This is a genomic window from Achromobacter sp. RTa (genome assembly GCF_000757485.1).
GTDB lineage: Bacteria > Pseudomonadota > Gammaproteobacteria > Burkholderiales > Burkholderiaceae_B > Achromobacter.
In genome coordinates this window covers 277,282-391,316 of the sequence record NZ_JPYO01000041.1, presented here as the reverse complement: position 1 = coordinate 391,316, position 114,035 = coordinate 277,282, and the positions used below count along the sequence as shown (strand labels likewise).

General features: G+C 67.5%; 103 protein-coding genes, 1 tRNA gene, 1 pseudogene and 1 riboswitch (2 of these 106 only partly in view). Of the genes and pseudogenes, 44 read left to right on the top strand and 61 right to left on the bottom strand.

Annotated elements, in window-relative coordinates; translation table 11 throughout:
* A protein-coding gene (locus tag JL37_RS17445; protein WP_043545691.1) for a hypothetical protein crosses the window boundary here: on the top strand, positions 1–389 show its 3' portion. It extends 253 nt beyond the left edge of the window; the window shows 389 of its 642 coding nt (coding positions 254–642); its start codon lies off the left edge, out of view; its stop codon occupies positions 387–389.
* Complete coding sequence (locus tag JL37_RS17440) at positions 382–1,509, top strand: hypothetical protein (RefSeq protein ID WP_043545854.1); 1,128 nt, start codon at positions 382–384, stop codon at positions 1,507–1,509. The genes JL37_RS17445 and JL37_RS17440 overlap by 8 nt, the downstream gene beginning before the upstream one ends.
* Before the next feature lie 5 nt (positions 1,510–1,514).
* On the opposite strand, the gene JL37_RS17435 is transcribed toward JL37_RS17440, so the two are convergent.
* From JL37_RS17435 to JL37_RS17420, 4 genes are all read right to left on the bottom strand, one after another.
* On the bottom strand, positions 1,515–2,915 hold the full coding sequence (locus JL37_RS17435) for a DHA2 family efflux MFS transporter permease subunit (RefSeq protein ID WP_043545689.1): 1,401 nt from the start codon (positions 2,913–2,915) through the stop codon (positions 1,515–1,517).
* Between the two features lie 12 nt (positions 2,916–2,927).
* Positions 2,928–3,626: an SDR family oxidoreductase gene (locus JL37_RS17430; RefSeq protein ID WP_043545687.1), complete on the bottom strand. Its 699-nt coding sequence runs from the start codon at positions 3,624–3,626 to the stop codon at positions 2,928–2,930.
* Between the two features lie 118 nt (positions 3,627–3,744).
* Positions 3,745–4,341 (bottom strand): TetR/AcrR family transcriptional regulator, encoded by a 597-nt coding sequence (locus JL37_RS17425; RefSeq protein WP_043545683.1) that lies wholly within the window; start codon positions 4,339–4,341, stop codon positions 3,745–3,747.
* An 81-nt stretch (positions 4,342–4,422) separates the two neighbouring features.
* Complete coding sequence (locus tag JL37_RS17420; RefSeq protein WP_043545680.1) at positions 4,423–4,959, bottom strand: YaeQ family protein; 537 nt, start codon at positions 4,957–4,959, stop codon at positions 4,423–4,425.
* A 137-nt stretch (positions 4,960–5,096) separates the two neighbouring features.
* Between JL37_RS17420 and JL37_RS17415 the strand changes: the two genes are divergently transcribed.
* Positions 5,097–5,738, top strand: a complete 642-nt coding sequence (locus JL37_RS17415; protein WP_043545678.1) for a LysE family translocator — start codon at positions 5,097–5,099, stop codon at positions 5,736–5,738.
* 33 nt (positions 5,739–5,771) lie between these two features.
* Here the strand turns inward: JL37_RS17415 and JL37_RS17410 are convergent, their stop codons facing one another.
* From JL37_RS17410 to ggt, 6 genes are all read right to left on the bottom strand, one after another.
* A complete protein-coding gene (locus JL37_RS17410) occupies positions 5,772–6,584 on the bottom strand; it encodes an alpha/beta fold hydrolase (protein WP_043545677.1) in 813 nt (270 codons plus the stop codon).
* A gap of 355 nt (positions 6,585–6,939) precedes the next feature.
* Positions 6,940–8,799 (bottom strand): dipeptide ABC transporter ATP-binding protein, encoded by a 1,860-nt coding sequence (locus tag JL37_RS17405; protein WP_156124331.1) that lies wholly within the window; start codon positions 8,797–8,799, stop codon positions 6,940–6,942.
* Between the two features lie 14 nt (positions 8,800–8,813).
* Positions 8,814–9,692 (bottom strand): ABC transporter permease, encoded by an 879-nt coding sequence (locus tag JL37_RS17400; protein ID WP_043545675.1) that lies wholly within the window; start codon positions 9,690–9,692, stop codon positions 8,814–8,816.
* The gene (locus JL37_RS17395) at positions 9,689–10,633 is read right to left on the bottom strand and encodes an ABC transporter permease (RefSeq protein WP_043545674.1); all 945 of its coding nucleotides are present in this window, start codon (positions 10,631–10,633) and stop codon (positions 9,689–9,691) included. The genes JL37_RS17400 and JL37_RS17395 overlap by 4 nt, the downstream gene beginning before the upstream one ends.
* A 123-nt stretch (positions 10,634–10,756) precedes the next feature.
* Complete coding sequence (locus JL37_RS17390) at positions 10,757–12,268, bottom strand: ABC transporter substrate-binding protein (RefSeq protein ID WP_043545672.1); 1,512 nt, start codon at positions 12,266–12,268, stop codon at positions 10,757–10,759.
* Between the two features lie 59 nt (positions 12,269–12,327).
* Positions 12,328–13,956 (bottom strand): gamma-glutamyltransferase, encoded by a 1,629-nt coding sequence (ggt, locus tag JL37_RS17385; protein WP_043545671.1) that lies wholly within the window; start codon positions 13,954–13,956, stop codon positions 12,328–12,330.
* A 105-nt stretch (positions 13,957–14,061) separates the two neighbouring features.
* Here ggt and JL37_RS17380 point away from each other — a divergent pair, with 105 nt between their 5' ends.
* The gene (locus JL37_RS17380; RefSeq protein ID WP_043545670.1) at positions 14,062–14,964 is read left to right on the top strand and encodes a LysR family transcriptional regulator; all 903 of its coding nucleotides are present in this window, start codon (positions 14,062–14,064) and stop codon (positions 14,962–14,964) included.
* Here the strand turns inward: JL37_RS17380 and JL37_RS17375 are convergent, their stop codons facing one another.
* Genes JL37_RS17375 through JL37_RS30530 form a run of 3 tightly spaced genes read right to left on the bottom strand, consistent with a single transcriptional unit; the run spans position 14,965 to position 19,392 of the window.
* A complete protein-coding gene (locus JL37_RS17375; RefSeq protein WP_043545668.1) occupies positions 14,965–17,136 on the bottom strand; it encodes a phosphocholine-specific phospholipase C in 2,172 nt (723 codons plus the stop codon).
* A 34-nt stretch (positions 17,137–17,170) separates the two neighbouring features.
* Entirely contained in the window at positions 17,171–17,359 is a 189-nt protein-coding gene (locus JL37_RS17370; protein WP_043545665.1) for a hypothetical protein, read from the bottom strand.
* 20 nt (positions 17,360–17,379) lie between these two features.
* Complete coding sequence (locus tag JL37_RS30530; RefSeq protein WP_156124330.1) at positions 17,380–19,392, bottom strand: alkaline phosphatase family protein; 2,013 nt, start codon at positions 19,390–19,392, stop codon at positions 17,380–17,382.
* A 452-nt stretch (positions 19,393–19,844) separates the two neighbouring features.
* On the opposite strand from JL37_RS30530, the gene JL37_RS17355 reads away from it, so the two are divergent.
* The 9 genes from JL37_RS17355 to gspN all read left to right on the top strand — a co-directional run bounded on the left by JL37_RS17355 (position 19,845) and on the right by gspN (position 25,534).
* On the top strand, positions 19,845–20,291 hold the full coding sequence (locus JL37_RS17355; protein ID WP_043545664.1) for a general secretion pathway protein GspC: 447 nt from the start codon (positions 19,845–19,847) through the stop codon (positions 20,289–20,291).
* Between the two features lie 84 nt (positions 20,292–20,375).
* The gene (gene gspG, locus JL37_RS17350; protein ID WP_043545663.1) at positions 20,376–20,804 is read left to right on the top strand and encodes a type II secretion system major pseudopilin GspG; all 429 of its coding nucleotides are present in this window, start codon (positions 20,376–20,378) and stop codon (positions 20,802–20,804) included.
* The gene (gene gspH / locus JL37_RS17345) at positions 20,776–21,264 is read left to right on the top strand and encodes a type II secretion system minor pseudopilin GspH (protein WP_043545660.1); all 489 of its coding nucleotides are present in this window, start codon (positions 20,776–20,778) and stop codon (positions 21,262–21,264) included. Before gspG ends, gspH begins: the two co-directional genes overlap by 29 nt.
* Positions 21,251–21,652 (top strand): type II secretion system minor pseudopilin GspI, encoded by a 402-nt coding sequence (gene gspI, locus JL37_RS17340; RefSeq protein ID WP_043545659.1) that lies wholly within the window; start codon positions 21,251–21,253, stop codon positions 21,650–21,652. Before gspH ends, gspI begins: the two co-directional genes overlap by 14 nt.
* A 2-nt stretch (positions 21,653–21,654) precedes the next feature.
* The gene (locus tag JL37_RS17335) at positions 21,655–22,260 is read left to right on the top strand and encodes a type II secretion system protein J (RefSeq protein WP_043545658.1); all 606 of its coding nucleotides are present in this window, start codon (positions 21,655–21,657) and stop codon (positions 22,258–22,260) included.
* Positions 22,257–23,207, top strand: a complete 951-nt coding sequence (gene gspK, locus JL37_RS17330; RefSeq protein ID WP_043545657.1) for a type II secretion system minor pseudopilin GspK — start codon at positions 22,257–22,259, stop codon at positions 23,205–23,207. Before JL37_RS17335 ends, gspK begins: the two co-directional genes overlap by 4 nt.
* A complete protein-coding gene (gene gspL, locus JL37_RS17325; protein WP_043545656.1) occupies positions 23,204–24,196 on the top strand; it encodes a type II secretion system protein GspL in 993 nt (330 codons plus the stop codon). The genes gspK and gspL overlap by 4 nt, the downstream gene beginning before the upstream one ends.
* Entirely contained in the window at positions 24,193–24,783 is a 591-nt protein-coding gene (gene gspM / locus JL37_RS17320) for a type II secretion system protein GspM (RefSeq protein WP_043545654.1), read from the top strand. Before gspL ends, gspM begins: the two co-directional genes overlap by 4 nt.
* Before the next feature lies 1 nt (position 24,784).
* On the top strand, positions 24,785–25,534 hold the full coding sequence (gene gspN / locus JL37_RS17315) for a type II secretion system protein N (protein ID WP_043545652.1): 750 nt from the start codon (positions 24,785–24,787) through the stop codon (positions 25,532–25,534).
* Positions 25,535–25,546: 12 nt separating this feature from the next.
* Here the strand turns inward: gspN and gspE are convergent, their stop codons facing one another.
* Positions 25,547–26,974, bottom strand: a complete 1,428-nt coding sequence (gspE, locus tag JL37_RS17310) for a type II secretion system ATPase GspE (RefSeq protein WP_043545651.1) — start codon at positions 26,972–26,974, stop codon at positions 25,547–25,549.
* A complete protein-coding gene (gspD, locus tag JL37_RS17305) occupies positions 26,971–29,583 on the bottom strand; it encodes a type II secretion system secretin GspD (RefSeq protein ID WP_043545649.1) in 2,613 nt (870 codons plus the stop codon). The genes gspE and gspD overlap by 4 nt, the downstream gene beginning before the upstream one ends.
* Positions 29,584–29,761: 178 nt before the next feature.
* Here gspD and gspF point away from each other — a divergent pair, with 178 nt between their 5' ends.
* On the top strand, positions 29,762–30,967 hold the full coding sequence (gene gspF, locus JL37_RS17300; protein ID WP_043545648.1) for a type II secretion system inner membrane protein GspF: 1,206 nt from the start codon (positions 29,762–29,764) through the stop codon (positions 30,965–30,967).
* A 261-nt stretch (positions 30,968–31,228) separates the two neighbouring features.
* Here gspF and JL37_RS17295 read toward each other — a convergent pair whose 3' ends face one another.
* From JL37_RS17295 to JL37_RS17285, 3 genes are all read right to left on the bottom strand, one after another.
* The gene (locus tag JL37_RS17295) at positions 31,229–31,567 is read right to left on the bottom strand and encodes a P-II family nitrogen regulator (RefSeq protein WP_043545647.1); all 339 of its coding nucleotides are present in this window, start codon (positions 31,565–31,567) and stop codon (positions 31,229–31,231) included.
* Between the two features lie 79 nt (positions 31,568–31,646).
* Entirely contained in the window at positions 31,647–33,707 is a 2,061-nt protein-coding gene (locus tag JL37_RS17290; protein WP_043545645.1) for an NAD(+) synthase, read from the bottom strand.
* A gap of 54 nt (positions 33,708–33,761) precedes the next feature.
* A complete protein-coding gene (locus tag JL37_RS17285) occupies positions 33,762–35,084 on the bottom strand; it encodes a mechanosensitive ion channel family protein (protein WP_156124329.1) in 1,323 nt (440 codons plus the stop codon).
* 135 nt (positions 35,085–35,219) lie between these two features.
* Between JL37_RS17285 and argH the strand changes: the two genes are divergently transcribed.
* Entirely contained in the window at positions 35,220–36,641 is a 1,422-nt protein-coding gene (gene argH, locus JL37_RS17280; RefSeq protein ID WP_043545644.1) for an argininosuccinate lyase, read from the top strand.
* A gap of 81 nt (positions 36,642–36,722) precedes the next feature.
* Here the strand turns inward: argH and JL37_RS17275 are convergent, their stop codons facing one another.
* The gene (locus JL37_RS17275) at positions 36,723–37,631 is read right to left on the bottom strand and encodes a LysR family transcriptional regulator (protein ID WP_043545643.1); all 909 of its coding nucleotides are present in this window, start codon (positions 37,629–37,631) and stop codon (positions 36,723–36,725) included.
* A 111-nt stretch (positions 37,632–37,742) separates the two neighbouring features.
* On the opposite strand from JL37_RS17275, the gene JL37_RS17270 reads away from it, so the two are divergent.
* On the top strand, positions 37,743–38,933 hold the full coding sequence (locus JL37_RS17270) for an MFS transporter (RefSeq protein WP_043545642.1): 1,191 nt from the start codon (positions 37,743–37,745) through the stop codon (positions 38,931–38,933).
* Here JL37_RS17270 and JL37_RS30895 read toward each other — a convergent pair.
* Positions 38,932–39,009, bottom strand: a pseudogene (locus JL37_RS30895) (dehydratase); the annotation flags it as partial. The gene JL37_RS17270 and the pseudogene JL37_RS30895 sit on opposite strands and share 2 nt — an antisense overlap.
* Positions 39,010–39,075: 66 nt before the next feature.
* Between JL37_RS30895 and JL37_RS17265 the strand changes: the two are divergent.
* The gene (locus JL37_RS17265; protein WP_043545640.1) at positions 39,076–41,079 is read left to right on the top strand and encodes a PEP/pyruvate-binding domain-containing protein; all 2,004 of its coding nucleotides are present in this window, start codon (positions 39,076–39,078) and stop codon (positions 41,077–41,079) included.
* A gap of 13 nt (positions 41,080–41,092) precedes the next feature.
* Here JL37_RS17265 and JL37_RS17260 read toward each other — a convergent pair whose 3' ends face one another.
* Positions 41,093–42,073, bottom strand: coding sequence for a tripartite tricarboxylate transporter substrate binding protein (locus tag JL37_RS17260; RefSeq protein ID WP_043545639.1), 981 nt, complete (start codon positions 42,071–42,073; stop codon positions 41,093–41,095).
* A gap of 1 nt (position 42,074) precedes the next feature.
* Positions 42,075–43,358 carry an amidase gene (locus JL37_RS17255; RefSeq protein ID WP_043545637.1) on the bottom strand — a complete coding sequence of 428 codons (1,284 nt, stop codon included), beginning with the start codon at positions 43,356–43,358 and terminating at the stop codon, positions 42,075–42,077.
* A 125-nt stretch (positions 43,359–43,483) separates the two neighbouring features.
* Between JL37_RS17255 and JL37_RS17250 the strand changes: the two genes are divergently transcribed.
* On the top strand, positions 43,484–44,359 hold the full coding sequence (locus JL37_RS17250; RefSeq protein ID WP_231570369.1) for a LysR substrate-binding domain-containing protein: 876 nt from the start codon (positions 43,484–43,486) through the stop codon (positions 44,357–44,359).
* 80 nt (positions 44,360–44,439) lie between these two features.
* Here JL37_RS17250 and lpdA read toward each other — a convergent pair whose 3' ends face one another.
* The 5 genes from lpdA to JL37_RS17225 all read right to left on the bottom strand — a co-directional run bounded on the left by lpdA (position 44,440) and on the right by JL37_RS17225 (position 50,865).
* Positions 44,440–45,840: a dihydrolipoyl dehydrogenase gene (gene lpdA, locus JL37_RS17245; RefSeq protein WP_043545635.1), complete on the bottom strand. Its 1,401-nt coding sequence runs from the start codon at positions 45,838–45,840 to the stop codon at positions 44,440–44,442.
* Positions 45,841–45,842: 2 nt separating this feature from the next.
* Positions 45,843–47,174, bottom strand: coding sequence for a dihydrolipoamide acetyltransferase family protein (locus tag JL37_RS17240; protein ID WP_043545634.1), 1,332 nt, complete (start codon positions 47,172–47,174; stop codon positions 45,843–45,845).
* Positions 47,175–47,177: 3 nt separating this feature from the next.
* Complete coding sequence (locus JL37_RS17235) at positions 47,178–48,221, bottom strand: alpha-ketoacid dehydrogenase subunit beta (RefSeq protein WP_043545633.1); 1,044 nt, start codon at positions 48,219–48,221, stop codon at positions 47,178–47,180.
* A gap of 2 nt (positions 48,222–48,223) precedes the next feature.
* Positions 48,224–49,456, bottom strand: a complete 1,233-nt coding sequence (locus tag JL37_RS17230) for a 3-methyl-2-oxobutanoate dehydrogenase (2-methylpropanoyl-transferring) subunit alpha (RefSeq protein WP_043545631.1) — start codon at positions 49,454–49,456, stop codon at positions 48,224–48,226.
* A 215-nt stretch (positions 49,457–49,671) separates the two neighbouring features.
* Positions 49,672–50,865, bottom strand: coding sequence for an acyl-CoA dehydrogenase family protein (locus tag JL37_RS17225; RefSeq protein WP_043545629.1), 1,194 nt, complete (start codon positions 50,863–50,865; stop codon positions 49,672–49,674).
* Between the two features lie 180 nt (positions 50,866–51,045).
* Between JL37_RS17225 and JL37_RS29765 the strand changes: the two genes are divergently transcribed.
* The 4 genes from JL37_RS29765 (at position 51,046) to JL37_RS17205 (ending at position 56,135) form a co-directional block, all read left to right on the top strand.
* On the top strand, positions 51,046–52,785 hold the full coding sequence (locus JL37_RS29765) for a TetR family transcriptional regulator (RefSeq protein ID WP_156124328.1): 1,740 nt from the start codon (positions 51,046–51,048) through the stop codon (positions 52,783–52,785).
* A 14-nt stretch (positions 52,786–52,799) separates the two neighbouring features.
* Positions 52,800–53,903: a hypothetical protein gene (locus JL37_RS17215; protein WP_052097312.1), complete on the top strand. Its 1,104-nt coding sequence runs from the start codon at positions 52,800–52,802 to the stop codon at positions 53,901–53,903.
* The gene (locus JL37_RS17210) at positions 53,900–55,087 is read left to right on the top strand and encodes a CaiB/BaiF CoA-transferase family protein (protein ID WP_043545626.1); all 1,188 of its coding nucleotides are present in this window, start codon (positions 53,900–53,902) and stop codon (positions 55,085–55,087) included. The genes JL37_RS17215 and JL37_RS17210 overlap by 4 nt, the downstream gene beginning before the upstream one ends.
* A gap of 82 nt (positions 55,088–55,169) precedes the next feature.
* The gene (locus JL37_RS17205) at positions 55,170–56,135 is read left to right on the top strand and encodes a tripartite tricarboxylate transporter substrate binding protein (RefSeq protein WP_043545623.1); all 966 of its coding nucleotides are present in this window, start codon (positions 55,170–55,172) and stop codon (positions 56,133–56,135) included.
* Positions 56,136–56,144: 9 nt separating this feature from the next.
* Here the strand turns inward: JL37_RS17205 and JL37_RS17200 are convergent, their stop codons facing one another.
* From JL37_RS17200 to JL37_RS17165, 8 genes are read right to left on the bottom strand one after another with little or no spacing between them, the layout of a single operon-like run.
* Positions 56,145–57,527, bottom strand: a complete 1,383-nt coding sequence (locus JL37_RS17200; RefSeq protein WP_043545621.1) for an amidase — start codon at positions 57,525–57,527, stop codon at positions 56,145–56,147.
* A gap of 28 nt (positions 57,528–57,555) precedes the next feature.
* The gene (locus JL37_RS17195) at positions 57,556–58,293 is read right to left on the bottom strand and encodes an SDR family NAD(P)-dependent oxidoreductase (protein WP_043545843.1); all 738 of its coding nucleotides are present in this window, start codon (positions 58,291–58,293) and stop codon (positions 57,556–57,558) included.
* Positions 58,294–58,343: 50 nt separating this feature from the next.
* Positions 58,344–59,090: an SDR family NAD(P)-dependent oxidoreductase gene (locus JL37_RS17190; protein WP_043545619.1), complete on the bottom strand. Its 747-nt coding sequence runs from the start codon at positions 59,088–59,090 to the stop codon at positions 58,344–58,346.
* A complete protein-coding gene (locus tag JL37_RS17185; protein WP_043545616.1) occupies positions 59,087–59,905 on the bottom strand; it encodes a polysaccharide deacetylase in 819 nt (272 codons plus the stop codon). The genes JL37_RS17190 and JL37_RS17185 overlap by 4 nt, the downstream gene beginning before the upstream one ends.
* A 14-nt stretch (positions 59,906–59,919) precedes the next feature.
* On the bottom strand, positions 59,920–60,711 hold the full coding sequence (locus tag JL37_RS17180) for an ABC transporter permease (protein WP_052097310.1): 792 nt from the start codon (positions 60,709–60,711) through the stop codon (positions 59,920–59,922).
* Positions 60,708–61,556: an ABC transporter permease gene (locus JL37_RS17175; protein WP_043545615.1), complete on the bottom strand. Its 849-nt coding sequence runs from the start codon at positions 61,554–61,556 to the stop codon at positions 60,708–60,710. The genes JL37_RS17180 and JL37_RS17175 overlap by 4 nt, the downstream gene beginning before the upstream one ends.
* The gene (locus tag JL37_RS17170) at positions 61,553–62,644 is read right to left on the bottom strand and encodes an ABC transporter ATP-binding protein (RefSeq protein ID WP_043545613.1); all 1,092 of its coding nucleotides are present in this window, start codon (positions 62,642–62,644) and stop codon (positions 61,553–61,555) included. Before JL37_RS17170 ends, JL37_RS17175 begins: the two co-directional genes overlap by 4 nt.
* A 24-nt stretch (positions 62,645–62,668) precedes the next feature.
* The gene (locus JL37_RS17165) at positions 62,669–63,703 is read right to left on the bottom strand and encodes an ABC transporter substrate-binding protein (RefSeq protein ID WP_081955103.1); all 1,035 of its coding nucleotides are present in this window, start codon (positions 63,701–63,703) and stop codon (positions 62,669–62,671) included.
* Positions 63,704–63,904: 201 nt separating this feature from the next.
* Between JL37_RS17165 and JL37_RS17160 the strand changes: the two genes are divergently transcribed.
* The gene (locus tag JL37_RS17160) at positions 63,905–64,492 is read left to right on the top strand and encodes a MarR family winged helix-turn-helix transcriptional regulator (protein WP_081955102.1); all 588 of its coding nucleotides are present in this window, start codon (positions 63,905–63,907) and stop codon (positions 64,490–64,492) included.
* A 186-nt stretch (positions 64,493–64,678) separates the two neighbouring features.
* Here the strand turns inward: JL37_RS17160 and JL37_RS17155 are convergent, their stop codons facing one another.
* Both JL37_RS17155 and cadR read right to left on the bottom strand, forming a co-directional pair.
* On the bottom strand, positions 64,679–65,272 hold the full coding sequence (locus tag JL37_RS17155) for a nitroreductase (RefSeq protein ID WP_043545611.1): 594 nt from the start codon (positions 65,270–65,272) through the stop codon (positions 64,679–64,681).
* A 101-nt stretch (positions 65,273–65,373) separates the two neighbouring features.
* Complete coding sequence (cadR, locus tag JL37_RS17150) at positions 65,374–65,808, bottom strand: Cd(II)/Pb(II)-responsive transcriptional regulator (RefSeq protein WP_043545608.1); 435 nt, start codon at positions 65,806–65,808, stop codon at positions 65,374–65,376.
* Positions 65,809–65,908: 100 nt separating this feature from the next.
* On the opposite strand from cadR, the gene JL37_RS17145 reads away from it, so the two are divergent.
* A complete protein-coding gene (locus tag JL37_RS17145) occupies positions 65,909–68,308 on the top strand; it encodes a cation-translocating P-type ATPase (protein WP_043545605.1) in 2,400 nt (799 codons plus the stop codon).
* Positions 68,309–68,323: 15 nt separating this feature from the next.
* Here the strand turns inward: JL37_RS17145 and speG are convergent, their stop codons facing one another.
* Positions 68,324–68,908, bottom strand: coding sequence for a spermidine N1-acetyltransferase (gene speG / locus JL37_RS17140; protein WP_043545604.1), 585 nt, complete (start codon positions 68,906–68,908; stop codon positions 68,324–68,326).
* Positions 68,909–68,986: 78 nt separating this feature from the next.
* Complete coding sequence (locus JL37_RS17135; protein ID WP_043545602.1) at positions 68,987–69,901, bottom strand: LysR family transcriptional regulator; 915 nt, start codon at positions 69,899–69,901, stop codon at positions 68,987–68,989.
* Between the two features lie 195 nt (positions 69,902–70,096).
* On the opposite strand from JL37_RS17135, the gene JL37_RS17130 reads away from it, so the two are divergent.
* Positions 70,097–71,398: an MFS transporter gene (locus JL37_RS17130; protein WP_043545601.1), complete on the top strand. Its 1,302-nt coding sequence runs from the start codon at positions 70,097–70,099 to the stop codon at positions 71,396–71,398.
* 24 nt (positions 71,399–71,422) lie between these two features.
* Positions 71,423–72,916: a M81 family metallopeptidase gene (locus JL37_RS17125; protein ID WP_043545599.1), complete on the top strand. Its 1,494-nt coding sequence runs from the start codon at positions 71,423–71,425 to the stop codon at positions 72,914–72,916.
* A gap of 36 nt (positions 72,917–72,952) precedes the next feature.
* Here the strand turns inward: JL37_RS17125 and JL37_RS17120 are convergent, their stop codons facing one another.
* Together JL37_RS17120 and JL37_RS17115 are read right to left on the bottom strand one after the other, a co-directional pair.
* On the bottom strand, positions 72,953–73,657 hold the full coding sequence (locus JL37_RS17120; protein WP_043545596.1) for a riboflavin synthase: 705 nt from the start codon (positions 73,655–73,657) through the stop codon (positions 72,953–72,955).
* Between the two features lie 100 nt (positions 73,658–73,757).
* A complete protein-coding gene (locus tag JL37_RS17115) occupies positions 73,758–75,194 on the bottom strand; it encodes an aldehyde dehydrogenase family protein (RefSeq protein WP_197064626.1) in 1,437 nt (478 codons plus the stop codon).
* A gap of 237 nt (positions 75,195–75,431) precedes the next feature.
* Between JL37_RS17115 and JL37_RS17110 the strand changes: the two genes are divergently transcribed.
* Positions 75,432–76,235: a FadR/GntR family transcriptional regulator gene (locus JL37_RS17110; protein WP_043545591.1), complete on the top strand. Its 804-nt coding sequence runs from the start codon at positions 75,432–75,434 to the stop codon at positions 76,233–76,235.
* Positions 76,236–76,253: 18 nt separating this feature from the next.
* Positions 76,254–77,036: a 3-oxoacyl-ACP reductase gene (locus JL37_RS17105; RefSeq protein WP_043545589.1), complete on the top strand. Its 783-nt coding sequence runs from the start codon at positions 76,254–76,256 to the stop codon at positions 77,034–77,036.
* Positions 77,037–77,061: 25 nt separating this feature from the next.
* On the opposite strand, the gene JL37_RS17100 is transcribed toward JL37_RS17105, so the two are convergent.
* Complete coding sequence (locus JL37_RS17100; RefSeq protein ID WP_156124327.1) at positions 77,062–77,280, bottom strand: hypothetical protein; 219 nt, start codon at positions 77,278–77,280, stop codon at positions 77,062–77,064.
* A gap of 17 nt (positions 77,281–77,297) precedes the next feature.
* Positions 77,298–77,525 (bottom strand): hypothetical protein, encoded by a 228-nt coding sequence (locus JL37_RS17095; RefSeq protein ID WP_043545585.1) that lies wholly within the window; start codon positions 77,523–77,525, stop codon positions 77,298–77,300.
* A gap of 316 nt (positions 77,526–77,841) precedes the next feature.
* Between JL37_RS17095 and xth the strand changes: the two genes are divergently transcribed.
* Both xth and JL37_RS17085 read left to right on the top strand, forming a co-directional pair.
* Positions 77,842–78,624, top strand: coding sequence for an exodeoxyribonuclease III (gene xth, locus JL37_RS17090; RefSeq protein ID WP_043545583.1), 783 nt, complete (start codon positions 77,842–77,844; stop codon positions 78,622–78,624).
* A 56-nt stretch (positions 78,625–78,680) separates the two neighbouring features.
* Positions 78,681–78,756 (top strand) — tRNA-Ala (locus JL37_RS17085).
* A 77-nt stretch (positions 78,757–78,833) separates the two neighbouring features.
* On the opposite strand, the gene JL37_RS30520 is transcribed toward JL37_RS17085, so the two are convergent.
* Positions 78,834–80,165: a hypothetical protein gene (locus JL37_RS30520; protein ID WP_156124326.1), complete on the bottom strand. Its 1,332-nt coding sequence runs from the start codon at positions 80,163–80,165 to the stop codon at positions 78,834–78,836.
* A gap of 237 nt (positions 80,166–80,402) precedes the next feature.
* Here JL37_RS30520 and JL37_RS17075 point away from each other — a divergent pair, with 237 nt between their 5' ends.
* Positions 80,403–80,753, top strand: a complete 351-nt coding sequence (locus JL37_RS17075; RefSeq protein ID WP_043545580.1) for a hypothetical protein — start codon at positions 80,403–80,405, stop codon at positions 80,751–80,753.
* Positions 80,754–80,807: 54 nt separating this feature from the next.
* On the opposite strand, the gene JL37_RS17070 is transcribed toward JL37_RS17075, so the two are convergent.
* The 11 genes from JL37_RS17070 to JL37_RS17020 all read right to left on the bottom strand — a co-directional run bounded on the left by JL37_RS17070 (position 80,808) and on the right by JL37_RS17020 (position 92,740).
* Positions 80,808–81,110: a hypothetical protein gene (locus JL37_RS17070; RefSeq protein WP_052097307.1), complete on the bottom strand. Its 303-nt coding sequence runs from the start codon at positions 81,108–81,110 to the stop codon at positions 80,808–80,810.
* A 101-nt stretch (positions 81,111–81,211) separates the two neighbouring features.
* Positions 81,212–82,078: a phosphoserine phosphatase SerB gene (gene serB / locus JL37_RS17065; protein WP_043545577.1), complete on the bottom strand. Its 867-nt coding sequence runs from the start codon at positions 82,076–82,078 to the stop codon at positions 81,212–81,214.
* Between the two features lie 3 nt (positions 82,079–82,081).
* Entirely contained in the window at positions 82,082–83,365 is a 1,284-nt protein-coding gene (locus JL37_RS17060; RefSeq protein WP_043545575.1) for a hydantoinase/carbamoylase family amidase, read from the bottom strand.
* Positions 83,366–83,398: 33 nt separating this feature from the next.
* On the bottom strand, positions 83,399–84,394 hold the full coding sequence (locus JL37_RS17055) for a LacI family DNA-binding transcriptional regulator (RefSeq protein ID WP_043545573.1): 996 nt from the start codon (positions 84,392–84,394) through the stop codon (positions 83,399–83,401).
* 17 nt (positions 84,395–84,411) lie between these two features.
* Complete coding sequence (locus tag JL37_RS17050; protein WP_231570368.1) at positions 84,412–86,631, bottom strand: N,N-dimethylformamidase beta subunit family domain-containing protein; 2,220 nt, start codon at positions 86,629–86,631, stop codon at positions 84,412–84,414.
* Positions 86,632–86,683: 52 nt separating this feature from the next.
* Complete coding sequence (locus tag JL37_RS17045; protein WP_043545569.1) at positions 86,684–87,379, bottom strand: ABC transporter ATP-binding protein; 696 nt, start codon at positions 87,377–87,379, stop codon at positions 86,684–86,686.
* Between the two features lie 3 nt (positions 87,380–87,382).
* Entirely contained in the window at positions 87,383–88,147 is a 765-nt protein-coding gene (locus tag JL37_RS17040) for an ABC transporter ATP-binding protein (protein ID WP_043545568.1), read from the bottom strand.
* Positions 88,144–89,106 carry a branched-chain amino acid ABC transporter permease gene (locus tag JL37_RS17035; protein ID WP_197064622.1) on the bottom strand — a complete coding sequence of 321 codons (963 nt, stop codon included), beginning with the start codon at positions 89,104–89,106 and terminating at the stop codon, positions 88,144–88,146. Before JL37_RS17035 ends, JL37_RS17040 begins: the two co-directional genes overlap by 4 nt.
* Before the next feature lie 8 nt (positions 89,107–89,114).
* On the bottom strand, positions 89,115–89,975 hold the full coding sequence (locus JL37_RS17030) for a branched-chain amino acid ABC transporter permease (RefSeq protein WP_081955101.1): 861 nt from the start codon (positions 89,973–89,975) through the stop codon (positions 89,115–89,117).
* A 61-nt stretch (positions 89,976–90,036) separates the two neighbouring features.
* A complete protein-coding gene (locus JL37_RS17025; protein ID WP_081955100.1) occupies positions 90,037–91,257 on the bottom strand; it encodes an ABC transporter substrate-binding protein in 1,221 nt (406 codons plus the stop codon).
* 124 nt (positions 91,258–91,381) lie between these two features.
* Positions 91,382–92,740, bottom strand: a complete 1,359-nt coding sequence (locus tag JL37_RS17020) for an aspartate aminotransferase family protein (RefSeq protein ID WP_052097300.1) — start codon at positions 92,738–92,740, stop codon at positions 91,382–91,384.
* Between the two features lie 272 nt (positions 92,741–93,012).
* Between JL37_RS17020 and hisD the strand changes: the two genes are divergently transcribed.
* From hisD to JL37_RS16990, 6 genes are all read left to right on the top strand, one after another.
* The gene (gene hisD, locus JL37_RS17015) at positions 93,013–94,332 is read left to right on the top strand and encodes a histidinol dehydrogenase (RefSeq protein ID WP_043545559.1); all 1,320 of its coding nucleotides are present in this window, start codon (positions 93,013–93,015) and stop codon (positions 94,330–94,332) included.
* Positions 94,329–95,096, top strand: a complete 768-nt coding sequence (locus JL37_RS17010; protein WP_043545556.1) for an SDR family NAD(P)-dependent oxidoreductase — start codon at positions 94,329–94,331, stop codon at positions 95,094–95,096. The genes hisD and JL37_RS17010 overlap by 4 nt, the downstream gene beginning before the upstream one ends.
* Positions 95,093–96,109 carry a LacI family DNA-binding transcriptional regulator gene (locus JL37_RS17005; RefSeq protein ID WP_043545553.1) on the top strand — a complete coding sequence of 339 codons (1,017 nt, stop codon included), beginning with the start codon at positions 95,093–95,095 and terminating at the stop codon, positions 96,107–96,109. The genes JL37_RS17010 and JL37_RS17005 overlap by 4 nt, the downstream gene beginning before the upstream one ends.
* 178 nt (positions 96,110–96,287) lie before the next feature.
* Positions 96,288–96,524 (top strand): hypothetical protein, encoded by a 237-nt coding sequence (locus JL37_RS17000; RefSeq protein WP_043545550.1) that lies wholly within the window; start codon positions 96,288–96,290, stop codon positions 96,522–96,524.
* Positions 96,525–96,542: 18 nt separating this feature from the next.
* A complete protein-coding gene (locus tag JL37_RS16995; protein WP_197064621.1) occupies positions 96,543–97,514 on the top strand; it encodes a hypothetical protein in 972 nt (323 codons plus the stop codon).
* A 76-nt stretch (positions 97,515–97,590) separates the two neighbouring features.
* A complete protein-coding gene (locus tag JL37_RS16990) occupies positions 97,591–97,821 on the top strand; it encodes a hypothetical protein (protein WP_043545546.1) in 231 nt (76 codons plus the stop codon).
* 90 nt (positions 97,822–97,911) lie between these two features.
* On the opposite strand, the gene JL37_RS16985 is transcribed toward JL37_RS16990, so the two are convergent.
* Entirely contained in the window at positions 97,912–100,122 is a 2,211-nt protein-coding gene (locus JL37_RS16985) for an Ig-like domain-containing protein (RefSeq protein WP_043545543.1), read from the bottom strand.
* 145 nt (positions 100,123–100,267) lie between these two features.
* Between JL37_RS16985 and JL37_RS16980 the strand changes: the two genes are divergently transcribed.
* Positions 100,268–100,696, top strand: coding sequence for a VOC family protein (locus tag JL37_RS16980; protein WP_043545541.1), 429 nt, complete (start codon positions 100,268–100,270; stop codon positions 100,694–100,696).
* 25 nt (positions 100,697–100,721) lie between these two features.
* Here the strand turns inward: JL37_RS16980 and JL37_RS16975 are convergent, their stop codons facing one another.
* Positions 100,722–102,173, bottom strand: a complete 1,452-nt coding sequence (locus JL37_RS16975) for a sodium:solute symporter family protein (RefSeq protein WP_043545540.1) — start codon at positions 102,171–102,173, stop codon at positions 100,722–100,724.
* 104 nt (positions 102,174–102,277) lie between these two features.
* A riboswitch (TPP riboswitch) is annotated at positions 102,278–102,385 on the bottom strand.
* Between the two features lie 187 nt (positions 102,386–102,572).
* Between JL37_RS16975 and JL37_RS16970 the strand changes: the two genes are divergently transcribed.
* The gene (locus JL37_RS16970; protein WP_043545536.1) at positions 102,573–103,859 is read left to right on the top strand and encodes an LLM class flavin-dependent oxidoreductase; all 1,287 of its coding nucleotides are present in this window, start codon (positions 102,573–102,575) and stop codon (positions 103,857–103,859) included.
* 436 nt (positions 103,860–104,295) lie between these two features.
* Entirely contained in the window at positions 104,296–105,432 is a 1,137-nt protein-coding gene (locus JL37_RS16965; RefSeq protein WP_043545532.1) for a porin, read from the top strand.
* A gap of 281 nt (positions 105,433–105,713) precedes the next feature.
* On the opposite strand, the gene JL37_RS16955 is transcribed toward JL37_RS16965, so the two are convergent.
* From JL37_RS16955 to JL37_RS16945, 3 genes are all read right to left on the bottom strand, one after another.
* A complete protein-coding gene (locus JL37_RS16955; protein WP_231570367.1) occupies positions 105,714–107,537 on the bottom strand; it encodes a triacylglycerol lipase in 1,824 nt (607 codons plus the stop codon).
* An 89-nt stretch (positions 107,538–107,626) separates the two neighbouring features.
* Positions 107,627–108,640, bottom strand: coding sequence for a DUF4105 domain-containing protein (locus JL37_RS16950; RefSeq protein ID WP_231570366.1), 1,014 nt, complete (start codon positions 108,638–108,640; stop codon positions 107,627–107,629).
* A 7-nt stretch (positions 108,641–108,647) separates the two neighbouring features.
* Positions 108,648–109,331, bottom strand: coding sequence for a MarC family NAAT transporter (locus JL37_RS16945; RefSeq protein WP_043545524.1), 684 nt, complete (start codon positions 109,329–109,331; stop codon positions 108,648–108,650).
* Between the two features lie 148 nt (positions 109,332–109,479).
* Here JL37_RS16945 and JL37_RS16940 point away from each other — a divergent pair, with 148 nt between their 5' ends.
* On the top strand, positions 109,480–110,118 hold the full coding sequence (locus JL37_RS16940; protein WP_043545522.1) for a TetR/AcrR family transcriptional regulator: 639 nt from the start codon (positions 109,480–109,482) through the stop codon (positions 110,116–110,118).
* A 9-nt stretch (positions 110,119–110,127) separates the two neighbouring features.
* Here the strand turns inward: JL37_RS16940 and JL37_RS16935 are convergent, their stop codons facing one another.
* Positions 110,128–111,351 (bottom strand): MFS transporter, encoded by a 1,224-nt coding sequence (locus tag JL37_RS16935; RefSeq protein ID WP_052097296.1) that lies wholly within the window; start codon positions 111,349–111,351, stop codon positions 110,128–110,130.
* A 105-nt stretch (positions 111,352–111,456) separates the two neighbouring features.
* On the opposite strand from JL37_RS16935, the gene JL37_RS16930 reads away from it, so the two are divergent.
* From JL37_RS16930 to JL37_RS16920, 3 genes are all read left to right on the top strand, one after another.
* On the top strand, positions 111,457–112,410 hold the full coding sequence (locus tag JL37_RS16930) for a LysR family transcriptional regulator (protein ID WP_081955099.1): 954 nt from the start codon (positions 111,457–111,459) through the stop codon (positions 112,408–112,410).
* A 125-nt stretch (positions 112,411–112,535) separates the two neighbouring features.
* Positions 112,536–113,339 carry an N-formylglutamate deformylase gene (hutG, locus tag JL37_RS16925; protein ID WP_043545516.1) on the top strand — a complete coding sequence of 268 codons (804 nt, stop codon included), beginning with the start codon at positions 112,536–112,538 and terminating at the stop codon, positions 113,337–113,339.
* Between the two features lie 31 nt (positions 113,340–113,370).
* Positions 113,371–114,035 carry the 5' portion of a LysR family transcriptional regulator gene (locus JL37_RS16920; protein WP_043545515.1) on the top strand. Its footprint extends 349 nt past the window's final position, so only the first 665 of its 1,014 coding nucleotides appear in the window; it begins with the start codon at positions 113,371–113,373; its stop codon lies off the right edge, out of view.

Here is a 114,035-nt window from a genome sequence, read left to right as displayed (position 1 = left end):
CCCAGTTGGCCAGGGAGCTCGCCAAGGCTCCCGGCGGCACGACCAGCGGGGAAATCCATTTCGTGGGCATCCCGCGCATCTTCCTGGCCGTCTTGTCGGACGCGGTGGTGGCGGGAGACGGCGGCGTCTACCCGGAAACACAGGCCGCTTACGGCAAGGACACGCTGCGCGTGCGCTACATGCATGTGGACGGCGGAGGCCGGCTGGAGCCCTATTTCAACAACCCAGATGTCTTCAAGCCCTACCGGCTGCCTGAAACCGGCATCCTGGAGCGCGACGCCTATCCCTTCCTGCTGTTCGAAGACCGCGATGGCAAGCTGCGCCTGGGCGGCGTGTCCAAGGAGTTCTGGGAGCTGGTGAGGTTCATGGATGCGCTGCAACATGCTTAGGCCATTGACGCTGGCGCTGGCCGCCGTGCTGCACGGCGCCCCGGCGTGGGCCGCCTGCGGGCCGGCCGACGCGGACTTCACGGCGCCGCCTGCGCTGGCCGCGATGCCCGTATCGGTCGACCTGGCCGACGAGCGCGTGCTGCTGGGCCGCAACGGCGAACGCGTCGCGACGCGCCGTGCCCCGGTCTGGATGGCCGAAAGCGGCGATCCGCTGCCGCAAACCTGGATGGACAAGGTCGACTGGTCCGCCTACCGGCAGGACGGCGGCGAGTCCGCCGCCCCCACCCGCCTCTATTTCGACACGGACGGCCGGCTATGCCGCGCGCTGCGCTATGACGTCCCGCGGCGCGGCGGCAGCGCGGGCGCGCCTTTCCTGATGGGCGGCTTCTCGTTCGAGTACGACGCCGAAGGGAGGCTTGCGCGCGTGATCGAATACGAGCAGACGGCCTACCGGAAGCCCGCGGTCTACTCGGCCGTCCACCAGACCTGCCTGAAACGCGACGCGCAAGGCGCGCTGACGGCGTTGATCGAAGGCCCTTGCGACAACGCCCGAACCCCTGCGGCGAGCCGCCATTTCCTGCGCGACGCCGCGGGCCGCCTGCTGCGCGTGATAGACGCCAACGTCGAAGGCCGCGCCGTGTCGGTCCAGGCCTACGACGGCCAGGGCCGGCCGGGGCAACGCTATCTCTATCTGTACTCCCCGTATGCGCCGCCGGGGAACGGCAACATCCCCTACCCCTACGCCGAGCCGCCGCCCAACCGCGACTCCCTTTACGTGCTCGAACGGGAGCGGCTGTCCCGCCTGGCCACCGAGGTTCCCGGAAACGAATGGCGCATCGTGCGCGTCGCCGATGACGTGCCGGTGGACGACGCCGACATGCAATCCTGGAACCCCGGGACACAGACCATACTGGCCCAGGGCGTGACGGATCCGCAGGGCCGCGCGCTGCTCGATGCCGAGGCCCAGGAAAAGGTCTGGCAGGCCATGCATGACAAGCCGGGCCGGATCTTCTGGTACCAGGATCCGGTGAGCCGGATGCTGCTGGTGCCGGCGATGGACCAGGCGCGCTGGCAGGCCTGCTCGGACCCCGCGAACCTGGCCGCCGACGCCTGCGGCTGAGGCGCTCAGGCCGCCCTCGGCCGCGTATCCACGGCCAGGCATAGCAAGGCGGTCAGCAGGGCCAGGCCCACGTGTCCCGCGTAGATCGGCGAGAAATCATCATGGCGCGCCACCCCCTGCCCCAGCAACAGCACCGTGACCGCCACGCCCAGCACCCCGCCGATCTGCCGCGTGGCCTGGTTGACCGCGCTGCCCACGGCGTAGTGCTGCGCCGGCAGGCGGTTCACGGCCGCGCCCGACAAGGACGGCAGCACCATGCCCACCCCGATGCCGCTCAGCATCAGCCCCGGCAGCCACTGGCTCAGATAGGCCGGCTCGGCGCCGGGCACCAGCAGGAACCACAGCCCGCTGGCCGCGTAGACCAGCGACCCGCCCACCAGGAAGGGCCGATGGCCCAGCCGCGCCGCCAGCCTTCCGGTCAGGATCGCCGTGGGCATGACCAGCAGCGGGCCGGGCGTCACGGCCAGCCCCGCGCGCGGCAGGCTGTAGTGCCACACGCCCGTCATGTAGAAGAAAAAGGCGAAGAACATCATCGCGAACGCAATGCCGAAGCTGAGCGTGGCCAGGTTCACGTATCGGTAGGTGCGGTGGCGGAACAACGCCAGGTCCACCAGCGGATGCGGCGTTGCCCGCGCCCATAGGACGAACGCAACAAGGGACACGATCCCGATGGCGGCGGCCACGATCAGCTCGCTCCGCGCCCATGCGGGCGATTCGGACTGCACGATGGCCAGCGCCAGCGCGCCCACCCCGACGATCAGCAGCGCCATGCCCACGCCGTCCACCCGGCGCCGGGCATCAGGCTTCACGGATTCCTTGAGCAGGCCGGCGCCGAACCACAGCGACAGCGCGCCCAGCGGCAGGTTGATGTAGAAGGCCCAGGGCCAGCCCGCGACGTCCACGACGAAGGCGCCCAGGCTGGGCCCCACGGCCGCGGCCAGTCCACCCACCGCGCCCCACAGGCTGACCGCCACGGCGCGTTGCGACGCCGGGAAGGCGGCCAGGACGATGGACAGCGACGCCGGCGTCAGCAGCGCGGCCCCGACAGCCTGCAGCACGCGCGCGGCGATCAGCCAGCCTTCGCTGCCGGCCAGGCCGCAGGCCGCCGACGCCGCCAGGAACAGCACCACGCCGCCCATGAACATGCGCTTGCGGCCGTGCGTGTCGGCCAGGCCGCCTGACGGAATCAGCATGGCGGCGAAGACCACCGTGTAGGCATTGAGCACCCAGGACATGTCCGCGGCCGACGCTTCGGGAAAGCCCGCGCGCAGGGCTCCGAAGGCGGCGTACAGCATGGTGCTGTCCAGCGACACCAGGAACACGGCGATGCTGGCGACCCAGAACACGGGCCAGGGAGAGGCCGCGGGCGCGGCGGTTGATGCGGCTGGAGTGGCGGGAGCATGCATGGCGGACGCCCCTCAGGCTTGCAGGTAGATGGAGGGACTGGCGGACAGTCCTTGCTTGACCTGGAGGGTCGCTTCATCGGCCAGCACCTCTTCGGCGCCTGCCTCCAGCCCGTCCAGCGCCAGGCGCACGATGGCCTGCGGGGTGGCCTTGGGCGCGTCGATGCCGCGGGTCAAGTCCGTATCGACGAACCCCATATGCAGGCCCAGCACCTGGGTGCCCTGCTCCCTCAGTTCGTGACGCAGGCCGTTGGTCAGGGCCCAGGCCGCCGACTTGCTCATGCCGTACACGCCCAGCAGCGGACGGTTGATCCAGCTGGCGATCGACAGCACGTTCAGCAGCGCGCCTCCGCCATTGGCCGCGAGCACCGGCGCGAAGGCCTGCGCCGTCAACAGCGGGCCGATCAGGTTGGTCTCCAGGTGACGGCGGGCCGAGTCCGCGCTGCCGGGCGCCAGGAAGCCCCCGGTCGCGGCGATGCCCGCGTTATTGATCAGTACTGTCACGTCGCGGGCGTGCGCCGCGGCGGCGGCCACTTCGTCCGGGCGTGTCACGTCGAGTTTGATGGGCTCCACGCCCGCCAGCCGCACGGCCGACGGATCGCGCGCTGCCGCGTAGACCTTGCGCGCGCCGCGCTCAAGCGCCTCGCGCGCGAAGGCCAAGCCCAGGCCGCGATTGGCTCCGGTGATGAATACGACGGCGTTCCTGAGTTCCATGATGGGTTCCTCGTTGCGGCAGCGCCGCGGAGATTGGGTTGCTCTACAAACCACAAATATGATGATCATCATATTTGTGGCGGACAAAAAGGCCGCGCAATGCGGCCCTGGAAAATTATCAGCGGGCGGACGGCCCTTCGTGGTCGTACTGGTCCAGGATCGCCTTGCGCGCGGATGCCAGCACCTTCCGACCTTGAGCGTTGTCGCCCAGCGCGCGGGCCAGTTGCAGGGCGCCCACCAAGGTGCTCGTCACCGCTGCCGCCGCGTGCTCGCCCGCCGTGGCCGGCAGCACCTGGCGGACGCCATCGAGCAGCCGCTGCACCCGGACGGCCCCGGCCTCGCGCACGTCGGCCGACTGGCGCGGAATCTCCGAGGCCAGCGCCGCTACCGGGCAGCCGCGTTCGCAACCGCCCAGGTGCGCCTCGCTCAGGTAGGTATCGACCCAGGCGCGCAGCGGGCTCGCGCCTTCGGCGCGCCGCTGCGCCATGCCTTGCGACAGGCGGTCCGCGCCGTCGCGGCCCGCCCGCTCCATCGCGACCGCGAGCAGCGCGTCGCGCGAGGGGAAATGCGCATAGAAGCCGCCATGGGTCAGCCCGGCTTCTTTCATGACCTCGGCCACCCCCACCCCCGCGCAACCTTCGCGCCGGATCGCGCGCGCGGCGGCGTCCACGATGCGTTCGTGGGATAGCTCCTTGCGGGTGGCGGGAAGGTTCATGGCCTCTGGCCCAAAATATGATGGTCATCATATTAAAAGCCCGCAGCTAGGCGCGCAACTGTTTTTTAGCGGGGACGGGCCCTAACGCCAGACTTCCGGTTCGATGCTGACTTCGCCCTTGTCCGCCGAGAAATACACCACCCCATCGGAAATATTGGCGTTCAGCTGCATGGTCCGCTCGGCCAGCCCGGCCAGGGCCTTGGTCTGCTCCGAAGGCAGGTTGACGACCTTGAGGTTGCGGGTGCGCTCGAGCTTGTTCTTCACGCCGTCCCACCAGATCCTGCTGGCGGAACCGCCGTAGCAATAAATGATGACTTCCTCGGCGCGGCCGCAGGCGCGCAGGATGCGGCGCTCTTCGGGCTGGCCGACTTCGATCCACAGCTGGACCGCGCCCGTCAGGTCCTTGGCCCACAGGTCCGGCTCGTCGGTGTCGCTCAGCCCCTTGGTGAAGGCCAGTTCCTCCTGCGCATGCAGGGCGAAAGCCACCAGGCGGACCATCATGCGCTCATCGGTTTCCGAGGGGTGACGGGCCACCGTCAGCGAATGGCTGCCGTAATAGTGGCGATCGGTGTCGGCGACGTTGAGTTCGGCCTTGTAGATGGTGGCGCGCAGGGCCATGGCGAGAATCCGTTGAATGAAGCTGATGATTGAAGGCCGCCATGATACCGCCTGCCGGGCCCCTGCCCAGCGGGTTTGCGCGCAATCGCGCCGGCGCTACACTGGCCGCCCGCCCGGATTTCCCGCCCTGCGCACCCATGACCGCCACCGCCGCCCTGCTCGCCTTCACCCTGGCCGCCGCCATCCTGACCATCACGCCGGGCATGGATAGCGCCCTCGTGCTGCGCACCGCCGCCGTCGAGGGCGGCAGGCGAGCGTTCATGGCCGGCCTGGGCATCTGCGCCGGTTGCCTGGTGTGGGGCGCCATCGCCGCGTTCGGGCTGGGCTCCCTGCTGCTGGTGTCCACCCTGGCCTACGACACGCTGCGCATCTGCGCGGCGCTGTACCTGTTCTACCTGGGGGTGAAGCTGCTGTGGGGCAGCCTGAAGGGTGGGCAGTCCGCCGCCGGCATGCAAGCGCCGCGCGCGCCGGCCGCGGCCGGCCCCGCCGGCTGGTTCATCCGAGGCTGCCTGACCAACGTGCTCAATCCCAAGGTCGGCATCTTCTACATCACCTTCCTGCCCCAGTTCATTCCGGCGGGCGCGGACGTGCTGCGCTTCAGCCTGCTGCTGGCCGCGATCCACGCCCTGCTGGGCGTGCTGTGGTTCGCGCTGCTGGTGGCGGCGACGCGCCCGCTGGCGCGCTGGCTGTCACGGCCCGCCGTCATGCGCGGACTGGACCGCATGACGGGCGCCGTCTTCATCGCGTTCGGGTTGAAGCTGGCGCTGGAAAAGCGCTAAGGGTTCGGGCCACGCACCGCGGTCGCCAGAAAATCACGGGCAGCGGCGGACCAGATCCAAAATCCACCCCGTTACCGCCTCGGGCTGTTCAAGGCTCGGCAAATGAGCGGTGCCCGGCAGCTCCCTCCCCTGCGCGTCGGGCAGCATCGCGGCCACGGCGCGGCCGCGTTCCTGGATATGCGGAAAGTCCAGCGTTCCCCAGATGACCAGGGATGGCGCCGCAATCTCGTCCAGGCGGCTGAAAATCGGCCAGTTGTCGCGATTGGCTCCTCCTGGCGCAGCACGCAGCGCAATGGCGTTCATATCCAGAAACAGGCGCCGGGCGTCTCCCTCTACCCGCCCTTCCGGCGCCAGCGGGCCGTCCAGGAAGAGACGCGCCTTTATATCGTTCAGGCGGTCCAGGTCTCCCGCTACCTCCGCCTGCTTCTGCTGCGCGACCATCTCTGCCAGATCGGAAGAGTAGACGGCCTCGGGCGCGCCGGCGACGGTCGGCGCGATCAGCACAAGGCCGCGCACTCGCGACGGATGCATCAGGCTGGCGCCCAATGCGATATTCGCCCCTTGCGAGCATCCGACAAGAATGGCCGGCGCCGCGCCAGCCGTCGCATCGAGCACCGCAACCAGGTCCGCGACGGCGGAGTAGTCCTCCGCCGCCGAAGCCGTGCCCCCAAAACCGCGGCGGTCATAGGCAATGGCGCGGCAGTGCGCGCCAACAGCGTCCAATTGCGGGCGCCACATGCGTTTGTCGCAGACATTCGCATGAAGAAAAACCACGGCCGGGCCGCTTCCAACGATTTCGACGGCCAGCGTGGCGCCGCCTGAAACTACCTTGAGGGAAGAGTTCATAAGGTCTCCGCGTGGTCGGGTTCCGATCGTCGCAGAGTGTCTCACAGGTGCCGGGGGAGCGTTTGGCTGGTGGGTGTCTGTGTCTGACACCCGGGGAAAGCGTTTCAGATTTGAATGGGATCTCGTAGGGGTGTCAGACACCGAGGTGCTCGTGTCTGACACCCCCACGAGATAACCCACGGATCGAAAAAATCTCTCCCGGGTGCCTGTGTCTGACACCCGGGGAAAGCGTTTCAAGTTTGAATGGAATCTCGTAGGGGTGTCAGACACCGAGGTGCTCGTGTCTGACACCCCCACGAGATGAACCCACGAATCGAAAAAATCTCTCCCGGGTGTCAGACACCAGCCACAACGCTCAATACACCCCGATGGCGTGCCGCGCCACGAAATGGCCGTCGCCAACGGCCACCAGGGGCTGGACCAGCGGGTCGTCGCCCACCTTGCGCACCGGGCTGGGGATTTCGTCCACCAGCAGCGAGCGCTCGCGATGGCGGCGTTGCGGATCGGCGATGGGCACCGCCGCCATCAGCTTCTTCGTGTAGGGGTGCTGGGGGTTTTCGAAGATTGCCCGGCGCGGCCCGATCTCGACGATCTGGCCCAGGTACATCACCGCCACCCGGTGGCTCACGCGCTCGACCACCGCCATGTCGTGCGAAATGAAGAGGAACGACACCCCCAGTTCCCGCTGCAGGTCCAGCAGCAGGTTCACGATCTGCGCCTGGATCGACACGTCCAGCGCCGACACGGACTCGTCCGCGATCACGACCTTGGGGTTCAGCGCCAGGGCCCGCGCGATGCAGATGCGCTGGCGCTGGCCGCCCGAGAATTCGTGCGGATAGCGGTCGATCATTTCGGGCAGCAGCCCGCACTTGTCCATCAGCCAGCGGACCCTGTCCTGCGCCGCCTTGCCGCGCGCCACGCCGTGGATCAGCAGCGGCTCCATGATGGAATAGCCGACCGTCATGCGCGGATCCAGCGAGGCGAACGGATCCTGGAAAATGAACTGGATGTGGCGGCGCAGCGTCTGCATGGCGCTGCCGCGCAGCGCGCCGATGTTCTTGCCGTCGAATTCGATCGTGCCGCTCTTGCTCTTGACCAACTGCAGCAGCGAACGGCCGGTGGTCGTCTTGCCGCAGCCCGACTCGCCCACCAGCGACAGGGTCTCTCCCGGATAGAGGTCGAAGCTGACCTTCTCCACCGCGTGCACGCGTTTCTGCACGCGGCCCAGGATGCCGCCGGTGATGTCGAAGCTGGTGGTGAGGTCGCGCACCTTCAGCACGGGCCCGTTCTCGCGGCGCACCGTGGACGCCGCCGCAGCAGCAGGCGCTTCGGCATGCAGCTGCGCGGCCGCCTCGTCCACGCGCAGCAGCGGGAACGGCGCCGGCTGGTCGGTGCCCTGCATGGCGCCCAGGCGCGGCACGGCCGACAGCAAGGCCCGCGTATAGGCGTGGCGAGGGCGGGCGAAAACTTCGTCCGAACCGCCCTCTTCCACCTTGTCGCCGCGGTACATGACCAGCACGCGGTCGGCCACTTCGGCCACCACGCCCATATCGTGCGTGATGAAGATCACGCCCATGTCCATCTCTTCCTGGAGCTGGCGGATCAGCTGCAGGATCTGGGCCTGGATGGTGACGTCCAGGGCCGTGGTCGGCTCGTCGGCGATCAGCAGCTGCGGCTTGCACGACAGCGCCATCGCGATCATGACGCGCTGGCGCATGCCGCCCGACAGCTGGTGCGGATAGCGGTCCAGGATGGCGCGGGCCTCGGGAATGCGCACCCGCTCCAGCATGCGCAGCGTCTCGGCGCGCGCCGCGGCCGCGTCCAGCCCCTGGTGCAGCTGCAGGGCCTCGGCGATCTGGTTGCCGGCCGTGAAGCTGGGGTTCAGCGAGGTCATCGGCTCCTGGAAGATCATCGCCACGTCCGCGCCGCGCACGCGTTGCAGCAGGGAGTCCGGGGCATTGAGCAGGTCCAGGACCTCGCCGTTGCGCCGGCGCAGCTGCATGCCGCCGTTGACGATCCTGCCGCCGCCGTATTCCACCAGGCGCATCAGCGCCAGGGAGGTTACGGACTTTCCTGATCCGGACTCGCCCACGATGGCCAGCGTTTCGCCGCGGTCGACGTGGAAGGAGACGCCGCGCACCGCTTCCACGGTGCGCTCGGGGGTCTTGAAGCGCACGGTCAGGTCATTGACCTGGACGACGCGTTTGGGATCCATTGTTGCCATATCGATTACTTGTCCTGACGCGGATCGAGCGCGTCGCGCAGGCCGTCGCCCAGCAGATTGAAGCCCAGCACCGCAAGGAAAATGGCCGATCCGGGGAAGATCGACATCCAGGGAGCCTGGGTCATGAAGTTCTTGGCGGTGTTCAGCATCGAGCCCCACGACGGATTCGGCGGCTGCAGCCCAAGGCCCAGGAACGACAGGCTGGCCTCGGCGATGATGGCCGTCGCGATCGTGATGGTGGCCTGCACGATCAGCGGCGGCATGACGTTCGGGAACACATGCCTGCCGATGATGCGCAGATCGGATGCGCCCAGGGCGCGGGCGCTCTGCACGTAGTCCTCGTTCTTGACCGCCAGCACCTGCCCCCGCGTCAGGCGGATGAACTTGGGCGCGGCGGACACGCCGATGGCGATCATGGCATTGGTCAGGCTGGGGCCCAGGAAGGCGGCCAGCGCGATGGCCAGGATCAGGAAGGGAATCGCCAGCAACGCCTCGGTGGCGCGCGAGATGATGCTGTCGGTCCAGCCGCCGAAATAGCCGGCGGCCAGGCCGAACGGCACCCCCACCACCAGGGCGATCAGGACGGACACCAGGCCCGCCATCAGAGACGCGCGGGCGCCGTAGACCATGCGGCTGAAAATGTCGCGCCCCAGTTCGTCCGTGCCCAGCCAATACGAGGCCGACGGCGCCTTGCGGATCGTGGTGAAGCTGGTCTGGAACGGATCGTGGCTGGCGATCAGCGGCGCCAGCACGGCCAGCAGCACGAACAGCAGAACGATCCCCAGGCCCAGCATGGCGATGCGGTTGCGTTTGAATTTCGCCCAGGCGCGATTGCGGCTGCGGGGCGGCGTGACGGCCGCGGCCGTTGCGGGAAGTGCGCTCATGAATGCCTCAGGCGGGGATTGACCAGGATGTACAGGATGTCGGCCAGCAGGTTCATCACGATGAAGCCCACCGCGACGCAGAGCACCACGCCCTGCACCACCGCGTAGTCGCGCGTGAAGACGGCGTCGACCACCAGCTTGCCGAACCCCGGGATCGTGAAGACCTGCTCGGTCAGCACGGCGCCCGCCAACAGCTCGCCGAACAGCAAGGTCACCAGCGTGACGATGGGCATCAGCGCGTTGCGCAAGGCATGGCGCAGCACCACTTTGCGCGGCGACACGCCCTTGGCCCGCGCGGTGCGCACGTAGTCGGCGGACAGGGCCTCCAGCATGGCGGAACGGGTATGCCGCATCAGGTAGGCCGCGATTGCCGTGGACAGCACCAGGGACGGCATCAGCATGGTCTTGATCGACAGCCAGAAATCCTCGGACGGCGACACATAGCCCGACGCCGGCAACAGCCTCCACTGCACCGAGACCACCATGATCAGGATGATGCCCAGCCAGAAGTTGGGAATCGACATACCCGACAAGGCGGCGATGTTCGCTCCCATTTCGACGGGCTTGCCCTTGCGCACCGCGGCGACGATGCCCATGGGGATGCCTATCAGCAGCGCGAAGAACATGGCCATGGCGGCCAGTTGCAGCGTGACCGGCAGCTTCTGGCCGATCAGCGTGGTGACGGGCACGTCGGTGCGCAGCGACTTGCCCAGGTCGCCCTGCAGGACCTGCCCGGCCCATGCGGCGTATTGGACGGGCAGCGGATCGTTCAGCCGGTATTTGTCGCGCAGGTAGTCGAGGACGGCCGGATCGCGCTCTTCGCCGGCCAGGGTCAGCACCGGATCGCCCGGCAGGATTTTCTGCAGCATGAAGACGATCATCGACACCAGTATCAATGTCGGTATCGCGACGATCACGCGGCGCAAGATGAGTTTAAGCATATGGAAACCGTGAAACAGGAGCGGCGGGCGGCGCCAGCCGGACTAACGATGCGGCCGCCGCAAAGAATAACCGGACGCGCAAGGCGCGTCCGGCTGAGGCGGCCGGAAACAGCCGCCCCGTGGTCACTTCTGCGCGAATGTCATGCCTTTCAGCCGGATCATGCCGTCCGGATAGGGCGTGAAGCCCTTCACCTTCTTGGCCAGCGCGAAGGGCCAGGGCTGGTAATAGTTATACACCCCGGGCAGCTCGTCCTGCAGGATGGTCTGCGCCTGGTCGTAGATGGCGCGGCGCTTGGCTTCATCGGGCACGGTGCGCGCCTCGTTCAGCAGCTTGTCGACCTCCGGGTTGCAATAGTGGCCGTCGTTCAGCGCGCCCTTGCAGGTGACAAAAGCGTGGATATTGCCGTCCGGATCCACCCGGCCCGACCATCCCAGCATCACGACCTGGAAATTGCCGCCGGCCGATTCCTTCTGCAGCGCCGCGTACTCCGTGGGCCGCAGCGACAGGTCGAAACCCGCCTCGGACGCCATGGCCTGGACGATCTCGGCGATCGACGAGGTGGTGGTGTTGTTGCCGAACATGACCTCGGCCTTCACCCGGTCGAAGCCCGCCTGCTTGAGCAGCGCGCGGGCCTTGGCCACGTCGCGCTTGGTCGGCGGGAACTTGTCGCTGTGGTAGGGGCTGGCGGGCGGGAACGGCTGCTGGGCCGGGTCGAAGATGCCGCCGCCGGCCACTTCGCTGATGGCGTTGCGGTCGATGGCGTACTGGAAGGCCTGGCGCACCAGCTTGTTCTTGAACGGGTTGTCCTCGGCGCGCTTACCGTTGGCCACGTTGAACATGAACTGCTGGAAGCCCAGGCCGGCCACGGGCGCGAACGTCAGGCTGGCGTCGCTCTTGACCTGCGGCACGTCGGAGGGATTCAGGCGTTCCAGCATGTCCAGGTCGCCCGCGCGCAGGTTGGACAGGCGCACGGTGGTGTCCGGGATCGGCAGGAAGGTGACGCGCTTGAAGGCGTAGTCCGCCGCGCCGTAGTACTTGTCGAATTTCTCCAGCACGATGCGGTCGTTCTGGATGCGCTCGACGAACTTGTACGGCCCGGAGCAGATGGGCTTGCGCCCCACGGCCGCCACGTCGTCGGTAAAGGTCTTGGGCGACAGCATCATGCCGGCGCGGTCGGAGAGCTGGGCCAGCAAGGTGGCGTCCGGCTTCTTCAGCGTCAGCACCAGCGTGGCGGCGTCCGGCGCCTCGACCTTCTCCACCGAGGCCAGCTCGCCCTTGCGCAGGCTGTCCGGCAGGGTCATGGCGCGTTCCAGGTTGGCCTTGGCGGCCGCCGCGTCGAACTTCGTGCCGTCGTGGAACAGCGCGTCCTCGCGCAGCTTGAAGGTCAGCACCTTGTTGTCGGGGCTGAACGACCACGACGTGGCCAACTGCGGCACGAAGTGCAGCTTGGGGTCGATATCGATCAGCTTGTCGCACAGCGACGTGAAGACGATGCGGCCCACGTAGGTGCGCGCCCGGTGCGGGTCCAGGACGTCGGGATCTTCCTGCAGACCGATCCGCATGTTCTGGGCGGACGCCGCGCCGGCGGCCAGGGCCAGCAGGCTGGCGCCGAAGGTCAAGGTCAAGCGTTTCATTGTGTTTATTCCCCTTGTGGTTGCAGTGCGTACATATTTTGCCGCAGCGTGGGGGCTTATCAGAACCCCACGGCCTGGCCATCGCGCCGGCTATCGCTGGCGGCGACGTAACCCAGCTCGTTGTCGCTTTCGGACATGCGCCAGATGAACTGGCCTGCCCCGAAATCCATGTAGGGATCGTCGACGGACTTCAAAGCATGCCCGAGGTCTTTCAGGCCCGCAATGGTGGAAGCCTTCATATTGGTCTCGATGTCCAGCGTGAAATCGCGGTTGACCTTCCAGCGCGGCGCGCAGCAGGCAGCCTGCGGATTCTGGTGGTAGTCGATCATGCGGATCACGGTCTGCATGTGGCCTTGGGGCTGCATGTCGCCGCCCATCACGCCGAAGCTCATGACCGGCTTGCCGCCCTGGGTCAGGAAGCCGGGGATGATGGTGTGGAACGGGCGCTTGCCGCCTTCGACCACGTTGGCCGACTGCGGGTCCATCGAAAAGCCCACGCCGCGGTTCTGCATGCTGATGCCGGTGCCCGGCACGACCACGCCCGAGCCGAAGCCCATGTAGTTGGACTGGATGAACGAGATCATCATGCCGTTCTCGTCGGCGGCGGTCAGGTAGATGGTGCCGCCGGCGTGCGGGCGGCCGGCCTCGAAGTGGGTGGCGCGGTCCAGGCGGATCAGCTTGGCGCGGCTGTCCAGGTAGGCATCCGACAGCATCTGCTCGGGCGTGACCTGCATCGAGCGCGGATCGGCCACGTACTTGTACAGGTCGGCGAAGGCCAGCTTCATGGCCTCGATCTGGACGTGTTGCGATTGCACCGAATCCACCGGCATGTCGGCCATGTCGAAACGTTCGACGATGCCCAGCGCGATCAGCGCGGCGATGCCCTGCCCGTTCGGGGGGATCTCGTGCAGCTCGTAGCCGCGGTACGACTTGGAGATCGGCTTGACCCATTCCGGGCGGTAGCCGCGCAGGTCTTCCAGCGTCATCGCGCCGCCGCACTCCTTGCTGAAGGCGGCGATGCGCTCGGCCAGCTCGCCTTCGTAGAAGTCGCGGCCCTTGGATTCGGCGATGCGGCGCAGCGTGTTGGCGGCGTCCGGGAAGCGGAAATGCTCGCCCACCTTGGGCGCGCGGCCCTCGGGCAGGAAGGCCTGTGCATAGCCGGGCTGCGAACGCAGCTCGTCCGCGGCGGCGGCCCACTTGTGCGCCACCACGGGCGGCACGGCGTAGCCGCGCTCGGCGATCTCGATGGCGGGCTCGAACAGCTGCTCGAACGGCAGCTTGCCCAGTTTTTCGTGCAGCGCGGCCCAGCCGGCCACCACGCCCGGCACCGTCACCGCATCCCAGCCGCGCTTGGGCTGGATGGCCAGGCCATTGGGGCCCACGCCGTACTTGCGCTTGAAGTACTCGACGTTCCAGGCGGCCGGCGCCACGCCGGACGAATTCAGTCCGTGCAGTTCCTTGCCGTCCCAGACGATGGCGAAGCAGTCGCCGCCCAGGCCGCAGGAAACCGGTTCGACCAGGACGATCGTGGCGGCCGCGGCGATGGCGGCGTCCACGGCGTTGCCGCCCTTGAGCAGCATGCGCAATCCCGCCTGGGCCGCCAGCGGATGCGACGTGGACACCACGTTGCGGGCGAACAGCGGAATGCGGACGGAAGGATACGGGTTGCCCCAGTCGAAGGATTTCATGTCGCTAGTCTCATAACGGGTTAGTGTTCATAGGCCCAGGCGAAAGTACTCTTGTGCTCTAATTAAATCAATTTGATTTTTTGTTCCGTCATAAAAGATTTTTTTATGAGTACGATCCGTTTCCTGCGCACTTTCCTGGCCGTCGCCCACCATGGCTCGTTCTCGGAAGCCGCCGAGCAGGTGGCCCTGACCCAGGCGGCCGTCAGCTTCCAGATGCGGGCGCTGGAGGCGGAGCTGGGCCGGGAACTGTTCGACCGCAGCGGCCGTCTTGCCATTCTTAACGCAGCCGGCCGGGAATTGCTACCCGAAATCAAGCACTTGCTGGATCTCTACGACCGCATGAGGCTGCCGCGCACCGTCCCGGGCGAGCTGGCGGGCTCGGTATCGGTGGGCAGTATCGTGTCGTGCATGGGCGCCCTGTCCAAGGTGGTGTCGGGCATGAAGAAGCGCCATCCCAGGCTGGACGTGCGCATCCTGTCCGGCAAGGCCAGCGAGCTGGCGGGCAAGGTAGAGGACGGCGAACTGGACGCGGCCTTCCTGGTGGAGGCCGGCCGCAAAATGGCCAGCACCCGCTGGACAGCGCTATATGAAGAAGAGCTGGTGGTCATTGCGCCGCGGTCCGCGCCGGGCGAGGATGCGCGCCAGGTGCTGGCGGCCAATCCCTTCCTGCGTTTCGACCGCACCCAGCGCACCGGCCTGCAGATCGACCGCCTGCTGCGCCGCCTGGCGGTGCCGCTGGACGAATTCCTGGAACTCAACGCGATCGAAACGCTGGTGGAGCTGGTGCGCCAGGAAGTGGGCGTGACCCTGCTGCCCCTGATCCATGGTTCCAACTGGCAGCAGAGCCCCGAACTGCGGATCCTCCGGCTGCCGCCGGACCTGGGGCCGCTCGCGCGCTCCATCGGCATGCTGGAGCGGCGCGAACACGCCCGCCAGGGCATTACGGCGGCAATCTGCGCGGCCTGCGCCGCTGCCTTCCAGGGGCGCGACGCGCAGACTGCCGCGTAGTTACAGCGCCATCGCGGGGTCCGTCACCGAGGCCTTGCCGGTTTCCACCCGGCCGGCGAAACGGCGCTGGTAGGCGGGGTCTTCCTGCAGGGTCGCGGTGAAGTCGTACCAGCCGCCGCTGCCCGCCAGGGCCCAATGCTGCTCGACCTGCCCGCCCGCCGGCACCGTGAACGTCCAGCGCTCGTGGTTGGCGTAATAGGCGTTGGGCGCGACCACGAAGGTGCAAGGCGCCTGGCCGCCATTGACGAAGCTGACGTAGATGTCGCCGTTGGCGACGTCGTAGCAGACGCGGATCTCGGCATCCAGGCCCGCTGTGCGCGCCAGCGCCAGGTCGCCCGCGAAGTGCCGGTGGTAGCCGTTGGGGCCCAGCACCCACAAGTCGTACTTACCGCCATCGGCCGCGGCGTCCCAGCTGCCTTCCAGCTGCTTGTTGGACTCCACCGTGTAGCGGCGCGGCAAGCGGTCCAGGTGCAGGCGGTCATACACATGGAAGACCGCCGCGGCGGCGCCCGTGTTGGCGCAGATCAGGCGCATGGCGCCCGTGCCGGGCTGGGCGCGGCCGCTGGTGTGCAGCTCGTAAGGCAAGGCGCGGGAGTAGCGCACGCCCTTCTCCTGCACCGGGCGGGCCTGGGTGGACGGGTCCGGCAGCGGCACGGCGGTCAGCGCCTGCTGGTCGGCGCGCACCTGGTCGGCGCCCGCGCGGGTCAGCAGGTTCAGGTCGGGCAGCTTTTCATCGTTGGGCGTGGCGAAGTTGAAGGCCGAAGTCAGGTCGCCCAGCACGGCGCGGCGCCAGGGGCTGATGTTGTCCTCGGCCACGCCGAAGCGCGTTTCCAGGAAGCGCAGCACCGAGGTGTGGTCGAAAGCCTGGGAATTGACCCAGCCGCCGCGGCTCCATGGCGACACCACGTACATCGGCACGCGCGGACCGGGGCCGTAGACGCGGTTGTCGGCGGCGTCCTGGGCGGAGGGGCGCGTGTGGCGCTCCAGGTCGGTGTTCACGGTGGAGGCGCCTGCCATCGAGCCGTCCGGGTTCAGCGAAGGCGCGGCGGGCGGCGGCACGTGGTCGAAATAGCCGTCGTTCTCATCGAAGTTGATGAGCAGCACGGTCTTGCTCCAGACCTCCGGATTGGCGGTCAGGGCGTCCAGCGTTTCCTGGATGTACCAGGCGCCCTGGATGGGGCTGGACGGGCCGGGATGCTCGGAATAGGTGGCGGGCGCCACGATCCACGACACCTGCGGCAAGGCGCCGTTCATCACGTCCTCGCGCAGCGACTGCAGGAAGCCGCCGTCGGGCATGGTGTTGGCCGTGCCCTTGTACAGCGGATTGGCCGCGTCCATCGCCGGCGTCCAGGCCGGATACGGAGAGCCGTTGGCGCCGTTGCCCGCCAGCTCGTTGGCGCGGCGGTATTGGCGGAACCCGGCCAGCGGGTTGTCGCCGAAGTTCTCGGGCAGATTCTGGTAGACCTTCCAGCTTACGCCCGCTTCCTGCAGGCGCTCGGGATACGTCTTCCAGGTCCAGCCGGTGGACGAAGCGCCCAGGCTATCCCATTGGTTGCGCGTGGACGGGCCGTTGCCCTGCGCCAGCGGATCGTTGGTGCCGGTCCAGTGGAACAGGCGGTTGGTGTTGGTGCCGCCGTGCGTGGAGCAATGGTAGGCGTCGCACAGCGTGAAGGCTTCGGCCAGGGCGAACTGGAACTCCACCTCTTTCTGGCGGTAATAGCCCATGGACTGGTTCTGCTTGTAGCGCGGCCACTGGTCCATGCGGCCGCCGTCCCATGCCATCTGCGCGTCCATGTAGTCGTGCGGCGTGCCGGCTACGCGCTGGGCGTTGCCCTGGGTGCTGTCCAGGTGATAGGGCATCACCACTCGCGTGCCATTACTCTGCTCCCAGACCGAGCGCTGGTCGGGCAGCGGGATGGTGATGCGGTCGCCGAAACCGCGCACGCCCTTGAACGTGCCGAAGTACATGTCGAAGGAGCGGTTTTCCTGCATCAGGATCACCACGTGCTCGACATCGTTGATGGTGCCCGTGCGGTTGTTGGCCGGTATGGCCAGCGCGCGGCGGATGGCGGGCGGGAACATCGACAGCGCGGTCAGCCCCGCGGTCGAGGCGGCGGCGTTGCGCAGGAACCGGCGCTTGCCGGCGTGGACCTGGTCTTTATCGGACGTCACGGATTCTATTCCTATGGATTCGGGGAAAGCGGGCTCAGGGCGCGCAGCGCAATTCGGGCTTGGCGGGCGTGGGCGGCACCGGGGTCGGCGTCTCGGGCTGGCCGCCGTTGCCGGGAGCCTCGCCGCTCTCGCCGTCGTCGCCGCCGCAGGCGGCCAGCGTGGCACTCAACATCAACACCGCGCCCAGGCGCAGGAAACCGCGCAAAATCATGGACATGCTCATCGTTTTCTATCCTTGGAACATCAGGGAAACAGTTCGGAAACGGACTTGCCGGACAGGGCCAGGGACTTCACCTCGTCTTCCGTCAGGGCGCGCGACCAATAGGCCAGGTCGTCGAAATACATCGTGTACGGGCCCTTGGTGCCGGCGCAGCAGATGCCGTAGGTGCCGCGGCCGTCCTCGTTCAGGCCAAGGTGCGGGCCGTAATTGCCGGCCACCTTGCTGAGATCGACCGAGCCCGTGCCGATGGTGCGGCTCGAAAAGCCCAGCTCGCTGTCGTAGACCCAGGCGGTCATCGTCTTGGCCGTCTTGTCGACGGTCATCGCGATGTAGACCGGCTTGTTCGGCGTGAACTTCACGCCGTTGATGTCGACCCGCGCGCCGCCGCCCGCCAGGTTGAAATACAGCACCGGGCCGGCCCACTGCGCGATGGTGATGCCGGGATTGCCGCCGGAGTTGTAATCCTTGTTGCCCACGATGGAGCGATCGTTGGCCGTGCCGTCGGACTGGTACCAGAAGCCGATGGTGAAGGCCGATGCCGCGTCGAGCATGCCCGCCGGATAGTCCAGCTTGAAGGCGCCGATGGGATCCGCGCTGCGGTCGTTCTTGAACATCTTGCCGAATACGCCCGTGTCGGCGTAGGCCGGCGCCTGGACGCCGTCGTACGGCGTGATGGCGCCGCCGCCCGCGGCCACGTCCGTGACGTTGCCCTCGAAGGGGAACAGCATCGTCAGGCCGGTGCGCAGCGAGGCCAGCAGAGGCAGGGGCTTGGTATAGATGACCGTGGCGCGCACCGCGCTCACGGCGCTGCCCACGGACAGGCTGTAGTTCAGCGTGTGCAGGCCTTCGGTGTCGAACGACAGGTTCTTGTCGACGTATTCGGCCGCCGTGCCCGGCACGCGCGCGATCTCCACTCCGTCGCGGCTGATCGCGATATCGCCCGCGGGCTCGCCCACGCGCACCCAGTTCAGCGTCACGCTCTTGTTGTCCATGGAGGTGCGCGCCGAGGCGTTGCGCAGGGCCAGAGATCCGGAGAGCGAAGCGCCCGCCATGTCGTAGCCCGCCGGGGCCGGCAGCGCGCCCAGATGCTCCAGCAGGGTCGGCGTCACGTCCGCCGCGCTGGGCAGCGCATACCAATTGTTGTCCCACAGTCCGTCGAACGAGGCGTCGTCGGCGCTGCCGCCCAGAAGCGCCGGCTGGTTCGCGGCCAGCAGGATCGTCTTGTTGGAAGAGAAAGGCCGGCCGTCGCTGGCGCCGGTCTTGCCCAGGCCATGGCTGGACGCCACGACGACCAGCCAGTTCTCGCCCGGATGATCCGCCTTGCGGTCGGCGATCTGCTGGGCCAGCGTGCCGATCGCGGCGTCCGCGTGGCGGATGGCCTCGTCATATGCGCCGCCGAAGCCCGATTCCGATGCGACGCGCTCGGGCGCGCCGAACTGCGCCACCACCACGTCATAGCCTTCCGTGATGCGGTCGCGCGCCTGCGTGGCCACGCAATCGTCGACGCCCGCGCAATCGGTCAGCGCCTGCAGATAACCCGCGTCGCGGTCGCCGCTGACCAGCCCGGCCAGCATGGTTGAATTGAAGGCGGCTGCGGTCCGCGCCTCGGGCAGCGCCGACTTGACGCGCTGGAACAGCGTGGGCGTCTTCATGACTTCGCCTTGCACGCTGAAGCGCACGCCGTGCTGATCGGCCCATTGGCCCGTCAACAGCGTCGCCCAACCGGGCGCGGGCAGCGTGGGCTGTTGCGTCACGGCGCCGGTCACGCCACCGGTCCAGGCGCGCGTGGCGGTCAGCTGGCCGATATTGGCAAGAGACTTGTCGGCCACGCCGCGACGCATCGCGTCATAGGTCAGGCCATCGACGCCGATGAACAGCACCTTGTCGGCGCGGGGCTGATCCGGCTGGGTCACCGGAGGCTGCGTCGGCGGCGGCGCCGTGGCTTCGTCGTCATCGTCGTCGCTGCCGCCGCAGCCAGCCAATACGCTGGTCGCCAGCAACGTGGCACACCATTTTCTCCAATCCAATGCTTGCATGCTTCTCTTCTCGCTTCATGAACAGGGTTTTGCGTTGGCGCACATAGTGGCCGCCAAAAGTGAAAGGCCCGTGAAGCGAAGAAGAGAAAGCCTGATCGACGGATCAGGAATCTTTTTGTGTCCTGGTAGTGTCTGAGTGTCAGACACCCGGGGGGCGTTGGAGTGGAATGAAAGGGCAATGCGTAGGGGTGTCTGACACTTTCTGGCCGCCGCATGCTCTGTCAGGTGTCCGACACCCTGGTGCGCCGCCCACCCCTGCACGATGCCCGTCAAAGGGTGTCTGACACCACACCACCCGCCGCATGCTCCGCCAGGTGTCTGACACCCTGGTGCGCCGCCCGCCCCTGCACGACGCCCGTCAAAGGGTGTCTGACACCACACCATCAACGCTCACCATCCTGTCACACACCCCCGCTATAGTCCCCGCCTCGACCCCAGCCGTTCCGTACCCCATGTCCCTCTCCCTGCGCTCCGCCCTGCCCGCCGCGCCCGCGGCGTTTCGTGTCATCGCCATACTTGCATTGGCCGCCGGCGTGGGGGTGTGGGGGTCGATCCTGCTGGCGCCGCGGCCCGGCCCGCTGCCGCCGGCGGTGTCCGCCGCGACAGCACCTCGCGCGGTCGACAACGGGCCCGTGGCGGTCTGGTTCGGCAAGGACGAAGCGATGCGCACGCAGATCACCGTGCTGGGCGTGATCGCCGCCGGCCCCGACGGCGCCGCCGTCCTCAGCATCGACGGCGGCCCGCCCCTGGCCTGGCGCGTCGGCAACGAAGTGGCGCCCGGCATCGTGTTGCGCGAGATCGCCGCGGACGCGGTGACCGTCGAACAGGCCGGGCGCGGCAGCCGGCTGGCCGCGCCCGCCGCCCAGCCCGCGCCCGCCGGCATCGCGCGCGCGGGCTGAGTCGAAGCAAAACCCCGACGCCAATATTGCTGTCATATTTCATGACCACAATCCTCGGCTTCTACTGAAGACCGGAGTTGCAAAGTGCGTCAGTTACCGCGCGGGCTTGCCCGCCAGCAAGGTTTCACCCTCATCGAGATCATGGTGGTGATCGTGATCATGGGGATTCTTGCGGCGCTGATCGTCCCCCGCGTGCTGGATCGTCCCGACCAGGCGCGCCAGGTCGCGGCGCGGCAGGACATCGCGGGCGTCATGCAGGCGCTCAAGCTCTATCGCCTGGACAACGGCCGCTACCCCACTACCGCCCAGGGCCTGCGCGCGCTGGTGGAAAAGCCGCAGGGCGTAGCCAACTGGCGCGGCTATCTCGACAAGCTGCCCAACGATCCCTGGGGCCATCCCTACCAATACCTGAGCCCTGGCGTCAAAGGCGACATCGATGTGTTCTCGTTCGGCGCCGACAACAAGCCCGGCGGAGAGAACGGCGATGCCGACATCGGCTCCTGGGAACTCTGAGCGCGGCTTCACTCTGGTCGAAGTCCTGGTCGTGCTGGTGATCGTCGCCATCGCGGCCAGCATGGTTAGCCTTTCCGTCGGCCGGGGCGAAAACCGCCTGCGCGGCGACGCGCAGCGCCTGGCCGACGCCTTCACCGTGGCGCAGAGCGAGGCACGCAGCGACGGCCGCCCGATCCGTTGGTTGCCCAGCGGGCAGGGCTGGTCGTTCGAGCGCCGGGGCCGCTTGCCGGGCGCCAGCGCCGAGGAAGACGCGCCCCTGCCCGTGGACAGGATGGAACGGGACGACGTGCTGCGTCCGCAAGCCTGGTCGGCCGGCGCGGTGGAGCTGCGCCTGGATCCGGACCGTCCCCTGGTCTTCAACACGGAATGGGTGGCCGCGCCCATCACGCTGACCCTGCGCGCCGGAGACGCCCGCGTCATTCTCCAGCGTGACGCCGCGGGACGCTATGACATCCACTGAAACGCCCCGCCCGCCCGGCCGCGAACGCGGCTTCACGCTCATCGAAGTGCTGGTGGCCCTGGCCATCATCGCCGTCGCGATGGGCGCGGCGTTGCGCGCGACCGGCGTCATGGCGGCCAACAGCCGCACACTGCAGGACAAGACGCTGGCGTTGCTGGCTGCACAGAACGCGCTGGCCCAGTTGCGCCTGGAACAGGTCCTGCCGCGCGCGGGCACGCGGACCGTGCCCTGCGAACAGGGAGGCCGGGCGCTGCGATGCGACCTGGAGTTCACGAATTCGATGAACCGCAGTTTCCGCCAGGTATCGGTGCGGGTCCGCGATGAGTCCGCATCGCGTCCCGACGCCGTCCTGCTGCAGCTGGACGGCCTCTTGTCCGGTGTCCGATAGCCATGCGTCCACCCTTCCGCTCGCAAGCCGGCTTCACGCTGATGGAGGTGCTGGTGGCCCTGGCGCTGATGGCGCTCGTCAGCATCATGGCCTGGCGCGGCCTGGCCAGCGTGTCCGGCGCCCGCGACCGCATCGAGGAGCAGGCCGAGGATACCGACGCCATCGTGCGCGCGCTGGGCCAGATCGCGCGCGACGTGGAGCTTTCCTACACCGGACCGGCCTTCGAGGCGGGCGGCCAGGACGTCCAGGCCTATACCAGCGGCCTGCGCCTGCTGCGCCGCGCGGCCGGCGGCCAGACGCTGGAAGTACTGCGGCCCGATCCGGACGGCAACGGCCTGTGGCAGCGCGTGCACTGGCAGGTGCGCAAGGACGGCCTCTGGCGCGCGGCCGGGCAGTCCGGAGCGCGCAGCCCCTTGCCCGCCCCGGACGGCGGCATCCTGCTGCTGCCCGGGGTGCGTACCCTGAAGCTGCGCGTCTGGATGCCGGGCAGCGGCTGGGTCGACGCGGATGCCAGCCTTGCAGCCTTTCCCACCGGAATGGAGATCACGCTAGAGCGCGGCGCCGCCGCCGCGCCACAGCGCTTCAGCCGCATCCTGGAGCTGCCGTGAGGACCGCCAGCAAGCGCGAACGCGGCGCGGCCGTCATCAGCGCCCTCATCATCGTCGCCATCGTCGCGGCGCTGACCACCAGCCTCTTCCAACGCCAGACCGCCAGCACCCGGCGCGTGGAAAATGAACTGGCGCGGGTGCAGGCGCGCGCGATGCTGGCGGGCGGGATCGACTGGGCGCGGCTGGTGCTGCGGGACCACGGCCGGCGCGAGCCCATCACGCGCGGCGACCAGATCTGGGCCACCCCCATCCTCGACACACGCATCGAACGGCCCGGCGACGACCGGGTCGCCGTGTTCTCGGGGAGGGTCCAGGACGAGCAAGGCAAGTACAACCTCTACAACCTGGCCAGCAACGGCGTGCCGCAGCCCGGGCAGGAGCAGGTGCTGCGCCGCCTGTTGAACCTGCAGCAGTTGCCCGACGCGCTGGCCGCGCAAATCATCGACATCGTCGCGGCCGCGCAACCGCCCGCGCCGGCCTCCGACGCGGCGTCCACGCCGCAGGAGCGGCCCGGCGCCGCCCTTGGCGCCCGCGCGCCGCTTCCCCGGGGCGTGGACGAGATCGCCGCCCTGCTGGCGCTGGACCCGCCCGCGCGCAACGAACTGCGCCGCACGATGACGGTGCTGCCCGAGGCCACGCCGGTCAACGTCAACACAGCCCCTCCCGAAGTCATCGCCGCCCTGGTTCCGGGAATGTCGCTCAGCCAGGCCCAGGCCATGACGGGCGAGCGCGATCGCGGCAACTGGTTCAACAACGCGGGCGACTTCGCCAACCGCCTGGCCGGCACCGGCGTCAAGGGCGCCGCGCCCGCCGTCGCCACCAACAGCGGCTGGTTCCTCGCCACCGGCACCGTCACCTACGAACGCGCGCGGATATCCATGCACGCGCTGATGCGCAGCTCCCCGCCAGCCGCGCCCGAGACGCTATGGACAAGAGAAAACCCTTGAAGAACACTTTGCGCATCGCGCTGCCTGCCCTCGCCGAATTCGGCGAGGATTCCCCCCTGCCCTACGCCTGGTTCGACCGGCGGGGCCGTTGCGCGCGGCAGGGCGAACTCGCGCTGCGCGCCCTGGGCCACGCATACCCGCAGGCCTCCTGCGAAGCCGTGCTGCATCCGGAGGACGTGATCGCCACCACTGTGCAGATCCCCGCCGTCGCCCGCGCCCGCTATGCCGCCGCCGTCCAGGGCGCGCTGGAACCGCTGGTGCTTAGCGACCTGGACGCGCTGGCGATCGGCCACGGCCCCCGCGCCGCCGACGGCTCCGTGCCGCTGGCCTGGGCGGCGCGCGAACCGGTGCGGCGCGCGTGGGGCCTGTTGAATGCGCAGGGCCTGCGCGCCCACGCCCTCATCGCGCCGCAAACCCTGGGCCTGGACACGGCGGCGCCCTTACGCGATCCGGCCGATCCGCGCTGGCTCGCGCCCTCTCCCTCCTGGTCGCTGGCCATGCCCCAGCTGGCGCCGGCGCGCGCTTCGCGCTGGCGCCCTGCCTGGCGCTGGGGCGCGGCGGCGGCGGCCGTATGGATAGGCGGGCTGAACCTCTACGCTTCCCAGCTGCAGTCCGAGGCGGATGCGCTGCGGGACGGCATGCGCCGCCAGGTGCTTGCCGCATTTCCCGACCTGCCCGTCGTGCTCGACCCCGCGCGCCAGGCCCAGCAGGGCCTGGAGGCGCTGCAAGCCAGCCGGGGCTCAGCGAGCGCGGCCGACTTCCTGCCGCTGGCCAGGGCCGTGGCGCAGACGCTGCCCTTCGCCGCCGACAAGGTTGCCCGCCTGACCTATGCCGATCAGGCGCTCACGCTGCAACTGGCCGATGCCGGCGAACAGTCCCAGCGCGTCGCCGAAACCCCCGCGCTCATCCAGCAGGCCGCAGCCCTGGGCCTGAAGCTGGAGCGCGCCGACACCGACCACACCTGGCGCATCGTGCGCGCCCAGCCATGAATACACTCTCGCACCGCCTGCGCGCCGCCTGGCAATCCGTCCGCAAGCCCCTGGATCCCGCGCTGGCGCGCGCCCGCCTGCGGTATCAAGCGCTGGCGCCGCGCGAGCGCCGCCTGCTGGCCGGCGCCGGGCTCGCGCTGGGTGCCGCGCTCGCCTTCGTCGGCCTGATCGAACCGCCCCTGAACACGATGCGCAAGCTCCATGCGGAACTGCCGGCGCTGCGCGCGCAAGCGGCCACCGTGGCCGACCTGAGCGCCCAGGCCATGACGCTGCGGAGCCGCTCCGCCACGCCCGCGGGCACAGTGCCGCCGGCCGCCGAGCTGGCCGCGTCGCTGGAACGCGCCGGACTTCCCGCCGCGCAATGGACGCTCGGCGAGCCCGAGGCAGGCCCGGGAGTGCTGTTGACCTTGGCCCAGGCGCCCTCGTCCGCGCTGCTGCGGTGGCTGGACGGCGCGGCCCGCGACTGGGGGCTTGCCGTCCGGCGCGTCGACCTGGCTCGCGCCGCCAACGCCCACGGGCGTCCGCTGCCGGGCCTGGTCAATGGCAAGGTGGAGCTGGCCCCCCCGTCGACGCCGGAGCGGAGCTGACATGGCCGGATCGCGTTTTTCCCGGAAGAATGCGGCGCTGCTGCTGGCCGGCCTGGCGTGCGCGGCGGCGGCCACGGCCGCCGTCCTGCCCGCGCGCTGGCTGTTCGCCATCTTGCCGGCCGACACGCCGGTCACGCTGGCGGACGCCAGCGGCACGCTGTGGCGCGGCAGCGCCTGGATCGCACTGGGCCCGCCGGGGGCTCGCCGCATGCTGCCGCAGCCGGTGCAATGGCAATGGCGCTGGGACGCGCTGGCCATCGAGATCTCCCATCCCTGGTTGCAGGGCCCCGTGCGCGCCAGCCCCGCCTGGAATGGAGTATCGCTGTCCGCCCAGGCCTTGCGCGCGCCCGCCTCCGTGCTGGCCGCGCTGGGCGCCCCATGGAACACGCTCGCGCCCCAAGGCATGCTGGAGATATCCTGGCAGCCGCTGCGCCTGGGCGCAGTCCTGCCTCCGGGCCCGCTGGCCGAGCTGCGCTGGCGCAACGCGGCCACTGCGCTCGCCCCCGTGGCGTCCGTCGGCACCTACCTGCTGCGCGTGCAAGGCGGAAAAGGCGGCGCCACGCTGGCATTGAGCACGGAAAACGGCCTGCTCGACGTGACCGGCCAGGGCAGCGCCAACGGCCGCGGCCTGCGCTTCCAGGGCAAAGCGAGCTACGCGAGCTCGGCAGGGGAATCCGACCGCGCCGCGCTGGACGGGCTGATGTCCATGCTGGGGCGACGCTCGGGCGATACGGTGGCGTTCGGAACCTGAGCGCCGCGGGCCCTATGCGTCGCGTGTGACGCGCACGATTTCCTCGGGCGAGGTCTGTCCGCCCTCCACCCAGCGCCGCCCATCCTCGCGCATGGTCCGCATGCCCGAAGCCACGGCCGCGCGGCGCAGCTCGCGCTCGTCACGGCCTTCGTGGATCAACCGGCGCGCCTCATCGTCCACGGTGAAGAGTTCGTGGATGCCCGAACGCCCGCTATAGCCCGTGTGATTGCACGCCGCGCAGCCCACCGGATGGAACACCCGCTCGCCATCCTGCATGGCCGGCTGCTTGCACTCGGGGCACAATTTCCGCACCAGCCGTTGCGCGAGCACGCCCAGCAGCGACGAGGCCAGCAGAAAGGGTTCCACGCCCATATCGGTCAGCCGGGTCACGGCCGAGACCGAATCGTTCGTGTGCAGGGTCGCCAGCACGAGGTGGCCCGTCAGCGACGCCTGCACGGCGATCTGCGCGGTTTCCAGGTCACGGATTTCGCCGATCATGATCACGTCGGGGTCCTGCCGCAGAATGGCGCGCAGGGCCAGCGCGAAGCTCATGTCTATCTTGGCGTTCACCTGCGTCTGGCTGATACCCGGCAGGTCGTACTCGATCGGATCCTCCACGGTTAGGATGTTGCTGGTGGCCGCGTCCAGCCGGCTCAGCGCGGCGTAGAGCGTGGTGGTCTTGCCGCTGCCGGTGGGCCCGGTCACCAGCACGATGCCGTGCGGCTGCCGGATCAGGCCGTCCAGCTGGCCCAGCACGCCCGAGGCCATGCCTAGTTTCTCCAGCTGCAGGCGGCCGGCCTCCTTGTCCAGCAGGCGCAGCACGGCGCGCTCGCCATGCCCCGTGGGCAGCGTCGACACCCGCACGTCTATCGGCCGGCCTCCCACTCTCAGCGCGATGCGGCCGTCCTGCGGCAGGCGCTTTTCGGCGATGTCCAGGTGCGCCATGATCTTGATCCGCGAAATCAGCGCGGCATGCAGCGCCTTGCGCGGCGACACCACGTCGCGCAGCGTGCCGTCGACGCGGTAGCGCACCACCGAGTGGGTCTCGAACGGTTCGATGTGGATGTCGCTGGCCCCGTCGCGCGCCGCTTGCGCGAACAACGCGTTGATCATGCGGATCACGGGCGCGTCGTCCTGCGCTTCCAGCAGGTCCGCGACTTCGGGCATGTCCTGCAGCAGGCGGTCCAGGTCGATCTCGTTCTCGGCCACCCCCATGACCGAGGCCGCATCCTCGGAATGGCTGTAGGCGGCCGTCAGCAGGGTTTCCAACGCCTCGTCGTCCACCTGGGCCAGGGCGATGTCGCCGTGGCAGCGCCGGATCTCGCGGACCGCCCAGTCCGGTGTGCGCGGGCTGACCGTCAGTTGCGCGCGCCCTGCCCGCAGCGACAGCACCGCGCGCTGCGCGCGGGCCCAGGCATAGGGCAAGGGATGAGAGCTCATAGCTGCGACACCACTTCGCTCTTGTAGCCCAGCTCGCGCAGGAGCGCGGTCGCTGTGGAAATCGTGCCCGGATCCCTGGCCACCTGGCTGCGCACCACGTAGCCCATGCCGCCCGGACCGAGCTGCACGTAGGCCTGCAGGCCGCTCGCGCGGACCCGCTGCGCGATCTTGTCCGCGTCGGCCCGCGCGTCGACGGAAGCGAATTGCAGGGTGGCGCTGCTGCGGTCCGCCTCGCCATAGAGCGAATCCGGATCCACCGCCACGCTCACGCCGCGAGGCAGGTTCACCCGTATGGGCAGCGATGGGTCGCTGGCCTGCGCCGCCGCGGGATACTGCCGCACCGCGAAGGACTCCACCGTGACGGGCGGCGGACGGCGCATCGTCTCCGCCAGCTGTTCCGGCCGCATGTCATACGCGTTGTTGGACACCGAAGGCGCCGATCCGGGCGGCGGCAGCAACGGCGCCTGCATGTCCGGCAGCAGCCAATGCTTGCCGGGCTGAGCGGCCCCCTGGGCGCGGCGCATGTAGTCGTAGCGGTCCATGGTGACGCTGGCGCTGCGGCGCGCGTCGCGCACTACGTAGGGCCGCAGGAACACCATCAGGTTGGTCTTGGTGCGCTTGCGCGTGTCGTAGCGGAACAGCGCGCCCAGCACCGGGATCGACCCCAGGCCCGGGACGCTGTCCGAACTGAGCGACACGCTGTCTTCCAGCAGGCCGCCCAGCACGATGATCTGCCCGTCGTCGATCAGCACGCTGGTGTCGATGGCGCGCTTGTTGGTCACGATGCCGGTGGTGGACGAGGAACGGGCCTCGTCGATGCTGCTCACCTCCTGGTAGATGTCCAGCTTGACCGCGCCGCCCTCGGAAATCTGCGGCCGGATGTTCAGCTTCAGGCCCACGTCCTCGCGCTCGATCGTCTGGAAGGGATTGGAGCTGCCGTTGCTGCCCGAGGTCACGTACTGTCCCGTCACGAAAGGCACGGTCTTGCCCACCAGGATGCTGGCCGACTGATTGTCCAGGGTCAGCAGGTTCGGCGTGGACAGGATGTTCGCCTCGCCCGTGTTCTGCATGGCGCGGGCCAGCACGCCCAGGTTGATCACCTCGTTGCCCAGCACGTCCACCGTGCCCTTGACCACGCCCAGGCTCAGGCCGTTGGCGAGCGCGTCGATGGAAGACGGGCCCGTGCCCGTAATCCCGCTGCCGCCCAGGTTGGTGCCGCCGATGAAGCTGGTGCCGCCGCTGTTGATATTGCCGGCGCCCGTCATCCACTGGATGCCGAATTCCGCCGCCTTCTCTTCGCTCACTTCCACGATCAGGCTTTCCACCAGCACCTGCGCGCGGCGCTGGTCGAGCTGGTCGATCACTTCCCGCAGGCTGCGGTACAGCGGCTCCGGGGCCGAAATGATCAGCGAATTGGTGGCGGGGTCGGCCTGAATCGTGGCGCCGCCCGCCGAGTAAGACACCGCCTGCGTGCCGCCGTCTTCGCGCGCGATGCGCTCCTGCTCGCCCGACAGGCCGCCCTTGCCGGAACCGGACCCGCCGGACATGCCCAGGCCCGCCTGCGCCATGTTGTTGCCCGCCGTGTTCTGCGCACGCGCGCCGGACTGCGCGGCGCCCGTTCCTCCCGCGGTATTGGCCGCGCCGGGCGCGGAGTTGGCCTGGCCCGCCAGCAGCCCGCCCAGCACCTCGGCGATGCGCGTGGCCTGCGCATTGCGCATGTACACCACGTGCAGATTGCCCGCGCGGTTCTGCTGCGCGTCGAGTTTCATGATCAGGTCGCGGGCAAGCCGCGTGCGCGCCGGGCTGCCCGCGCGGATCAGCACGCTATTGCTGCGCGGATCCGCCACGACGGCAATGCGTTGCGTCGGATCGCTGCTTTGCGTGTCCAGCAGCTGCGCCGCCAGCACGGCGATGTCGGACGCGATGCCCGAACGCACCGGCACCACGTCCGTATCGATGGAACTGGGCACGTCGATGCGCGCGATGACGCTCGCGATCCGTTCCAGGTTGTCCGCGTAGTCGGTCACGACCAGCGTGTTGTTGCCCGGATAGGCGTTGATGGGATTGTTCGGCGGCACCATCGGGCGCAACACCGGCACCAGGTTGGCCGCGTTCTCGTACTTCAGGGGAAACACGCGGGTCAGCATTTCGCCGCCGCGCCCGCCGGAGCCCTTCGTGAACGCAGACACGGGCACCGGCGCCGGCGGCCTGCCCGCGCCTGCCGAAGCGCTCGCGGCCGGCCGGGGGTCGCCCACCACCGCGCTGCCCTGCAGCTTGGCGTCGGCCTCGGGCACCACCCGGGTCACACCGTCGACGTCGACAATGGCGAAGCCCTGCAGGCGCAATGCGCCCGTAAGCATCGCCAGCGCCTGCCCGCTGTCCACGGGCCGGTCCGAGACCAGCGTGAGCTTGCCCTTGACGCGGGGATCCACCAGAAAGTTGCGCTGCGTGAATAGCGACAGTGCGCGCAGCACGGCGGGAATGTCGGTGTCGACGAAATTCAGGCTGACGCGATTGTCGGCCTGTTGAGCGTAGGCCGTGCTGGCCGCGGGTCCGAGTTGGCTTGCCGCAAGCAAAACCGCAAGGCTGAATTGCGCGAAGTGACGCATGACGGGATCAGTGCCTGAAACGTGAAATCGAGTGAAAAAACGTGAAAGCGCGTCGGAGTATACGGGGTGACACTGCAACACTACGGTCATATTCCAAAGGCAAGGTGACGGCCTGGAAACCCTTTGAATACAGGCCTCTCGCGCGATTGCACGCGCGCGCGGCCGATGCTTTTCAACCATGCCATCCTTTCGTTACGAAGCTACCGACGCGCTTGGAAAAATCGTGCGCGGCACGATCGACGCCGATTCCGAGCGCGGCGCGCGCAACCAGCTGCGGGGCCGCGGCCTGCTGCCGCTGTCGACCGCGCCGGCGGCCCGCGCCGAGGGGCTTGGAGCCACGCTGCGCGCGCGCCTGTCGGACGCCGACCTTGCCTGGATCACGCGCCAGCTCGCCAGCCTGCTGGCGGCCCGGCTGCCGCTGGACGCGGCCTTGAGCGCAACCCTGGAACAGGCCGAGAAAAAACACATCGCCGCCAGCCTGGGCGGCGTGCGCGACGACGTGCGCGCCGGCCACCGCCTGTCCGTGGCGCTGGCCTCGCGGCCGCGCGATTTTCCGGAGATCTACCGCGCGCTGATCGCCGCCGGCGAAGAATCCGGCGACCTGGCGCAAGTGATGGAGAAGCTGGCGGACTACATCGAGGAACGCAATGCCTTGCGCAGCAAGGTCATGACCGCGTTCATCTACCCCGCGGTCGTGGCCTGCGTTTCGGTGATCATCGTGATATTCCTGCTGGGCTATGTGGTGCCGCAGGTGGTGTCCGCGTTCAGCCAGGCCAAGCAGGAACTGCCGCTGCTGACCCGCGTGATGCTATCGCTGTCGGACTATGTGCGCGAATGGGGCGCGGCCACGGGCCTGGCGCTGGCCGCGGCGATCGCGTTGTGGCGCTATGCGCTGCGGGCCCCCGCGGCGCGGCGCGCCTGGCATGCCCGCCTGCTGCGTCTGCCCCTGGCTGGGCGCTTCGTGCTGGGCGTGAACGCGGCGCGCTTCGCTTCCACGCTGGCGATTCTGTCGGGCAGCGGCGTGGCGCTCCTGACCGCGCTGGACGCCGCCCGCCGCACGCTGGGCAACGACGTGCTGCGCCAGGCGGTGGACGACGCCTCGGCGCGCGTGCGTGAAGGCGCCGCGCTGTCGGCGTCCCTGGGCGCGCAGAAGGTCTTTCCGTCCCTGCTGGTGCACCTGATCGCCAGCGGCGAAAAAACCGGCCGCCTGCCCGAGCTGCTGGACCGTGGCGCGCAGAACCTGTCGCGCGATCTGGAACGACGCGCAATGGCCATGACCGCGCTGCTGGAGCCGGCGCTGATCCTGCTGATGGGGGGATTCGTGCTGCTGATCGTGCTGGCGGTGATGATGCCGATCCTGGAGATGAATCAGCTCATACGGTAGGGAATGCCGGACAGCCGGATGGGCTTGGCTCGAAGGAGGGTCTAGGCTTGGTAGTGTCAGACACCCGGGAGGACTGCCTTGTGTTTGGGAGGTGGGTTCGTACGGGTGTCTGACACTGGCGAGGCGGCTCAGGTGTCTGACACTGGCGAGGCAGCTCAGGTCTCTGACACTGGCGAGGCAGCTCAAGTGTCTGACACCCGTACGAGCCGCCCTTCATCCCGCGCGGACGCTACCCGGGTGTCTGACACCCCAAGCAAAAAACTACAACGCCTCTTCGTCGCTTTCGCCGGTGCGGATGCGGATCGCCTGTTCCACCGGGGTGACGAAGATCTTGCCGTCGCCGATCTTGCCGGTGCGGGCGGCCTTGACGATAGCTTCGATGGCGGCTTCGACCTGGCTGTCGGGCAGCACGACCTCGACGCGGATCTTGGGCAGGAAATCCACCACGTATTCGGCGCCGCGGTAGAGCTCGGTATGGCCTTTCTGGCGGCCGAAACCCTTCACTTCGGTAACGGTCAGGCCGCTGACGCCGACTTCGGCCAGCGCTTCGCGGACTTCGTCGAGCTTGAAGGGTTTGATGATGGCGGTGACTTGTTTCACGTTGGTCGTCCTGGTTTTTCGATCTGTTGCGGCGCCCCGCCGCGGCATGGCGGCAAGACGCGATGGATAAGAGAATACTCTACGGCGCTTCGTCCGGAATGCGGTCGGCGTCGCGCATCCACACCACCGATTCCGAGTCGCTGGGCGCGCGCCAATCGCCGCGCGGCGACAGCGAGCCTCCCGAGCCCACCTTCGGGGCGTTGGGCACGCAGGTGCGCTTGAATTGGCTGAGCCGGAAGAAGCGGTCCAGGAAGATCTTCAGGTTGCGCTTGATCGCCGCCAGGCCGTACTGATTGCGGGCCACGTGGCCGCCCTCGGGCCAGGCGCCGGCCTCGCGGTCGCGCCACGCCGCCAGCGCCAGGAAGGCGACCTTGGTCGGCGCGAAGCCATAGCGCAGCGTGTAATACAGGTTGAAGTCCTGCAATTCATAGGGGCCGATGGAATCTTCGCTCTTCTGCACCGGCTTGTCGTCGGCGCCGCCCGGCACCAGTTCGGGGCTGACGTCGGTGCCCAGCACGTCCAGCAGCACCGCCGCCCCGTCGTCGCCCAGGCGGCCGGACTCGGCCACCCAGCGCACCAGGTGCGTGATCAGCGTCTTGGGCACGCTGGCGTTGACGCTGTAGTGCGACATGTGGTCGCCCACGCCGTAGGTGCACCAGCCCAGCGCCAGCTCGCTCAGGTCGCCCGTGCCGATGACGATGGCGTTGCTGAAATTGGCGATGCGGAACAGGTGATTGGTGCGTTCGCCCGCCTGCACGTTCTCGAACGTGATGTCGTAGACGGGCTGGCCGTCCGCATAGGGATGGCCCAGGTCCTTGAGCATCTGCAGGCAGCTGGGCCGGATGTCGATCTCGGACGCCGTGCAGCCCACCACCGCCATCAACCGGCGCGCCTGCTGCAGCGTGCGGGTGCTGGTGGCGAAGCCCGGCATCGTGACCGCCAGGATATTGGAGCGCGGCAGGTCCAGGGCGTCCATGGCCTCGGCGCAGACCAGCAGCGCATGGGTGGAATCCAGCCCGCCTGAAATGCCGATGACCACCTTGGACATGCCGCTGGCGGACAGGCGCTGGACCAGGGCCTGCACCTGGATGTTGTAGACCTCCTTGCAGCGGGCGTCGCGGCGCTGCGGGTCGGCCGGCACATACGGGAAGCGCGCCACCCGCCGCTCCAGCGGCAGTTCGGCGTCGTCCAGCGGCGGCCGCACCGGCACCGGCACCGCGCGGAACTTGCGCACTTCGTCCTGATGGCGCCGCACCGACTGGCCGAAGGTCGTCTGGCGCATGCGCTCGCGCGACAGGCGTTCCAGGTCCACGTCCGAGAAAATCAGGTGGGAATGGCCCAGGAACCGTTCGGATTCACCCAGCAATTCGCCGTTTTCGTAGATCAGCGCCTGGCCGTCCCAGGCCATGTCGGTCGAGGATTCGCCCCGGCCCGCGGAGGTGTACATATAGGCGGACAGGCAGCGCGCCGATTGCTGCGCCACCAGCTGGTGCCGGTATTCCGACTTGCCGACCACAATATTGGACGCCGACAGGTTCACCAGCACCGTGGCGCCGGCCAGCGCCGCGAACGAGGACGGCGGGATGGGCACCCAGACGTCCTCGCAGATCTCGACGTGGAACTGGAACAGCGGCAACTGCTCCATCTGGAAGACCAGTTCGGATCCGAACGGCACGGTCTGGCCCAGCAGGCGGATCTCGGCCGCCGCGGTGCAATCGGCGGCGCTGAACTGGCGCGCCTCGTAGAATTCGCCGTAATTGGGCAGGTAGGTCTTGGGCACGACGCCCAGCACCCGCCCGCCCGCGGCCACGATGGCGCAATTGAACAGCTGGTGGGCCACGCGCAGCGGCGCGCCGACGATGATGGCGATATCCAGTTCCGCCGTCGCCTCCACCACCTGGGCCAGGGCCGCCTCGCAGGCGTCCAGCAGGGCCTTCTGGTGGAAGAGATCGTCGCAGGTGTAGGCGGACAGGCCCAGCTCGGGGAACGCCGCCAGCACCGCGCCTCCCTGGGCGGCCTGCTGGGCCAGAGAGATGGTCTGCGCGGCGTTGAACGCCGGATCCGCGACCCGGCATTCGGGCACCCCGACGGCGACCCGGGCGAAGCCGTGGGAATACAGGTTGAAGAACGGGTTCGACATCAGCTAGGGCCTGTTGACGGCAATGGCCGGATTATCTCACGCGCGCAGGCAGGCCTAGCGCGGCATCTTGGCGTCGGTAAGCCCGCGTTCGCTCGAAGCGGCCAGCGCCGATTGCCAGGCGCCCTCGCGCAGCGAACTCCCCATCGCGCCGATGTCGGCCCCCGACGGCTGCTGGTACAGGCGCAGCCCCAATTCGGGGAGGATGGCGAGCAGATGATCGAAGATGTCGCCCTGAATGCGTTCGTACTCCACCCAGGCGGTCACGGCGGTAAAGCAATAAACCTCGACCGGAATGCCCTCGGAGGTGGGCTCCATCATGCGCACCATCATCGCCATGTCCTGGCGGACTTCCGGATTCTGCTTCAGGTAGGCAAGCGCATAGGCGCGCAGCGTGCCGATATTGGTCAGGCGGCGGCGGTTGGCCGGCACGCTGGCCAGCTCGCCCATAGTCTGGTTGGCCTGGGCGATATCGCTGGTCTTGGCGTGGAGGTAGTCGTGCAGCAGGCGGAAGCGCATGAGCCGCTGCGACTCTTCGTCGGTCAGGAAACGCACGCTGGCGGCGTCCACGCGCATGGTGCGCTTGATCCGCCGGCCGCCCGACTCGAACATGTGCCGGTAGTTGCGGTAGCTTTCCGAAAACAGCTTGTAAGTGGGCACGGTGGTGACGGTGTTATCCCAGTTCTGCACCTTGACCGTATGCAACGCGATGTCCTTCACGAAACCGTCCGCGTTGGACTGCGGCATCTCGATCCAGTCGCCGATGCGGAGCATGTCGTTGCTGGTCAGCTGGGTGCTGGCCACGAGCGACAGCAGCGTGTCCTTGAAGACCAGCAGCAGCACGGCCGACAGCGCGCCTAGGCCGGAAATCATCCAGAGCGGGGAACGGTCGATCAGGATGGAAAGCACCAAAACGGTGCAAACCGCCATCAGGATGAGCTTGCCGATCTGTATATAGCCCTTGATGGACCGGGTCTGCGCCCGCGTCGTGGCCGAATAGGTGTCCTGCCAGGCGCTCAACACGCCCGAGAAGGCCACGAACACGCAGACCCAGGCGCCGGCATGCGCCAGCCGCCCGACGATGGTCACCGCCCGCTCGACGTGCGGCACCAGCTCTATGCCCATCGACACCACGGCAAACGGCACCGCGTACCAGAGGTTCTGGTACGCGCGGCGGCGCTGCAGGGCCTTGTCCCAGTCGCCCCTGCCGCTCAGCACCAGCACACGGTGAGCGAGCAGCAGCACGACCCGGGCCACGACCCACTGGACGAACAGCGCGGCCAGGATCAGCGCGCCGATTCCGATCAGCGTTTGCGCCCAGGCCTCGCGCGGCAGATGGGTATCCAATTGGGTGACCAGCTCTTCCCATTCCAGGGGCATAGACTCTCTTCCTGCTCTAAGGTCTTGAAACCAATCCAGGATTATCCGACAAAGGCCCGGCCTTGAGGTTCGCCGCCAGCAAACCGGCCCCGCCGTCGCCCCGACGCCGCGCGAGGCCCTATAATTCCGCCCATCATGGCAAAGACTCCCTCCCCCGATCAAAACCAGTTCGCCAACAAGGCGCAGGCCTGGTCCGCCCGGTTCTCGGAACCGGTTTCCGAACTCGTCAAGCGCTATACGGCGTCCGTGGATTTCGACAAGCGCCTGGCGCGCTTCGACATCCAGGGTTCGCTCGCGCACGCGGACATGCTGGCCGCCCAAGGCATCATCGGCGCCCAGGACCTGGCCGACATCCAGCGCGGCATGACGCAGATCCTTTCCGAAATCGACGCCGGCAGCTTCCAATGGCTGCTGGACCTCGAAGACGTGCACCTGAACATCGAAAAGCGCCTGGTGGAACTGGTGGGCGACGCGGGCAAGCGCCTGCACACCGGCCGGTCGCGCAATGACCAGGTCGCCACCGACATCCGCCTCTGGCTGCGCGCCGAAATCGACAACCTGCAAGACCTGCTGCGCCAGCTGCGCCACGCGCTGGCCGCCGTCGCGCTGGAGAACGCCGGCACCATCATGCCGGGCTTCACGCACCTGCAGGTGGCCCAGCCCGTCACCTTCGGCCATCACCTGCTGGCCTACGCCGAAATGTTCGGCCGCGACGCCGAGCGCCTGGCCGACTGCCGCCGCCGCGTGAACCGCCTGCCGCTGGGCGCCGCCGCCCTCGCCGGCACCTCGTTCCCGATCGACCGCGAACGCGTCGCCAAGACCCTGGGCTTCGACGGCGTGTGCCGCAATTCGCTGGACGCCGTGTCCGACCGCGACTTCGCCATCGAATTCTGCGCCGCCGGCGCGCTGATCATGACGCACGTGTCGCGCCTGTCCGAAGAGTTGGTGCTCTGGATGAGCCCCCGCGTGGGCTTCATCGACCTGGCCGACCGCTTCTGCACCGGCAGCTCGATCATGCCGCAGAAGAAGAACCCCGACGTGCCCGAACTGGCGCGCGGCAAGACCGGCCGCGTCAACGGCCATCTGGTCGCCCTGCTGACCCTGATGAAGGGCCAGCCGCTGGCCTACAACAAAGACAACCAGGAAGACAAGGAAGGCCTGTTCGACACCGCCGACACGCTGCGCGACACGCTCACCATCTTTGCGGACATGGCCGGCGGCATCAAGGTCAAGGCCGACAACATGCGCGCCGCCGCCCTGCAGGGTTTCGCCACCGCCACCGACCTGGCCGATTACCTGGTCAAGCGCGGCGTGCCGTTCCGCGACGCCCACGAAGTGGTGGCGCACGCCGTGCGCAACTGCGAACAGCGCGGCTGCGACCTCGCCGACCTGTCGCTGGCCGACCTGCAGGCCTACCACGCCAGCATCGCCGAAGACGTCCACGAGGTCCTGACCCTGGAAGGCTCCGTCGCTGCCCGCAAGCACGTGGGCGGCACCGCCCCCGAGCGCGTTGCCGAGGAAGCCAGGCGCGTCCTGGCGGAAACCGCCGAAGGCTGATCCGGCTCCTGGCCGGCTTGCCCAGCAAGGCCCCCTTCATGGGGGCCTTGTCGCATGGAGCTCCCACGGTCCGCGGCGCGCTCAATCGATCCGCAACGACCCGCCCAGCATTTCCAGCACCGCGTCCACCTTGGGCAACAGTTGGCGGCTCAATGGCCAGGCCAGATACAGAGGCAGGCCCTCGGCAGCCAGCCGCGGCAACACCTCGACCAGCCGCCCCTCGCGCAAGGCGTCGGCCGCCAGCCAGGTCGCGAGCTGGGCAATGCCGCAGCCCGCCGCCACGGCTTCCACCTGGGCCTCGGCGCTGTCCAGCACGATGGCGCCCTCGACCGGGAGCAGGCGGACCGGCCCGCCATCCTGCGCCATCCGCCACGCCGGCGGCTCGCCATCCGCGCGCCCGTAAGCCACGGCATCGTGCTGCAGCAGGTCGGACGCCTCCCGGGGTTCGCCCCGGCGGGCCAGGTAATCCGGAGACGCGCAGAAGACCATGCGCTCGGATCCCAGGTAGCGATGCCCCAGCCCCGGCGCCCAGCGGTCCGGCCCGCCGATGCGCACGGCCACGTCGATGCCTTCTTCCGCGAGATCGACGAAACGGTCCGTGAACGAGATATGCGGCCGCAGCCGCGGATGCTGGCGGGCGAAGCGCAACAGCAGCGGCAGCGCCTTCAGGCGGCCGAAGGTGGCCGGCAGATCCACCCGCAGCCGCCCTGAGGGCTCCCGCCGCTGCGCGGCCAGCACCGCCTCGGCATCCTGCAATTCGGCCAGCACGCGCACGCAGGTGCCATAGAAGGCGCGGCCCGCGTCGGTCAGGGCCAGGCGCCGGGTGCTGCGCTCGAACAACCGGGAATTCAGGCGCGCCTCCAGCCTGGCCACACTTTTGCCCACGGCGGACGCGCTGAGGTTGAGCCGCTCGGCCGCGGCGGTGAAGCTGCCCGCATCCGCCGTGCAGACAAAGGCTTCTATGCCCTTGAGGCGTTCGGAAGGAATCATTGGAAGCTCAATAACGGAATTATTTTCCCTAATCAGTGGAATTTATACCCGATATAAGCGTTTCAATCTTCAATATCCTTCAGGACATCTCAGTCCGAGGGTTATTCTTCCATGTTCACGCATTCCCCCGCCGAGCGCCCCGCGGCGCCGGCCGCAGGCGGCTTCGCCATCGGCATTCTTGCCTTCGCCGGCTTCGCCATCGTCTCCACGGAGTTCCTGATCGTGGGCCTGCTGCCCGCGATGGCCCGCGATCTCGCCCTGTCCGTCTCCGCGGCCGGCCAGCTCGTCACGCTGTTCGCCTTCACCGTCATGCTGGCCGGCCCGATCCTGACGGCGGCGCTGTCGCACCTGGAGCGCCGGCGCCTGTTCGCCGCCATCCTGCTGGTTTTCGCCGCCGCCAATGCCCTCGCCGCCCTGGCCTCGGATCTCTGGGTTCTGGCGCTGGCGCGTTTCATCCCGGCCCTGGCTCTGCCCGTTTTCTGGGGCACGGCAAGCGAAACCGCGACCCGGCTGGCAGGCCGGGAGCGCGCGGGCCAGGCGGTTTCGCGCGTCTATCTGGGCATTGCCGCCGCCATGCTTTTCGGCATCCCGCTAGGCACGCTGGCGGCAACCGCCATCGGTTGGCGCGGCAGCTTCTGGGCGCTGTCGGCGCTGTCCCTGCTGCTGGCCGTGCTGACCCGCGCCTGCCTGCCGGCCTTGCCGCAACCCGGCAGACCCCCGCTCAGGGACCAGGCGCGCTTGCTCAAGGATCCGCTGCTGATCGCCAACGTGGCGCTGTCCGTCGCCGTGTTCACCGCGATGTTTACCGCCTACACCTATCTGGCGGACATTCTCGAACGCCTGGCCGGCGTGCCACCGCAGGACGTGGGCTGGTGGCTCATGGGATTCGGCGCGGCGGGATTGGCCGGCAACTGGCTGGGCGGCCTGGCGGTAGACCGCAGGCCGCTGGGCGCGACTCTCCTATTCACCGGTCTCCTCGGACTCGGCGCGCTGGCCAGCACGGCCCTGGCCGGCACGCCCGCATGGCTGCTGCCGGCGCTCGCCGCATGGAGCATCGCCAACACGGCGCTGTATCCGGTCTGCCAGGTGCGCGTCATGAAGGCGGCTCCGCGGGCCCAGGCGCTGGCCGGCACGCTGAACGTGTCGGCGGCCAATGCCGGCATCGGGCTGGGCGCCATGCTTGGCGGCCTGGCGATCCCGCAATGGGGGCTGGCCAGCGTCGGCGGCGCAGCCGCGGCAGTGGCGCTGCTTGCCGTCCTGGCCGTGCCCTGCATCGCCCGGATCCGGCCCGCGGGCGGCTGAACGGCCCCGCCCGCGCCCCGGTCTGGATGGCGACCTGGAAGCCGCGCGCCAGCATGTGCGGCATGCCATGGGCGCGGCGCGGGCGTGTGCTACCCCCGTCTGCATTATCATCCCGGCTTTCTGTGTTCATGGTGCCTGAAGCATGGGTTTGTCGCGTGCGCGGCCTGGGCGTGTTCCGTCCTTTTCCTCCGTCATCCTCCTGGCCGGCGCCGGCCTGCTCGCGGCCCTGCAGCCGCCGGCCCAGGCCCAGACGGCCCGCAAGCCCTCGCCATACGAGAACCAGCAGCAGTTGCGGATAGAAGGCGCGCCCAGCCCGGCTCCCGGCGTTCCCCGCGCCGGGCCGCCGTCGGCCGGCAAGATCGGCAGCCAGGCCGAATTCGCCCGGTTGGCCCGCGTCTACAACCCCGGCACGCCGCTTGAAATTCCCCACGTGCTGTTCGTGATCGACCGGCAACGCGCCAACCGCCTCTACTTCATCGACACGCCCCGCTACGCGCTGCACGAGAATTTCGTGCGCCAGCAGGGCCTGATGCCGGGCATGGACAAGGCCACGCTGATCGCGCAATACAAGGACCCGAAGCGGCGCTTCCTGTTCGGAACCCTCAGTTGGCAGCGCGACCTGCCGGGCTATACCTATGAATTCTGGGAGGGCGACCGGGTCACGCCGGCGCTGCTGGCCCTGACCGACGCCACCCTGCGCCCGGCGTTCTATGACACGCTGCGCTTCAAGACCAATTCCACGCAGCAGGAAGAAACCGCCAGGCAAGCCAGCCTGGAATTCGTGACGCAGGAGGCGCTGCTGCGCGAGCAGACTTTCCTGCCCCTGAACACCGGCCGCGCGCAGGGGCGGCTACGCATCGTGGCCTCCGTCGACGACGCCCCGGACCTGTCTTCCACCGATATCGTGGTGCTGGACGAAGTCCCCGTGGCGCTGCCCCCGGTGGCAGGATTGATCACGCAACGTCCGTCCACCCTGCTGTCGCACGTCAATCTGCTGGCCAAGGGCTGGCGCATCCCCAACGCTTATGTCCGCGACGCGGTGGCGGCCTTGCGCGAACATGACGGCAAATGGGTCGAACTGACGGTGGCAGGCAACGGCTACCAGGTGACGCCCATCGATCCGCCCGCCGTGCCCGAACGGCCGCCCGAGGCGCGCCCCCTCCCCAAGCCGGACCTGCAGATGCGCGCGCTCAAGCCACTGGACACGCTGGCCGCGCGCGACAGTCGCCATTGCGGCGTCAAGGCCGCCAACCTCGGCGCCCTGAAAAAGGCCCTGCCGCCCCTGGCCAGCGTGCCCGACGGCTTCTGCATCCCCTTCGCCCAGTACGCGGCCTTCATGGCGCAGCTGGACATTCCCGGCCGCGTCGCGGCGCTGGAACAGCGCGCCGATTTCGCCGCCGACGCCAAAGTGCGGCGCGCGGAACTGGCCGCGTTGCGCCACGACATCGAGCAGGCCCGGCCCGACGCCGAGCAGGCTCGCGGCTGGCATGAGCTGTGGCAAACGCGCCTGAAAGGGCGTGGGGTTTTCGTGCGCAGTTCGTCCAACTCCGAAGACCTGCCGGGATTCAGCGGTGCGGGCCTGTACACCACCGTGCCCAACGTAACCCAGGCCGACGCGCTGGCCCAGGCAGTGCAGGCCGTCTGGGCCTCGGTCTACAACTTCGAGGCCTATGAGGCGCGCCGCGCCGCGGGCATCGGCCATGACGCCGTGGCGATGGCCGTGCTGGTGCAACTGGCGGCGCCCTCGGACAGCTCGGGCGTCATGATCACGCGCGACCCCTTCGACGCCAGCCGGCGCTTCGTGACCTACATTTCGGCCAAGCGCGGCCTGGGCATCAAGGTGGTGGAAGGCAAGCGCCAGGCGGAACAGGTGATGTATTCGAGCTGGTCCAAGGCAGTCCAGGTGCTGACCCGTTCGGCCGAAGATACCCAGCTGGTTCCGGACGCGGCGGGCGGCGTGCGCGAGGTGCCGGTCAGCGACTCGCGCCAGGTGCTGGACGATGCGCTGGTCGCGCGGCTGGCGGCCGTGGGCCGGCGGGTCAAGCAGGCGCTGGGCGGCAGCGCGGACCAGGATATCGAATGGGCCGCCGTCGGCGACGGCATCCTGATCCTGCAGGCGCGTCCCTACGTCGACGGCAGCCGGTAGCGCCCGCCAGGCCTCATTCGGGGGTGGCGCCCGAGGCCTGCACGACCTGCTTCCACTGCATGAACTCGGCCTCCTGGCGGGCCGCCAGCTCCGCCGGGCCGTCATGCATCATCGTGACGCCCAGCTGGGCGAACTTCTGCTGCAGCGCCGGGTCGGCCATCGCCTTGCGGATCGCCTTGTGCAACATGTCGATCGATGCCGGCGGCGCGCCCTTCGCGCCATAAAAAGCCACCCACAAATCGCCGCGGAAGCCCGGTATCGCCTCATTGATCGCCGGCACGTCGGGCAGCAGCGCGTTGCGCTTTTCGCTGCTGACGCCCAAGGCGCGCAACTTGCCGGCCTTGATGCCCTCCACCGCCGACGGCAGGCTGGCGAACAGCATGGGCACCTGATTGCCCATTACGTCCGCCATGGCGGGCGAGACGCCCCGGTAAGGAATGTGCTGCATGCGCAGGCCGCCAAGCTCGTCCAGCATGACGCCCAGCAGATGATTCAGCGTGCCCGCGCCCGCCGAGGCGTACTGGTATTTTTCCGGGTTCGCCTTGACCAGCTCCATGAACGCCTTCAGGTCCCGGGCCGGAAAGGCCGGGTTCACGCACAGCACGTTGGGCACCTCGCCCACCGCGGCGATCGGCGAAAAATCCTTAAGCGGGTCGAACTTCGCGTCCTTGTATACCCAGGGCACGATCAACTGGTTGCTGTTCGCCGTGAACAGCACGGTATGGCCGTCCTGGGGCTCGCGCAGGAACGCCTGGGTGCCCACCACGCCTCCCGCGCCCGGCTTGTTGATGACGACCACGGGCTGGCCAAGTTCCGGCGCCAGCTTTTCGGCCATGATGCGGGCCACGATGTCCACGGTGCCGCCCGCGGCGGTGGGCACCACAATGTTGACCGGCCGGTCAGGGAAGCCGGAGGCCTGCGCCCCGCCCCCGCATGCGAAGGCCGCCGCGGCGCATAGCGCCAGCGCGCTTCGTTTCAGTCGTTTGAATCCCATGTCACTCCCCTTGCTGTACCAGCAGATGATGTAGTTTCCGGCCCAGGGACAGCAACGCGTGGTCGCTCTCCCAATCGCCGACCAATTGCATGCCCAGAGGCAGTCCCGCTCGATTGAAGGCCGTCGGCAGGTGCAGGCAGGGCCATCCCAGCACCGACCAGATCTTGTTGAAGGAAGCGTCGCCGGTATGATCCAGGCCAAGAGGCGCGGCCCCCGGCGTGCTCGGCGTCAGCAGCGCGTCCGCGCCGCCGTAGAGCGCGCGCCAGCCATGGCGCAGCGAAGCCTGCGCCGCGCGCATCTCCAGATACTCCGCCGCGCCGATGGACAGGCCGTGCGCCACGGCCCGGAGCAAGGGCGCGCTGAGCGCCTCGCCGTGGCGCTCGACGACCGGCGCCAGGCTGCGCGCGAATTCGTAATGCATGATGACATCGTGCGCCTGCAGCAGCAGCGCCGTTTCTCGCTCGGCCTCCACCGGCACGCATTGCACGCCGTGCGCGCGCAGCGCCGCGCACACCCGCGCGATCTCGTTGCGGCTCTCGGAACACAGGTCCGCCCGTGGATTGCCCAACTGCACAGCGATCGTCAATGGCCGGCCTCCCTCGGCCTCCGATACCGGCGCGCCCAGCAGCACGTCCGCGATCGCCTGCGCGTCTTCGACATCGTTCGCGTACCAGCCTATGGCGTCCAGCGATTCACAGGTCAGCTTCATGCCGTCGCGGAAGACGCGTCCAAAGCTGGGCTTGAAACCGACCACGCCGCAGAACGCCGCGGGACGGATCATCGAGCCGCCGGTCTGCGTGCCCAGCGCGGCAGGGACCATGCCCGCCGCCACTGCCGCCGCGGAACCGCTGGAGGATCCGCCCGGCGTGTGGCCCACGGCATGCGGGTTGCGCGTGGGGCCGGGCGTCTTGAACGCGAACTCGGCGGTCACCGTCTTGCCGATGGGAACGGCGCCGGCGGCCCGCAGCATCCCGACAGCGCATGCGTCGAAGGAGGCGGCGTCCGGCGCCAGGGCAGGCACGCCGAAGGCGGTCGGCATGTCCGCCACGTCGATCACGTCCTTGATGCCCAGGGGCACCCCGGCCAGCGCGCCAGCGGCGATTCCCGCCGGATCCATCGCCTCGAGCCGCGCCGCCGGCATGACATGGCTCCATGCCCGGACACGCGCCTCGTCCCGCGCGATGGCGGCCAGGCTTAGGCGCGCGGCGGCCAAGGGCCCGGCTTCGCCGGCGCGGACCCGGCGGGCGATGGCGACGGCGGAAAGATGAGAGGAAGCAAGACGCATGAAGAAATCCCGGGTGCCGGCGAAACGATACGAAGCGGCATCTTAGGAATTCAACTAATCTACGTCCAATTTATAATTTCGCCTTAATTATGTCGAAATCAGAATTAATCTTTCTCGACGGGCGCTTGCTGGTTCTGTTCTGCACCGTGGCCGAAGAGCTGCATTTCGGGCGCGCCGCCGCCAGGCTGTTCATGACGCAACCGCCCCTCACGCAGCAGATCAAGCGGCTGGAAGCCATCGTGGGCGTGCCGCTGTTCGTGCGCACCACCCGTTCCGTGAAGCTCACGCCGGCCGGCGAAGTCATGTACGAGCGCGCGGGCAGGATCACGGCGGACACGCAGCTGATGCTGCGGCAGGCGCGGCGCGCCGCGCGCGGCGAAACGGGCTCGCTGGCGATCGGCATCACTCCCAGCGCCGCCGGCTCGCCCCTCGTGTCGGCGCTGAGCCATTACCGCGACGCGCACCCGGAAGTCCGCCTCGATCTGCGCGAGATGAATTCGGTGGACATGGAGCCCGCCTTGCGCACGCGGGTTGTCGACGTGGCGCTGATGCGCCCGCTTGCGCTGGACGCCGACATCGAGACGGAGGTGGTGCACGAGGAGCCGTTGCGCGTGGCGCTGCGCCATGACCACGCCCTGGCCAAACAACGCGACGTTGCGCTTTCCGAGCTGCTGGCCTACCCGCTGGTGGGTTACCGGCAGGACGTCTCGCCCTATTTCCGCGCCATGATCCAGGGGCTGTTCAAGCGTGCCCAGCTGAAACCGCGCGTGGCGCAGGAAAGTGTCATCCCCACGCTGCTGACGCTCGTCGAGGCCGGGGTGGGACCCGCCATCGTGCCGCTGTCCTTGGGACGGATCCGCACGGACTCGCTGCGCTTCCTGCCGCTGCGCGGCCTTCCGGGGGAAAAGGCGCAAGTCATATTGGCCGCGCTGCGCGACCAGGGCAACCCCGCCGTCGAGGGATTCAAAGCGGCATTGGCGCAACGCGGCGCCCGCCGTTAGGAACTGGCAGGGCTCCGGCCGGCCCGCGGCGCGGGGCGGCCGGAGGGAGCATCGTTGCCGGACGATGCCCCTCGCACGCGCTAGATGTGCAGCGCGTGCCCCAGGGCTTTGAGCGCGGCCTCCTGGACGGCTTCGCCCAGCGTCGGATGCGCGTGTATGGTGCCCGCCACGTCTTCCAGCGTGGCGCCCATTTCCAGCGATTGCGAGAACGCCGCGGCCAGCTCGGAGACGCCGCGGCCCACGGCCTGCCACCCCACCACCAAGTGGTTGTCGCGCCGCGCCACCACGCGGACGAAGCCGTCGGTGGATTCCAGCGTCATCGCCCGGCCGTTTGCCGCAAAGGGGAACGACGCGGACAGGCAATCCAGCCCCGCCTGCTCCGCATCCGCGGGCGACAGCCCCGACACCACGACCTCCGGATCGGTGAAGCACACAGCGGGAATGGAAGCCGGCGTGAAATGGCGGCGCTTGCCCGCCACCAGTTCCGCGACCATCTCGCCCTGCGCCATCGCCCGGTGCGCCAGCATCGGCTCGCCGGCGATATCGCCGATGGCCCACACGTCGCGCATCGAGGTGCGGCATTGGTCGTCGATGCGCAGGGCGTTGCCCTTGCGGTCCAGCTGCAGGGTTTCCAACCCCCAGCCCTGGGTGCGCGGGCGACGCCCCACCGCGATCAGCACGCGGTCGGCGCCCAGCTGGGTTTCGGCGCCGGCGGCGTCCTGTATGCGCACCGCATTGCCCTTGCCGTTCAGCCCCAGCACCTTGCGGCCCAGGTGCAGTTCGACGCCCATCTTCGCCAACGCGGCGGCCACGGGCTTGGTGAGTTCGGCATCGTAGGTCGGCAGGATGCGGTCCTGGGCCTCGACCACGGCCACTTCCGCGCCGAGCTTGCGGTACACCGTGCCCAGTTCCAGGCCGATGTAGCCGCCCCCGACGACCACGAGCTTCTTGGGAATGTCGGCGGGAGACAGCGCCTCGGTGGAAGACACCACCATGCCGCCGAAGGGCACGGACGGCAGCGGGGTCGGCTCGGATCCCGCCGCCAGCAACAGGTGTTCGCACTGGATGCGGACCACGCCGGCGGCCGTTTCGACCTCGGCGGTCTTGCCGTCCAGCAGCCGGGCCCAGCCCTGCACCACTTCCACGCCGTTCTTCTTCAGGAGCGCGGCGACGCCGCCGGTCAGCTTGCCGACGATGCCATCCTTCCACGCGACGGTCCGCGCCACGTCGATCGACGGCGCTGACACCGAAATGCCCAGCGCCGAGCCCTCCGCGTAATGACGCGCCTTCTCGTACTCCTCTGCCGCGTGTATCAGGGCCTTGGAGGGAATGCAGCCGATGTTCAGGCAGGTGCCGCCCAGGCGCTCGCCTTCCACGAGGATGGTGGGCACGCCCAGTTGGCCCGCGCGGATCGCGGCCACGTAGCCGCCAGGTCCGCCGCCGATCACCAGCAGGGTTGTCGTCTTTGTTGTCTGGCTCATGCTTACTCCACGAAAAGCAGCGCGGGTTGTTCCAGCAGCGCGCGCACGGCCTGGATGAAACGCGCGGCGTCCATGCCGTCGACCACGCGGTGGTCGAAGGACGACGACAGGTTCATCAGCTTGCGCGCCACCACTGCGCCATTGCGGATGGCGGGCCGCTCGACGATGCGGTTCACGCCCACGATGCCGACCTCGGGATGGTTGATGACCGGCGTGGTGACGATGCCGCCCAGCGGCCCCAGACTGGTGATGGTGATGGTCGAGCCGGACAGTTCGTCGCGTCCGGCGCTGCCGGTGCGCACGGCCTGCGCCAGCCGCCCGATCTCGGCCGCCATGGACCAGAGATCGCGCGCCTCGGCGTGGCGCATGACCGGCACCATCAGGCCGCCGTCGCTTTGCGTGGCGATGCCAATGTGCACGGCGCCGTAGCGCGTCACCACGCCCGCCTCGTCGTCATAGCGCGCATTGATCTGCGGGAAATCGCGCAGCGCCACCACCATGGCGCGCGCCAGCAGCGGCAGCAGGGTCAGCTTGCCCCGCGACTCGCCCCATTTCAGGTTCAGCTGGGTGCGCAGGTCCTCGAGTTCCGTCACGTCGATTTCCTCGACGTAGCTGAAGTGCGGGATGCGGCGCTTGGACTCCGCCATCTTCTGCGCGATCTTCCGGCGCAGCCCGATCACCGGCACGTTCTCTTCATCGTTGCGTTCGGCGTATGCGGCGCCGCCGCGCGCCTGGCCCGACGCGCCCTGGCCCTGCAGATAGGCGTCCAGGTCCTCGTGCAGGATGCGGCCGGCGGGGCCGCTGCCATGCACGTAGCGCAGCTCGATGCCCAGGTCCCAGGCGCGCTTGCGCACGGCGGGAGACGCCAGCGGCTTCTCGCCGGGCTGGCGGGCGACGGCCGCGGATGACTGGCGGGCGGGGTGCTTGGGGGTGTCAGACACCCGGGTTGCGGATGTTTGCGGTGCTTTCGCTGGCTGGGTGTCGGACACCTGGGGCGCCTGAGCAGCCTGAGGCAACTGAGGGGGCTGAGGGGCCGGCGCCTGGGCCGCCTTGGCCGGCGGCGCTTCCGCGCCGGGCTTGAGGTTGCCCTCGCCTTCCACTTCCAGGCGGATCAATTCGCCGCCCACCGCCATCACTTCGCCCACCTCGCCGCCCAGCGCCACCACGCGGCCGACCACCGGCGAAGGAATCTCCACCGTGGCCTTGTCGGTCATCACGTCGGCCAGCGGCTGGTCTTCGGCGACGGTATCGCCCACCTTGACGTGCCAGCCCACCAGTTCGACTTCCGCGATGCCTTCGCCGATGTCGGGCATCTTGATGATATGAATACCCATCGCTCAACCCTCCATCGCGCGCTTGAACGCTTCGCCGACCCGGCGCGGGCCGGGGAAGTACGCCCATTCCTGGGCGTGCGGATACGGCGTGTCCCAGCCGGTCACCCGCTCGACGGGCGCTTCCAGGTGATGGAAGCAATGTTCCTGCACCAGCGCGATCAGTTCGGCGCCGAAGCCGCAGGTGCGGGTAGCCTCGTGCACCACCACGCAGCGGCCGGTCTTCTTCACTGAATTGACGATGGCATCCAGGTCCAGCGGCCACAGGCTGCGCAGGTCGATGACCTCGGCGTCGATGCCGGTTTCCTCGGCCGCCGTCAGCGACACGTGGACCGTGGTGCCGTAGGTCAGCACCGTCAGTTCGCTGCCCGGCCGCACAACGGCGGCGGAATCCAGCGGCACGGTGTAGTAGCCGGTGGGCACCACGCTGCCCGGGCGCCCCGTCCAGGGCGTGACCGGGCGGTCATGGTGGCCGTCGAACGGGCCGTTGTAGAGCCGCTTGGGTTCCAGGAAGATCACCGGATCGTCGTTTTCGATGGCGGCGATCAGCAGGCCCTTGGCGTCGTAGGGGTTGGACGGCATCACCGTCCGCAGCCCGCAGACCTGCGTGAACATGGCTTCCGGACTCTGGCTGTGCGTCTGCCCGCCATAGATGCCGCCGCCGCAGGGCATGCGTATCGTCATGGGCGCAACGAACTCGTTGACCGAGCGGTAGCGCAGGCGCGCGGCCTCGGACACGATCTGGTCCGACGCCGGATAGAAATAGTCGGCGAACTGGATCTCGCAGACGGGGCGCAGGCCGTAGGCCCCCATGCCCACCGCCACGCCGACGATGCCGCCTTCGGAAATCGGCGTATCGAACACGCGCGAGCTGCCGTACTTGGCCTGCAGCCCTTCGGTGCAGCGGAACACGCCGCCGAAATAGCCCACGTCCTGGCCGAACACCACCACGTTGTTGTCGCGCTCCAGCATCACATCCATGGCCGAGCGCAAAGCCTGGATCATGGTCATCGACGCGGACGCCGGACCGATGTTGTTATCGATTGCCATGATCAGACTCCGAGCTGCTGGCGCTGCCGGCGCAGGTGCTCCGGCATGTCCTTGTACACGTCTTCGAAAATGCTGGCGGCGCTGGGGACGTGGCCGTCGACCAGCGTGCCGAAGCTTTCCGCTTCCTTCTGCGCGGCCAGGATTTCGGCGTCGAGCTCGACGCGCACCGCGTCGTGCTCGGCGTCCGACCAGACGCCGCGCTGGATCAGGTGCTTCTTGAAGCGCTCGATCGGGTCGCCCAGCGGGAAGTGGCTCCAGTCATCGCCGGGCCGGTACTTGGAAGGATCGTCGGAGGTGGAGTGCGGACCCGCCCGGTAGGTCACCCACTCGATCAGGGTCGGGCCGAGGTTGCGGCGGGCGCGTTCGGCGGCCCAGCGCGAGGCAGAGTACACGGCCAGGAAATCGTTGCCGTCCACGCGCAGCGACGCAATGCCGCAGCCCACGCCGCGGCCCGCGAAGGTGGCGCCTTCGCCGCCCGCGATCGCCTGGAAGGTGGAGATGGCCCACTGGTTGTTGACCACGTTCAGGATCACCGGCGCGCGGTACACGTGGGCGAAGGTCAGCGCCGTATGGAAATCGGCTTCGGCGGTGGCGCCGTCGCCGATCCAGCCGGACGCGATGCGCGTGTCGCCCTTGATGGCCGACGCCATGCCCCAGCCCACCGCCTGGATGAACTGCGTGGCGAGGTTGCCGGAAATGCTGAAGAAGCCACGCTCCCGGTCGGAGTACATCACCGGCAGCTGGCGGCCCTTGAGCGGATCGCGCTCGTTGGACATCAGCTGGCACATCATCGTGACCAGAGACACGTCCCGCGCCAGCAGGATGCTCTGCTGCCGGTAGGTCGGGAAGCACATGTCGCCCTGCTCCAGCGCCAGCGCATGGGCCGACCCGATGGCCTCCTCGCCCAGGCTCTGCATGTAGAACGAGATCTTCTTCTTGCGCTGCGCAGTCAGCATGCGCCCGTCGAAGATGCGCGTTTTGAGCATGGTCCGCATGCCGGCGCGCAGCAGATCGTCGCTGATCTCGGGCGCCCAGGGGCCGACGGCGCGGCCATCATTGTCGATCACCCGGACCAGGCTGTAGGCCAGGGCGCCGGTATCGACCGCGGCAACATCAATGGGGGGTTTGGGCACGTCGCCGGCCGGCGACAGGTGCAGGTAGGAAAAATCGGTCTTGCAACCCGGACGCCCAGTGGGTTCCGGGACGTGCAACTTCAGCGGCCCGTATTGGCTCATGTATTGTCTCCACGCTTGATCGTGTCATGCGTTTATTCTTGCCAAGGACGCGGCGCAAGGAGGTAGCCTCGGGCCGCATCATCGCCGGCTCGGCTACGGAATGATGATCGCAGCCAGCCGGTTAAAGACAATAGCACAGCCTCCGCCGCCATTGGACGACCCGCATGAAGACTGGCGCTGCCGGGGATTTATGGCTTGCGCGCCAATGGCGGCGCTCATGCGGCGGCGGCCGTCCTCAGCGCATCGCGCGCGATGATGACCTTCTGGATTTCGCTGGCGCCCTCGTAGATGCGCAACGCCCGGATCTCCCGGTACAGGCTTTCCAGGGTTTCCCCAACCTTCACGCCGCGCGCCCCGAACAGCTGCAGGGCCATGTCCACCACGGATTGCGCATTCTCGGTTGCCGCCAGCTTGGCCATGGCGGCTTCCCGCGTGGTGGACAGCCCGAGCGCATCGCGCCGCCATGCCGCGCGATACGTCAGCAGGGCCGCCGCGTCGATGGCGACGGCCATGTCGCCCAGCTTGGCCTGCGTCAGCTGCAAATCGCCCAGGGTGCCGCCGAACAGGCGCCGGTCGCGCACATGGGCCAGGGCTTCGTCGAACGCCCTGCGCGCGAATCCCAGCGCGGCGCCCGCCACCGACACGCGGAAGATGTCCAGCGTGCGCATGGCCAGCTTGAAGCCTTCGCCCGGCGCTCCCAGCAGGCGATCGGCCGGAATCCGCATATTGTCGAAACGCAGCGTGGCCAGGGGATGCGGCGCCATGACGTCGATCCGTTCGCTGATGGAAAACCCGGGATCGCCGGGATACACCACGAAAGCCGAAATCCCGCGCGTGCCGGGCGCCTCCTCGCTGCGGGCGAACACGGTGTAGACGTCGGCGATGCCGCCGTTCGAGATCCAGGTTTTCTCTCCATCGATAACGTAGTGGCCGCCTTCCAGGCGGGCGCGGCAGGCCATGCCCGCTGCGTCCGAGCCCGCGCCCTTTTCCGACAACGCAAAGGCCGGAATGCACTCGCCGCTGACGACCTTGGGCAGGATCTCGGCCTTCAGGGCCTCCGAACCCGCCAGGCTGATGGCGCCGCTGCCCAGCCCCTGCATCGCAAAGGCGAAATCCGCCAGCCCGTGCCGGTAGGCCAGCGCTTCGCGCGCCAGCGCCAGCCGGCGCGACTCGATGGCGGGCGCGTCGCCGCCGTAGGCCTGAGGCACGCTGGCGCGCAGCAGCCCGGCGGCTCCCATCGCACGCACCAGTTCGCGGCAGCTGGCGTCCACATTGGCGGCGGTCGCCGGCGGATCGTCGCGGCCGTCGGCGAAGGCCTCCACCTGCCGCAGATAGTCTTTGTGGGCGGGTTCGAAGAACGGAAGATCCATCGATTCGCGCTGATGCAGGGGAAGGAAAGCTGTACTCATGAACGTCCTCGGTATCGTCGTCGTGGAACTCGCAGTCTAACGACATACGCATGGGTATGGATCACTGCATACCCAAGGGTTTTCCTTATGAATCAATTATTTTTTTCTGTTGAAATATGAATTCCCGGCCCCTAACATACGCTCAAGTATGGATCTGGATACCCACAAGGATCACGTTCGATGACACTCTCTTGGCCCCCTGCTCCAGGCGTGTCCGCCCGCTGGCTGGCCCGCGCGCGCCGGCTGGCCGCCCTGCCCGAAGACGCTGCGGTAAGCCCATCGGTATCGCAGTCCGGCCTGGCCGCGCTTTGCGGCGCGCAACCGCCATCGCCGCCCGCCACTCTCCTGGCCGTTATTGAAATCCTGTCCGCCCGGCGGCCCGCGCTGTCGGTCTCGCTGGCCGCCGCATGGTGCGCCGCGGCCGCGGCTGGCGAGCTTGCGGCCGCCCGCTCGAAGCGCGAGCCGGCCGGGGCATGGGCCAGCCCGGCCCAGGCGCTGGATCCCGCCACCGGCCGGCCGTCCTTCCTGGCCCGCCCGGAAGGACGCTCCTGGCGCGTCCAAGGCGGCGGCCGCTGGATCGGCGCCGATCCCGGCGCGCCGCTGCTGGTATTCGCCCACCATGCCGATGCCGGCGCGGTCTCCGCCTTTCTGCTGCCGGTGGACGCGCCCGGCATCGAACCCGGCCGCGCCGGCCCGATCGGCGGCATGGCCCGGGTGGATGCCCACGTGGGCCCTGATTGCCTGCTGGGCCCGGCCGGGCAGGCCCGCGACGCCATGCTGCGCACCGACGCGCTGCGCCGGCTTGCCGCGGCCGCGCAAGCCAACGGCGTCACGCTCGCTGCCTACGCCGAGGCCGCGAATGCGCTGCAGCCCGACGAGGCTGCGCCCGCCCGCGGCGCGCTGGAACTGGCAGCCTGCGCCAGCGCGTTCGCGGCGGCGCGCGCGCTGCTGCACGAAGCCGCCGCAGCGGCCCATGCCAGCCAGGACATCCGCCTGCTCAGCGCCATGGCGCTGCTGTCGGCGGGGGAATCCGCCGAACGCATGCTGGCCGCGGCCATGAAGCTTGCCGGGTCCTCGCCCTTGGCCGACCCGGCAGCCTTGCAGGCCCTGCTGCGCGCGCGCCACGTCCACCAAGCGGCCGCCTGCGCGCAGGAAGCCCAGACCGTCCTGCTCGCGGGCGCCATCCAGCCTCCCCAAGCCTCCCTCTCCGGAACTTCAGCCGCCATGTCCAACACCCCGATACCCCGCGCCGGCGACCTGCCCGACCGCGTCGCGGAAATCCTCGACGCCGCCGCCGACGCCTTCACCCAGCAGACCTACGACGCCACGACCCTGGACCAGATCGGCGATGCGCTGGGCGTCACCAAGGGCAGCATCTATCACCATTACCGCAGCAAGGCGCATCTGTTCACCGCGGTGTACCAGCGCGCCCTGGAAATGAACATCGCCACGGTGGAACCCATCGCGCGGCAGCCCGGCGTCCGCGCGGTAGACCGCCTGTACCGGATGGCCTACGCGCATGCGATGCAGGTCATGAAGCACCTGTCCTACCAGCGCGTGGCGGTCCAGGGACTGGAGTCGCATCTCATGGGCCGCATCAACGAAGAGCAGCGCGCTCGCCTGGATGCTGTGATCAGCCTGCGCGACCACTACGAAGAGCTGTTCGTGAACGTGCTGACGCAGGCCATCGATGCAGGCGAACTGCCCCGCCAGAATCCCCGGCTGGCCGCCAAGCCGCTGTTCGGCGCCATCAACTGGACCACCATGTGGTACCAGCCCCGCCCGGGCGAAACCCCGGCGGACCGCGAGCGGCTGGCCACGCATCTGGCCACCTTCGTGCTCTCCGGCCTGACCCAGGCCTACCAGCCCGCCGCCGATATGCAGACCGGCGCGCCGGCCGACGCCGCCCACCGGCAATGACAAGGACCACGACTATGCAACCCTTCCCTGCCCCTGCCGCTCCTGGCGGCGACGCGGCCCGCTGGTCGGCCGTCGCCGAGTGGTACCACTCCTACTTCACCGGTCTCGTGATGACCATGGTCACCCGCCGCGGCAGCCGCGAGGCGGCCGAGCTCGTTTTCCATATCTTCCGCCGCCAGCATCTGGAACGCTTCCTGCCCGGCCTGGAAAAGCTGGGCATCGCCGGCCTGCCGCCCGCCGTGGCCGCGGCGCGCTACCACTACCTGTCGAACGCCATCGGTGGCGTGCGCGTGGAATACATGGAGGAATCGAGCCGCAAGGTCTGGGTGCGCTATCCGACGCCGCGCTGGGCCTGGCAAGGCACGGCGCTCTGCGCCATCCCCGGCGAGGTATCCCGCGCCGTCCTGCGAGGCTGGCATGCGCACAACGGCGTTTCGCTGGGCACGAGCCGGCTGGGCTTCGTGTGCACCAAACAGGCCATGGACGGGCAGCCGGGGCTGGAAGGCTACTACTGCGAGTATGACCACGACATCTCCGAGGAAGAGCGCCTGCGCTTCGCGCGCGGCGAGGAAGCCCCCGATTTCGATCCCGCCAGCGCGCCCACGCTGCCCACCGCCACCTGGCCCCAGGACCGCCTGCAGAAGGCGCGGCGCAACTACGCCATGGAATACGTGCGCACGGCCCTGCCCGAGCTCATCGGCCTGCACGGCCCGCACGAGGCCGCCTGGCTGGGCGGCATCACCGCACGCCTCGTCGGCATGCAGTTCTACAGCGGCACGGCCGCCGCGTTCGGCCTGCCGGATCAGGGCTCCGCGCAAGAGTTCGCCCGCTTCATGGTCGCGCTCGCGCGCGCCCAGGGCGACGAGGCCGAGCTGATCGAGGACGGCGGCGCCCCCGGCGTGCGCCAGGCCACCTGGAAGCTGATGGCTGGCCTGACTCAATTGCACGGCGCGGCCTTCGACGCCTGGAACTGCCTGCTGGAAGGCGCCTTGTCGGCGCACAACCGCCGGCTGGACCTCAAGGTCACGCGCCGCCTGGACCAGGGCGAAGGAGCGTTCGAATGGCGGATCGCGCCGCGCGGCATCCTGGTTGGTCCCATCCCCGGAGGCCGGACATGAACGGGTCCAGCCTTGCCGGCCTGCGGGTCATCGATGCCTCGCGCGTGCTGGCCGGCCCCTATTGCGGCCAGATGCTGGGGGATCACGGCGCCGACGTCATCAAGATCGAGCCGCCCGCCGGCGACGAAACACGCACGTTCGGCCCGCCGGTGAATGCCGGCGGCGCGGCCTATTACCAGGCCCTGAACCGCAACAAGCGCGGCGTCGTCCTGGACCTGAACCGCGAGGACGCGCGCGAGGTCTTCTGGCGCATGCTGGACGGCGCCGACGTGCTGATCGAGAACTTCAAACCCAGCACGCTGGCAGCCTGGGGCGTCCCCGACCCCGCCGCCCTCTGTGCGCGCTTTCCCCGGCTGATCCATTGCCGCATCACGGGTTTCGGCGACGACGGCCCCATGGGCGGCCGGCCGGGCTATGACGCCGCGGTGCAGGCCGCTTGCGGCCTGATGAGCGTCAACGGCACGGCGGACGGCCCGCCCCTGCGGCTGGGCGTGCCCATGGTGGATCTGGCCACCGGCATGCAGGCGACGATCGCCGTCCTCACGGCGCTCGCCGAGCGCGCCCGGTCGGGGCGCGGGCAACTGTGCGATGTCGCGCTGCACGATTGCGCGCTGAGCGTCGCGCATCCGCATCTGGCCAACTACCTCTGGACGGGCAAGACGCCGGCGCGCTCCGGCAACGGCCATCCCAATATCGCGCCCTACGACGCCTTCGACACCGCCACGGTTCCCGTGTATGTCGCGGTGGGCAACGAGCGGCAATTCGCCACACTGTGCGCGCAGCTCGGCCATCCCGGCCTCGCGCAAGACCCCCGCTTCCTGCGCAACGTGGACCGCATCGCCAACCGCGGCGAGCTGCGCGAGGAGCTGGCTCGCCTGCTGGCCGGCCAGGACGGCCGCAAGCTTGCCGAATCGCTGACCGGCGCCGGCGTGCCCGTCGCTCCCATCCTGGACGTGGCAGAAGCCATCGCGACGCCGCATGCCGCCCACAGGGAAATGGCGCTATCCCAGGGCGAGTACCGGGGGCCGGGCTTTCCCATCAAGCTGAGCCGCACGCCCGCCTCGCTGCGCACGCTTCCCCCGCTGCCCGGAGAGCACGGCGACGAAGTGCTGCGCGAAGCGGGATACGGCGATGCCGAGATCGCCCGGCTGCGGGAGGCCGGGGCGCTGGGCCCGCCCCGCTGAATTCCGGCGGCGCGCCCTGCGCCGCCCATGACATGAACCGCGGCACAGCGGCTTCCGGCAATACGATAAACAGGAGACAACCATGAAATTGCATCACCTGCCCTTGCTTGCGGCAATGCTGGTTTCCGGTCCGGGCGCCTTGGCCGCCAACAGCTTTCCAACACAGCCCGTGCGGATCGTCGTTCCGCATCAGGCGGGCTCCACCACGGAGACCTTCGGCCGCATGCTCACCCCCGAGATGAGCACGCTGCTGGGCCAGCCGATCGTGATCGAGTCGCGCCCAGGCGCGGCGGGCACCATCGGCGCGCGCGACGTGGCGCTGAGCAAGCCCGAGGGCTACACGGGATTGATGAATGCGTCCATCCAGGTCATGTACCCGGGCATATTCAAGACGCTGCACTTCGACCCCATGAAGGACTTCACGCCGGTGGGCGTGTTCGGCTTCGCGCCCATGGTGGCCGTGGTGCGCGCCCAATCCCCGATCAAGAGTTTCCGCGACCTTATCGAGGCCGCGCGCGCCAAGCCCGGCAGCATCACGTTCGCCTCGGGCGGCCTGGGCTCGCTGCCGCACCTGGTGGGCGAACTCGTCAATGTGCGCTCGGGCGTGCAGATCAGCCATATCCCCTACAACGGCACCGGCCAGGCCCTGACGGACGTTCTGGGCGGGCACGTCGACGTCCTGTACGCCTCGGTGGCCAGCGCCCTGCCCCAGATCAAGGGCGGCAAGCTGCGCGCCCTGGCCGTCACCTCCGCCGCCCGCATCGACCTGCTGCCCGACGTGCCCACCATCGCCGAATCGGGCATCCCGGACTTCGACGTCACGTCCTGGTATGGCTACTGGGTGCCCAAGGACACGCCGCGCGCCATCGTGGACCGCCTGAACCAGACCATGCGGGACGCGTCGGCGATGCCGGCCGTCGCCAAGCGGCTGGCCAACGACGGCATCATTCCCAGCAAGATGGACGCCAAGGAATTCGCGGCCTTCGCGGCCACGGAGAACAAGAAATGGCTGGACGTCATGAAGCGGGCCAACGTGCAGCCGAACTGAGGCGCGCCGTCATCCTGCCAGCAGCCGCTCGACGCGGGCCGCCACGTCGAGCAGCCGCCAGTCCTCGTGCCACCGGCCGCAGAGCTGCAACCCGATGGGCAGCCCCGCCGCCGACCGGCCGCAAGGCATAGACAGCGCAGGATGGCCCGTAAGGTTCATGGGATAGGTATAGGGATACCAGGCGCCGCGTATCGTGCCCGCGGGCCTGCCGGCGATCTCGACGATGCCGTTGGGATCCTGCGTGACCGGCAGGGGCGGCGCCGACACCGTCGGCGACACCAGGACATCGTGGCGTTCGAACACGGCCTGCAGGGCATTGAAGGCCTGCGTGCGCGCCGCGATCGCGTCCAGCAGCGCGGCCGCGCCGTGCTCGCGGCCCCGCTCCACCGTGGCCACCAGCGAAGGATCGAGACGTTCGCGGAAGGCCTCCAGCCTGGGCCCCACGCGCGAGGCCGTCACCGACTCCAGGATGACCAGGAAATGCCGTTCGAGCGACACGAAATCCAGCGACACCGGCTCGACATGCGCGCCGTCCTCTGCCATGCGCCGCACCGCCGCGTCCGTGGCCGCCAGCACTTCCGGATCCACCGGATTGCCGCAAGCGGGCAGATAGGCCACCCGCAGCCCAGCCAGCGTCGCCTCGGCCGGCCCGCGCTCCGGAAGCGCCAGCTGGCCGTAGGGATCCCGGCGGTCGGCGCCTTGGAGCACCCCGTAAAGCAAGGCGGTATCGGCGACGTTGCGGGCCATCGGCCCTACGTAGGAGTTCGCGCCGAAGAGATCCGCCGGCTGCAGGTTGGGGATGGCGCCCAGCGTGGCCTTCATGCCCACGATGCCGCAGCAGGACGCGGGAATGCGGATCGAGCCGCCGCCGTCGGTCCCAAGGGCCAGGGGCCCCATGCCCGCCGCCACGGCCGCCGCGGCCCCGCCGCTGGAAGCGCCGCAGGTATAGCGCGGATCGATCGGGTTGAGCGTGCGACCGAACAAGGGAGCATCGGTGCTTTGCTTGTGCCCGAATTCGGGCGTGGTGGTCTTGCCGATCAGGATGGCGCCCGCGGCCTTGGCCCGCGCCACGGCCACCGCGTCCTCGCGCGGCACGAAGTCTTCGAAAATGGCGGACCCCATCGTCGTGCGCACGCCCGCCGTCAACGTGAGGTCCTTGACCGAATACGGCACGCCATGCAGCGGCCCCAACGGGTCGCCCCTGCGCACCGCCGCCTCGGCTTCGCGGGCGGCGGCCAGCGCCTGGTCCGCCGTCACCGTGATGAACGCGTTGAGGTCGGCCCGGGCCGCGATGCGCTCCAGCACCGCGGACACGGCCTCCACCGGCGACGCCTGCCCGCGCCGGATCGCGGCGGCCAGCGCCAGCGCATCCATGCTCGTCAATTCATCCATTCCTTCCTGCCTCCGTCAAACGCCGCCGCTAGACCATCCAGCGGCCGCCATCGATCAACAGGGTCTGCCCCGTAATGAAACGCGCCTCTTCGGACGCCAGGAAGGCCACCGCCGCGGCCACGTCGTCCGGCTCGCCCACGAAACCCGCGGGAGTCTGCGCCACGATGCGCTGCAGGATCGCCGGCGTCAGGCGCTCGTGCGCGCGGGTGCGGATGGCGCCGGGGCACACCGCGTTGACCGTGACGCCCGCAGGCGCCAGTTCGCGCGCCAGCGAACGCGTGAACCCGACCACGCCCATCTTCGCGGCGGCGTAGTCGGCCAGCCCTGCGTCGCCTGCGAAAGCGGCATCGCTGCTCATGTTCACGATGCGGCCGTAACCACGAGCCCGCATACCCGGCGCCGCCAGCCGCGATGCGCGCATCGCCGTCAGCAACGACACCTCCAGCACGAAGCGCCATGTGGCTTCGTCCGATTCCGCGAAGGGGCCGGACCGCTCGCGCGCGCTCTGGCCCACGTTGTTGAACAGCACGTCCGGCGGGCCTAATGAGGATTCCACGCGGGCGAAGAATTCCTCCATCACCTCGGGCACGGTGCAATCGCCCTCCAACGCCAGCGCGGCCCGCGCCTCCCGGCGCGCTTCTTCCACGTCGAGATCGAGCACCGCCACCCGGGCGCCCTCCGCCGCGAAACGCCGGGCCGCGGCCGCGCCTATGCCCTGCCCGCCGCCTGTCACGACGACGACTTTCCCTTTGAAACGCTCGCTCATGGCATCGTCCTGTCCCATCTGTCTTTCACCGCGGTATTCGCCCGCGGGGCCTAATGGAAGCTGCGGCCGCCGTCCACCGCCAGGGTTGCTCCGGTGATATAGCTGGCGCCGGAACCGCTGAGGAACAGAATGGCCTCTGCCACTTCCTCCGGCCTGGCGACGCGCCGCAAGGCGTAGCGCGCGCGTATGGCGGCCAGGGCGGCCTGGGGATCCGGGGCGTCCTCGTAGCTCGAACGGAACAGGGGCGTGTCCACCGCGCCGGGGCACACGGTCGCGACCCGGATCCCGAAAGCGGCCAGTTCCATCGCCAGCGCCTTGCCGAACATATTGATCCCCGCCTTGGCGGCGCAATAGGCGCTGCGCTGCGGCAGCGGACTGAGACCGGCCGCGGAAGACACGTTGACGATGCTGCCGCCGCCCGCCTTCTTCAGATGCGGCACCGCGGCGCGGCACACATGCATGGGGCCGCTCAGGTTCACCGCCAGCACACGGTTCCAGTCTTCGTCCCGCATCGACTCCAGGTCGGCCAGCAGGTCGACGCCCGCGCAATTGACCACGCCGTCGATGCCGCCCAGCGCATCTGCGGCCTCCCGCAGGGCTCGGTCGACGGCGGCGCTGTCCGTCACGTCGCAGGCCAGCGCGGCGGCCGGCGGCAGCTCGCGAACAGCCTCGGCAAGCGCGCCGGCGTCGCGGTCCAGGATCGCGACCGCCGCGCCCCGGCCCAACGCCAGGCGCGCGAACGCCAGCCCGATACCGCTGGCGCCGCCCGCCACCACAAAGCGCCGGCCCCCGCTCATGCCGCGCTCCGCAGGCGCGGCCGGATGTCGTCCGTCATCACGTCGCAGCGGTCTATCCAGACCCGCTCGTGCGCCTTGGCGTAGCGGATCATCTCGTCCAGCACGTACAGGCGCGAGGGCTGGCCGATGATCTCGGGGTGCATGCCCAGCATCATCATCCGATCCTCGGCATACAACAGGTCGAATTCGCGCTTCCATGCCTCCAGCACGGCGGAAGGCGACTGCATCGTGCGCCCGGGCAGCACGATCGAGTATTGGAAAAAGGGCGCGTCGTCCAGCACCCAGCGAAACGGCAGCTCCACGATATCCGTGGACCGGCCGCCGATCTCCAGCAGATAGGGAGAATCGTCGTCGAAGAAATTCGACGAATAGTCGAAGCCGTATTCGCGGATCAGGTCCAGCGTGATCTCGCTGAACTCGGCGGCGGGCGAACGCCAGCCTCGCGGCCGGTATCCCGCGGTGCGCACCAGCGCGTCCATGCCGAGCTCCATTTCCTCCCGCTCTTCCTCCGGCGTCAGGTTGACGATCCAGCGGTGCGTGTGGCTGTGGTGCGCCACCTCGTGGCCGTGGTCCACAATGGAGCGCACCATGTCCGGATGCGCCAGCGCCACCACGCCCGGAACGAAGAACGTGGCCTTGACCTCGTGGCGCGCCAGCAGCGCCAGCACGCGCGGCACGCCGACCTTCCAGCCGTAGGCGCCCTGCGACATCAGGATCGGGCGCTTGGCGTAGGCCGCATCGCGCGCCGTCCACATGGTCTCGGCGTCCACATCGAACGTCAGGAATAACGGAAAACCCTTACTCGTCACGGACATCGCCGCTCCTTGTCTTACACATGCTTGTGGAAACCCGTCCAGCGCTCCGCGAGCACCAGGGCAATCCCGGTAACCAGGATGAGCAGCGCCGAGACCGCCGCCACCGACGGATCCACGCCCTGCTCCACCGAGGTGAAAATCTTCACCGGCAAAGTGTTCTGGCTGGCGGACAGCAGGAACACCGATACCGGCACGTTATCGAGCGAAGTAATGAAGGCGAACAGGCCTCCGGCCACCAGGCCAGGCTTGAGCAGCGGCAGCGTCACCAGCCGGAACGCCTCCAGGCGCCCGGCGCCGAGCACGCAGGCCGCATCCTCCAGCGCCTCGTCCACCGACGCCAGGCTGGCCAGGCTGGCGCGCACCACGTAGGGCACCGTAATGACCACGTGGGCCAGCCACAGGCCGACATTGCTGCCGCGCAGCCCCGCCGCCGCGTAGTACTGCAGCAGCGCCACCCCCAGCACCACGGAAGGGAGAATCAGCGGCGCCATGAACAGCGCGTTCAGCAAGGCGGCCCCCGGCACCATGCGGCGCTGGATGGCGCACGCGCCCGCCAGCCCGAGCGCCAGCGAAGCCGCGGTCGAACCGGCCGCCAGCCACAGGCTGGTCCAGGCAGCCTCCAGGTAGTCGGGATCGCTCAGCGCCGCCTCGAACCATTTCAGGGTCAGCCCCTTCGGCGGCAGCGTCAGGTAGGCCGTGTCGCTGAAGGCGGCCAGCACCACCACCAGCACCGGCAGCTGCAGGAACAGCACGACCAGGAACGCGATGCCGGTCAGGACCGGCCCGCTCGCGCGGCGTTCGCTCATTGTTCGCCTCCCCAGCGTTTCAGCAGCCGGCTGGACACCCCGATCACCGCCAGCGTCAGCGCGGTCAGCGCGAACGCCATCGCGGCTCCGGACGGCCAGTCCAGCGTCAGCAGGAAGTCGTCGTAGATCATGGTGGCCATGACCTTGTAGGTCGGCCCTCCCAGCATGCGGGGAGTGACGAGCGCGCTGATCGTCAGCACGAACACCATGATGGACCCGGCCAGGATGCCGTGCGCCGTCAGCGGCAGCGTCACGGACAGAAAGGTGCGCAGCCTGCCGGCCTGCAAGGTGTAGGCCGCGTCCCGCAGGTCCCGCGGCACGGCCTGGATGACGGGCACCAGCATCAGCACCATGAAGGGCAGGAAAATGTGCGCCATGCCCACGAGGACGCCGGTCAGGTTGAACATGAGCTTGAGCGGGCGCTCGATCAGCCCCAGGTCCATCAGCGCATTGTTCAGCAGGCCGCGGTTGGACAGGAGCGCGATCCAGCCGAAAGACCGCACGACCAGATTCAGCAGCATGGGGAAAATGACCAGCAGGGTCAGGGCCAGCTTCAGACGCGGACGCGCATGCGCGATGACCCAGGCCAGCGGATAGCCGAGCAGCAGGCAAAGCGCCGTCACGCTCAAGCCCAGGCCCAGGCTGCGCAAAATGACTTCGCGGTAGAACGGATCCGTGGCCAGCCGCGTGTAATTGCCCAGCGTGTAGCCTGCGCCGATGCCCGCGCCCGGCACGTATTCGCGCAGGCTGAGCGGCGCCATGAAGAGCGCCGGCCCCACGAAGGCCAGCAGCAGCACGAGCAGCAAGGGCGACGCGAGCAGCGCGCCCGCCGAGCGGCGCCTCATGCCGCGGCCTCCGCGCCGGCGCGGCGCGTGGCGTACACATGCTGCGGCCGCACCCCCAGCCACACCTCATCGCCTGCCGCAAGCCCCGACTGCGGGCCGTTGGTGGGCGTGTCGGCGATGAGTTCCCCGCCGCCCGGCAGCGCCACCACATACTGGACCCGCGCCCCCACGAACGAGCGCAGCGCGATCCGGCCCGGCAGGCCCGCGCCAGCCGCGTCCTTCAGCGGCAGTATGGAAATGTCCTCCTGGCGCACCACCACGTCGAGCGCGTCGCCGGCCGCGAGCCCCTCGGCGCGTTCCACCGGCAGGCGGTGCCCGCCCTGCAGTTCCGCTTGCGGGCCGCCTCCGTCCATCGCCAGGCGGCCCTGGAGCCGGTTGGGCCGGCCGATGAAGCCCGCCACGAAACCCGTGGCGGGACGGTGGTAAATGGCCTCGGGCGTATCGAACTGCTGCACCACGCCGCCGGCCAGCACGCAGACCCGGTCGGACATGCTCATGGCTTCGGTCTGGTCGTGCGTGACGAACAGCGTCGTGATGCCCACCTCGCGCTGCAGGCGCTTCAGCTCTATCTGCATCTCGTCCCGCAACACCGCGTCCAGGTTGGACAGCGGCTCGTCGAACAGCAGGATGCTGGGGCGCGGCGCGATGGAGCGCGCCACCGCCACGCGCTGCTGCTGGCCGCCCGAAAGCTGCCTGGGCATGCGCTCGCCCAGGCCCGACAGGCGCACGCTGGCCAGGGCCTCCTCGACGCGCGCCCGCAAGGCCGCCCCGGCTATGCCCTGCCGGCGCAGCCCGAAAGCCACGTTTTCAAACACGGTCATGTGGGGAAACAGAGCGTACGACTGAAACACCAGGCCGACCTGGCGCTGGTTCGGCGGCAGCCGGGTGATGTCGCGGTCGTCGACCAGGATGCGGCCGCTGGTGGGCGCGATCAGGCCGGCCACCATGCGCAGCACCGTGGTCTTGCCGCAGCCCGAGGGCCCCAGCAGCGATACGAATTCCCCGTCCTTCACGGACAACGACACGCCGGCGGCGGCCGTATGCCCCTCATAGCGCTTTTCAAGACGATCCAGTGTCAATGCAGGCATGGCGATGTCCCGTGTTCCGGCGCCTCAGCGCGCGACCTCGCGCTGCCAGCGGCTGACCCAGGCCGGCATGCCGCGGGCCACCGCCGCCGGGTCGGGCAGCCACAGTTCGTCGAAGTGCTTGCCCACCGCCACGATCCGCGACGCCCTCTCCGACAGCTGGACCTCGGTATTGACCGGCCCGGCGTATTTTTTCTCGGCGAAGCAGGTCTGCACCTCCTTGGACAAGAGCGCGTCGATGTACTGAGTGGCCAGGTCGGGGTTCTTGCTGCCCTTGGGAATCGCCACCGACGGCAGGATGCCCACCGCCCCTTCCTCGGGATAGACCACCGCCAGCGGCAGGCCGCTGTCTATGGCCGACCCGGCGCGGTCCGAGTACCAGACGGCCACGGCGATTTCCTTGCGTTCGAACAGGGACACGATCTGGTCGGCCTGCGTATACAGCAACGCCGAGGCCTTCGCCAGCGGCGCGATAGCGGCGAAACCCGCGTCGAGATTGTCCAGCGTGCCGCCGCGCATCCGGTTCAGCGCCAGCAGGAACTGCGAGCCAGCCGTACCGCTGATGTCGCCGATGGCCAGCTTGCCTTCGTATGCGGGGTCGGCAAGATCGTTCCAGGACTTGGGCGGCGTCTTGACCTGCGTGGTGTCGTAGACGATGACGGTGGACCCCGTCATGAAACTCACGTAGTGCGGAGTATCGCCGTCGAAGGCCGACGGCGCCACCGCTTTCGCATTGGCGAGGCGGGCGCGATCGATGGGTTCCAGCAGATTCTCGTTCTTCAGCTGGGTAGCGAGCGAATTGTCGAGATACACAACGTCGAAGTCGGACTTGCCTCCCGTGGCGCGGACCGCGGCCGCGAACTGGGCCGAACTGCCCAGCTTGGTGCGCACCCGGGCGCCCGTTTTCTTTTCGAAAGCCTTGATCTGGCATTCGCGCGATGCGTCCAGGAACGAACCGCCGAAAAGACCCACCACCAGGTCGGCCGCCAGCGCATTGCCGCCCCAACCGCACATACCGACCATGGCGACGCATGCAAGCGCCTTGGAAATCCTGACGTCCATGAAACCTCCTCGCGAGAAGATGGGCCCGGGCCTCTACCTGAAGACAATCAGGCACGGAACCCCGGTATCTGGTGCTGTTCAGCAATTTATCTTTCTGAAAAGATAAATTCAATGAGGGTTTTCACGCTGCTTGCAAAGGCTGTCCGGAATGCGTTAAATGCTTCTCCAGACAGGACAGACCCGGTGATCCCGGACGCATCCATGACGCATCGCGACAACCCGACGCAAGCCGCGGCCGACGCCGCCACGCCCTATTCCCACCTGAATCCCGACGACGATCTCATCGGCCGCGGCATCGCGCAGTGGCGGCGCGAGCGACCGGACATAGACAGTTCCGGCAAGGAAGTCGTGGGCCGCCTGATCCGGCTTGAGGAAGTGGTGCTGCGCGCCATCAACGCGTCGCAGGAACCCTATGGCCTGAAGTACATCGAGTACGCGGTACTCACCACCTTGCGGGTGGATGGCGCGCCCTACTGCCTGGCGCCCTCGCAATTGCAGGCGCGGCTGCTGTGCAGTTCAGGCGGCCTGTCCAATATTCTCAAGCGCCTGGAAAGCCAGGGCCTGGTGCGCCGCGAGGTGGACAAGGCCGACCGCCGCGGCGTGCTGGTCACGCTGACCACCAAGGGCAGGCATCTGGCCGACAAGGCCATGCCCGCGCACGCGCAGGCCGAGCAGGAGCTGCTCGCCATGTTCACGCCGCAGGAGCGCGACACCCTGGCGCGGCTGCTCAGCCGCATGCTGGTGGCCAACGCCCCCGAACTGGGCCAGCCGCCCGGCGCCGACGCCTGACGCGGCGCGGCAGCCACCAGGGGGGTTCCTTGGAGCGGCCCCAAGGCAAAAATAGGCCCCCACGCCGCGCAGGCTTCGCCTGCTTGCTGCCCCCAGGGGGGCGTTTTTGCCTTGGGGCGGCCCGGCGGCAAAAATAAAAACCGGCCCAAAGGGCCGGTTCGCGTCTGACAAGGGGGGATGGACGGCTCAGGCCGGGCCGTTCCACTCCGTGACGAATTCGCGGTAGTCGGGGCGCTTGGCCTGCGGCACCGCGCAAGCCGGAGTGCCGATGGCGAGGAAGCCCAGGAAGCGGTAATCCAGCGAGTCCAGGCCGAGCGCGCCCTGGACCTCTTCCACATAGGTGCCTATGCCGGTGCTCCAGAACGCGGCATAACCCAGCATATGCACGGCGTTCAGCAGGTTCATCGTTGCCGCGCCGGTGGCCAGCAACTGCTCCTGCTCGGGGATCTTCGTGTTGTCGTGCGCGATCTTCTGCGCCACCGCGATGAACAGCGGCACGCCCGCCATCCATTCGCGCACGGATTTCTCCTTTTCAGGCGTCATGCGCGGGTCGCCGCTGCGCTTGACCGCATCCAGCGCCAGATCGGCCAGCTTACCGATGGCTTCGCCGCGGATCACCACGAAACGCCACGGACGCAAGGCGCCATGATCCGGCGCCGACATGGCGGCCTGCAGGATCTGTTCGAGTTCGTCGGGCTTGGGCGCCGGGGCGCGGAGAAACTTGAACGAGCGGCGGGAAATCAGGGCGTGCAGCGGAGTGGCGGTCTGGGTAAGGGTCATGGATTCCTGCGCAAATGGGAAAGAAACATATTCTCATATTAAGCGATGGGCACGGCCGGGGGGCCGATCCCCCGGCGCACAGCAAGGACATACGGGTGGATTCAGCCCAGATGCGTGTGCCGTTCGTGGCGCTCTTCCACCTGCATTTCGTTCAGGCCATGCAGGATGCCGCAGTTTTCTGCGTCGGGTTGGGCCGACAGGCAGCGCTGGCGCAACTCGGTCAGCTGCGACTTCAGCTGGGTGAGTTCGGCGATGCGTTCGTCCACGTGGGAAATGTGCTCGTCGAACAGCTCGTTAATGGGGCCGCAACCGGTCTGGTGGTTGTCCGCCAGGGACAGAATGGCGCGGATTTCGTCCTGCGTCATGTCCAGCGCCCGGCAATTTCGGATCAGCCGCAGCCGTTCCAGATGAGGCTGCCCGTAGCTGCGGTAGTTGTTCAGGCCCCGTTCCGGGGCGGGCAGCAGCCCTTCCTTCTCGTAATACCTGACGGTCTCGACCGTGGTGCCGGTCGCCGCGGCCAGTTCGCCGATACGCATCGTTGCCTCCCGGATCGCATCCGAATGATATTGGGGGTTGACCCTATAGTAACTCCAAGGTGTGCAATAGCGTCACCAGCATATTTCAAGGCAGAGGACGATGTCTTTACCTCCGGTCAAACAACATGAACACGCGCCCGCCGGCCACGGCGGCGCCTGCTGCGCACAGGATGGCGAATCGCGCGCCCGCGAGGGCCACGACCACGCAGGTCACGATCACGCGGCGCACGATCACTCCGGCCATGGCCACGAGCACGGCCGCCCGGCCGAACGCCACGCCGAGGCCTCATGCTGCGGCCACGACCACGCCGCCCAGCCCTTCACGGTATCGGACGCCGGAGCAGCCGCACTCAGCGCCGGCCCCGGGCAGTCGCTGGCGCGCCTGCGCATCGGCCAGATGGACTGCCCCACCGAGGAAACGCTGATCCGCAAGAAGCTGGACAACATGGACGGCGTGCACGCGCTGGACTTCAACCTGATGCAGCGCGTCCTGACCGTGGTGCATGCCGAGGGCGCGCTGGACCGCATCATGGCCGCGATCCGGTCGCTGGACATGACGCCGGAGGCGCTGGACGAAGGCGCGCCGCAAGCGCCGGCGCCCGCGGCCAAGGCAGTGAACTGGTGGCTGATCGGCGGCGCGGGCGTGCTGGCGGCCTTGTCCGAATTTTCGCATTTCGCGGGCTGGCCGCTGGCCGTCACCGCAGTGCTGTCCGTGGCCGCCATCCTCGCCTGCGGGGTCAGCACCTACCGCAAGGGCTGGATCGCCGTGCGCAACGGCAATCTCAACATCAACGCGCTGATGAGCATTGCCGTGACCGGCGCCGTGCTGATCGGCCAGTGGCCGGAGGCGGCCATGGTGATGTTCCTGTTCAACGTAGCCGAGCTGATCGAGGCCCGTTCGCTGGACCGGGCCCGCCACGCAATCCGCGGCCTGCTCGACTTGGCGCCGGAAACCGCCACGGTGCGCCAGGCGGACGGCGGCTGGGCGGAAGTGCCGGCCGCCAGCCTGCGCGTGGGCGACATCGTGCGGGTGCGGCCGGGCGAACGCATCGCGGCCGACGGCGTCATCGTCAGCGGCAGTTCCGCCGTGGACCAATCGCCCATTACGGGTGAAAGCCTGCCCGTCGAAAAGACGCAGGACGATCCCGTCTATGCCGCCACCGTGAACGCCTCCGGTTCGTTCGAATACCGCGTTACCGCGGCCGCCGGCAACACCACGCTGGCGCGCATCATCCACGCAGTGGAGCAGGCCCAGGGCGCCCGCGCCCCGACCCAGCGCTTCATCGACCGTTTTTCGCGCATCTACACCCCGGTGGTGGTGGGCATCGCGGCGCTGGTGGCCCTGGCGCCTCCGCTGCTGTGGGGGCAGCCCTGGTACGACGCGATCTACCGCGCGCTGGCGCTGCTCATCATCGCCTGCCCCTGCGCGCTGGTGATTTCGACCCCGGTCAGCATCGTCAGCGGCCTGACCGCCGCGTCGCGGCGCGGCATCCTGGTCAAGGGCGGGGTCTACCTGGAAGAGGGCCGCAACCTGAAGTGGCTGGCGCTGGACAAGACCGGCACGCTGACCCACGGCAAGCCCGTGCAGACCGATATGCAGGATTGGGAACCATCCGACCTGACCCGCCACCCCGCGGCGCTGGTCGCGGCCAGCCTGGCCGCCCGTTCGGACCACCCCGTGTCGCTGGCCGTGGCCGCCGCGGCGCATGAGGCCGGCAAGGCCTTGCTGGACGTGGCCGATTTCGCGGCCCTGCCCGGGCGCGGCGTTTCCGGCTCGATCGACGGCGTCGGTTTCCAGCTGGGCAACCTGCGCCTGATGCGCGAAGCCGGCGTCGCCAGCGACGCCCTGGAAGCGCGCATGGTCGAACTGGAACGCCAGGGCAAGAGCGTCATCGCGCTCACCGACGGCCGCCGCGTGCTGGCGCTGGCCGCCGTGGCCGACACCGTCAAGCCCAGCAGCGCCTCCGCCATCGCCGACCTGCACGCCCTGGGCGTGCGCACGCTGATGCTGACCGGAGACAACACGCCCACGGCGCGGGCCATCGCGCGCCAGGTCGGCATCGACGAGGCCCGCGGCGACCTGCTGCCCGAAGACAAGCTGGCCGCCATCGAGGGCAAGCTGTCGCGCGAGGGCGGCGTCGGCATGGTGGGCGACGGCATCAACGACGCCCCCGCGCTGGCCCGCGCCGACATTGGCTTCGCCATGGGCGCGGCCGGCACCGGCACCGCCATCGAAACCGCCGACGTGGCCCTGATGGACGACGATCTGCGCAAGATCGGCGTATTCCTGCGGCTGTCGCGCGCCACGCACAGCGTGCTGGTGCAGAACATCGCGCTGGCGCTGGGCATCAAGGCAGTGTTCCTGGCGCTGGCCGTGACGGGCCACGCCACGCTGTGGATGGCCGTCTTCGCGGACGTGGGCGCCAGCCTGCTGGTGGTGGCCAACGGCTTGCGCCTGCTGCGCGCCGCGCCGGCCGGCCATGCCGCAGGCGGCAGGTAAGCCGGGCGGGCGGCTTCAGCCCGCCTGCTCTTCCTGGGGCCAGTCGCGCAGCACGGGCGCGTCCGGCGCGCCCGGGCCGACGTCGCGCAGGTGGTCCTTCTGCAGCAGCGCCATGCGGTAGGCGTCGCGGTAGGCGCCGTTGGAGAAGAACTCTTCCTTCAGCAGGCCCTCGATGCGGAAGCCGCAGCGTTCGTAGATATGGACGGCGGCGCTGTTTTCCTTGTCGACCACCAGATACACCTTGTGCAGGTTCAGCACGCGGAAGGCATAGCCGACCGCGATGCGGGTAGCGGCCTTGGCGTAGCCGCGGCCCTGGTAGCTGGGCGCGATGATGATCTGGAACTCCGCGCGGCGGTGGATGTAGTCGATCTCCACCAGTTCGACCAGGCCGGCCGGCTGGCCGGTGTCGTGCTCGATGATGAAGCGCCGTTCGTTCTGGTCGTGCAGGTGGCGGTCGTACAGGGCGACCAGTTCGTCGTAGGCCTCGTAGGGCTCTTCGAACCAGTAACGCATGATGACGTCGTTATTGTTGATCTTGTGCACGAAGTGCAGGTCGCCGCGTTCCAGCGGGCGAATTTTGATATCGGATATGACCGACATGGATACCTCCGGAAGTCGCTCCATTCTATTCCTTGCCCGTCCCGCCATTTTCGGAGAATTCTGATTTCCGCGCCCTCCTCAGCCTTCCGCGAACGCCGGCAGGCGCAATTCGATCCGCCGCAGCAGTTCCGTCGCGGCGGACGACAGAGGCCGGCCCAGCCGCAGCAGCGCCTGGCATTCCGGCGCGCTCAGGACCGGGTGGGCAATGGGAATCGCCACCAGTTCGCCGCTGGCCAGTTCGTGGTGCACGCCCAGATTGGGCATCAGCGTCACGCCCGCCCCCGTCATCGCGTACTGCTTGAGCACGCGCAGGGAATTCGTGGTGAGGCTGGGCGTGAGGTGAACGCGCTCGGTGAATTCCAGCAGGTCGACGGCCTGGCGCAGCCCATAGGGAGACGCCATCAGCGCGAACGGGTACGGCAGGATGTCCGCGATGGTGAGCGGCGCGCGACGCGCGGCCAGGGCATGCCCGCGGGCGGCCAGCAGGCAGACCGGATGCTTGCGGCTTGCGCGGCACCGCAGCCTCGGATCCACGGGCGGGTTGTAGGCCAGGCCGATGTGCGCCGCGTCTGTCGCCACGGCCTCGACCACCTCGTTCACCGACCCGACGTTGACGCTGATGTTGATCTGCGGATATTCGATGCAGAACGGCCCGACCACGTGCTCCATCAGGCTGTCGATGAAGCCTTCGCTGATCATCAGGTGGACGCTGCCGCGCTGCATGCCGCGCCATTCCTGCAGGCGCGCGTTCAGGTGCTCTTGCTGCGCGCGGCAGCCCCGGTAGTATTCCAGCAGCATCTCGGCCGCCTCGGTGGGCGCCAGCCCGCGCGCCCGGCGCTCGAACAGCGGCACGCCCAGCTCCTTTTCCAGCTGCTGGATTTGCCTGCTGATGACGGAGGCGGCCGTGTCGAGCTTGTCCGCCGCCCCCCGTATCGATCCGCAAGCCACGACCTCGTGGAAGTATTTCAGGCGAGCCTGGCTGATTTCCTGCATACCCGTCTTCCCCCAGGCGGCGCGCACGGGCGCCGCCGAATGATCGGATTATCGTTGCCCTGAAGGCAACGATAATTATCGCCCAGGTCATTGTCTGGAACGCGCGGCCTCCCAATAATGGCGGCGCCGGGGGCCTGCGAGGCCCCGGCGCCTTTCCAAGCCATCGCGGGCGCAGACCCGCGCAGGAGACATGCAATGCCCCATCCGGCCACGCCGGGCGCGGACCCGCGCCTGGCCCCCCTGTACCGCAAGATCACCTGGCGCCTGCTGCCCTTCTTGCTGCTCTGCTACGTTTTCGCCTACCTGGACCGCATCAACATCGGCTTCGCCAAGCTGCAGATGCAACAGGACGTCGGCATCTCCGACGCCGTCTACGGCCTGGGCGCGGGCATCTTCTTCCTGGGCTACGTCATGTTCGAAGTGCCCAGCAACCTGTTGCTGACGCGCATCGGCGCGCGCCGCACCATCAGCCGCATCATGGTCCTGTGGGGCCTGACCTCGGCCTCGATGCTGTTCGTGCAGGGCGAATGGAGCTTCTATGCGCTGCGCTTCATGCTCGGCGTATTCGAGGCCGGCTTCGCGCCCGGCATGATCTTCTACCTGACCTACTGGTATTCGCAATCCCGCATGGCCGGCGTCATGGCGGTAGTGATGCTGGCCGGCCCCATCGGCGGCATCGTGGGCGGCCCCATGTCGGCCTGGATCATGACCGCCTTCTCGGGCGCGCACGGCCTGGACGGCTGGCAATGGATGTTCCTCCTGGAAGGCCTGCCCTGTGTGCTGCTCGGCGTGGCCGCCTACCGCTATCTCGACGACAAGCCCGCAGAAGCGCGCTGGCTCGGCACCGAGGAAAAGGCGCTGCTGGCGGCCGACCTGGAATCGCGCGGCGCGCAGCAGAAGCATTCTTTCGCGCAGGTGCTGCGCGACCCGGCCATCTACGGCATGGCGCTGACGTACTTCTGCCTGATCTGCGGCATCTATGCGGTGAGCTTCTGGCTGCCCACCCTGCTCAAGCTGGCGGGCGTGCAGGACACGATGGAAATCGGCCTGTACTCGGCCATCCCCTACGTGGCGGCGGCCCTCTTCATGTTGTGGTTCGCGCGCAGTTCGGACCGCATGCAGGAACGGCGCTGGCACACGTTGGCGCCCGCGCTGATGGCAGGCCTGTCGCTGTGCGTGGCCACCGCGGCGCCGACGCAATTCGCGCTTTCCCTGACCGCGATCACGCTGGCCACGGGATTCATGTGGGCGGCTTACACGGTATTCTGGGCGATCCCCTCGCAATACCTGAAGGGAGAGGCGGCCGCCGGCGGCATCGCCCTCATCAACAGCATCGGCCTGCTGGGCGGATTCCTCAGTCCATCGATCATCGGGTGGTCCAAGGAAGCCACCGGCTCGCTGGCCGGAGGGCTCTACGTGATCTCCGCCCTGCTGGTGGCCGGAGCCCTGCTTTTGCTGGTGAACCGCCCGCCCCGGTCAGCCCACGCCCGCGCCTGACGTTCAATCCACAGGAAACCCATCATGCACATTCTGGTTGCTGGCTTCCAGCACGAAACCAACACCTTCGCGCCCTCCCTGGCGGGGTACGACAACTTCGTCCGCGGCGAAGGCTTCCCGGCCATGGTGCGCGGCGACGACATGCTGGCGCTGCGCGAGGTCAACATCCCCGCCGGCGGCTTCATCAACGCGGCGCTGGCGCAGGGCCACACCGTGCGCACGGTGATCTGGGCGGGGGCCAGCCCCTCCGCCCATGTCACCCGCGACGCCTACGAGCGGATCGCCGGCGAAATCCTGGACGCCGCCCGCGCCGGCGCCTACGACGCGGTCTACCTCGACCTGCACGGCGCAATGGTCGCCCAGCACCTGGACGACGGCGAAGGCGAGCTGCTGGCCCGCATGCGCGAAATCGTCGGGCCCGGCGTGCCGGTGATCGCCAGCCTGGACCTGCACGCCAACGTCACTGCGCAGATGCTGCAGGCCGCCGACGGCCTGGCGGCGTTTCGCACCTATCCCCACGTGGACATGGCCGACACCGGAGAACACGCGGCGCGGCTGTTGCAGGCCCGCATCGCCGCCGGCGGCGGCTGGGCCCGCAGCGAGCGCCGCCTGCCGTTCCTGATCCCGATCAACGGCATGTGCACGATGCTGGAGCCGTCGCGCGGCGTCTATGAGCTGCTGGCCGAACTGGAACAGACTCCCGGCGTGGCCTCGATTTCGTTCGCGCCGGGCTTCCCGGCAGCGGACTTCCCCGAATGCGGACCGGTGGTATGGGCCTACGGCACCGACGCCGCGGCGGTCGAGCGCGTGACCGAGACGCTCTACCAACGCGTGCTGGAACTGGAGCCCCAGTGGTCGCCCGACTTCCTGGAGCCCGCCGAGGCCGTGCGCCGCGCCCAGGCGCTGGCGGCCGGCGCGGCGCGCCCGGTGGTGATCGCGGACACGCAGGACAACCCGGGCGCGGGCGGCGACGCCAACACCACCGGCATGCTGCGCGCGCTCGTCGAGGCCGATGCGCAGAACGCCGCGCTGGGGCTTTTCTATGATCCCGAGGCCGTGCGCCTGGCCACCGAGGCCGGGCTCGGCAATAAGGTGCGTCTGAAGCTGGGCGGCCAGTCCGGCGTCGCGGGCGACGCCGCGTTCGAAGGCGAGTTCACGGTGGAAACGCTGTCGCCCGGCAAGCTGCGCTTCGACGGGCCGATGATGAACGGCATGGATGTGGACCTGGGCGCCGTGGCCGGCCTGCGGATCGGCGGGGTGCGGGTGGTGGTCAGCGCCACCAAGTCGCAGATGCTCGACCGCAACCTGTTCCGGGTCGGCGGCGTGCAGCCCGAGGAAATGGGCATCCTGGTCGTGAAAAGCTCCGTGCACTTCCGCGCGGACTTCCAGCCGATCGCGCACGAGGTGCTGGTGGCGAAGGCGCCCGGCCCCATGCAGGCCGATCCGGCGGACCTGCCCTGGACCCGCCTGCAGCCGGGCATGCGCATCAAGCCGCTGGGCCGGGCGTTCTCGTACTGAGCCCTCGGGCCGGCGCCGGCCGCCGCGCGGCGGCCGCTATTTCAGCTTGGCCTGCGGACTGACGAAATCCTCCAGCGTCAGTCCTTTTTCCTTCAGGATCGCTTCCAGCAGAGGCTGGAGCTTGCCCAGGCTTTCCTGGACGGTTTCGCGCACGGTGTCTACCACCACCTGCGTGCTGCGCTCGATCTCGATATTGACGAAATCGCCCGCCTGCTTGTCCTCGAAGACCGTCATGCGGCGGGTTTCGGGGATCAGCCAGACCTCGAACCAGCCTTCGGCACGGTTGACTTCCGACACGGTCAGGCTGGCGCCGTTGATGGCGATGTAGCCCTTGGCGAAGACGTACTTGCGGAAGTCCGGCGGGATGCTGAAGCGCATCAGGCGGTTGGTGTCGGAGGACTTCACCATCAGGACCTCGGAGGTGAAGTCCACGTGGCCGGATAGCGGATGGCCGCCGATCTCGGCGCCGTCCTTCGCGGCGCGCTCGACGTTGGCGCGGTCGCCCTCCTGGTAGCTGCCGAGCGTGGTGATCGCCAGGCTTTGCAGCATGACGTCGAACGTGGCCCGGCTCTCGCCCAGCAGCTCGGTGACGGTCAGGCAGACGCCGTCGGTCGACACGCTGGCGCCCACCGCCAGATCCACGCAGAATCCGGGGGGAAAATCGAGCGTGAACGTGCGCAGGCCCTCGCGATCGGAGATCTGCGCGATCTTCGCGGTGCCTTGGACAATACCTGTGAACATGTGGATCCTGGAAGCGGGCGCGGCGGCCCCTGCAAGCAAAACATCAACGTTAACCGATATTTTGCCAGGGTCCGCCGCGGCCTCTTCCCGAGCCGGAGGCTCAGTGCTTGATGGCGATGGTCTTCAGCGTGGTGAAGCCGTACAGGGCCTCGAAGCCCTTCTCGCGGCCGTAGCCCGATTGGCGCGAACCGCCGAACGGCAGCTCCACGCCGCCGCCGGCGCCATAGTTATTGATGAAGACCTGGCCGGCCCGCAGCTTGCGGGCCAGGCGCAGCTGGCGGCCGCCGTCGCGGGTCCAGACGCCCGCCACCAGGCCGTACAGCGTGCCGTTGGCGATCTCCAGCGCCTCTTCCTCGGTATCGAACACCATGGCGGCCAGCACCGGGCCAAAGACTTCCTCCTGCGCCAGGCGGCTGTCCGACGGCACGTCGCGGAACAGCACCGGCGGCTGATAGAAGCCGGCTTCGGGCGTGCCTTCCTTGAGCTTGCCGCGGGCGGCGACCTTCATACCGGCGCCTTCCGCCTCGGCCAGGAAGCCGCGCACGCGGTCCTGTTGGCGGGCGTTGATCAGCGGGCCCACGTCGAGGTCCGCTGCCGCCGGGCCGGTCACCGTGGCGGAGAACGCGTCCGACAGGCGCTTGAGCACGGTTTCATACACGCCGCGCTGGATCAGCACGCGGCTGCCCGCGGAGCAGGTCTGGCCCGCGTTCTGGATGATGGCGCCCAGCAGCACCGGCAAAGCGGCGTCCAGGTCGGCGTCATCGAACACGATCTGGGGCGATTTGCCGCCCAGTTCCAGGGTCACCGGCACGTGGTTCTCGGCGGCGGCGTGCGCCACCATCTTGCCGGTCTGGGGCGAGCCCGTGAACGAAATATGGTCGATGCCAGGGTGCGCGGACAGCGCCGCGCCGGCTTCATGGCCGTAGCCGGTGCAGATGTTCAGGGCGCCGGCCGGCAGGCCCGCTTCTGCGGCGATCTCCGCCAGCTTCAGGAGCGACAGGCACGCGTCCTCGGCGGGCTTGACCACGCAGGCGTTGCCGGCGGCCAGCGCCGCGCCCACGCTGCGGCCGAAGATCTGCAGCGGGTAGTTCCAGGGCACGATATGGCCGGTGACGCCGTGCGGCTCGCGCACCGTCAGCACCGTGAAACCCGGGTTGTAGGGAATGGTCTCGCCGTGCAGCTTGTCGACCGCGCCGGCGTAGAACTCGAAATAGCGGGCCACGGCGGCGGCGTCGGCACGCGCCTGCTTGATAGGCTTGCCGGTGTCGGCCGATTCCAGCTGCGCCAGCTCTTCCTGGCGGTCCAGCAGCGCAAAGGCGATCCTCATGAGCAGGCGGCTGCGCGCAGCGGGCGCCATCTGGCCCCACTCGCCTTCGTAAGCCTCGCGAGCCACCGTCACGGCATGGTCGATGTCGGCCTGGCCCGAACGCGCGATCGCCTCGAAAGGCTTGCCATCGGACGGGTTCAGGACGGGAATGGTTTCACCGGTGGCAGCGGCCACCCACTGGTTGGCGATAAAGTTCTTCTGAGTCACGATGTGCGGAGTAAAGTAGCGGCCGGACGGCCGGTTGCGGGAAAGAGATAAGACAGTTGCGCGATCGGACCAAGTTACGGGAGCCCTCGATAACTTGTCAATTGAATTGACAGCTTTTGTCCCAAGAGTCAGGATATTTTCCGGTCATATCGGGTTATCCCTAATAATTCAGCGATTTAACGCCTCACCGAACTTGTCATGGCGACTGACAAACTTCGTCTTAATGAATCAGGAGCGCCGATGAGCAATGTGCGTGACCCGCAACTGGCATCGCTGCTGGAAGCCGCCAACCGCCCCCGTCCCGAACTGGACGTGCTGGCGGAAGTGGCGTCCGGGCTCGGTTATGTGCGCGCCGAACGCTTTGCCGAGCGCGTGTACGAAAGCCTGTTCTACGCGATCGCCACCGGCAAGATCGCGCCCGGCAGCAAGCTGCCCACCGAACTGGAGCTCGCCGCTCTGTTCGAGGTGTCGCGGCCGGTGGTGCGCCAGGCGCTGGACCGGCTGCGCGAAGACCAGCTCGTCGACTCGATCCGCGGCTCGGGCTCCTATGTGCGCGCCAAGCCCGACCTCATGGGCGGCATGCCCGCGGTGGATCCGGCGCGCCGGGTCGGCCACATCCTGGAAGGCCTGGAGCTGCGCATGGTGATCGAACCCGAATGCGCCTACCTGGCCGCCCTGCGCCGCACCGACGACGACCTGCGCGAGATGGACCGCATGCTGACGGGCTACGAGGAAGCCGACGCCGCCGGCGCCATCGCCCATCACCACGATTACGGCTTCCATCGCGCGGTTGCGGCGGCCACCGGCAACCAGCGCTTCGTGCAGGTGCTGAAATCGCTGGAGTACGACGTCAGCCATGCCGTGAACGTCATGCGCCACCTGGTTCACAGCGAGCCCTGGAAACGCACCCGCGCAGCCATCGACGAACACCGCCACATCTACCGGCTGATCCAGGAACAGGACGCCGAGGGCGCGCGCAACGTCATGCGCGCCCATATCGAAAAAGCCCGCAGCCGCATGTTGAACAGCGGCACGGAACACTGAGCAGGAAACCTTTTACCCATGTCATCGCAACGCCCGTCACCCAACCTGGACCAGCAACTCGTCATCGTCACCGGCGCCAGCCGCGGCCTGGGCGCCGCCATCGCGCGGGCCTTCCTGCGCGAAGGCGCCAAGGTCGTCGTCAACTACCTGAACAGCGCCGAACGCGCGCAGGACCTGGCCGCCGCCGCGCCCGGCCGCGCCCTGGCGCTGCGCGCCGACGTGCGCGACCCGGCGGCCGTCGCCGCCATGGTCGCCCAGGCCAGCGAGCACTTCGGCCAGGCGGTCAGCACGGTGGTCAACAACGCCCTGCCCGCTTTCCAGTTCGACGGCGACGCGCGGCCCCATGCCGACACGCTGGACTGGGCTCGGATGAACGCGCAGCTCGAAGGCAGCGTGCGCGCCGCGCTGAACACGACGCAGGCGGTGCTGCCCGACATGCGCGCCGCCGGCGGCGGACGCATCGTCAACGTGGGCACCAACCTGGTACAGAACCCCGTCGTGCCTTACCACGACTACACCGCCGCGAAGGCAGCGCTGCTGGCCTTCACGCGCACCCTGTCGCATGAACTGGGCGCCGACGGCATCACGGTAAATATGGTTTCGGGCGGCCTGCTGCGCACCACCGACGCCTCGGCCGCCACCCCGGAGGCGGTATTCGACCTGATCGCCGCGGGCACCCCGCTGCGCGAAGTCACCACGCCCGAGCAGTTCGCCGATGCCGTGCTGTTCTTCGCCAGCCCCTGGTCGCGCGCGGTGACGGGCCAGAACCTGATCGTCGACGGCGGTTTGGTAAAGGGCTGAAGCGGCGCCCCCAGCCCCGGGGCCGCTAGGCCTGCAGCCGGCGGGCGCTGATCTCGCCGGCGGCGTATCGGATGCCCTTGAGGGCGGCGTCTTCGGTGATGAACGCCGAATCGCCCACTCCGATGCGGGTCCAGTCATGATGGGGCGCGGTCCGCACCCAGGCCTCATAGCCCTTGCGGGCCGCGAGCGGACGCAGCTCGTATTCGAGGCGATAGCCGTTCAGCCTGATCACTCCTGTTCTCATGCTCGACTCCCCGCGCGTCAACCCCGGCCCGCAAGGCCGCAGGCGCGCATTACGGTCCTTCCGGGGCCCGCCATCGGCATTCCCCGGTAGTCCTCGGCGCGTATCACCTCCGTGACGCGCTGGCCGTCGGCCATCCACCGCCGGGCGATGCTCACCACATCGGTGAACTCGGGCTGGGGCCCGTCCAGCAGCCAGCCGACTATCGGGACACCGGGAGAAACCGTTTCCAAATCAAGGCCTTTCATGCCGCTCTCCGTTCAGGGAACCGTTAGGAGCGTATCCATTCATTGAACCTTTAAGTATTAGGAATGCACAGAAAATCGAACATTTTGTATATTGATCACAAATTTGAGCGCGAATGGAAGCGGGTGCGAGTCACGACATACCTGCTCACATATCAAGCGCAAAACACTGGCCGCAGGGCGCCGGGGTATCATCCGACGTTCGATCGGCCTGGCCTGGCGGCCTCGCCCCGAGCGGCGTGCAACGCGAAATCCGCCCGCAGGCCGCGATTCCCGCATATGGCCTGAGTGCCGCATCAATAATCGGTCTACGCGAAACATGAAATTAGCCACCTGGAACGTGAACTCCCTGAACGTGCGCCTGCCGCAAGTGCTGGACTGGCTTACCGCCAATCCCGTCGACGTGCTGTGCATCCAGGAACTCAAGCTCACGGACGACAAGTTCCCCGAAGCCGCCTTCACCGAAGCCGGCTACCACGCCGTCTGGGCAGGCCAGAAGACGTACAACGGCGTCGCCATCGTTTCGCGGATCCCCGGCACCTCGATGGAACGCAACATTCCCGGCTACGAGGATCCGCAGCAGCGCGTGCTGGCCCTGACCTTTCCCGGCCCCGAAGGCGACGTGCGGGTGGTTTGCGCCTATTGCCCCAACGGCCAGTCGGTCGGCTCGGACAAGTACGCGTACAAGCTGGAATGGTTCGAGGCCATGCGCAAATGGCTGGAAGAAGAAATCAAGCAATACCCGCGCCTGGCGGTGCTGGGCGACTACAACGTCGCCCCCGCCGACGAAGACGTGCACAACCCGGAAAAATGGGAAGGCCAGGTCCTCGTGTCCGAACCCGAGCGCGCCGCCTTCAGCGCCCTGCTCGACCTGGGCCTGACCGATTCGTTCCGCCTGTTCGACCAGCCCGAGAAATCCTTCAGCTGGTGGGACTACCGCCAGTTCGCGTTCCGCCGCAACGCCGGCCTGCGCATCGACCACGTGCTGCTGTCGGCCCCGCTGGTCAAGCGCTGCGTCGCCTGCTCGATCGACAAGGAACCCCGCCGCAACGAACAGCCCTCGGATCACGCGCCGGTAGTGGCCACCCTGGAATTCGTCTGACGCCAACATCGCTTGCGTCCGGCCATGGCTTTATGTATAGTTGCGGTCTTGCTTTTGGGGCGGTAGCTCAGCTGGGAGAGCGTCGCGTTCGCAATGCGAAGGTCGGGAGTTCGATCCTCCTCCGCTCCACCAAATTCCAGACGGAAAAGCCCGCTAGATCATTGATCTAGCGGGCTTTTTTTGGTTTGCGCATCTTGGAAGCCTGAGACTCAACCGCAGGCCCAATCGATCTTCATCTGCTCCAGGTCCACCTGCCCCACGCCGCCACCGAAGTTGAAGCAGGCGAATTCTTCCCCGAATTCAAAATAGTACGGACTGAATGGCGGATAGCCTTGCACCGGAATCATCGTGCCGCCCAGGTGATGGGGCATCGCGTGAAGTCGATCCAATCCCAGCGCCTGGCCTTCGTCGCTGAACGCCGGCACATAGCCGCTGAACTGATTCTCATGGTCCCATTCTCGTGCTGGCTTGCCGGCGTTGGGATCCTCGCGTTCCTCAATGGCGACCGGACGGGCCAGTCCTTCCATATAACTCGCCATATCCGGTTGTGACCGCAAGAGCCAGTCGGGCGCCGAGCGTCCCAGGCGCCAACCGGGTTCCGGTGTCCCCTGCAGTTGGGGATGCCCGGCCATGCCCGGTGGCAAGGCCAATGGGCCCGCGAATTCCGTCTCGGTCAGCCACAGGGCGACGTATTCACACCCCAAGGCATCTAGCATCCTGTAGCTGCATGGGTGTAGTTGCGGTTGTTCAGCCCGGCCATCTCCACCCGGCATCCCGTCGCGTCCTGATGACGGCGGGAGCCCCGGAATTTGGACCAGGCTCTTCAGCTCGACGAACTGCTCATCCACGAACAGACTGAGGGCGACATACGCCGTACCGTGTACTCGGTAGTCTTCCGGAATGCGCAAGGTGAACGCATGCCGCAATGGGTGACCATAGGTGTTGCTCAACGGCCATTGCGCCGTGGTGATGCCCGGCGGCTGGCCGAGGCACCATCCGTTGTGCCAGGAGGCTCCGCGCGTAGTGGCCGGTAATGGCGCCAGTGCGCCGGGAACAATGTTGTAAGCCCGAGTCAGGCGTGGATCGGCGTACTTGTACGGACGCTCGGGCGCCGTCAATCCGGGGCGTGAGAGTTCGATGGCCAGTAAACGGCCATCCCGCACGCGCAGCTCCATGACGTCACCGACCGCGTTCGTTTCCCGATAGACGGCAACATTGCGTTGCGCCCACTCATCCCCTTCGCTGCCGTCGATGGGGCGCATGCCAGGCCTGGCGTCAAGCGCTGCCTGCACAGGCATTCCGATGTAGACCTCCTCCAGAACCAACTCTCCAGGAAAACTCCGGTAAAAGCAGATCTTGTGCAGCCGATTCTCGACATCCAGATACGCGCCGCACACCGGCATCCCATCCGTGCCCTTATAGTTCACATACCCTTCATCCTCGGGTGCCGGAGCCTTCCAGGCGGCGCCTGCCGCCTCGACCAAGGCTTGGATTGGCATCAAAGGACGCAACCGGGCAAAAGCTTCGAAATTGAGAGACATCGAATTTCTTCCTTGGAGGAACCACATGCTCGAACGAAAACAGTTTACTGAAAGCAAATTGCCGTCCGCCCCCAGCTCAGTCGTCTATCGTACCGACATCTCATACCTCGATGAATGGTCAGGTTGCGACGGCGCTCACAATGCCTCTTCCGGACGTTCGCCGCCCTGTGGCACCGCCAGTTTGCGATGCCATAAAGCAAGAATAAGGGGCATACTCCTGAATTTTCAGGAGTCAGCATGGTGGTCAAGCGCCTGCTTTTCGCAACATCGGCCATTACTTTGATGGGCCTTGCCGGTTTGGCTCAGGCTCAGAGTCTGGTTTTACCCTCCGCCGCCGAAGCCACCGCTGCGGTTGCCGAAATGCTGTCGGACTACGATTTGGGCGTGGCGCCCAAGGCCAAGCTGGGCACCTGCGTTGCAGCCGTGGATGCCAAGCACCCTGGCCAGGTCGCGTGCACGGTTGCCGTAACCTTGGGCGCAGCGGTCAACGAGAACCAGCTCGACTTCTACAAGCAGGGGCGGCAATGGAAGGCCCAGCCCAGCGTTTCCCAGGACAAACTGCCCTTCCCCGACCCGAAGCTGAATTGAGGCCAGGGGCGGCCGGGCATTTCGTGCAAGCCGGAGATGCCCGTGCCACCGAAATCAGAACAGCTCATAATGGAAGCGTTCGTACAGGCTGGCCAGGACCACCCAAGCCAGCAGCAGCGAAAAGCTCCAACCCATGAGCCGCAGATTGAAGGGGCAGGACTGTTTTCGCAGGCGGTTGATTATCTCGGCCAGCCCCCATAACAAGCCGTAGCTGGTGAAGAACAAGCCCATGGTCATTTCGTAGGCCAGGCGATTCAGACCATTGCGCAGGCCGCCATCCGATACGAACCAGATCGTGAGCAGTACGGGAATCACCAGCAGCGCTGCGGATTTTTGAAGCTTGCTTGCCTGGATCATGGGTCAGGTGTGTTGGCCATCGGAAGTTTTTAAGGCTTGAACGTGTGCAGGTCCAGGGTGAACCTTCCGCGGTCCTGCCATCCCCTCATCCTGCATGACTCTCATGATACCGGGTGGCCGGCGCCCAGCACGTTCAGCAATGAGTCCAGCCCAAGCCGATCGATGACCGCATTGACCGTTGCGCGCACCACCGGCTTGGGGCGATAGCCGACCGACAGGCCGGCCAGGGCCATCATCTTCAGGTCATTGGCGCCGTCGCCCACCACGATCGCGTCCGATGCGGGCACGCCAAGCTCGCGGCACATTTGCGCGACGTGCCTGGCCTTGACGTCCGCATTGATCAGCGTGCCCGGCAGCTCCCCGGTCAGGCGCCCTTCCGCCACTTCCAGATGATTCGACAGGTCTACGTCCACGCCCAGTTCGGCGCGCACCCGCCCCGTGAAATAGTCGAAGCCCCCGGAGACGATGGCGGTCCGCAGGCCGGCCTGCCTGGCGGCGGCGACCAGGGCGCGCGCGCCGGGAGTAATGCGCACCCGCTCGGCATACAGTCTTTCAAACGTGTCGACCGGCAATCCGGCCAGCAATCGCGTGCGCAGGCGCAGGCTGGTGTCATAGTCGACGGCGCCGGACTGCATGGCCTGCTCGGTCAATCGGGCAACCTCGCGCTTCTTGCCGACCAGATCCGCAAGTTCGTCTATGCATTCGATATTGATCAAGGTCGAATCCATATCGAACACCATCAGCTTGAAGTCCGACAGTGCCCGGCAGGACTCGACCACCGCGGTATCCAGCCCGTGCTGGCGCCCCAGCTCGTGTATGGCCGCCCGGTTTGCCGCGGCGGCCGCCGCCAGGGTGTAGCGCAGGCCGCCGCCGTGGATACGGCGGGCATCCTCGGCCCGGAACAGCGCGCCGATGCGCGCGGCTTCGCTATCGGATAGCGGCGTGCCCCGCTGGACAATCAAGTGCATGCTTCAACCGCGTGGATCTTGACCAAACTTCGAACATAGAAACTCGGTCAACACCGAGACGCCAAGCTGCACGTCTTCCATCCGCACGGTTTCATCCTTGTTGTGGCTGCCGTGCTGGTTTCTGATGAACAGCATGGCGGACGGGATTCCCAGGTCCGCGAAGGCGGATGCGTCGTGGCCCGCGCCGCTGGCCATTGCCTTGCAAGGCACGCCCAGACGCTCCGCCGCTGAACGAAGTCCGGCCTGCATGTCCGGCGCCATGGGCGAGATATTGGGCCCCGAATCCGGTCCCCATTCGAAGACGACGCCATGGCGCGCGGAGATTTCTTCGGCGATCTTGAGGATCTCCTGGCCGATCTGGATACGAATCTCCGTATCGATACAGCGCGTATCGAGGCAAAACCTTGCCTCGCCCGGCACGCGGCTATAGGTGTGCATTTCGGGCACGGTGCCTATGATGCCGAACGTGAACAAGGTATAGACACCCTGTTCGTGAAAGCGATCCCATAGGCGATTCACCTGATGGATGAACTCCCCAAGCGCGGCGACGGCATCCTGCCGGTAGCCTTTCGGGGCGCCTCCGGCATGGGCGTACGTGCCGTAAATGCGCCCTTCTCGCCAACGCGGCCCGCCGGCTATCGCCTGGACGATACCCAGGGGGATTCCCTCGTTTTCCAGGACGGGCCCTTGTTCGATATGCGCTTCGAGATAGCAGGCCACGGTGTCCACGGACAGATGCCGCTCCCCACGTAGAACCGCGGCCGGGTCGAAGCCCAGTTCCCGCATGTGCTCGGCCAGGCTGCGCCCCGTGTCGCTGCGCTTGAGGCCGTTGAAAGTCTCTGCCGGCAGCTCGCCCAACGCCATGCGGCTTCCGATGTACGGCGCCGGGAAATAACAGCTCTCTTCGGCCCGCACGCCCATGACGAGCACATCGCGGTCCAGGGTGCGGCCGCTGGCCGCAATGCCGGCAATGGCGGCCAGCCCTATCGCGACGCCCAAGGCGCCGTCGTAATTGCCCCCATGCGGCACCGAGTCCAGGTGCGACCCGATGACGACGCGCTTTGCCGCGCTGTCGCGGCCTTTCAGGCGGACGTAGGTATTTCCGGCAAAATCCTGCTCCACCGGAAACCCGCACTTGCTGCCGATGGCACGGAGCGCTTCGTGGGCCTCCTGCTCGCCCTGCCCGTAGGCGATGCGGATGACGCCGCCGTCCTCGCTCGCGCTGACGCGAAGCAATTCATCCAGAAACTCGCGTGCCACGTCGATGCTGGGAAGTGCGGTAGCCATGGATTCCTCCTGGTAGTCGGCAAGAAAGGCGGATCAGCGTTTTTCCGGCGTGGAATTTCGATAAATCAACTGCCCCGGCAGCAGGCGGCGCTCGTTCTTGCCGCTGTCCTGCAGCAGCAGCTCTATGGCCGCGGTGATCATGTCTTCGACGGGCTGGCGTATCGTGGTCATCTGGTAGGCGGCGTTCGAGGCAACCGGATGATCGTCAAAGCCGAATACCCGCACGTCTTCCGGAACGCGCTTGCCCAGGGCGAAGCGCAGCGCATCGATGGCGCCCGAGGCGATTTCATCGTCGGCGCAGAACAGCGCATCGATGTCGGGGTGGCGCGCCAGCAGCATCTGCGTGGCCTCATAGCCCCAGGAGTAGGTGAATTCCTTTTCCAGCACGGGCACCGACGTCATGCCCAGTTCGGCCAGGCGCTCCAGAAACCCGGTGCGCCGGTCCCGATTGGTGGATACCGACGGCATGCCGCCCAGGTACCCCAGCACCTTGCTGCCGGATTCCAGCAGCACGTCGGCGGCCAGCCGGCCGCCGCCGATGTTGTCGGTGGACACGGAATGCCCGTTGCCGGTTTGCGCATACCGGTTGAACATGACCACGGGCACGCCTTGCTTGACGCACAAATCCGCGCCCAGGGTCGTCAACGACGCCGTCGTGATGATGACGCCGCGCACCCGGTACTGCAGCACCAGCGGCATCAGGTCGTCGACCGTCTGCGGCGGCGTGGCGTTGAACAGCAGCGTCTGCAAGCCCCGCCGATGCAGTTCCCGCGTGATCAGCTCCAGCACGACCGGATACCAGGGATTGGTAATGTTGGCCATGACGATGGCAATGATGTTGAACTTGCCGCTGCTCAAGCCGCGCGCCAGCGGATTGGGCTGGTAATCGACCAGATCGACGACCTTCAGGATCTTCTCGCGGACTTCCTGCGAAATGGCGCCCTTGCCCGAGATGAACCGGGACACGGCGGCCTGGGACACGCCCGCGAACTTGGCCACGTCTTTCTGTGTAGGAGCTTTCTTTTTCACGCCTTCTGGTTTTCCGATCAAAGAGGTGCACAGTCGGCGCCGCGCTTCGCCAACGAGATCGACAGGAAATGACGCAAGCAGTTTTCGACGATGTGCGAGACATTGTTGTTGCACCCGTTGTGCAACAAGCTGCCCAGGAAGGTGATCGAGCCCGCCGCAAACAGCCCGCCGCCCTGCTCGGCCACACCGACGGCCATATGGGCGTGCACGCCTTCGTATTTGCGAGGAATCGACGCGGCGATGGTCCACGTCAGGATCTCTTCGGGCGCTATTCTAAAGCTAGGCCCATGGCCGTCCGAAATACCGACGATCTTCAGGTACGCGGGCGAGCCCAGCTCCGGCACCACCTGGTCCAGCTCGAACCCGGCCGCGCCGCCGCCGGACAGGCCGAAATCGCCGTAGGTTTCGCCTTCCACGCCTTCGAACAGCCACGCCACGTCCGGATCGTAGGACTCCGGCGTGCGCCGGTAGCCGATGCCCTCGAACCCCCCTTGCACGGCAAAACCGACGCCGCCCGTGCATTGCGGGGCGATGCCGTTGCGGCGCCACATGCCGCCGTAGCCGCCGTCCAGCTGGTGGTAGTACTCGCCCGGTTCGCTGGCCCAGGCCCGGATGCCGCCCTCGGCGCGCCGGATTTCCAGCATATGAGGCGCCGCCGCGGGGCGGGCAATCTTCCAGTAAAAGCCGTTGGCGCCCATATACATCAGGTATCCGCCGCCTTCGCGGTACGCCACCAGGGCGTCGATCATGCGGCGCGTGTGGTATTCCGGGTGCGAGCCGGTCAGGACCACGTCGTAGGGGCGCAGGGCGTCCAGGCCCTGGTCGTCCAGGTCCTCGTCGGTGATCACGTCGTAATCGAAGCCTTTTTCGCGCAGCCAGTGCGTCAGGTGCGAGTCCGCGGGAAAGTGCCTCAGGCCCGACCCCTTGGGATCCGGAAACGTCAGGTAGCCCGGGCGCATCGTCAATATCGGACGCAAACGCGACGACAGGCTGATGCCCGCCATGTCTTTGTGGCGGTTATAGGTAGACGCCCCGAACTGCGTCACCACATCGGGGTTGTGGGGATAGGCGCCCCATTGCCCGATGCGTTCGGCCAAGGCGCCCGCGTAGTTGCCGCGAGCGTGATTCGCATAGGCCTGGTAGGTCAGGGTCGGCGCCAGGAACAGCACGCGCGCGCGGGGTCCGTTCGGGGCGGGCGTCACGTAAAACGGAATCGTATCGCTGCCCTCGGGGTGCGTGACCTCCAATCCGTACACGCCGGATTTCGTACCCGCAGGAATGCGCAGGCTGAGGCTCTCCTGCCAGCCGCAATCGGTCAAGGCGTCGGCGTGGAAGTACATGGCGGCGTACTCATCCGGCGCTTCCTTCCAGTTCAGGTTCAGGCCAGACCAGCGCGACGACCGGACGGCGCGCACCGGCGTGTTGACCAGCGTCAGCGCCGGCATGCCCGGCTGCACGCCGGGCACTGAAGACTCCTGCATGGCATCCGCCAGATGCCATTGAGCCAGCGTTTGTAGCGATGATGTCTGCCCGCCCGCATACAGCGCCGGGGCTTCGATCAAGCCGTTGTACGCCTGGCTGGGATGGCCTGCCCACAAAGCGCCCAGGCAAAGATGGGTAAATGGCTGCCCGTTGAACCCGGCGGCGGAATCCAGCATCGTTTCCTGCTCCGGCAATACCGGCCCGGCGCCCGGCGTGCCGACGGGCACCGGCCCCACGCGTATCGTCAGGCGGCGATCGGCCAACGCAAGGCTTAGCGACACCGATTGCCAGCGATCCTGCGTGGCGCGCAGGCCGGTGCGCAGCGCGACAGGCACGGCATTTTCCTGTAACGCCAGAACGACCCATTCGCCGTCCTCCACGGCCAGGGCCACGCCCTGCGCCGCCGACGCATCCTGCAGGCTGGCCAGCACCTGCGGGCCGCCTTGCACCAGGGTTGGCTTGGTCAGCACGCGCAGTTCGATGCGCTTCGCATCGTGTTGGACGGCGGGATCCAGCGTTGCCAGCGCGCAGGCCCCCGGATAGACCGGCAGCTCGCGTCCCGCATAACTGGCTTGCAGCGGAAAGTCGGCCGGTTCCAGCTGCATGCCGGGCCCGTCGGGATTGGGGTCGGCGCAGTGGATGCGCAGGACTCGCGCGGTAAACGGCTGGCCGCCCGCCGAACTGATGCGAAACGACAGGGTCTGGCCGGGTTGCGCGCTAAGCGGCGTGACATAGCCCAGGATAGGAGGATGCATGGCAGGTTTTTTCATCGGTTCGGTATGAGTACGGTCGCGGCGCGCGCGGCGCTCAGTGCACGGCGAGATATTTCTCGAGGCGGGCGGGGTTCAATCGGCCCTCCTCGCTGGTAAAGGTGTCGGCCACGCTGCCGTTTTCCAGCACCACTACACGGTCGGCGATCTCGAGCGCCATGCTCAGGTTCTGCTCGACCAGCAGCAGCGTCAGGTCTTCGCCCTTCAGCTGCTTCAGCACGCTGGCCACGGCTTTCACCATGATGGGCGCCAGCCCCTGCGAGGGCTCGTCCAGCAACAGCACCCGCGGCCCCATGGCCAGGCCGCGCGCCATGACCATCATCTGCTGCTGTCCGCCGGACAGCTCGCCGCCCTTTTTCTTGAGCAGCTCCGCCAGCAACGGAAACAGGTCCATCAGCCGGTCCAGGGTGTATGGAGACCCCGGGCGATACCCCAGCATGATGTTCTCTTTCACTGTCAGCAGGACGAAGGGATCCCGGGTTTCCGGAACCAATGTGATGCCCATCCTGGATATGGCCTGCGGCGACTGGCGCGAAATGTCCTGGCCGTCGAAGGCGATCGTGCCGCTGGCGACCTGGTTCAAGCCCATGATGGAGCGCAGCGTCGTGGACTTTCCCGCGCCATTTCGGCCCAGCAAGGCCACCACCTCGCGGTTGCCGATGTCGAAAGACACGCCGTGAATGGCCTGGCTGGGACCGTAGAACGTATTGATCGAGTCGATCTTTAGCAGCATTTTTTAAAGTCCGAAGTAGGCGGCGTGCACGGCCTGGTTCTTTGAAATTTCTTCCGCCGTGCCGGCGGCGATCAGCGCGCCGCGGCTCATGACGTGAATGCGATCGGAAATTTCCATCACCACGTTCATCTTGTGTTCGATCATCACGATGGTGTAGTCGGATTTGATCGATGCGATGAACGCCTTCACCCGTTCGGTTTCGCGCTGGGACAGGCCCGCCGTGGGTTCGTCCAGCAGCAGTATCTCGGGCCGGGTCGCCAGCGTCACGGCGATTTCCAGCAGGCGCTGATCGCCATAGGACACGGACTTCGCCAGGGTGTGTTCGTATTGCCCCAGCCCCAGCGTTTGCAGCAGCTCGCTGGCCTGCGCGCGCAGGCCGTCGTAGCTGCGCACATTGCGCCACCACCCGGTGCGCCCCCCATGCGCGGCGCGATAGGCGGCCAGCCATACGTTTTCCAGGAAGGTCAGGTCCAGGTACACGCTGGAAATCTGGTACGAACGCCCCACCCCTCGCCGCGCGATCTGATGGGGCTTCAGGTTGGTGACGGACGAGCCCCTGAGCAGGATATCCCCGCTTGTAACCGGCAGGTCGCGGGTCAGCAGATTGAACAAGGTGGTCTTGCCGGCGCCATTGGGGCCCAGAATGCTATGCAGCATGCCGGGCTCGAAACCGATGGACAGGTCTTCGATGACCACGTTGGCGCCGAATTTCTTGGTGACGCGGCGGGCCTCGAAGGCGTAGGCCGGCGCGCTGGCAGCTACGCTCATGACACGCTCCTTTCCCGCGCCCGGGTGCCGAACAGGCGGCGCGCGCGGTCGAACAGTTCAATGGCGCCCCCCTTCAGGAACAGCACCACCAGGATGATGAAGACTCCGAACAGCAACGGCCAGCGCGCCCATATGACGCTGAAGAATCCCTGCAGCCAGATGAAAATCGCGGCGCCGATGACCGGACCGAAAATGGACGACATGCCGCCGATGATCACCATGAATACGGCCGTGCCGGAATTGGTCCACGCGATCGCATCGATAGGCATGATCCGATACAGCATCGCGAACAACGCGCCGGCCACACCCGATATCGCCCCCGCGATCACAAACGCCAGCAACTGGGCCCGGTAGACGGAAAATCCCAACGAGGCGGTACGGCGGGCATTCTGCCTGGCGGCGTTCAACACCAGACCGAGCGGGCTGTGTATCAGCTGGTACAGGCCAGCGAATACAGCGACGAACACCACCGCGGCCAGGATGTAGAAATTCACGTGGTTGGAAATATCGATCGTGCCGATGCCGGGGATGGAGATGTCCGGCCTGCGTATCCCTCCCAGCCCGTCTTCGCCGCCCGTCACGCTGTGCCAGCTGTAGGCCAGGTAATAGATCATCTGGTTGAAGGCGAACGTCAGCATCATGAAATAGATGCCCGTACGCTTGGTGCTCATCATCCCGACCGCCAGGGCAACCACCGCGCTGCCCAGGGCCGCCAGCGCCAGGCCCGCTATCAGCGGAAGTTCCGTGTTGATGTACACGTAACCCGCCACATAGCCCCCCACGCCGAAAAATGCGGCCTGGCCGAACGAATACAGGCCGGCCACGCTGATAAGCAGGTAGGTTGCCAGGGCGAACACGCCGAAGATCATGATCTCGGTGGCGATATTGATCGGCATGCACAGCGGCGCCACGATGGCGACAACGACGGCGATGGCCGACATCAGATAAGTAGAAGGCATGCGTTGCATCAGCGCTCCCCGAACAGTCCCTGGGGACGAATCATCAAGGTGGCGACCATGGCCACGTAGATCAGCACCGTGCTGGCCGACGGCACGAAAACGGAGGACACGCTCTGGATGACGCCCACCAGAATGCCGGCCGCCAGCGCGCCATACAAGGACCCAAGGCCGCCTATCACCAGCACCACGAAGGCGATCGACAGCATGTCCGCCCCCATGGTCGCGTTGGCGCCCAGCAGCGGCAGAACCAGGCCGCCCGACAGGCCGGCCAGTCCCGAGCCCAGCGCGAACCCGGCGGTAACCAGCCTGGACACGTCTATGCCCAGGCACTGCGCCATTTCGCGTTTGTCTATCCCGGCTCGTATCTGCGACCCCAGGCGGGTGCGCTCGATCAGCAGCCAGACCACGGCGATGGTCAGCGCGGCCATGGCGCCGTTGAACACCAGGTACTTGGGAAGCCAGGTGAATCCCAGGTCGAAAGCGCCCTGCAGCGGTTCCGGCGGCTGGGCGCTCAGCCCCACCGTGCCCCAGATAATGATGATCAGCTGTTCCAGGACAAGGGCGGTTCCGAACAGAAACAGCAACTGGTAAAGATATGGGCCGCTCATCAAGCGGGCCACACCCAGCTTCTCGACGATGACGCCGACCACGGCGGGCGCCACGAACGCAAGCAGCAGTGCCAGCGCGAAAGGCATCCCGACATGCATGGCGGCAAAGCAGACATAGGCGCCCAGCGCGTAGAAGGCGCCATGCGCGAAGTTGGGCACGTTGAGCAGCCCTTTGATGATGGATAGCCCGAACGCGGTCAACGCGTAGACCATTCCTATCGCCAACCCGTTCAGGAGTTGCGCGGCTAACAAAGAAATCATGGTTGGCCTTGATGTGGATTTAGGCCAGGCGCTGGGCGCCTGGTGTCGTACACAAGCGAACTCACACCGTGCGCTTGCACTGGTTCAGTTCGGGCGGCTGCGGGCTTTCCCCTTGCGACACGATGGCGGCCATATCGAATTTGTTCTTCATGGCATCGGGCGCCTTGCATTTCACGACGTAGTACGGCCGCACGGTCTGGTGCGTGCGGGCGTCGATATGCGTGGGGCCGAAGATGCTGTCGTACTGCATGCCTTCCAGCGTCTTGATCACCGCCTCCACCTCGATGCTCTTCGCCTTCTCCATGGCCATGAAGAGCGTGCGCATCGAGTCGTAGCCATAAGCCGCCGCATAGGAAGGCACGGTCTTGTGCGCCTTCAGATAACGTTCGACGAACGATTTGTTCACCGGCGTGTCGATATCCTGGTAATAATTCAAGCCCAGGATCATGCCGTTGAGCATGGCGGGCGACAGTTCCTGCATCTGCTCGATTTCGAGGGTCCACGGCCCCACGAGCTGCACGGTCTTCACGCCGAAACTGTGGAACTGGCGAACAGCCGATACCGCGTCCGCGCCGGCCGTCAGCAGGCAGATCAGGTCTGGACGCGTGGAGAGGGCCTTGGTGAAGTACTGCGTGAACTGGCGCTCGCCCGACGGATGGTTGTCGTTGCCGACCAGTTCCAGGCCCAGTTCCTTGGCCGCCACCTGCGCGTAGCGCAACAGCGATTGGCCGAACGCATAATCCGCCGTGATGGTGTAGATCTTCTTCTTGTCCGGCATGGTCTTGCTGACATAGTCCAGCGTGGCGCGCAAGGCCGTGTATGCGTTGGCCGACCATTGGAACGTGTACGGGCTGCACCGCGATCCCGTGATGTCTTCCGTGCCCCCCGCCGCGTACTGCAGCACTTTCTCCTGGCGCGCGACTTCCAGTTCCGCCAATCCGACCGCGCTGGAGAAATTGCCGGCGAAGTAACGCAGCTTGTCCGACGAGATCGCCTCCGTCAGGCGGCGCACCCCCACGGCAGGCTTGCCCTCGTCATCGCGCACCACCAGGTTGATCTTGTTGCCGAGGATGCTCCCGCCCCGCTCTTCGACGGCAAGCCGCGCGCCCTTCAGCACCAGATCGCCCGCATATGCGAACGTGCCGGTCTGCTGGGAAATGATGCCCATCGTCAGCGTATCGCCCGTGCCCTGCGCCCAGGAAATTCCCGACAAAGACGACCCCAATGCTGCGACGCCCGCTTTCAGTACGGTGCGGCGATCGATACCTTTTCCTGAAATCATTATGTTCCCCTTGAAAGGCCGGGCGATCTGCCCGGCGTGTAGTGTGCTGGCCAGGATGGGTGGGTATTGCTGCTTCAGCTGCGGATTCGGCCGCGATGGTTACCGCGCGCCTTGCGGGCGCCTGTCATGCGGCAAATCCCATTTCAGACGCGAAACTGGTCATTCCCGCTTCCAGGCGGGCAAGCAGATCGTCCATTTCCGCTTCCGTGATCACCAGCGGCGGCGCCAGCAAGGTGGCGTTGTTCAGCGGCGCGATGCCGGCGGTGTAGACGATCAGGCCGGCCCGGAAGCAATGCGCGGTGAACAACGCGTTGGCATTCAAGGCCGCGTCCGGCGGGGTGCGGGATTGCGGATCGGCCACGAACTCGAAGCCCCACAGCAGGCCGCGGCCGCGGATGTCCGCCATCCACGGATAGCGCTGCCCCAGGCGGCGCAGGCCGGCTTCCAGCTGCTTGCCGCGGGCGGCGACGTTTTCCAGCACGTTCCGGTCGCGCATGTAGTTCACCACCGCCAGGCAGGTCGCGGCGCTGAGCGGGTTCGCGCTGAAGGTGTGGCCGAACGGCACGGTTTTCCCTGTGGCGGCGAACGCGCCAATGATGCGTTCGTGAAACAGCACCGCGCCCATGGGCGTGTAGCCCGACGTCATGCCCTTGCCGGTGGCGATCATGTCCGGCGACACGCCGTCGTGCTCGCAGGCAAACCATTTCCCTGTGCGGCCCATGCCGGTAATCACCTCATCGGCAATCAGCAGTATGTCGTGCCGGTCGCAGATCTCGCGCAGGGCGCGCAGGTATCCGATGGGCGGCGTCAGCGCGCCGCCGGCCGCGCCCACCACCGGTTCGACGATGATGGCTGCGACCTTGTCCGCGCCGTATTCGCGGATGATGCGGTCCCACACCATCGCGCCGTGGCCATCCGCGTCAGGGCCCGACAGCGGAAAACGATAGGGATACGGCGGCGGAGCCACGGCGAACGTGTGCAGCAGGTTGCCGTAATCGGCCCGGCGCGCGTTATGGCCAGACATGGAGAGCGCGCCCATCGTCATGCCGTGATAGCTGATGGCCCGGCCCAGCACGTGGGTCTTGCCGGGCTGCCCGCGGTCGCGCCAGTACTGCTGCGCGGTGCGCAGCGCCAACTCGGTGGCCTCGGATCCGCTGTTGACGAAAAAGGCGTGGGTTACGCCGGCCGGCGCCAGATCCGTCAACGTGGCAGCCAGGGATTCCGCCGCCGCGCTGGTGAAGTGCGAGCGATAGGTGAAACACACGCGTTCGGCCTGCGCATGCATCGCATCCAGCACCGGCCGCACGCCATGGCCGATCGATACGGTCATGGCCCCGCCGGAGCCGTCCAGATAATCGCGGCCATCCGTGTCGTAGATGTAGACACCCTCGGCCCGGTCGGCCACCGGAAGCTTCGCGCCCAATGGCTGCTTCAACAGCACATCTATTTCAGACGGATTGAATACGTATTCAGTTTTGGGCATAATTTTTTGCTCTCGCCACACTGAAAACAAAAATCCAAGGCGAGAAATTGATGATTAATGGGGATTTGCGAGGTACAGCGACGATTTTCTGAAAGTGAATACGAATTCTATCGAAGTCGACATGTCGTTCTATCGGGGTTTTCCCGCTGATCATGCGACCTAGATCGCCGCGCGAAACATCAGGGGTTTTCCCTTATTTGCATACGCATGCAAAGCTCTGAATGTGTAGCCCGCCGTTCCATCCTCCACTGTCTGAGCAGGGCCACACCATCATGATCCGATACCTGAAACGCGGCCGCACGGCCGAGGTCAAGACCGACGACGACGCCAAGGTGCGCGCCACGGTCGAAGGCATCATCCGCCACATCGAGCAAGACGGCGACGATGCCGTTCGCGAATACAGCCGCAAGTTCGACAACTGGGATCCCAGCGATTTCCGCTTGTCGCGCGACGAGATCGCAGCGGCACGCAAGCAACTGTCTGCCCGCGAAATCGAAGACATCGCATTCGCGCAAAAGCAGGTCCGCAACTTTGCGCAGATCCAGCGCGACTCGATGCAGGACGTGGAAGTCGAGACCTATCCCGGCGTGGTGCTGGGCCACAAGCACATCCCTGTGAATGCCGTGGGCTGCTACATCCCCGGCGGAAAGTACCCCTTGCTGGCCTCGGCCCACATGAGCGTGCTGACCGCGAAGGTCGCCGGCGTAAAACGCGTCGTGTCCACGGCGCCGCCGTATCAAGGCAAACCGCATCCGGCCATCGTCACCGCCATGGACATGGCGGGCGCCGATGAAATCCTGGTGCTGGGCGGCGTGCAGGCGGTGGTGGCCATGGCGGTCGGCACTCCCAGCGTGGCGCCGGTGGACATGCTGGTGGGGCCGGGCAATATGTTCGTGGCCGAGGCCAAGCGCCAGTTGTATGGCCGCGTGGGGATCGATCTGTTTGCCGGCCCCACCGAAACGCTGGTCATTGCCGACGACAGCGTCGACGGGGAATTGTGCGCCGTCGACCTGCTGGGCCAGGCGGAACATGGCCCGACCTCGCCTGCCGTGCTGCTGACCAATAGCGAAAAGCTGGCCAAGGACACGCTGGCCGAAGTCGAGCGCCAACTGACGGTGCTGCCCACGGCAGCCATCGCCCGGCAAAGCTGGACCGACTGCGGCGAAGTCATCGTGTGCGACACGCGGGAAGAAATGCTGCAGGTGGCCGACGAACTTGCATTCGAACACGTGCAGGTCATGACGCGCGAACCGGATTATTTCCTGAACAACATGAGCAACTACGGCGCGCTGTTCCTGGGGCCGCGCACCAACGTCAGCTTCGGCGACAAGGTCATCGGCACCAACCACACCCTGCCCACCAACCGCAATGCGCGCTACACCGGCGGCCTGTGGGTGGGCAAGTTCCTGAAGACCTGCACCTACCAACGCGTGCTGACCGACGAAGCCAGCGCGGCCATGGGCGAGTACTGCTCGCGCCTGTGCCATATGGAGAACTTCGCGGGGCACGGCGAACAGGCCAATATCCGAGTGCGCCGCTATGGCGGCCGCCCCGACCTGCCCTGGTATGAACCGGTAAAGGAACAGGCATGATCGAACTGCCTGCGGGCCCCAGTTTCCGGCTGGACGGTCAACGCGCGCTGGTGACGGGCGGCAGCGGCGGCATCGGGCTGGCCATCGCCGCCGCGCTGGGCCGCGCCGGCGCCCACGTCACGGTGGCGGCGCGCCGCCAGGGCGAGCTGCAGGACGTATGCGCGGCGCTCCGCGCGGAACGGGTGTCCTGCGATTTCGTCGTGCTGGACGTGACCCGGTCCGCCGACGTGGACGCCGCCGTCGCGGACGTGGCGCCATACGATATCCTGGTCAACAACGCGGGCATGAACCGGCCCGCGCCCCTGGTCGAGCAGACGGACCAGGACATCGATGCGGTATTCGACCTGAACGTCAAGGCCGCGCTGTACGTCAGCCGCGCAGTGGCGCGCCGGCTGCTGGCGGCGCGCCGGCCGGGTTCCATCATCAATATCTCGTCTCAGATGGGGTGCGTGGGCAGCCCGCGCCGCGTGCTGTATTGCGCCAGCAAACATGCCGTGGAAGGCATGACCAAGGCCCTGGCCTGGGAGCTGGGCGCCCATGGCATACGAGTGAACTCCATCTGCCCGACCTTTATCGAAACTCCCATGACGTCGGCCATGTTCGACGCGCCGGGCTTCCGGCAATGGGTGTGCGAACGGATTGCATTGGGCCGCGTGGGCCGTCTCGATGAAATCATGGGCGCCGCCGTGTTCCTGGCCAGCGGCGCGTCCAGCCTGATGACCGGCAGCGCCCTGATGCTCGACGGAGGCTGGACCGCCGCATGAAAACCGCTCCCCGCGCGCAGGACGTGGCCGACCTGGCACAGGTTTCCCAGTCGGCCGTCAGCCGCACCTTCACGCCAGGCGCAAGCGTGTCCGAAGAGATGCGACGCAAGGTGCTGGCGGCGGCCCAGCGCCTGGGCTACCGGCCCAACGCGCTCGCGCGCAGCCTGATCACCCGCCAGAGCCGCATCGTTGCGCTGGTCATGAGCTACCTGGAAAACCAGTTCTATCCGCTGGTGATCGAACGGCTGTCGCAGAAACTGCAGAAACAGGGCTACCACGTGCTGATGTTCATCGCGAACATCGACGAAGGGGCCGACGGCGTGCTGGCCGACATCCTGCAATACCAGGTCGACGGGATCGTGCTGGCGTCGGCGATGCTGTCGCCCACGCTGGCGAAAAGCTGCCTGGACGTGGGCGTGCCGGTCGTTCAGTTCAACCGCATATCGGACCTGGCCGGCCTGGCGCGCTACGCCACCGGTTCGGTCACCTCCGACAACGCCGCCGGCGGCCGGCTGGCGGCCGAGTTGCTGGTGGCGCGAGGCTACCGGCGCATCGCATTCCTGGCGGGGCTGGAAGACTCCTCGACCAGCATGGAGCGAGAGCGGGGCTTCAATCAGGCGCTGGCCGAGCTCGGCATGCGCGTGGCCTGCCGCGAGACAGGCAACTACAGTTTCGCGGGCGCACAGGATGCCGTGCGGCGCCTGTTCAACCGCGCCGACCGGCCGGACGCCGTTTTCGTGGCCAACGACCACATGGCGATCGCGGCCATGGATGTGCTGCGCCTGGAATTGGGCTTGCGCATCCCCGAAGACGTGGCCGTGATCGGCTTCGACGACGTACCGCAGGCGGCCTGGGGCTCGTACCAGCTGACCACCGTCCGCCAGCATGTGGAACCCATGGTCGACGCCGCGGTGACGCTGCTGCGCGAACGCATGCATGGCCAGGCTCCGGCGCGCGACATCGTGGTGCCGTGCGTGCTGGTCGAACGCAAGACGGTAAGGCCTGCCCCGTAACGCCTCCGGGGGGCTGCGCTGCCAAGCCATGCGCCTGCCGTGCAAGAGGCGCGGAGCAGCCCTCCGGACGCCTGTTCCCTCATGCTATTCTTGGCCGCCCGGCCGCCCTCCATCGCGCGTGCGGGGCAGAACCCAAGCCCGCCCTCTCTCATTCGGGGCCTTGGCCAGGAAGCAAATCATGGGAATCAACAAGGGCCACGAGTTCTCCCGGCGCGACATCTACGTGCGCTACGACTCCGAGGATGTCTCGTACCGCTGGGATCACCGGAAGGCGGAAATCCACGTCCGCTTCGACGGGGAAGCCGAATCTCCCGAACCGGTGCCGCACGACAACCGGCTGTTCAACGACGCACTGCGCTTCGGGCATGAGATCAGCCGTGAAGAATATGAAAGCGGGTGGCCGCCCAGGCCATAGCGCGACGGTCGAGCTTGCATGCTGCTGCCTGCATCTGGCCAGCCTGCGCAACGTCAGGATGAGGAAATGCCAACAGTTGAGCAAACCCATTTCAGCTATTCGTATGGACTGGTACAGAATCGCAATGTGTTTCGTGGTGTCGCGCAGATCGATAAATTGTCCGTGCAGGGCACGCCCAACGCCAGTCTGATCAAATCGGACGTCGCGTCCGGGCAGCGATCGGCGTTCCACCTGCCCTGGCAGTGCACGCGATTGGCAATCCAGAAAGTGCCTCGCGGAGCCGGAATCGAGCTCGTCTACATGGGGCCCGATGGACGCGTCGGATATGGCGGCGCCAACGGAGACAGCGAGTCGATGATCTGGCCCGCGAGCGGAGGGCCAGGCGCCCACGGGCTGCTACGCGACCTGAAGAGCATCGGCGATGGCGTCTATGCGGTCGGCATGGGGAGACAGGTATACCGGCGCAACATAGGCGGCGCATGGGAAAGACGGGACGCGGGCCTGCTCCAGGCTGGCGGGGTCATGGACGTGGCCGGATTCAACGCCATCCATGGCGTAGACGAATCTGATCTCTATGCGGTCGGATTCGCGGGCGAGGTATGGCACTGCCGCGAAGGTGCCTGGAACCAGCTGCGCAGCCCGACGGATGTCATTCTCAATGCCGTCCACGTGCTGCCGGACCGGCGTGCGGTGGTGGCGGGCATGAATGGGTTCCTGATGATGGGCTCTGCTGAAGGTTGGGAAATCATCGATACGGGATTGAACGGCCAGATTTGGGATGTCCATCACTTCAACGGCGCGACCTATCTGACCACCAATGAATGCCTCTACCGGCTGGACGCCGGCAGGGCGCCGCAGCCCGTGGAAATGAATCTGGGTAGGCTCCTGACCTTCGGCCAGCTGCATTCGGCGGACGGCGTCCTGCTGTCAACTGGACGCAAGCACCAATGCTGGACAGCCGACGGAGTCGTATGGCATTGCATCGCCTGACACGAATAACAGCGGTAATCGCCGTGCCTGGCCTTCCCTGTCTTATTGAGCGCCACCTGAAACCCGGACACGCGCAATGATCCTCAAGCCCCAGACACTGTTGGTGTCCATTCAATGCATTGCCGCCCGAACCCGGCAGCTCGTCCAGCAATTGAACAGCGGCGATCCCGCGAAGGCGGCGGAAATCGAGCAACTCCTCGTCGTCTATGACCTGGCGGCCGAAGAGCTGAAAGCCGCGTATGAATTGGCGTTGGAGCAATCGACGGGGCTGCCGCCATATGCGGAACTGGTGAAAGCGCCTGAGTGAAAATCGGGCCGGCACCCGGCCCCTGGCTTTCTCGCCTGGGAGCGGGTGCCGTTACATCACGCACGGCGCATGGTCCGCCGTCGGTTCGCGTCAAGGCCTGCGGTCGCCGAACAGGCTGCCGTCGACCAGCGGGTAGCCGGCCTCCGGCTTGTACCGGACCTTCCAGTTGGCCGGATCGCTGATGCGCCCGGCAAGCGCGGTAATGTCCTGCGTATCCAGCGGCCCCGAGTAGATGGCGCTGGTCTGGTTGGCGGGCGTGGTGACGAAGCGGAAAGCGGTGCCCGCGGCGTCCAGCGAGGGCGGGATGACATTGTCCTTGCCGCCGCCGAGCGTGATGCTGGCCAGGAAGGCGCCAACGCTGCTGATTTCCCCAGCGGCGCCGTCCCCGAGTCCGTCGATGACGGTGCCGGTCATGGCGTAGATGGTTTCTTCCTTGCCCAGGCCGCCAGGAGCGCCCATCGTAAAGCCGATATCGGTTTCCGGATTGCCAGTGACGTCGGTGGCGATGGTGACGATGGTACCGGCCGGCAGGTAGCGGTCGGCCGTCCAGTCCATGGCGGTTTCGTTGGTCAAACCCTCGAATTCCTGGATACCCGATTTGCCGCGGTCGCGGTCGGTGAACTGGATGCGGGTTCCGCCGTCCACGGCTTTCATCAGCATGAAGGCAAAGGCGTCAGGCGCTTCGGCGTTCGCGCCGACGAAAAGCACGTCGCCCGCGGCCAGTGGCGTGGGAACGCCGGCCGTGCGGAAATCCAGCGCCGTGCTGCCTTGCAGGCCGGGGTAGCCCTGGCCGGCGTGGCCGAGGATGGCGTCGGCATCGATCTCCACGTAGTAGCCCGTGCTGTAGTCCAGGGGCTTGGCGGGCTTGATGCTGACCTGGTTGTACTCGGCCTTGATGCGGTCCGGCGTCGCGCGGGCGGAGAACCGCTCCACCAGGGATCCGTCGGCGCGCCGCAAGGCGACGCTGCCCTGCCCCAGCGCGACTCCCTGGTCAAAACGGAACAGCAGGCGGGTATCGACGTTGACGCCCTGCCGGCCGTCGGCGGGCGTGCTGTCCGCCAGCGCCGGGCCCGTCTCGACGGTGCGCAGATCGGCCAGGTTGAAACTCACGCCCAGGAAACGTTGTTCGCCCTCGGGCAGGTCCTTGGCCGGGGTGCTCGTGCCGGCGAACACGGTGTCGCCGTTGTCCATCAGCAGCTGCACGGGCGTTCCCGCGGCGACTGGGCCGGCCGCTTCGACGATGGCTTCCAGGCTACCGCCGCTGGCGGCGCGCATGGTTTCGATGTTGTTGGCGATTTCACGCGGCGCGTCGGCCGCGACGCCGCTCCAGGCGTACAGCGCGAAGTTTCTAGCCGCCTGGCGGCTCGCGGCGCCGGCCGGGCCGGCCAGGATCAGGTACTGCCCATCCGTGCCCTGGGCCATGGAGCGGATGCCGCGTCCGCCCAGGTTGAGTTCGATGGGGGTGCCGAAGCCGGCCTGGCCGGCCTTGCCCGTCACCAGCTCCAGCGGGTTGAGCACCGGAATGATGAGTGCGCGGTTACGGACCTCGCCATCCATTTGCGGGGCGCGGAAGCCCAGCCACAGCGTTTTGCCGTCGGGGGCCGTGGCGGCGCCCTCGATGGCAAAACCGTCCACGCGTTCCGGCGCCAGGCCCGCGGCGCTGGATCGCGCCAAGCCGAAATGGTTGGCGCCCTGGCCGTGCTGGTTACCGCTGTCCCAGGCAACGAGCTGCTGCTCCAGCTGCGAGAACATGCCCACGTAGGAGAACTCGGTATCGCCGCCGCTGCCGCTGATCTCGACAGCGAACATATGGCCGCGTTCGGCGACGGCGTCTCCGCCATCCTTGCTATTGCCATGCGAGCCCAGGAAGAACGCCAGCTTGCCGATGAGGGTGCTGGATTCGACATCCAGTTCCTTGCCCAGCGCCGGGCCTTCGACCGAGAAGTCCCACTCCAAGACCGCCGCGCCGCCTTGGCGCGGGTAGACGCGCAGCACGTTCGCTTCGTCGTCGGCAACGACCATCCAGTTTGCATCCAGGGCGATGGCGGTCGACGCGTCGGCCGAGCCATGCTGGGTGCCGGCGTTGGGCTGGAACGTCCGTTCCGTGACCGGCGTATCGGTAACGGGAGGCTGCGTGACGGGCGGAGTGGTAACCGGCGGCACGCCGGTTTCGGGAGGATTGGAACTGTCGCTATCGTCATCGCCGCCGCAGGCGGTCAGCAGGCTGGCGACGAGGGCGGCTGCGAGCATGCTGCGGGGAAAGTGACGGCGGGTGCCCGTGGGGCTGAAAGGCTGGGACATTGCTTGCATGGCTCCTGATGGGAAGCCATGCAGGATAGGAAGATTTCGTTACGCGCCGGTGAATGGGAACGATCGCGCTTTCGATGCATGAGCCGGGGAGCCGATGTAAATTGCCTGCTCCGGCATCCTCAACCGAGAGCTATCCATGGCGACACGCGAACTGCATCGCGGGCGTTTGATTGACCACATAGGTCTCGTCGTCCGTGACCTGGCCGCCAGCAAGGCGTTCTATGGCGCCGTCTTCGAGGCCCTGGAGATTCCCGTGGGCGGCTCGGACGAGCACAACTTCTGGGCGGACGAGCTGTTCATCGGATCCTCCGATAGCGACGAAGTGGAAGGCGAGCTGACCGGGCGCCACCACCTGGCGTTCCAGGCCCGGGACCGGCCAATGGTGGACGCCTTCTACCGCGCCGCAATGGCGCATGGCGGCCGGGACAACGGCGCTCCGGGCGAACGCGCCTACCACCCCGGCTACTACGCCGCTTTCGTGCTGGATCCTGACGGCAACAACATCGAAGCCGTGTTCCATGGCGAATCCATCCGAAGCGCGGACTCGGTGCGGATCTCCCGGTGATCCGCGGCACGGGCGGCGCGCGGGATCAGACCGTGTCCTGATCCAGCCTGCGCACCGCGCTGCCCAGGGTCGACAGATCGAATTCCTTGCGGCCGCGCAGCAGGCAGCGCATCAGCACCGTCGTCACGACGGGCACCAGGGCGGCCAGCAGGAAGGACTCCAGCAGGTAGGTCGGCTTGTCGCCGGGCGCCGGGAAGTAGAACAGGCCTGCGGCCAGGCCGCTGATCGTGGCCGTGGTCGCCGTCAGCCCGTCGTGCTTGCGGCTGAACAGGCCATAGAACACGGGGAAAGCCGCCGCGGAACACAGCAGGTCGGCCAGCAGGAACAGGTAAAGCACGCTGTATCCCTGCGAAGCCACGATCATGACCGGGATGGCCATCAGCAGCACCAGCCAGCGCGCCAGGCGCTTCATGGTCATGGACCCGGCGTTGGGCATCAGGCGCCGCAGATCCACCGCGATGATGCTGGAGACGGCGCTGATCGCCGTGTCCGCGGTGCTCATCACGAGGGACAGGCCCAGCGGAATCAGGGCGATCACGAACCAGGCGGGCGCGTGCGGCATGATGACGCTGAAGAGCGCGATGGAACTGTCGCCTTGCGGCGCCAGCCCGACGAAGGCCAGGCCGAACAGGCCCATCAGGAAAATGAACGGCGCCACCAGCACGCCGCCCAGCAGGAAACCGTTGCGCATGGAGCGCGCATCGCGCGCGGCGTAGATGCGCTGCCAGTTGCCCTGGTGGAAGATGCCGGTCAGCAGGATGGCCACGAAAAACGTCAGCCCCGCCTTCACTCCCACCGGATCGCTCAGGTCCAGCAGCTGGGGAGCCTTGGCCCGCAGCGCCTCGATGGTCGGCAGCGCGCCGCCCGCCGCCTGCCAGCCGACCACGCACAGCACCACCAGCAAGGGCACGATCACCATCATCTGCACCTGATCGGTGAAGATCGACGAACGCAACCCGCCGTAGGTGGTATAGAGCAAGGTGGTGCCCATCACGATGGCGGCAGTCGCCCACAGGGGCACGGGCGCCAGCATGGTGACAAGCTTGGCGATCGCGGTGACTTCGGCCGACAGCGCGATGAAGAGGTAGAAAAGCATGATGAACAGCGCCAGGCCGTACATGGGCCGTCCGTAGCGCGCCATCAGGAATTCGGTCAGGGTGTGCCCGTGCGGGATCAGTTCGCGCATGCGGCGTCCCAGCGGAATCATCACCAGCCTCGGCGACATCGATCCCAGCGCGTAGCCGATCACCGCCGCCAGGCCGCCCCAGGTCGCTGCCTGGGCGGGTGAAAACAGGATCCACGCGCCCAGCGTGGACGCCATCAGGGTCAGGATCGTGCCGACGGGCCCCTGGCTGTTGCGGGCCACGATGTAGTCTTCCAGCGTGCCCCGCTTGCGCCGGGTATACAGGACGCTCGCCAGGGCGAAGCCGCCCGAGAACAGCAGCAGCCACATTAGGGCCACGGGTTGGGTCAGCATAAGAATCGGTCCTCCCGCTGCCGGCGTACGGCCGGACGCGCAACGCGCGGCCCCGCCCGACCAAGGGGGGCCGCAAAATGGATGGAAATTCAGGGAGGGCGCGCGAGTCTTGCGATGTCCTTCCCTTCGCCGGCATTACCCGGATCAGGTTCAAAGGGTTACCGCGGCGGCGCGGAATCTCAGCCCGTAAAGGGGCTCCCCCAGGAATTGCCGCAAGATTAGGAGAGCGGCGGGGCAATGTCAACGCATTTGCGCCGGGCGGCCGCCAGCTCCAGGACCGGCCATTTGTGCTAAGTTCGCCCGCGTGCGGCGCCCTTCGCGTGTCCACCGGCCGCCCAGCCGGGCCCGCCCCTGTCCATCGCCCGCCCTCGCCCGCAGCCTTACCGGGAACCGACCGCCATGTTGCATCTCAATCTGTTCATCTTCGCTTGTGGCCACCACCGCGCGGCCTGGCGCCATCCGGATTCCCCCGTCGAGCGCCTGGGCGATATCAGCTACTACGAGGAGCTCGCCCGCAGCGCGGAACGCGGCAAGCTCGACGCCATCTTCTTCGCCGACGGCCAATCCGTCGACAACATCGGCGACGGGCCGCGCTGGTACCTGGAACCGCTGACCACGATGGCCGCCCTGGCGCGCGCCACCAGCCGCATCGGCCTGATCAGCACCGTATCGAGCACCTTCTTCACGCCTTTTCACGCGGCCCGCATGGTCGCCTCGCTGGACCACATTTCCGGCGGGCGCATGGGCTGGAACGTCGTGACCTCCATGTTCGACGCGGAAGCTCGCAACCACGGGTATGAATCCATGCCGGGGCACGACTGGCGCTACGCGCGGGCGGAAGAGTTCGTCGACGTCGCGCTGCGGCTGTTCGACTCCTGGGACGAGGACGCGCTGTCGATCGACCGGGGCGGCTTCTATGGCGTGCCCGACCGCGTGCGCAAGATCGGCCACCATGGCGAGCATTTCCTGGTCGACGGGCCGCTGACCGTGCCGCGCCCGCCCCAAGGCCACCCGGTGCTGTTCCAGGCGGGCGCGTCGGACCAGGGCCGCGACCTGGCCGCGCGACGCGCCGAAGCCATCTACGCGGTCGCGTACGACCTGCCCGCCGCCCAAGCCTATTACCGCGACATCAAGCAGCGGGTTCTGGCCGCCGGCCGCAAGGCCTTCGTGCCGATCATGCCGGGCCTGGTGACGTACGTGGGTTCCACCGAGGCCGAGGCGCGGGCCAAGCAGCGCGAGCTGGACGAGCTGTTGCCCGCCGACGCGTCGCTGCGCCAATTGGGCATGTTCGTGCTGCAGGACTGCTCAGCCTGGGAGCTGGACGCGCCCGTGCCTCCCCTGCCCCCTCTGCCGGAATTCAAGGGGCCGAAGGGCCGCTACGCCACCATCCTGCGGATTATCGAAACCGAACGGCCCACCGTCCGCGAACTGCTGGGGCGGCTGGCGGCCGGCGGCGGCCACTGCACGATGGTGGGCACGCCTGAACAGATCGCCGACCGGATGGAGCATTGGTACCGCAACGAAGGGGCGGACGGCTTCAACCTGATGCCGCCCTCGCTGCCCGGCGGCATCGACGACTTCGTCGAGCATGTGATTCCCGTGCTGCAGCGCCGCGGACTGTTCCGCAAAGAGTACGAATATGCCACCCTGCGCGGCCACCTGGGCCTGGAGACGCCCCGGCGATAGCTGCCGCCCGCCGCTTGAAAACAGCGCACCCCGCCATTGGGTGGGATGCGCTTTTTGTTGCGCAGCGCCAAAAATCGGCGCAATGAAACAAAATACTCGACACACTTTATCAATATGTACGGGATTTTTGGCACCTGCTTTTCCCTTAGGCATCAATGCCTCGCGGAATAGGCATGGACGCATGGCCGGCGAAAGCCTCTGCACTGTTGTTGTTATGCAATAGAAGGTAGGTATTCTTATGTGAACGACGTTACTAAATTTAATGCATTAAGAAATTAGTCAGAGAGAGCCTGCTCTAATTCGGCCCCAATTAGTATATTTAGAACGATTACGTATTATTTGGTTTCATGCTTTCCGATCCACTTGCTAAGGTTAGGCCTGGTCTGTCTTCACCGCGCTGGAGGCAGGTGACTCAAGCCTTAGAACGGGATGTGACATGAAACTAACAAAAACCTTGCTCGCTGGCGCCATTCTGGCCGGTATGGCCGGCACGGCGTATGCCGAAACCTCAGTGACGCTGTACGGCATCGTCGACTTGGGCCTGACCTACCAACGCGGTAAAGTCGGCACGACCGATTCCAACCGCGGCCTGTACGGCGGCGACTACCGTTCCCGCGTGGGCATGAACGACGGCATCCAGAACGGTTCGCGCTGGGGTCTGCGCGGCACGGAAGACCTGGGCGACGGCCTGTCGGCGGTCTTCACCCTGGAAAGCGGCTTCACGGCCAATAACGGCAACCGTTCGCAAGGTGGCCGCATGTTCGGCCGCCAGGCCACTGTCGGCCTGAGCCACACCGAGTGGGGCCTGCTCGAACTGGGCCGCCAAACCAACATCGCGTCCAAGTACTTCAGCGACATCGATCCGTTCTCGCTCGACTACCTGAACGCCAACATGGGCATGACGTTCAGCGCCGCGAACACCGTCCGCTACGACAACATGGTCATGTACCAGACCCCCAACTGGAATGGCTTCCAGGGCGGCGTGGGCTACTCGTTCTCGACCGATGACGTCGAAGGCCCGACCGGCTTCAAGACCAAGGACAATAACCGCGCCTGGACCGCTGGCGTGAAGTACGACAACGGCCCCCTGAAGCTGGCCCTGACGTACGACGTGCAATACCGCAAGCCGAACCAACCGCAACCGCAGCAGTTCATCATCGGCGGCGCGTATGACTTCGAAGTGATCAAGGTGTCGCTGGCCTACGGCCGTTCCGAAGACGGCGTGTTCGCCGGCCAGGACTTCGCGCTGATGGGCGGCCGCCAACAGTCCGGCGGCATCGCTCGCGGCATCGGCTACACCAACGACCGCTTCACCTGGGACGGCCTGCGCATCAACTCGTACATGGTGGGCGTGAGCGCGCCGATCGGTGGCTCCAGCAACGTGTTCGCCTCGTGGCAACGCGCCGACCCCAACAAGAACCTGTACGCCATGGACGTGTACAGCCTGGGCTATACGTACGATCTGTCCAAGCGGACCAACCTGTACGCCCTGGCGTCCTACGCAGATGGTGCTGCGTTCATCAAGGGCGACAAGATCAGCACGCTCGGCGTCGGTATCCGCCATCGCTTCTAAGCAGGTCATGGGCTGCCCCAACTGAGCAGAGTCGGGGCGCCTCCTCATTTAGCCATCCGTTCATCGGATGGCTTTTTTTTCGCCGCGGGCCGGGGCCCCTAGCCGGCCTGCGAGGCCGGCTAGGGGCCCCGGCCCGCCGGGCGCCGCCGTCCGGACTGGCCTGGACGTCCGCCTGGACCGCGTCGCGATCCAGTCGTACAGCACGACGCCGGGGTAGCGCAGCAGCCCCGCCCCCAGCGCGCCGGCGGCGATGACCGCCGTTCCGATGAGGATTCCCGCCATCATGGCGCCTGCGGGTCCAACTGCAATTTGAGGATACGGCGCAGTTCCAGGATCGCCTCCGGCGTCTCCTGCACGCTATGCGAATAGGGGATGACCTTTTCCGATTGCGCGCCCTCCAGGTGCGCGCTGCGATAAGGCACCAAGCCATCGTCCGACTCCGCCAGCGGGACGCCGGGCGTGTCGTTCGCGATGATGCTGTGATAGCGTACCGACGGCGAAATCGGCATCCGGCCCGTCAGCAGCACATAGGGGTCTTTTTCGCTCAGGTTGTCCACGCCGTTGGGCACCCGCGCCGGGGATTCGGGCGGAGACGCGCCGTCCGCATCCGCCAGCCGGTTCAGCTTGGCGAACTGCCGGACCACGGCCGCGGGCAGCGTGATCAGGTTGGACAGCCAGCGCGACAGCGTGTTTTCGGCGAACGGCGTGCCCCGATGCGGCGCCGCGATGAACACGGCCCGCGTAATGCCGGGAAAGGCGTCAAAGCTCAGGATCGGGGCGAACTCCTCGCGCGCCTGCTCGAGCCGCTTGTCGTCCAGCCGGCCGCGGTCGCGCAGCGCGTCCCACAACACCGTGCCGGACGACGAGACCAGCAGCCGGCTCAGGACGCCGCCCATGCTGTGGCCGATGACCACGATGTCGCGCGAGGCCTGCGCGCCGCCGGCGGGATCGAAATGCGCCATCGTCTCGCTCAGGGCCTCGCGGATGGCGCGATTGTTCGTCGCCAACGGCGCGTTGGTCGGGTAATAGACCTGCCAGATCTGGTAATGCTGGCGCAGCGTTTCGTCCCCCAGCACCTCGTTGGCCATGTTGATCCAGGCTTCCGGGCTGCTCGCCAGGCCGTGCAGCATGATGATGGTGCGCCGGTCCGGATCGTAGGGCTGCAGCAGGTACACATGCGGCGCCGCGATGCCTTCTTCGCTGCCCAGCACGTTGCGCAGGGCCTGCGTGGCAAAGCCCGAGCGGGCCAGCCACAGGCCGTAGCCCGAGGTGAAGTTCGCGGCCAGCGGCACCTTGGTGCCGGCCAACTGCACGGCGTCGCGCTTGTAGGGATCGTACCCGGTCAGTGTCGCCTCCCGCGTCGCCATCACCTGCTCCAGCGTATCTCCGGGGAAGCTCAGGATCGCCGTCACGGCCGGGAACGGCGTTTCGCTGAACGGCGTCTTGAATGTATCGGCGTCATTCACGCGCCGGGCCGTGACCGCCACCAGTTCAGCGCCGAAGCCATCGCGGCGATACATGCTGCGCAGGCCCTGGAACGTCAGCGTGGACGCGGGCACCAGCTCATGCGGCAGCCGCCGGCCCTCGGCCAGCTTCACTTCCGACATCTCGCCCAGTACCTGCCACGGCCCCGCCGCCACCTTTTCTCCGGGCCCGGGCGAGCGGCCGCGATACTGCTCGAACAGCCGAGTGACGGCCTGCTGGACTGCATAGTTGTAGTAGTCGCGGACCTGGGTCTGCCTGTCCTCGAAGGCCCGGTCGCTGGGCGAGCGCGGCGTGAAGAACAGGTACGCATAGGCGGCCCGCGCGGTCTGCAGGTAGGCGTCCAGCAACCGGTCCCTGTCCTGCTGGCCGACAGGTCGTTGCTTCTCGATGGCCAGCGCGTCCGCCAGCCAGGCTTCGGACAGGGTGGCCAGGCGCCGCTCGCTGTCCAGTCCTTCCGTCGCGGTCAGCGCCTGGATGCAGGTATCGTGATCCTTGCGGCAGTCCGGCGCGTTCAGACCCAGCACGGCCATGGCCTCGCGCGCCGACGCGCTGAGCCGGCCCGTGGTGAGGACGTCGCCCCGGCGCTGGGCGATGTAGTCCTGCGTGCTGACGGACGACACCTTGACGCCCGCGCAACCGGCGCACAGTAAGACGGCAAGGAACGCCGCCGTCCGCGCCGCCATTCTCCCCCGGCGGCTCCCCCCTGCGATCATGGAAGGCTCCCGGCGGTTCGCGGCTGGCGGATAGCGCGGGAAAACGCCGTGGCGTCCGGCCCCGGCAAGGCCGGCCTGCCGATGAACGCCTGTTCACGCAAGGCCGCCAAAGGCCGGCCCCGATCCAGGCCGCCTTGCTCGTACAGGTATTCCGGCAGGTAGCCGGACAGCAGAATGCGGTAATCCATGGGCAGGCCGGGCACGATGGCGCGCACCATCCGATACACCAGCGTCGTGCAGTTGGCCGTGACCGTATGGTAGAAGCGCGGCGTATCGGCCAGTTCGTTGGCCGTGCGCACGTAGGACAGAAACAGCTCGCGCATCGCGGGCACGGGCATGCTGACGGGATACAGGGATACGCGTTCGGCGCGCGGCCCGGCGCGCACATAGAGGATGTCGCGCTCCTCCGCGGCGACGACGCTCAGTTCGAACTGCTTGAAGAAGCCGCCGATCTCCGAAAACTGCTCGCCGCGCTCTTTGCGGATCTCGACCGAGAACACGACATTGCGGCCGTCGGTAAACCCGAACGACACCAGCGTATGCGCGATCGCCGGGCTGCCCCAGTACGACAGGACCATGTCGACGGACGCGAGCGCGTCCAGGTCGTAGCTCCGGGTTTCCCAGCGCGCCACGTAGCGCGCGTCGGTATCGGGCTGCCAATCGAAGTTGCGCACGTTTTCCAGCGTGACGACAGACCCTGCCACGCCTCCTCGCAACGTCCGCGCCACGTCGTCGGCCCAGATCCGGTCATTGGACGGCGCCAGCGTCAGCCACCAGGCGCAAAGCGCAGCCAGGCCGATCAGATAGCCCCACAAGGCCAGCCGCGGCCGCCGCCGCCACAGTGCCACCGCCGCATAAAGGCACAGCCCGGCCCAGGCGAGCATCGCCACGCTTTTGACGGCCCCGCCCCCAGGCATCTGGTAACCCAGCGCCAGGCAACCCCACCCCGCGGACAGCACCAGCAGCACGGTGAGGATGGCGCGCCCCGCCCTCGCCAGGATGCGCGACATTACCTGGCTAGCCTGCGCCATATTGCTGCACGATTTCCAGGACGCCATTGATAACGAATTGCACCGCCATGCACACCAGCAGAAAGCCCATGATGCGCGAGATGGCCTCTACCCCGCCCTGGCCGATCACCGCGACGATGCGGCCGGCCGAGCGCAGACAGACCCAGAACAGCAGGCCCAGCAGCGTAAACACGATGACCGGCGTGATGGCGACCACCCACGGCGCATAGGAGGGCGTCACCGTCGCGTCGACCGACGCGGCTCCGCTGATGATCATGGCGATAGTGCCCGGCCCGGCGGTCCCGGGCAGGGCCAGGGGCACGAACGCGATGTTGGGCACTTGCCGGTTCGCCTGTGCGTCGGCGACGTCGGCTTCCGAGGCGCTTGCGTCGCCAGACGGAAACACCATGCTGAAACCGATGCTGGCCACGATCAGGCCACCCGCGATGCGCAACCCCGGGATCGAAATGCCGAAAGTGTGCATGATCCAGGCGCCGGCGTAATAGGTCACGACCATGATGGCGACCACGTAGAACGCCGCCTGCGTCACCTGGCGCTCGCGTTCCTTGTAGGGAATGTGCTGGCCCAGGGACAGCAGCAGCGTCATCGACGTCAGCGGGTTGGCCAGCGGCAGCATCAGGGCAAGCCCCAAACTCACCAGCTTGCCCAATTGAACCAGGTCGTCGGTCATGGCCGCCTCTTGTGCGTAAACGCGCAGCCCTGTGCCTAACAGCCGCGCGGGAAATTTTCAATTGTGTAATGTACTATACATTACACATACTGGCCCAAGCCGGAGAGCGGGTACATTAGCCCCGGCAACCTGGAGGCGGGAAGACGAAGTGAACACGGTTTCCAACGATACGGCGGCACGCCCGCTGACCAGCAAGGGCGAAGCGCGCCGCGAGCGCCTGCTCGAGGCGGCCACGCAATCGTTGCTGGAGCATGGATATGCCCAGACTTCCATCCAGCGCGTCTTGCGGCAAGCCGGCGGCTCCGCCGCCACCGCCTATCAGCTGTTCGGCAACAAAGAAGGCCTGCTGGCCGCGGTCCTGCAACATGAGCTGGACGGCCTGCGCGCCGCGGTGTTCCCGGCCGCCATGCTGACGCAACCCGTCGGCGCGGCGCTGCACGAGCTGTCCGTGCGCCTGCTGACCTACGCCCTCCAGCCCAAATCGGTCGCCCTGTACCGCTTGCTGATCTCGGAATGCCATCGCCTGCCGCAGCTCGCCGAAGCGCTGCGGATCGCGGTGGAAAAGCAGATCCACGCCCCACTCGAACAGTGCCTGCGCCAGGCGTGCGAACGGGGCGAACTGCGCATCGACGATCCTCGCCAGGCCGCGCTGACCCTGGGCGGCCTGATCAACGGCATCGCCGCCCATGCCCGCCTGTCCGGCGGCAGCGCCGACGGTCCCGATGCCGAACACCTGGCCACCTGCCGCTACGGCGTCGACACGCTGCTACGAGCCTTCCGAGCCTAGCGCGCCCCGTCAGCGCGCGGCCTGCCGCCCTCCCCCCGCCAGCATGGCGGCCGCCACCAAGATACATGCCGCGGCCAGCCACAGGTTGGCGCGCAGCCCCAGGGCGTCCACGCTGGGCACCCCGAGCAGCGAGCCGGCCGCAATCCCCAGGTTGAACACCGCCACGAAAAGCGAGGTGGCCGCTTCGACTGCGTCGGGCGCGGCCTTCATCATCCAGGTCTGCAGCGATACCGACACACCGCCGTACGCCAATCCCCAGATAACCAGCAGCGCTGCGGCCGCCGGACGGAACTGGCCCACTGCGCTGAAGAGCAGCAAGGTGGCCAGAAGGCTGGCCGCGATGGCCAGCAGCGTCGCGGCCGGGCGTTTGGCGGCGGCGCCGCCGACCAGAAAGTTGCCGGCCACGCCAGCCGCGCCGTAGGCAAAGAGTAGCGGACCGATCCAAGCCGGACCGAACGCCGCGTGGGACTGCAACAGCGGCCGCACGAAGGTGTAGGCCATGAAATGCCCCGCAACCAGGCACAGCGTAACGAGCAGCCCCAGCCGCAGCGCCGGATTGACCAGTTGCGACAGCAGCTGCCGAGCGCGCAGCGCGCGTTCAACGGGCAGCCGCGGCAGGCTCAAGGCGTTCAGGAGCAGCACGCCGAAGCACAAGGCCGCCATGGCGCCGAACGCGGCGCGCCACCCCGCCAGCCCGCCGATGAACGCCCCCAGCGGCACGCCCAGCACCGACGCCACCGCCACCCCGCCGAAAATGATGGAGGTGGCCAGTCCGACCGCGCCGGGCGCGACCAGCCTGGCCGCCAGGCCGCCCGCGACCGCCCACACGCCACCGATGCAGAATCCCACCAGCACCCGGGCAGCCAGGAACCACGGCATGCTCGGCGCCAGGGCGCTGGCGGCGTTGGCGCCCGCCAGCAGCGCCAGCAGGCCGCAAAGAATGGCGCGCCGGTCCACGCGCTTCGCCCCCAGCACGACCAGCGGCGCGAACAGCGCCGCCAGGATCGCGGGCACGAACAGCATGAAGCCGCCCATGCCCACCGACACGTCCAGCGCGGCGGTGATGGGAACGAACAGCCCTACCGGCAGCATTTCGGTGGTGACGACGCAGAAAGTGGCCATGCCGACGGCCGCGACGGCCAGCCACGGGCGCCTTGCGCCCTGGTCCTGCAGCGGTTCGGAGGAGTGGGCGCCGGGAATGGCGCCGTTCTGCTGGGGGATGCTGCGGGTCATGAGGGGAGATTCCATGAAAAGCCCGTTGCGGGCCGACCCTTACGCACTCTACTGTTTCCAATCAACTGATAAAGTAGGCATAACGAGAAACATAAGGGACGAATCGTGCGTAATCCATCCTTACCGGTGGCCCGCCTGGATCACGTTGGGGACCTGCTTGCCTTCGTGCGGGTGGCGGACGCGCAGAGCTTTACCGCGGCCGCCGAGAAGCTGGGGCTGTCCCGTTCCGCCATCGGCAAGTGCATTGCCCGCCTGGAGCATGGCCTGGGCGCAAGGCTGCTCCATCGCAGCACCCGCAGCGTCAGCCTGAGCGACGAGGGCCGCGTCTTCTACGAACACGCGCTTCGCATCCTGGCCGAAGTGGAGAACGCGGCCGATGCGATGGACAGCCGCAAGCAGGCGCCCCGGGGACGGCTGCGCATCGACCTGCCGGTGTCCCTGGGCCGGCTGCACCTCATGCCGCTGCTGCGCGGCTATCTGCGCGAATGGCCGGAGGTAGAAGCGGACGTCAGTTTCTCGGACGACTACACCGACCTGGTGCGCGACGGCGTGGACGTCGCCGTCCGAATCGGCGGCGACACGGACAGCCGGCTGGTGCGCCGCGTGCTGGCGCCGCACCGGCTGATCACCTGCGCCTCGCCCGCCTACCTGGAACGGCACGGCGCCCCGGCCACGCCGGACGACCTGGCCCGCCACCAGACCATGGCTTTCTCCCATGCCGGAGCGCTGGTGCCCTGGCGCTATTCGATCAATGGGCAGGAACGCCTGGCCCAGGTGGGCGGACGCCTGCGGCTGGGCAATACCGAAGCCTTGCGCGACGCCGCCCTGGCGGGCGAAGGCATAGTGCAGCTGGGCGCTTTCCTGGTGGGCGCGGACCTGCGCGCCGGGCGGCTGCAGCCCGTGCTCGAATCCGTTGCGCCGCCAGGCGCGCCCGTCTGCGCCGTGTATCCCCACCGCCGCCACCTTGCGCCCAAGGTCCGCGTCCTGCTCGACCGTGTAGCGCAGGCGTGGAGCGCCGGCCCGCCCTGGGACATTGGCGCGGCGCAGCAGCCGCGCTGATTTACATCGTCCTTTATGATATTGAATATTGCAGTTCGTTATGCAATACCGGATACCCAAGGACGCTGCCTAGCATATCCCTGCCTGCCGCCCGCGGCGTCCCGCCTTTTCCCCCGGAGTCTTTCTTGAGCGATATTTATCAATTCAGCCGCGGCACCGCCCCGCTGCTGGTTTCCATCCCCCACCTGGGCAGCCTGATCCCCGATTCGCAGCGCGCGCAGATGACGCCCCTGGGCCTGCAATCCGGCGATACCGATTGGCACCTGGACACGCTGTACCGCTTCGCCGAGGCCATGGGCGCCTCGATCCTGGGCGCGCGCTATTCGCGCTACGTCGTGGACCTGAACCGTCCTCCCAACGACGAAAGCCTGTATCCCGGCCAGACCAAGACGGGCCTCTGCCCGGCCCAGACGTTCCGCGGCGAAGCCCTCTACCAGAACGAGGCCGTCCTGACCGACGCCGAACGCGCCCACCGGCTGCAAACCTATTGGCAGCCCTACCACGCCAAGCTGCGCGAGGAACTGGACCGCATCAAGGCCGAGCACGGCACGGTGCTGCTCTGGGAAGCCCATTCCATCGCCAGCGTGCTGCCGCGCCTGTTCGAAGGCAAGCTGCCCGACCTGAACATCGGCACCTCCGACGGCGCCGCCTGCGCGCCCGACATCCTTGCACAAGTCGAAGACGGCCTGCGCGGCTGTTCCGCCTATACCTGGGCCGTCAACGGCCGCTTCAAGGGCGGCTACATCACGCGCCACTACGGCGCGCCGGCCGACAACGTCCACGCCATCCAGCTGGAGATGTGCCAGTCCACCTACATGGACGAAACGTATCCCTACGGCTATCGCGCGGACCTGGCGGAGAAAGTGATTCCCGTCGTGGAAGGCCTGGTGCAAGCCGCCCTGCGGCAAACCCGCGCGCGCCAGCGCTGAGTTTCCGTCCATTTCCGCGCGGCTCCAGGCGATGAACCGGTTTACGTTCAACACCACGGAAAACTATCCGGAGTGGAACCTGCTGCTGACCTGGGTGGCGGTGGTGGAGTCTGCGTCCGTCTCCGGCGCGGCCCGTCTGCTGGACCTGTCGCAGGCCGCGGTGTCGCAGCGCGTCAAGCAACTGGAGGCCGCGATGTCCACCGTGCTGCTCGACCGCAGCACCCGGCCGGCGCGGCCCACGCCCGCCGGCGAGCTGCTGTTCGACCACGCCGCCCGCCTGCTGGCGCAGGCCGGCGACATGACGGAAAGCGTGCGCAACCTCAGCCGGGCCAAGCGCAATATCGTCCGTTTCGGCTGCGTGGATTCCTTCGCGGGCACTCTGGGCCCAACGCTGATCCACGGCCTGTCCGGTGCATCGCGCCAGATCCGGCTGTGGTCCGGCATCACACCGGTGCTGGACAAGCAGCTCGAAGACCGCCAGCTGGATCTGGTCGTGACCACCAGCGCCTCGGCCGGCAAGCCCCAGATCCGCAAGTACAGCCTGTTCAGCGAGCCCTACGTGCTGATCGTGCCACGGACGATGAACATGGAGAAGATCGAGTCGCTGAAGGAGCTGGGCAGGCGGACGCAATTCATCCGCTACAGCGCCCGCTCCTTCATCGGCGCCGAGATCGATCGCCTGATCGAGGCCCACGG

Coding starts and splice junctions, on each gene's coding strand:
- JL37_RS17335 (WP_043545658.1), top strand. CDS start 21,655: ATGCGTCCACCCTTCCGCTCGCAAGCCGGCTTCACGCTGATGGAGGTG.
- JL37_RS17020 (WP_052097300.1), bottom strand. CDS start 92,740: ATGCCCAAAACTGAATACGTATTCAATCCGTCTGAAATAGATGTGCTG.
- cadR (WP_043545608.1), bottom strand. CDS start 65,808: ATGCGTATCGGCGAACTGGCCGCGGCGACCGGCACCACGGTCGAGACC.
- JL37_RS17005 (WP_043545553.1), top strand. CDS start 95,093: ATGAAAACCGCTCCCCGCGCGCAGGACGTGGCCGACCTGGCACAGGTT.
- JL37_RS17270 (WP_043545642.1), top strand. CDS start 37,743: ATGTTCACGCATTCCCCCGCCGAGCGCCCCGCGGCGCCGGCCGCAGGC.
- JL37_RS17415 (WP_043545678.1), top strand. CDS start 5,097: ATGACCGCCACCGCCGCCCTGCTCGCCTTCACCCTGGCCGCCGCCATC.
- JL37_RS17355 (WP_043545664.1), top strand. CDS start 19,845: ATGTCCCTCTCCCTGCGCTCCGCCCTGCCCGCCGCGCCCGCGGCGTTT.
- JL37_RS17100 (WP_156124327.1), bottom strand. CDS start 77,280: ATGAGAACAGGAGTGATCAGGCTGAACGGCTATCGCCTCGAATACGAG.
- JL37_RS17205 (WP_043545623.1), top strand. CDS start 55,170: ATGAAATTGCATCACCTGCCCTTGCTTGCGGCAATGCTGGTTTCCGGT.
- JL37_RS29765 (WP_156124328.1), top strand. CDS start 51,046: ATGACACTCTCTTGGCCCCCTGCTCCAGGCGTGTCCGCCCGCTGGCTG.
- JL37_RS17170 (WP_043545613.1), bottom strand. CDS start 62,644: ATGCCTGCATTGACACTGGATCGTCTTGAAAAGCGCTATGAGGGGCAT.
- JL37_RS17405 (WP_156124331.1), bottom strand. CDS start 8,799: ATGGATCCCAAACGCGTCGTCCAGGTCAATGACCTGACCGTGCGCTTC.
- JL37_RS17370 (WP_043545665.1), bottom strand. CDS start 17,359: ATGAGCATGTCCATGATTTTGCGCGGTTTCCTGCGCCTGGGCGCGGTG.
- gspI (WP_043545659.1), top strand. CDS start 21,251: ATGACATCCACTGAAACGCCCCGCCCGCCCGGCCGCGAACGCGGCTTC.
- JL37_RS30530 (WP_156124330.1), bottom strand. CDS start 19,392: ATGCAAGCATTGGATTGGAGAAAATGGTGTGCCACGTTGCTGGCGACC.
- JL37_RS17290 (WP_043545645.1), bottom strand. CDS start 33,707: ATGTCGAACCCGTTCTTCAACCTGTATTCCCACGGCTTCGCCCGGGTC.
- gspE (WP_043545651.1), bottom strand. CDS start 26,974: ATGAGCTCTCATCCCTTGCCCTATGCCTGGGCCCGCGCGCAGCGCGCG.
- JL37_RS17145 (WP_043545605.1), top strand. CDS start 65,909: ATGTCTTTACCTCCGGTCAAACAACATGAACACGCGCCCGCCGGCCAC.
- JL37_RS16990 (WP_043545546.1), top strand. CDS start 97,591: ATGATCCTCAAGCCCCAGACACTGTTGGTGTCCATTCAATGCATTGCC.
- JL37_RS17235 (WP_043545633.1), bottom strand. CDS start 48,221: ATGGCAATCGATAACAACATCGGTCCGGCGTCCGCGTCGATGACCATG.
- gspN (WP_043545652.1), top strand. CDS start 24,785: ATGGCCGGATCGCGTTTTTCCCGGAAGAATGCGGCGCTGCTGCTGGCC.
- JL37_RS17395 (WP_043545674.1), bottom strand. CDS start 10,633: ATGCTTAAACTCATCTTGCGCCGCGTGATCGTCGCGATACCGACATTG.
- JL37_RS17440 (WP_043545854.1), top strand. CDS start 382: ATGCTTAGGCCATTGACGCTGGCGCTGGCCGCCGTGCTGCACGGCGCC.
- argH (WP_043545644.1), top strand. CDS start 35,220: ATGGCAAAGACTCCCTCCCCCGATCAAAACCAGTTCGCCAACAAGGCG.
- JL37_RS17105 (WP_043545589.1), top strand. CDS start 76,254: ATGTCATCGCAACGCCCGTCACCCAACCTGGACCAGCAACTCGTCATC.
- JL37_RS17265 (WP_043545640.1), top strand. CDS start 39,076: ATGGGTTTGTCGCGTGCGCGGCCTGGGCGTGTTCCGTCCTTTTCCTCC.
- JL37_RS17025 (WP_081955100.1), bottom strand. CDS start 91,257: ATGATTTCAGGAAAAGGTATCGATCGCCGCACCGTACTGAAAGCGGGC.
- JL37_RS16965 (WP_043545532.1), top strand. CDS start 104,296: ATGAAACTAACAAAAACCTTGCTCGCTGGCGCCATTCTGGCCGGTATG.
- JL37_RS17430 (WP_043545687.1), bottom strand. CDS start 3,626: ATGGAACTCAGGAACGCCGTCGTATTCATCACCGGAGCCAATCGCGGC.
- JL37_RS17130 (WP_043545601.1), top strand. CDS start 70,097: ATGCCCCATCCGGCCACGCCGGGCGCGGACCCGCGCCTGGCCCCCCTG.
- JL37_RS17210 (WP_043545626.1), top strand. CDS start 53,900: ATGAACGGGTCCAGCCTTGCCGGCCTGCGGGTCATCGATGCCTCGCGC.
- JL37_RS17045 (WP_043545569.1), bottom strand. CDS start 87,379: ATGCTGCTAAAGATCGACTCGATCAATACGTTCTACGGTCCCAGCCAG.
- JL37_RS17225 (WP_043545629.1), bottom strand. CDS start 50,865: ATGAGTACAGCTTTCCTTCCCCTGCATCAGCGCGAATCGATGGATCTT.
- JL37_RS17010 (WP_043545556.1), top strand. CDS start 94,329: ATGATCGAACTGCCTGCGGGCCCCAGTTTCCGGCTGGACGGTCAACGC.
- JL37_RS17180 (WP_052097310.1), bottom strand. CDS start 60,711: ATGAGCGAACGCCGCGCGAGCGGGCCGGTCCTGACCGGCATCGCGTTC.
- JL37_RS16970 (WP_043545536.1), top strand. CDS start 102,573: ATGTTGCATCTCAATCTGTTCATCTTCGCTTGTGGCCACCACCGCGCG.
- JL37_RS17185 (WP_043545616.1), bottom strand. CDS start 59,905: ATGTCCGTGACGAGTAAGGGTTTTCCGTTATTCCTGACGTTCGATGTG.
- JL37_RS16995 (WP_197064621.1), top strand. CDS start 96,543: ATGCTGCTGCCTGCATCTGGCCAGCCTGCGCAACGTCAGGATGAGGAA.
- JL37_RS17380 (WP_043545670.1), top strand. CDS start 14,062: ATGAGTACGATCCGTTTCCTGCGCACTTTCCTGGCCGTCGCCCACCAT.
- JL37_RS17390 (WP_043545672.1), bottom strand. CDS start 12,268: ATGAAACGCTTGACCTTGACCTTCGGCGCCAGCCTGCTGGCCCTGGCC.
- JL37_RS17190 (WP_043545619.1), bottom strand. CDS start 59,090: ATGAGCGGGGGCCGGCGCTTTGTGGTGGCGGGCGGCGCCAGCGGTATC.
- JL37_RS17155 (WP_043545611.1), bottom strand. CDS start 65,272: ATGACCCTTACCCAGACCGCCACTCCGCTGCACGCCCTGATTTCCCGC.
- ggt (WP_043545671.1), bottom strand. CDS start 13,956: ATGAAATCCTTCGACTGGGGCAACCCGTATCCTTCCGTCCGCATTCCG.
- lpdA (WP_043545635.1), bottom strand. CDS start 45,840: ATGAGCCAGACAACAAAGACGACAACCCTGCTGGTGATCGGCGGCGGA.
- JL37_RS17050 (WP_231570368.1), bottom strand. CDS start 86,631: ATGCATCCTCCTATCCTGGGCTATGTCACGCCGCTTAGCGCGCAACCC.
- JL37_RS17240 (WP_043545634.1), bottom strand. CDS start 47,174: ATGGGTATTCATATCATCAAGATGCCCGACATCGGCGAAGGCATCGCG.
- JL37_RS17040 (WP_043545568.1), bottom strand. CDS start 88,147: ATGAGCGTAGCTGCCAGCGCGCCGGCCTACGCCTTCGAGGCCCGCCGC.
- gspM (WP_043545654.1), top strand. CDS start 24,193: ATGAATACACTCTCGCACCGCCTGCGCGCCGCCTGGCAATCCGTCCGC.
- JL37_RS17060 (WP_043545575.1), bottom strand. CDS start 83,365: ATGGCTACCGCACTTCCCAGCATCGACGTGGCACGCGAGTTTCTGGAT.
- JL37_RS16945 (WP_043545524.1), bottom strand. CDS start 109,331: ATGACCGACGACCTGGTTCAATTGGGCAAGCTGGTGAGTTTGGGGCTT.
- speG (WP_043545604.1), bottom strand. CDS start 68,908: ATGTCGGTCATATCCGATATCAAAATTCGCCCGCTGGAACGCGGCGAC.
- xth (WP_043545583.1), top strand. CDS start 77,842: ATGAAATTAGCCACCTGGAACGTGAACTCCCTGAACGTGCGCCTGCCG.
- JL37_RS17075 (WP_043545580.1), top strand. CDS start 80,403: ATGGTGGTCAAGCGCCTGCTTTTCGCAACATCGGCCATTACTTTGATG.
- JL37_RS17195 (WP_043545843.1), bottom strand. CDS start 58,293: ATGAGCGAGCGTTTCAAAGGGAAAGTCGTCGTCGTGACAGGCGGCGGG.
- gspD (WP_043545649.1), bottom strand. CDS start 29,583: ATGCGTCACTTCGCGCAATTCAGCCTTGCGGTTTTGCTTGCGGCAAGC.
- JL37_RS16935 (WP_052097296.1), bottom strand. CDS start 111,351: ATGACCCGCAGCATCCCCCAGCAGAACGGCGCCATTCCCGGCGCCCAC.
- JL37_RS16985 (WP_043545543.1), bottom strand. CDS start 100,122: ATGTCCCAGCCTTTCAGCCCCACGGGCACCCGCCGTCACTTTCCCCGC.
- JL37_RS17035 (WP_197064622.1), bottom strand. CDS start 89,106: ATGCCTTCTACTTATCTGATGTCGGCCATCGCCGTCGTTGTCGCCATC.
- JL37_RS17160 (WP_081955102.1), top strand. CDS start 63,905: ATGACGCATCGCGACAACCCGACGCAAGCCGCGGCCGACGCCGCCACG.
- JL37_RS17420 (WP_043545680.1), bottom strand. CDS start 4,959: ATGGCCCTGCGCGCCACCATCTACAAGGCCGAACTCAACGTCGCCGAC.
- JL37_RS16950 (WP_231570366.1), bottom strand. CDS start 108,640: ATGTCGCGCATCCTGGCGAGGGCGGGGCGCGCCATCCTCACCGTGCTG.
- JL37_RS17200 (WP_043545621.1), bottom strand. CDS start 57,527: ATGGATGAATTGACGAGCATGGATGCGCTGGCGCTGGCCGCCGCGATC.
- JL37_RS17425 (WP_043545683.1), bottom strand. CDS start 4,341: ATGAACCTTCCCGCCACCCGCAAGGAGCTATCCCACGAACGCATCGTG.
- JL37_RS17110 (WP_043545591.1), top strand. CDS start 75,432: ATGAGCAATGTGCGTGACCCGCAACTGGCATCGCTGCTGGAAGCCGCC.
- JL37_RS17275 (WP_043545643.1), bottom strand. CDS start 37,631: ATGATTCCTTCCGAACGCCTCAAGGGCATAGAAGCCTTTGTCTGCACG.
- JL37_RS17260 (WP_043545639.1), bottom strand. CDS start 42,073: ATGGGATTCAAACGACTGAAACGAAGCGCGCTGGCGCTATGCGCCGCG.
- JL37_RS17120 (WP_043545596.1), bottom strand. CDS start 73,657: ATGTTCACAGGTATTGTCCAAGGCACCGCGAAGATCGCGCAGATCTCC.
- JL37_RS17230 (WP_043545631.1), bottom strand. CDS start 49,456: ATGAGCCAATACGGGCCGCTGAAGTTGCACGTCCCGGAACCCACTGGG.
- serB (WP_043545577.1), bottom strand. CDS start 82,078: ATGCACTTGATTGTCCAGCGGGGCACGCCGCTATCCGATAGCGAAGCC.
- hisD (WP_043545559.1), top strand. CDS start 93,013: ATGATCCGATACCTGAAACGCGGCCGCACGGCCGAGGTCAAGACCGAC.
- JL37_RS17255 (WP_043545637.1), bottom strand. CDS start 43,358: ATGCGTCTTGCTTCCTCTCATCTTTCCGCCGTCGCCATCGCCCGCCGG.
- JL37_RS17435 (WP_043545689.1), bottom strand. CDS start 2,915: ATGCATGCTCCCGCCACTCCAGCCGCATCAACCGCCGCGCCCGCGGCC.
- JL37_RS17095 (WP_043545585.1), bottom strand. CDS start 77,525: ATGAAAGGCCTTGATTTGGAAACGGTTTCTCCCGGTGTCCCGATAGTC.
- JL37_RS17215 (WP_052097312.1), top strand. CDS start 52,800: ATGCAACCCTTCCCTGCCCCTGCCGCTCCTGGCGGCGACGCGGCCCGC.
- JL37_RS17285 (WP_156124329.1), bottom strand. CDS start 35,084: ATGCCCCTGGAATGGGAAGAGCTGGTCACCCAATTGGATACCCATCTG.
- gspF (WP_043545648.1), top strand. CDS start 29,762: ATGCCATCCTTTCGTTACGAAGCTACCGACGCGCTTGGAAAAATCGTG.
- JL37_RS17165 (WP_081955103.1), bottom strand. CDS start 63,703: ATGGACGTCAGGATTTCCAAGGCGCTTGCATGCGTCGCCATGGTCGGT.
- JL37_RS17000 (WP_043545550.1), top strand. CDS start 96,288: ATGGGAATCAACAAGGGCCACGAGTTCTCCCGGCGCGACATCTACGTG.
- JL37_RS17135 (WP_043545602.1), bottom strand. CDS start 69,901: ATGCAGGAAATCAGCCAGGCTCGCCTGAAATACTTCCACGAGGTCGTG.
- JL37_RS17400 (WP_043545675.1), bottom strand. CDS start 9,692: ATGAGCGCACTTCCCGCAACGGCCGCGGCCGTCACGCCGCCCCGCAGC.
- JL37_RS16980 (WP_043545541.1), top strand. CDS start 100,268: ATGGCGACACGCGAACTGCATCGCGGGCGTTTGATTGACCACATAGGT.
- gspH (WP_043545660.1), top strand. CDS start 20,776: ATGCCGACATCGGCTCCTGGGAACTCTGAGCGCGGCTTCACTCTGGTC.
- JL37_RS16975 (WP_043545540.1), bottom strand. CDS start 102,173: ATGCTGACCCAACCCGTGGCCCTAATGTGGCTGCTGCTGTTCTCGGGC.
- JL37_RS17125 (WP_043545599.1), top strand. CDS start 71,423: ATGCACATTCTGGTTGCTGGCTTCCAGCACGAAACCAACACCTTCGCG.
- JL37_RS17410 (WP_043545677.1), bottom strand. CDS start 6,584: ATGAACTCTTCCCTCAAGGTAGTTTCAGGCGGCGCCACGCTGGCCGTC.
- JL37_RS17070 (WP_052097307.1), bottom strand. CDS start 81,110: ATGATCCAGGCAAGCAAGCTTCAAAAATCCGCAGCGCTGCTGGTGATT.
- JL37_RS30520 (WP_156124326.1), bottom strand. CDS start 80,165: ATGTCTCTCAATTTCGAAGCTTTTGCCCGGTTGCGTCCTTTGATGCCA.
- JL37_RS17030 (WP_081955101.1), bottom strand. CDS start 89,975: ATGATTTCTTTGTTAGCCGCGCAACTCCTGAACGGGTTGGCGATAGGA.
- JL37_RS17175 (WP_043545615.1), bottom strand. CDS start 61,556: ATGAGGCGCCGCTCGGCGGGCGCGCTGCTCGCGTCGCCCTTGCTGCTC.